This is a genomic window from Amycolatopsis sp. NPDC058340 (assembly GCF_042723975.1).
Taxonomy (GTDB): Bacteria; Actinomycetota; Actinomycetes; order Mycobacteriales; family Pseudonocardiaceae; genus Amycolatopsis.
This window is the reverse complement of record NZ_JBHXIB010000020.1, coordinates 56850-138812: the sequence shown is the minus strand read 5'-3', so window position 1 is coordinate 138812 and position 81963 is coordinate 56850. Positions and strand designations below refer to the sequence as shown.

Sequence of the window (81963 nt, the reverse complement as noted above, 5' to 3'; positions counted from 1 at the left end):
GTCGCGAAAGCCACTTTCGAGACGTGTGATGTCCCGAAAGTGGCTTTCGCGACACAAAGGCCGACGGAGCCACAAGCTCCCCATAGGAGATTCACCTTACCGCGCAATAGAACCCGAAACACGACCACCTGTGCGGTGACCGGTACAGGGTCGTGAGTGGCGTTTCGGGTTGGAACCCGAAACACGACCACCTGCACCGAAAGAGTCCAGCCGCCCGCCCTCAGGCGAAGTCCGGGGCCAGCACGCGATCGAAGCCGACCTCCCGGCGCGGACCGGTCAACGTGCAGGCGAGCGTCGCCACGATCCGAGCGCTGGAGGCACCGACCCGCAGTTCGACGTCACCGGGCTCGACGAGCCGCGTACCCGCTCGTCCGGTGTACGAGGTCAGATCGGCGTGCAGCCCGATCTCGACCACCTCGGTCGCGCCGGGGGCGACTTCGACCCGTTTCGCCGCGATCAGCTGCTGGACCGGCCTCGCCACCTCGGCCACCGGATCGTGCAGATAGATCTGAACGACCTCAGTCGTGGTCCGGTCGCCTGTGTTGCTCAGTGTCACCTGAACCCGGCAGCGGCCGTCCGTCGGCCATGAAGGGTCCGCCACGGTGACGTCGTCCCAGCTGACGGCACCATAGGAAAGCCCGTGCCCGAAGGGGAACAGCGGTGTCGGGTCGACCGTGCTGACCTCGCTGCGCTGCCCGAGCGGAGCGGTGAGATAGGTCGACGGCTGCGACGCCTTCTCGCCGGGGAACCCGACCGGGAGCCTGCCGGAAGGGTTGATCCGTCCATTGAGGACACCGGCGAGCGCCACCGCGCCCTCTTCACCGGGGTAGAAACCGCATACGATCGCCGCGAGCCGGTCGGCCTGGCGCGAAAGCTCGTACGGCCGTCCACAAAGGAGTACCAGTACCACCGGCGTCCCGGTTCCGAGCAAGGCTTCGAGAAGTTCTTCCTGCCGCCCAGGCAGCTTCAGATCCGGCACGTCGCAGCCCTCGCCCGACGTGCCGCCGCCGAACAGGCCCGCGCGGTCACCGAGCACGGCGACGCAGACGTCCGCGTCCCTGGCGGCGGCGACGGCTTCGGCGATGTCCGCGTCCTCGCCGCCGAGCACCGGGCAGCCGAGCGCATAGGTGACTTCGTGGTGTTCACCGAGCGCGTCGAGCACTGTCGGAACCGAAACCCCGAACGGCACCTCCGGATGGTGCACGCCGACGTGCATCGGGAACGAGTAGCAGCCGAGCATCGCGCCGGGTTCGTCCGCCCGCGGCCCGACGACGGCGACCTTGTGGCCGGGTGAGAGCGGAAGCACACCGTCGTTCCGCAGCAGCACGATCGAGCGTTCGGCGATTTCCCTTGCCAGCGCGCGGGATTCCGGGTCGTCGAGGTCTATCTCGTCGGGCACCTCCGGCGACCAGTCTTCGTCGAGCAGGCCGAGTTCGCATTTCTGCCGCAGCACCCGTTCGAGGGCGCGGTCGACGGCGGCGGTGCCGACCGCGCCCTCCTCCACCGCCGCGAGCAACGGTTCGCCGTAACAGTCCACAGTGGGCAGTTCCACGTCGATACCGGCGGCGAGCGCCTGTCCGGCGGCATCCCCGCGATCGGCCGCGACACCGTGGAGCTTGTGCAGGAACGCCACGGAAAAGTAGTCCGCCACCACGGTCCCGGTGAAGCCGTAGGTGTCGCGCAGCAGATCCGTCAGCAGCGCTTCGTCCGCGGCGGCGGGGACGCCGTCGTTGTCGATGTAGGCGTTCATCACCGACCGGGCGCCCGCGCGCAACGCCATCTCGAACGGCGGCAGCAGGACGTCGGCCAGTTCCCTCGGCCCGACCGACACCGGGGCGAGGTTGCGGCCGGCGCGTGAGGCCGAGTAGCCGGCGAAATGCTTGAGCGTCGCGATCACCCCGGCCGACTCCATACCCGCGACGTAGGCGCTGCCGATCGTGCCGACCAGATGCGGATCCTCGCCGATGGTCTCCTCGACCCGGCCCCAGCGCGGATCGCGGGCGACGTCCAGCACGGGCGCGAGCCCTTGGTGGACACCAAGACGTCGCATCGTGCCACCGATCCGCGCCCCCATGCGGTACACGAGGTCCGGGTCGAAACTCGCCCCCCAGCACAGCGGCGACGGGTACACCGTGGCCTTCCAGGCGGCGAGGCCGGTGAGGGTCTCCTCGTGCACCAGCGCCGGAATGCCGAACCGGCCGTTGGCGATGATCTCCCGCTGGGAGCGGGCCAGGCTGCGCGCGCCGATCACCGGATCGACGGGGCGGGTGCCGTACACCCTGGTCAGCTGGCCGATCCCGTGGCGTACCAGTTCGTCCCAGTCCAGCGCCGCGTCGGCGAAGTCGTGCTGGTGCGGGGCCATCTCGCCGCCGGAGTCGATACCGACCCAGACGCCGTACAGCTGGGCGATCTTCTCCCGCAAGGTCATCCGGTCCATCAGCGCGCGGACGCGCTCGGCGGGATCCGCGGCGGTGTCGTGCCATGGCCGGGACGACTCGCTGGGCTGGGTGGTCAAGGTCGTCCGCCCTTCGTCGTGGTTCCGAGGGCACGCGTCGAGCGGCGCACCACGAGACCAGTGGACAGCGTGATGTGGGTTTCCTTCTCGGGTTCCCCGCTGATCAGCGAGATCAGGAGGGTGATGGCGCGGTGGCCCATTTCGCGGATGGGCTGGTCCACCGTGGTCAGCGGCGGGGTGCAGAGCGCGGATTCGGGAACGTTGTCGAAGCCGACCACCGACAGGTCGTCCGGCACGGACAGGCCGAGCTCCGCGGCCGCCCCCACGGTCGCGATCGCCGAGATGTCGTTGGCGGCGAACACCGCCGTCGGGCGGTCCGCGCCGGTCAGCAGTTCGCGGGCGGACCGGGCGGAGATCTCCGGATCGTAGGCACCGAGCCGGATCAGGTCCTCGTCGATCGGGACCCCGGCCGCGGTGAGCGCCCGCAGGTACCCGGTCTTGCGCAGTTCGGCCGATTCGAGATCCGGCCGACCGGCGAGGAAACCGATCCGGCGGTGGCCGAGCTCCAGCAGATGCTCGGTCGCCAGCTGGGCGCCACGCAGGTTGTCGGAATCGATGGTGGGCACCGTCGAAGGACCGGTGTGCGGGTCGACCGCGACCACCGGCGTTCCGGGGACTGCTTCCAGCGAAGCCACCGGCGTGACCAGCACCGCGCCGTCGACCAGCGTGCCGGAAAGCCTTGACAGATAACGCTTTTCCCAGCCCGACGGATCCCCGACCCGGCCGCCTGCCGAGTAGACGACGAGTTCGTAGCCGGTGCCGCGGATGGCGTCGGCGGCGCCCTTGAGCAGTTCGGTGGAGAACGGTTCGAGGTCGGCGACCAGGATCCCGATCACGTTCGTCTTGTGGTTGCGCAGGCTCTGTGCGACCAGGCTCGCCTCGTAGCCGAGTTCGTCGATCACCGCGCGGACCTTGGCCAGGGTCGCGGCGGCGACGCCGTAGCGGTCGTTGATCACTTTGGAAACCGTGGCCACGGAGACGCCGGCGCGGGCGGCGACGTCACGGATAGTGACCCTCGAACTGGGCTGCATACGGTCAGACTAGCCATGTAAAACGTTATCGACAACGATTGACATAGGAATTTCGGGCGCGCAAACTCATCGCCAGTCCGGGCGCAGTCACGCCCTGTCCTACTCGGCCGAAGTCGTCAGGAGTGGACTCACCATGCTTTCGAACCGCCGAATCCCCGCCGCCGCCGCGCTGGCGGCGGCCATCCCGCTCGCGCTCGCCGGCTGCTCCGGGGGTACCGAGACCGCGGCCGAGCCCAGCGGACCGGTCACCCTCACCTGGTGGCACAACGGCACGACCGACCCGATCAAGTCGATCTGGGCCCAGGTCGTCGCGGACTACCAGAAGGCGCATCCCGAGGTGACGATCAAGGGGCAGCCGCTGCAGAACGAGGAGTTCACCACCAAGGTCCCGCTCGCCCTGCAGTCGAACGAGCCGCCGGACGTCTATCAGTCCTGGGGCGGTGGTGAACTGGCGTCGCAGGCCACCTCGGGCAAGGTCGCGGATCTGACCGAGGCGGCCAAGGACTGGCTCTCCACGGTGGGCAAACTCGCCGAGAGCTGGCAGGTCGACGGCAAACAGTACGGGATCCCGTGGGAGCAGCATTTCGTCGGTTTCTGGTACCGCAAGGACCTTTTCGCGCAGGCGGGTGTCACCGCGCCTCCGTCCACTTTGGACGAGCTCAACACCGCCGTCGCCAAGCTCAAGCAGGCCGGTATCACGCCGATCGCGGTCGGTGGCAAGGATCGCTGGCCGGACGCGTTCTACTGGAACTACTTCGCGCTCCGGGCGTGTTCGGCGGACACGCTGAAACAGTCGGTCAAAGCGGTGAAACTCGAAGATCCTTGCTGGACCAAGGCCGGGCGTGACCTGCAGGCGTTCCTGGCCACCCAGCCGTTCCAGCCCGGCTTCACCGGCACCCCCGCCCAGCAGGGCGCGGGAAGTTCGGCCGGGCTGGTGGCCAACGGCAAGGCGGCGATGGAACTGCAGGGCGACTGGGAACCCGGCACGATGTCCTCGCTCACCGAAGACAAGGACCTCGACTCGAAGGTCGGCTGGTTCCCGTTCCCGGCGGTCCCCGGTGGCCAAGGCGATCCCGCCGCGGTGCTCGGCGGCGGCGACGGCTTCTCCTGCACCACCCGCGCGGTGAAGGCGTGCGCGGATTTCCTGCGGTACCTCGGCAGCGAACCGGTGCAGAACCAGCTCGCGGCGAAGGGCGCCGGGCTGCCGATGACCGCGTCGGCGGCCGCCTCCCTCAAGACCGAGTCGCTGAAGTCCGTCTTCGACTACGGGCAGAAGGCGCCGTACGTGCAGATGTACTTCGACAAGGCGTTCCCGACCGCGGTGGGAGCCGCGCTCAACGACGCCGTCGCGAACTTCTTCGCCGGGCAAGGCACTCCGGAGGGCATCGTCGACGCGGTGAACAAGGCCGCGGCGGGCGACAAGTGACGGCGACGGCCACGCGGGTGCGGGCGGCGGCGCGGCCGTCCGCACCCACCATCCGGACGCGGACGCCGGGAGTGCGCAAGAAGCTGGAGCTGACCTTCCTGCTCGGGCCGGCGCTGGTGCTGTTCGCCGGATTCGTGCTGGTCCCGATCGGGATCGCGGCGTTCTACAGCCTTTACGAGTGGAACGGTTTCGGCCCGCTCGACGATTTCGTCGGCCTCGGCAACTACGCCGACGCCCTGTCCGGCTCGGTGTTCCAGGGCGCCATCGGGCACAACCTGATCATCGCGGGGCTGTCCCTCGTGGTCCAGCTTCCGCTGTCCATCGGGCTGGCGCTGCTGCTCAACCGAAAGCTGCGCGGGCGCGCCGTCCTCCGCGCGCTCGTGTTCGCGCCCTACGTGCTGTCGGAGGCGATCACCGCGGTGATCTGGCTGCTCATGTTGCAGCCGAACGGTTTCGTGGACCAGATGTTGCGCGGTATCGGCCTCGGCGGGCTGGTCCAGCACTGGCTCGCCGACCCTGGGATCGTGCTCTACACCCTGTTCGCGGTGATCACCTGGAAGTACATCGGCTTCGGCATCATCCTGCTGCTCGCCGGGCTCCAAGGCGTACCGGCCGAACTGCGGGAAGCGGCCGCGCTCGACGGCGCGTCGGCCTGGCAGACCACCCGGCACGTCGTGCTGCCTCTGCTCGGGCCGACCATCCGGATCTGGGTGTTCCTGTCGGTGATCGGCTCGCTGCAGCTGTTCGACCTGGTGTGGATCATGACCCTCGGCGGGCCGGCCAACTCGTCGGCGACCATGGCGACCTATCTGGTCGACCACGGGTTCAAACGCTACGAGTTCGGTTTCGGGAGCGCGGTCGCGGTGATCCTGTTCGTGATCTGTTTCGTGTTCGCGTTGCTGTATCAGAGGTTCGCGTTGCGCCGGGACACCGACGGCGCGCTGACCAGGATGGTGGACTGATGCGCCGCGCCGGGACGCCGATCGGCTACGTCGCCGCGATCGCCGTCCTCGGGATCACCGTGGTGCCGCTGCTGTTCGTGGTGCTGGGCGGGTTCCGCACCACCGCGCAGATCAACGCCTCGCCCGCCGGCCTGCCCGGCCCGTGGGTCTGGGACAACTACGCGGCGATCCTCGGTTCGCCGTCGTTCTGGACGTTCCTGGGCAACAGCGCGCTGATCGCGGTGATCGCCACGGCGCTGACCGTGGCGCTGGGATCGATGGCCGCGTACGCCTTGTCCCGCTACACCTTCAAGGGCCGCGAGGGTTTCTACACGCTGTTCACCCTCGGCCTGTTGTTCCCGCTCGGTGTGGCGACCTTGCCGCTGTACCTGTGGTTGCGTCAGCTGGGGATGCTGGAGAGCTTCTGGGGCGTGGCGATCCCCGAAGCGGCGTTCTCGCTCCCGGTGACCATCGTGATCCTGCGGCCGTTCATGCGGGCGATCCCCGGCGAGATCGAGGACGCCGCCGTACTCGACGGCGCGAGCAGGCTCGGGTTCTTCTGGCGGATCCTGCTGCCGCTCTCCGCGCCCGCGCTGACCACCGTCGCCGTGCTCGCGTTCGTGACCAGCTGGAACTTCTACCTGCTGCCGCTGCTGGTGTTCAACGACTCCGCGAACTTCACCCTGCCGCTCGGCGTGGCGACGTTCCAATCCCAGTACTCCCAGGACACCGCACGCGTGCTCGCGTTCACCGCGCTGTCGATGATCCCCGCGCTCGCTTTCTTCGTACTCGCCGAACGCCGCATCGTCGGCGGGCTGACCGGATCCGTGAAGGGCTGATTTCACCGTTCAATTTCCGAAAGGAGATCCACGATGAACACCATTTCCCTGAAACGAACAGTCGCTCTCTTGACCGCCATGGCAGGTGTCGCGCTTTTCGCCACACCACCAGCTTCGGCGGCGGGCCCGCTGAAGGACATCACGAATCGCTACGTCGGTAGCGCCGTCGCCGCGAACCACTTGGCCAACGAAGCCGACTACCGTTCGGTGCTCACCCGGGAATTCGACAACGTCACCCCGGAGAACGAGATGAAATGGGGCGTCGTCGAGGCCAACCGCGGCCAGTACAACTGGTCCGGCGCGGACGCGATCGTCGACTACGCCCAGCGGAACGGCAAATCCGTCCGCGGGCACACGCTCGTCTGGCACAGCCAGCTGCCCGGCTGGGTCAACAACCTGTCCGCCGGCGATCTGCGGTCGGTGACGCAACGGCATATCGCCACCACGATGGGGCGCTACAAGGGAAAGATCCGCGCGTGGGACGTCGTGAACGAGATGTTCAACGACGACGGGACCCGCCGCGCGTCGGTATTCCAGCAGAAACTGGGTGACGGCTATGTCGCCGACGCGTTCCGGTGGGCCAGGTCGGCGGATCCGTCGGCCAAGCTGTACATCAACGACTACAACACCGAAGGGCTCAACGCGAAGAGCGACGCCCTGTACAACCTCGTGCGGACGCTGACGCAGCAAGGCGTGCCGATCGACGGCGTCGGCTTCCAGGCACACCTCGCGACACGGTACGGCTTCCCCGGCGGCTACCAGGCGAACCTCGCCCGCTTCGCCGCACTCGGCGTCGACGTCGCCATCACCGAGGCCGACGTTCGCATCCCGATGCCCGCCGACTCGACCAAACTGAACACGCAGGCGACCTACTTCAAACAGCTCTGGGACGGCTGCCACGCCGTCGCCCGGTGTGTGGAGTTCACGACGTGGGGCTTCACCGATCGCCACTCGTGGGTACCGGACACGTTCCCCGGCGAGGGCGCGGCCTGCCTGTTCGACCCGAACCTGCGGCCGAAGCCGGCGTACACCCGGATCAACCCCTGAGGACAGGTGGGCCGAAGGCTCCTTTCGTCGCATCGGACGCGGCGAACGGAGCCTTCAGCCCGCCGCGACCCCGCCCACGAACCCGAAAGGCCACTCACGACCACCCGACGCCAGAAAGCGTGGGCGTACTCGACCAGAAGGTGCCGTCGGCTTCGAACGTATAGCTGATCCGCGACAGCGCCTCGTCCAGGATGCCGACCATGGCGGCGTGGTCCGGAGCGCTCCCGGTGAGCAGATCGAGACTGGTGGTCTTCACACCGCCCGGCAAGGCGGCGCCAGGACGGACGTAAGGGCGGTATCCGGCGATCCCCGGTACGTCACGGACGCGATCGACGCCATCGACGGCGTGCAGCGTGCACGCGACGGTCGGTGCCTGCGCGTTGAACTGGAAATGGACCGTGTCCGGCCGCAGATACCCGTGGGGCGGCGGTTGGCCCGTCGCGAGGAGACCCGCGGTGCGGACGAGGTCGACACCGCAGGAGCGGCGCGCCAGTTCGTTCAGGTGCCCGCCGAGCCTGCCGTTGACCTCGATGATGCGGGGGCCGTCCACGGTCAGTTTGATCTCCGTATGGCAGATGCCGGTGCGCACACCGAGCGCGCGGACGGCCGCGACCGCCAGCGCGATCACCTCGGCGCCTTCGTTCTCCTCCAGGGCGACGGGCCAGAACTGGCCTACTTCACGGAACGGAGGCCACAACGGGTGCTTCCCGGTCACCGCGATGGGCAGCACGTCGCCGTCGCGGGACGCGGTCTCGACCGAGACGTAGTCGCCATGAGGAAGGCTGGGGCGGCCGGTCAGGAACTCTTCCACGACGAGACCACCGCTCACGTCACGGAGTTCTTCGATCAGTTTCGTGCCGACCTCCTCGTCGGTCACCAGGAAGGTGGACCCGCTCCCTTGTCCCTGCGCCGGCTTCACGACGGCGGGAAGCCCGACCTCGCGCAGCACACCGTGCCCGTCCCCGGGTCCCGGCACGAAGCCGCTCCGCACCGGATCCACCCCCGCCGCACGGAGGCGTTCACGCTGGCGGTACTTGTCCGTGAGGAGGACCGCGGTCTCCTCGGTGTGGCCGGGGAGACCGAGCCCCTCGGCCAGCGCCGCGGTCTCGCGCATCAGGTTCTCGGAAAAGGTGAGCACCGCTTTCGGGCGTAGCGCGCGGAGCCGAGCGACATCGTCTTTCCCGCCGAGCAGAACGACTTCCCCGAGCCTGGCCAGCACCGGCTTGAGCCGGTCGACGTGATCGGATCGCGGGAGGAGGAACACGACCGGGCCGAGCGGCGCCAGCCCGACCGCGATCTCGGCGGGAGAGACGGCCCCTTGGTCGTAGGCGACCGCGATCGGACGCCGATCAGCCACCGGCCACCTCTCGGGTCACATCGGCCGCCGCCGCCCGCAGCCCTCCGCGAACGATCGCGATGAACTCCTCGACACGGTCCCCGGAAACCAGGGATTCGTCGAAGGTGACGACGAGTCCGGTGCCGAAACCGGGAAAGTCGACCGTGTAGTCGCACGAGACCGGGTGGCTCGCCTTGTCCACCGCCCACCAGCCATCGACCTTGATACCCAGCTGTTCGACCCGGCGGTAGACGTGGAAATCGGTGAAGTTGAACGCGACGTCGAAACTGCGCCTGCCCAGATCCTCTTCGATCCGCGCCAGCGGATACCGCCGGTGAGCCAGGCCTTCGAGTTCGGTCGCGTGCATGGCGGCGGCGAGATCGGTCCAACTGCCCTCGGCCGACGCCAACCTGATCGGCACGGTGTTCAGGAACAGCCCGACGAGCAGATCCGAGCCTTCGATCTCGGGACGGCCGTTGACGACGACACCGGTCACGATGTCGCCGGAGCGTCCGGACCACCGGGCGAGCGCCCAGCAATGGACCGCGAGCAGCAGGCTTTTCACCGGGACCTTCGCCACCGCGGCGGCCTTTCTCAGGTCGGCGAAGAGCTCCGCGGAGAACAGCAACTCCCGACGGCTCGACGCGTCGGCGGGCGCGGCGAAGCGGGCGCGGTCCGCCAGCAACGGCGCCGCGTCGGCCTGCGACCGCCAGAACGCGGCCGCCTCGGCCGAGCCGACGGCCTCGAGTTCCGCCGCCTCGAATATCGCCATACCGTGTGACGGCACCGGCGGCAGTCCGGCCTCGATCCCTCTCAGCCCCGCATCGTAGAAGGTGAGAAGGTCGACGAGGATCGTCGCGAAACTCCAGCCGTCCATCACCGCGTGGTGGATCGCGACGGTCAGCTGGAAGGAATCCGCCACCGCGGCCACATGGCAACGGAACAGCGGAGCCCGCGACCAGTCGAAGGCCTCGGCGAGTTGCCGTGTCCGCCACGCGGCCACCGCGTCGGCGCCGTCGCCCGAGGTGATCCGGTCGACTTCCAGCGGAAGTTCCACCTCGGCCGAGATCAGCTGCACCGCCTCTTCGTATCCCGCGAGGTCGAACGAGCTTCGCAGGGCGGAATGCCGTTCGACCAATTCCGCCAGCGCCGCCCGGAAGACCGTCTCGTCGAACGGCACCTGCACCCGCATGCCGATCAGATCGTTGTAGAGACCGGGGTCGTCGGACATCTCGCACTGGTAGATGAGACCGATCTGCAACGCCGACGCGGCGCGGACGGCACCCCGACGTCCTGGCTCGCCGATCCCTTCGCCACCGGACGTCGGAACCTCGTCCGGCTCCATGGGCAGGTTCGGCACCAGCTCCGTCACCGACGGATAACTCAGCAGGTCGATCAGCCGCACCGGGATGCCGAGCCCGTTGGCACGGGAGATGACGCGGACGGCGATGAGCGAATCGCCACCCATCTCGTAGAAGTCGTCATCCGGCCCGATCCGGCCGGAACCGAGCTCCTCGCGGATGATCGTGAGCAGCACGCTCGCCAACGTCTCGTCCGTCCACCCGTCCGCGATACCCGCGACCGTGATCGATTCGTCCATTCGGCTTCACCTCTCCGAGGAAACGGCCTGCGGTAGCCCGCTCAGCGCCCCGGCCACGAGCGCCAGCACTTCCTTGATCTGTTCCCTCAGATAGAAATGGCCACCCGGCAATGTGTGGGCTCGCCAGCCAAGGTCGGTGTGTTCACGCCACAGCGACAACTCCCGCGTCGTCACCGTGTCGTCCGCCGCACCGCCGAGCACCAGCAGCGGAACCGGCAGTTTCGCGAAGGTCGGCCGGTAGTTCTCCATCATGCGCAAGTCGCTGCGCACGACTTCGAGTACCAGTTCACGCAGTTCGCCGTCGCCGAGAATCTCCTCGCTGGTACCGCCCATCGCCATTATTTCGGCGATGATCTCTTCATCGGCGAGGGTCCCGACGCTGCCCCGGCGGCGTTCCCGCTCGGTTATCGCGGGCACGGGCGCCGCCGCCGACACCACCAGCAGTTCCGGCAGGACCGCCCCGGTGCGATGCAGCCAGGCGGTCAGTTCCGCGGCGATCGCCGCGCCCATGCTGTGCCCGAACAACACGAACGGCCGCCGCGCCGCCTCACCGATCTCCACACCCAGCCGTTCCACCAGCTGGTTCATGTCGTCCACCAGCGGCAGGTGGAACAGGTCCTCCCGGCCGGGCAGTTGCACCGGCTGTACCGCCGGTGAACCCCGCTCCTTCGTCCACTCGTAGAACGCGGACGCCCCGCCGCCCAAATGCGGCAGGCAGAACATGGTGGACTCGGCACCCGCCCACCGATCTCCCCAGTACGGCAGAAAACGTTTCGTCACCGGCCCACCCAGCGCCGCATGATGTCGGCGACCCGCCGTCGCTCCGGCAGATCGCTGCCCGCGAACGCGTCCGCAACCATGGCCCGCACCCCGGGCTTCTTTTCCTGGCTCAGCTTGAACATCCCTTCGGCCGCGGTCACGACGAATCGGAACGCGCCGACCGCGGGGACGATCTTCTCGAAGTACGACAGTGATCCGGTCATGTCCCAGCTGGTGCCGTGGTCGCGTTCGAATGCCCGTACGGTCGCTTTGACGACTTCGAGCGTCTCGTCGCGGGATTCGATCGGGCCGATTTCACCGTGCGCGTGGACGGAGACGAAGTTCCAGGTCGGCGCGGCCGGAACGGTTTTGTAGACGGCCGGGGAGATGTAGCCGTTCGGTCCTTGGAACACCAGCAACGCCTCGCCACCCTCGCGGATCGCGCGCCAGTGCGGATTGGCGCGGTTGAGATGGCCGAGGAAGGTGACTCCGACCAAGCCGGTGTCACCCATGCCGCCCGCCAGCGTCTCCGGCACCGCGATCGCCGGAAGGTGGGTGGCCAGCAGGCCGTCCGGCCCGTTGCCGATCAGGGTGGCCAGCGGATGATTCCGGACCACCTCGACAGACCATTCCCGGTGGCGGGCCTGATAGATCTTCGGCACGAACACGGATCGGACTCCTAGTCTGCTGTGGACATTTGGTCGCGCGCGGAGATCGACTCGACGATGTCCCATGCCCGCACGGAGACGTTCGACAGCAGCGAGGCGGTGATCCCGTGGGTGTGCTCGGTGCCGCCCTGCAGGTAGATCCCCGCGGACACGCCGTCCGCCGTCTCCACCCGGTAATCGCGGCCGACCCGCAACAGGCCGCTGCTCGACCGCTTGCAGAGCTCCGCCACCGGGCCGATCGCCGCGACGGGATCCATCGGCGTGTATCCGGTGGCGAAAACGACGACATCGACCCGGAGGTCGGAGTGCCGGCCGTCCGGCAGGAACTCCACGCGCAGCCCGACCCCGTCGTCGTCCTCGGCGAGGTCGGTGAACTGGCTCATGTTCAGGATCCGCAACCGCCGTTCGCCGCGGACGGACTCTTGATAGACCCGCCGGTACAGCTCGTCGATCAGCTCGAGGTCGACCACGGAATAGTTGGTATTGGCGTGGTCCCGGTAGAACTTCTCCTTGACCGCGGGCGGAGCGCCGAAGAAGTGATCGACGGCGGCCGGGTCGAACACGCGATTCGCGAACGGCGAATCGTCCGCGGGGCTGTACCCGTACCGGGACAGGACGGCGTAGACGTCGGCGTCCGGAAAACGATCGTGCAGATGCGCGGTGACCTCGGCCGCGCTCTGTCCCGCACCGATGACCGCGAAGCTCTTGACGTCGCCGCCGCTTCGTTCACCCAGCCGATCCAGCAGTTGTGAGCTGTGCCAGATCCGCGCCGAACGCTCGACACCGGCGGGCAGCTTCGGCACCAGACCGGAGGCCACGACGAGATTCTTCGTCCGCAGCACCGACGTGCGACCGGTGGCGATGTCGCACGCGACCACGTCGAAGGCGACGACGTCCTGCCCCTCCAGTACCGGGGTCGCGGACCTGACCTCCATCCCGTAGCGCACCACGTCCTCGAACCGGGCGGCCGCCCATTCGAGATAGTCGTGGAACTCGACCCTGGACGGGAAGAAGCCCTTGCGGTTGACGAAATCCACCAGTCTGCCCTTTTCATGGAGATAGGACAGGAAGCCATATGCGCTGCGTGGCTTGCGCAGCGTCGCCAGATCCTTGAGGAAGCTCACCTGCATGGTGGCTTCCTTGAGAAGCATGCCCGGGTGCCAGGCGAAGCGCTCTTTGCGCTCGATGAAAGCCGTCCGCAGACGGTGGCCCCCGTGGTCCTCGGCGTGTTCGTCGACGGCGACCGCGAGCGCGAGATTCGCCGGGCCGAACCCGACTCCGATCAGATCGTAGCCGCCCTCGATTGGTCCTACCTCAGGCACATCCACCCCCATTGCCGTTCAACCGCTGTCTCGCCGGCGGGACATCCGCCGCTTCGCTATGTGCCCGTCCCCCACCGTTCGACCAGCGTGTGCAACTGGTCCGCCGAGAAGAAATCCACTTGCGACAGACGCCGTTCCGGCTCTGCCGCGAAGGCGGCGAGGAACCTTTCGTAGTGTTCGACGAAGGTTTCCGCGGTCTCGCCGTCGAACAGGTCGAGGGCGTACAGCAGCCTCCCCTGTACGGTCCCGTCCGGCGCTTCACTCAAATGCAGCTCCATGTCGAACCGGGTCCTCAAGGCCCCCTCGCCGAAGAACTCGGTGGAGACGCCGGGGAAGCCGAGTCCCCCGGCGGGCGCGCCTTGGCCCGACGCGAGGTCGAACCAGACCTGGACCAGCGGGTTACGGCCGAGGTCCCGCGGCGGGTCGATTTCCGCCACGATGCGATCGAAGGGAAAGTCCTGGTGTGCGTGCGCCGCGAGCATCGCCTCCCTCGCCTGATCGACGAGCGCGTGGCCGGACGGGTCCCCACCGACATGCGCGACGATCGGAAGCGTGTTGGTGAAGAAGCCGATCACCCCCTCGTAGGCCACCCGGCCCCGGCCGTTGAACGGACAGCCGACGGTGACCGAGGTGGCCGCCGTGTAGCGGGCGAGCAGTCCCTGGAACGCGGCGAGGCAGGTCATGAACAGCGTCGCCTTGCGCTCGACGGCGAGCGCACGGAGCGCTTTGGCCGTCCCCTGTGGAATCCGCACCTCGGCCTCCCCTGCCCGATGGGTCGGGGTGGCCGGCCGAGGATGGTCGGCGGGCACTTCCAGCACCGGCGGGACGCCGCGCAGCGTCTCCCGCCAGTAATCCGAGTGCCGCTCGAAACCGGCCTCACCCATCTGCGCGCACTGCCATTCGGCGAAATCCGCGTACTGTGCGGCCAACGCCGGCAACTTCGGCTCGGTCCCCTCACGGAAACTCCGGTAGGCGGACGAAATCTCGGCGCAGAGCACTTCGAGTGACTCGCGATCGAGCAGGATGTGGTGCGCCACGATCCCCAGCACGTGGTCCTCGGCGCCAAGGCGGGCGAGCCAAACGTCGAGCAGTGGTCCGTCCGCCAGCCGGAAACGGGTTCCCGCGGCCGCCGTGGCCAGCCCGGCCGCTTCGGCGACCGGATCGTCGGCCCCGGACAGATCGTGCACGACGACATCGACGTCCGGCTCACCGATCACCTGGTAAGGCTCGCCGTTCTCGGCCCGGAAGGTGGTCCGCAGGATCTCGTGCCGCCGAACGACCAGCGCCACGGCGCTTTCGAGGGCGGGGACATCCAGCGCGCCGCGCAACCGGTACGCGGCGGGCACGTTGTACGCGGGCCCGCCCTGGGTCAGCTCGTGGATGAACCACAGCCTGCGCTGAGCCGCGGACAGTGGAATCCGCGATGAACGAAGCCGGGTCGGGGTTTCACTTCGGGATTCGCTGTTCTTCCCGCCGGCCAGCCGCTTCAGCAGTAGCTCGCGGCCCTGCGCCGTCAAATCGGCCGTCAAAATCGGTTCCTCACTGGTTGCCCGGAAACAGGAAAGGAGGCACGAAACCGCTCCGCCTCCTCGACAGTACTCCAACTCCGCGGACCCGCTCAAGCGGTTCGGACAGAACAATCGACTCACCCGGCACCCTGTACTACCATCCGGAAATGGAGGTGTTTCGAACGTGACTTCACCAGCGGACGTCCGCGAATACCGAGTGGTCGTCAACGACGAAGAACAATATTCGATCTGGCCGGCGGATCGCTCCCTTCCGCTTGGCTGGAAGGAAGACGGCGTGTCGGGAACAAAGGAGGAATGCCTGAACCACATCGAAAGGACGTGGACCGACATCACTCCGCTGAGCGTGCGCAGGAAACTGACCGACGCGCCGGGTTGATTCGGCCGGACGATGGCCGCGCCGAGTACACGGCGCGGCCTTCTCCTTATTCTCCCAGTGCGCGCGCTATTTCCTCCGGCGTCATCCGTGAGATCTCGTCGGCTATCCTCTTCTCGATTTCCACACCTTGTTCGGCGACCGTCCGCAGATCGAATACCGCGCGCACTTCGAACTCGATCCGGAACCGTTCACGGATTCGGGCCACGAGCCTGCTCGCGGCCATCGACGTCCCGCCCACCGCGAAGAAATCCGACTCGACACCGATTTCGCCGCCGGGCAGCACCTCGGTCCAGAGCCGGTGCACGATCTCTTCGACCGGCGTGCGTGGCGCGACGACCTCCGGCACCGCCGCGGAGACCGGCGGAAGTCTCTTCTGGTCGATCTTCCCGTTGACGGTCAACGGCAAACGCGGCAGGAACACGAAGGCCGACGGCATCATGTAGGCGGGCAGCTCCCGGCGGAGCCGGGCACGCAGCGCGGCGGGCGACGGAGGCCGCCCTTCCCGGTCCGGTACGACATAGGCGGCGAGGATCGGAGATCCGTCCGTGGTCACCGTGACCGCGGCTTCGCTCACCCCGTCGCAGCGCAGCAACGCCGACTCGACCTCACCCGGCTCGATACGGTAGCCGCTCAGCTTCACCTGCGAGTCGGCCCGGCCACGGAACTCCAGTGCGTCGTCTTCCCGCCAGCGCACGAGGTCTCCCGTGCGGTACATCCGCGCGCCCGGCGTCCCGATGAACGGATCGGGCACGAAACGCTCGGCGGTGAGCCCGCCGCGATGCAGATATCCCCTGGTCACACTCTCGCCACCGAGATACAGCTCGCCGGGGGCGCCACGCGGGACCAGGTTCAGGGACGCGTCGACGACGTACGCGCGCACGCCGTCGATGGGACGGCCGATCGAATTGTCCAGCCAAGGCGCGCGCAGCTCTCCGCTCGCCGTTGCCACCACGGTGTTCTCGGTCGGGCCGTAGTGGTTGACGATCGGGACGCGGGGGTCGTCTTGGGCGCGGGGGCGGAACAGGTCACCTCCGGTGAGCAGTCGCCGCAGCCCGCTCGCCGTGTCCAGCGGCTGCCTGATCAGCCGCTCCGCCAGCGCCGTCGGCACGAAGGCCGTCGTCGTGCCCGCCGCTTCGAAGTGCTCGGCCAGCTCCTCCGGCGAACGGACCAAGGTGTCGGAGCAAATATCCAGCCGTGCCCCGGAAAGCAGCGCGGGCCAGATCTCCCAGCCCGCGGCGTCGAACGAGCTGCCCGCGGTCTGCGCCACCACCGTCCCCGGCCCTCCCGGGTAGCGGGTGAGATGCCAGCCGAGCAGGTTGTCGAACGACCGATGGGTGACCGCGACCCCCTTGGGCCGTCCGGTGGAGCCCGAGGTGTAGACGACGTAGAGCAGATCGTCCGGTTCGGCCGGGCGTGCCCCGGTGACCGGCGACGCGGGTGGCGGGCCGTCCACCCGGAGTATCGGGCTGTCCATCGCCGGAAGCCGGGACCGGGACGTCTCGTCGGCGACGACCAGCACCGCGCGCGAGTCCTGGACGAGATAGGCGATCCGCTCGGCTGGCAACCCCGGGTCGATGGGGAGATATCCGCCGCCCGCCTTGACGGTCGCGAGCATCGCGACGATCAGATCGATGCCGCGCGGCAGGCAGATCCCGACCACCTTTTCCGGACCGACGCCTTCGGCACGGAGACGAGCCGCCAGCGAGTCCGACCGGTCGTCCAGTTCGCGATAGGTGAGACTGTCCACATCGGACGAAACGGCGACCGCCTCCGGCGAAGCGGTCACCACCTCGTCGAACCTCCGCCCCACCGTGACCGGATCACGAAGCCCGGCATCCGGACCGGCGCCGAGTGCCAGTAGCTCACGGCGCTCCGCCTCGGCAGGCAGGGCCGACTCCGAAACCCGAGCGTCGGGGCGGAGTGTCACCTCGCCGAGCAAACGCACGAAATGATCGGCGAACCGCCGCATCGCCCGCGGTTCGAACAGGCCACGGGCGTAGACCAGCCGGACGGTCAGCGCGGCTTCGTCCGCCACCAGGTGCATTTCGGTGTCGAAACGGGTCGTCGTTTCCGGGTACTCGACAGCGGTGACCCCGATGCCGGGCAGGTCCAACGCCTTGTCGAGCAGCAGTCCGTCACCGAGATCGAACCAATGCTGTACCAGTGGCGCGCGATCCACCCGCCGCTCGGCTCCGAGGCTCTCGATCAGCCTCTCGAACGGGACGTCCTGATGGTCGAGCGCGTCCAGTACATCGTCGTGCACCCGTGAGACGTGGCCGGCGAACGACGGGTCGGAACGCAGATCGCCATGCAGCGCCACGGTGTTGGTGAAGAAGCCGATCGTGTCCTCGAAATCGGTCTCGCCCCGTCCCGCGACCGCCGAGCCGACGACCACCTGTTCCGTCCCGCAGTACCGGGCCAGCAAGATCTGGTACGCGGCCAGGGTGACGCTGAACAGACTGGTTCGGTGAGCGGCCGCGAATCGCCGCAACCGCGCGGTGACGTCGGCGGGGACGACCCGGTCGATCTGGTCGCCGCGGATGTCGAATTCGGCGGGACGCGGCCGGTCGAGCGGGAAGTCCAGTACCTGGGGCGCGTCGCCGAGCTGCTCGCACCAGTAGCCGAGCAGACGGTCGAGTTCCTTCCCCCGCAATGATTCCCGCTGCCACCGGGCGTGCTCCGCGTAGCCGCGCACCGGAGGATCGGGTGCGTCGAGCCCATCGGCGAAAGCCTGATACGCCACCGAAAGTTCGCGCTCGAAGAGCGGACGGGACAGCCCGTCGAACGCGATGTGGTGGACGTGGAAGTGGAACAACGAACGCCGCCCGCCCAGGTCGATGAGCGCGGCCCGCAGCACCGGCCCCGTCCGCAGGTCGCACGGCTCCGCGAGGAGCTCACGCACCACTCGCCCGGCCTCTTCGTCCGGCTCCGGACGCGAGCTGAGATCAAAGCGATCCAACCGGATGGTCTCCGGCGGCCTTGGCACCGCACACGGCTCACCGTGCTCGATGTCCACTGTGGACCTGAGCACCTCGTGGCGCCGGGCCACGTGCCGCAAGGCCCGCTCGAGCACGGTCGCGTCGACCGCCCCCTCCAGCAGGTAGCTGCACGGCGTCAGGTAGCCCGTCTTCCCCGGTGCCAGCTGATCGAGGAACCACAACCTCTGCTGGCCGAAGGACAGCGGCCGCCGCACCACGGCTTTTCCGGGCGCCCCGGTCATCGGCCCGCCACATCCGCGTCGCGGCGCAGTTCGCCCGCCAGGCCCGCCACGGTCGGCCGTTCGAAGACCGCGCGCAGGGACAGGTTCGCTCCGCACGCCGCGCGCAGCCGGTGCACGAGCTGGGTGACCAGCAACGAATGACCGCCCAGCCGGAAGAAGCTGTCGTCGATCCCGACCTTGTCGACGCCGAGCACGGTGGCGAAGATCCCGGCCACCGTTCGTTCGAGCTCGTCCCGCGGTGCCACGAACATCGGCTCCGCCGCGTCCGGGGCGGGCAGGGCGGCGCGGTTGATCTTCCCGGTGTCCGTCAACGGGAACTCGGCCAGCTGCACCACGGCCTGAGGAACCATGTACGACGGCAGCACCTCGGCGAGGTGCTGCCTTAGCGTCGCCGAGGACGGCGCCGTCCCCGTCGGCACGACGTAGGCGACCAGCATGGCCTCCTGCCCGCCGCCGGACACCACGACGACGGCGTTGTCGATGTCGTCACGCTCGCGGAGCACCGATTCGATCTCGCCCGGTTCGATCCGGTATCCGTGCAGCTTGATCTGGAAGTCGCGGCGGCCCATGTACTCGAGCACCCCACCGGCGCGCCACCGTCCGACATCCCCGATGCGGTACATGCGCGCGCCCGGGACCGGGCTGAACGGATCGGGTACGAAAGCCGCCGCGGTGAGCCCGGGGCGAGCAAGGTAGCCGCGGGAAAGCGGGCCGCCACCGATGTAGATGTCGCCGGGCACGTTCCGGGGTACCGGCCTGAGTCCCGCGTCCAGCACGTAGATCCGGGAGTCCGCCATCGGCTTCCCGATATGGGGCTGTTCCGGCCAGTCCTCGACGGGCGCGGCGAGGCGGGGCGCGGTCACCACGTTCACCTCGGTGGAGCCATAGTGGTTGTCGAGGACCACCTCGGGCAATCTCGCGCACATCGCGCGGATCTCGGGGGTGACGACGAGCCGGTCGCCGGTGGTGATCACCTCGCGCAACCGCGCGACCTTCTCCGGCCGGTCCGCGACCTGCTTGGCCAGTTCGTCGAGCGCGACCACGGGCAGCAGCAGCTTGTCCACCTCGTGCCGCTCGATGAGGTCGGCGAGTGCCGCGACGTCGTAGCGTTCGAGTTCGGTCGCGATCACGGCGCGGCCACCGAGCCACCAGGTGGACATCAGTTCGAGGAAGGCCACGTCCGCGGTGATCGGGAAGTACTGCAAGGCGTTCGGCTGCGAGGCGTACTGGTCACGGCACCAGTCGAGCAGGGTGATCTGCGGGCCGGCCTGCATGGCGATGCCCTTGGGCCTGCCGGTGGAACCCGAGGTGTAGATCACGTACAGCAACGCGTCGGGCTGACCGGCGGGGTCCAGCGGCGTCGCCGGGAAATCACTTCGGTCGGCGTCGAGGTGCACCACGGGCAGCCCCCAGCCGTCGGCGCCCATGGCGCCGGACACGGCTCGCTCACTGACCACCAGCGACGCTGCGGCGTCGGTCAGCATCAACCGGACCCGGTCGGCCGGATGGTCGGGATCGAGCGGGAGGTAGGCGCCGCCCGCCTTGACCACGCCCAGCACCGCGACCGCGAGTTCGATGCCGCGGCGGACCGACAGGCCGACCACCGTCTCCGGGCCTGCCCCTCGTTCCCTCAGGTCGTGCGCGAGCCTGGTCGACTCGAGGTCGAGCTCCCGGTAGGTGAGTGACCGGCCGTCGGAGACCACCGCTGGCTGATCGGGCGTCTTTTCGACCCATTCGGCGAAACCGTCCAGCACGGTGCGCCCGGCGCCGGTGGAATTCATTGCCTTCGGCATGGGAGGTCTCCAGATCTAGGTCGTGGTACCGGAAAAGACGACCGGCAGCGTCCGTGGCCCGCGCAACATGGGGCCGTAGGTCCACACGACCTCGTCGAACGGGATCGACAGGGTGAGGCCGTCGAGCCGGCGGAAGAGGATGTCGAGCGCGATCTCGCCTTCCAGCCGCGCCAGCTGCGCGCCGAGGCAGAGGTGCGCGCCGTACCCGAATCCCAGATTGCTCTGGACGGGGCGATCGACCCGGAACTCGTCGGGATCGTCGAACCGGCTCGGATCGCGGTTCGCCGCCGCGAGTGAGATCAGCATCGAGTCGCCGCGGGCGAGGCTGACGCCGCCGAGTTCCATGTCCTCGGTGACGTGGCGGTACGCCGTCGCCTGCACCGGCGAGTCGTAGCGCAGGATCTCGTTGATCGCGCCCGCCCAGGAGAACTCGCCTTCGAGAATCGCCGCGAGCTGGGCGGGATGCTGCAGCAGCCGGAAGATCGCGGCCCCGAGGAACTGCACCGAGGTCAGATGACCGGCGCCGAGAACGGAGAGGATCATCGCGGCCAGCTCGTCGTGGTCGCGCAACTCGCCTGTTTCGAGACCGCGGATCAGATGCCCGGAGACGTCGTCGCCGGGATGGGCGCGCTTGTATTCGGCGAGGTGCTTGACGTAGCCGAGCAGATCGGCGAGCGCGGCCGTGTCGATCGGGTCCGTCAGCCCGGCCTTGTAGAACAGGTCGAGACATCGGGCCGGCGACTCGCGAATATGCCCGGGAATGCCGAGTATCTCGTGGATGATCGCCACGGGGACCGGCAGGGAGAACGCCGGGACCAGGTCACAGGCCCCCTGTCCGGCGAAGGCGTCGATGGCCTCTTCGACCACACGCGTCATCATCGGGCGCATTCGCTCGACGGCCCCCGCGCTGAACGCGCCGACGACGAGCCCTCGCAGCCGGCTGTGCTCGGGCCGGTCGAGGTCGAGCAGGCCCCGGGCGGGGTCCCACTGGCCGGTACCGAACGGTGCGGCTTCGCCGGTGGCGTTGCGATCGTCGTTGCTGAGCCGCCGATCGGTGAGGCATGCGCGGGCGAGGTCGTACGAGGTAACGAGCCAGGTCGTGCCGTCTCGGTGCGGCAGGTAGAGCTCACTCACCGGCGCGTTTTCCCTCAGCCAGGCGTAGTTCGGGTACGGATCCGGGTCTCCTCGATCGGCGAGCGCCCCTGGCGCGCCAGGATCTGCGGCGGTCATCGGCCCGTCCTCTCGGATGCGATCGGCCTGGCGCCGGGAGCGAGCGCCTGGTCCATGGCGGTCGCGAGTTCGGTCATCAGTGGCTCCGGCGCGTGGAGGAAGGTGTGGTGCCCGCCGGGGAACACGACATGCCGGTACCTCCCGGGCCGCGCGTACTCGGCCCAGCCGCCCATCTGGCCGGGACGGATCTCCCGGTCCTCACCCCAGCCGATGGCGTGGACGAACGACGGCAGCACGACCGGCTTCTCCAGCCGGTAGGCGCGATTCGCCGCGAGGTCGGACCGCATCACCGTCAGCCCCAGCTCGATCAGGTCCGCGTTCGGCTCCCCGCCGAGCGCGCGCACGAACCCTTCGAGTTCGACGGCCAGCTCGGCGGTGGACAGCGAGAGATACCTCCCGTACGGACCGTGGTGCGGAGCCACCTGCGACGAAAGGAAAAGCCGGTCCGGGGCGGGCAGTCCGCCCCGGCTCAGCGCCAGCGCGGTGGCGAACGCGGGCAGCGCTCCACCGCAGTGGCCGAAGAAGCCGAACGGGCGGTCCAAATGGGGTTCGAGTGCCTCGACGAGCCGCTCCGCCAGGGCCTCGTAGGTTCCGTAGTGCTCCTCGCGGACGCGATTCTCTCTGCCGGGCAACTGGATCCGGCACACTTCCGCCTGCCCGACGCGGTCGGGCCAGCGGTTGTACATGGAGGCGCCGAGACCGGAATACGGGAAACAGAACAGCCGGGACGGCGCGTCATCGCCGGGTTTTCGCAGCAGCCATTTCCGTGGGCGGACCGGGGAAGTCATGAGTCACCTCGCGGTTGTGACGGAAAGCCTCGGAAGAGCCGCCGCGTCCGGCCGGAGCGTGGCGGTGACGGGCATGTGCTTGATACCCGCGACGAAGTTGGATTTCAGGTGCTCCACCGGTCCGGCGAGCCGGAACTCGGCCACGTGCTGGAGTATCTCGTCGAACAACAACCGCAGGGCGATACGCGCCAGCGGCGCACCGATGCAGTAGTGCGGGCCGAAACCGAAGGCGACATGCCGGTTCGGGCTGCGACCGACGTCGAACCGGTACGGATCGGTGAACACCCGCTCGTCGCGGTTGGCCGAGCCGAGCCAGGCGACGACCGCGTCACCGCGCCCGATACGCACACCGCCGAGTTCGACGTCCGCGACGGCGTACCGCATGAAATGGTTGGCCGGCGACGCCCACCGCAACCCTTCTTCGACCGCCGTCGGCAGCAGTGAGCGATCGGCGAGCAGCCGCCGATATTCGCCGGGGTGTTCGATCAGCGCGAGCACGGTGGAAGCGACCGCGTGCGGCGTGGTGACATTCGCCCCAAGCAACAGGCTGTAGCAGTTGTAGACGATCTCGTCCTGCCGGAGCCGGCGTCCCGCCGCCTCCATTGTGGACAGATAGCCGACCAGGTCGTCGTCGGGTGTGTCCCCCTGGCTCCGGATGTGATCGGCGAAGTACTCGAAAAGCTCGTGATGCGCCGCCGTCAGTGTTCCGCTGCCCTCTTGGAATTCCGGATCCTCCGGTGCGATCGCCATCGTGGTCAGCCGGGTGAGCCGCGGCCAGTCCTGTTCGGGCAGCCCCATCAGCGCGCCGGTGAAGGCCATCGGGAATCCGGCCCCCGCCTCGCCGATGTCCCACGGCCCGCCGTCGGCGAGCGGGGCCATCAGGTTCCGGATCACCTCGCGGATCCTCGGTTCCCAGCGGCTCAGCGCCCGCGCGGAAAGTGCCTTCGCCAACGGTTCGTGCAGTGCGGTGTGGGTGGGCGGATCGCTCGCCGCCATCATCAGCCCGCCCGCGGGGTCGTCGGTGCCAAGGATGGACAGCAATGTCCCGCGCCGCGACGTGTACCGCGTATGGTCGCGAAGCACCTTGTTGACGTCTCCGTGCCTGGTCACCGACCAGAACGACCTTCCGTCCGGCAGCACCTGGCGATGCACGGGGGCCCGTTCCCGCATCACCTGCCAGATGGGGTGCGGGTCACCCGAACCGTAAAGCTCCGGATCGAACAGGTCCACCGAGTCGAGGTCGATCTCCGCGACCGCGCCCGGCACGCTGATCCTCATCGTCTTGACTCCTCAACGTCGTTGTCAGCGGGATCGGCGGTCGCCGCGCGGCTCGTCGATCAGTGCGGCGAGCTCGGCGACGGTCGAGTGCTCGTAGAACGCCCGCGCGGTGACGAGCACGTCGTGCGTGGCACTGATCTCACCGGTGATCCGGGTGGCCAGCAGCGAATGGCCGCCGAGCTCGAAGAAGTCGTCGTCGATTCCCACCCGGTCGAGCTCCATGAGATCGGCCCAAACCTGGGCCAGCCACTGCTCCGTCCCGGTTCGCGGCGCCCGGTAGTCCGCGTCGCAGTCCGGACGCTCCTTGCTCCGAGCGTTCGCCAGCGCCGGACGGTCGACCTTCCCGCTCGCGGTGAGCGGCAGTGAATCGAGCTGCACGAGTGTGGCGGGCACCAGATACGAAGGCAGCGAAGCAGCGAGTTCCCGGCGCAGTTCGGGAATCGTGATCGGCCGGTCGCCGACGACGAACCCGGCGAGCACGCGCCCCAGCCCGGGACGGTCCTGTGCCACCACCGCGCAGTCCGTGACGTGCCGGTGCCGTCGCAGCGCGGCCTCGGCCTCACCGGGCTCCACCCGGAAGCCACGGATCTTCACCTGCGTGTCGGCGCGGCCGAGGAACTCCAGCTCCCCGCTTTCGCTTCTGCGGGCGAAATCACCGGTGCGATACATCCGCGCGCCTGGCCTGCCGCTGAAGGGATCCGGCAAGAATCGCTCCGCGGTACGGGCGGGATGGCCGACGTAGCCGTGCGCGACGCCTTCTCCGCCCGCGTACAGCTCCCCGCCGGTACCGTCCGGGACCGGGCGGAGTTCGTCGTCGAGCAGGTGGACCTCGGTACCCGAGATCGGGACGCCGATCGGTACCGACCGGCTCGTCACCGGCTCGGTGAGCACCTGGCAGCAGGTGAACGTGGTGTTCTCGGTCGGGCCGTAGCCGTTGACCACGGTCAGCCCAGGCGACCGCTCCAGCACTCGGTTGACCCGCTCGACCGACAGCACGTCGCCACCCGCGAGCAGATACCGCAGGCTCGCGGGCAGTCGTCCGTCACCGGTTTCGGCGACGAGATGGAACAGTCCCGCCGTCAGCCACAGTGCCGTCACGCGCTCGTCCTCGACCACTTGCCTGATCCGCGCCGGGTCGGCGTCGCCGGGCGGGAAGATCGCCAGCCGCGCCCCGGAGAGCAAGGGCGCCCAAAGCTCCAAAGTGGACGCGTCGAACGCGACCGGCGCCAGTTGCAGCATCGTGTCGCCGGGGCCGAGTTCGAGGAAATGGTTCGGCCGCGCCAGCCGGGGCACCGCGCGGTGCGGGACGGCGACGCCCTTCGGCGTGCCGGTGGAGCCGGAGGTGTAGGCGATGTAAGCCGTGTTGTCTCCGCCGACGTCGACCCGTGGCGCGGTGTCGGGGAACCCGGTGAACTGTTCGGCGTCGAGCAGCAACGTCGTCGCGGTCTGTTCGACTGCCGCGGCCAGGTTCCGCTGGGTGAGCACGATCTTCGCGCCCGCGTCACGCAGCAGCAGGCCGGCGCGCTCGGCGGGCTCGCCCGGCTCCAGCGCCAGATAATGCCCGCCCGCCTTGAGGACGGCGAGCAACGCGATGACCAGTTCCGGGGAACGGTCCAGCAGTACCCCGACCGGCGTCTGCGGTCCGACCCCGCCTTCGGCCAGCCGGTTCGCCAGGCGGTTGGCCCGGGCGTCCAGCTCCGCGTAGGTGAGTTCGACGCCCGCGAAAACGACCGCCGGGGCATCCGGGGTCTTCGCCGCCCAAGCGGCGAAGAGTTCGTGCACCGAAACCTTTTCCTGGCGATTCATTCCTGTTCCTCCCCGATGGCTTCGTCCAGCACCGCGGCGAATTCGGCGACGGTCGGCGCCGCGAACACCGTCCGCACGGGCAATCGGACGCCGAACCGGTCGCGTACGCGCGCGATCATCCGCATGGCGAGCAGTGACTGGCCGCCCAGCCGGAGGAAGTCGGCGGTCCGGCCGAGCCCGTCGGCCTTGAGCAATTCGCCCCAGATCTCCGCGATCCGGCGCTCGGTGCCGGTGCGCGGCGGTTCCGGTGCGGCGATCGAGTCCACGGGGATCTCCGGCAGGCGCCGCTCCAGCTCACGACGGTCGATCTTGCCGCTGGTCAACCTCGGCAACGCGGTATGCGTGACGAAGGCGCCCGGCACCGCCGCCGAGATCAGCCGGTCCGCCACGAACGCACGCAGTTCGGTGTCCGGCACCTCCGAAACAGGCACGATGTGCGCCACCAGGCCGAGCTGCCCGTCCGCGGCGGGGACGGCGACGACGGCGGCGTCCGCGACCGCGGGATGGGCTGCCAGCACATGGTCCACATCGGACGGTTCGACGCGGACACCGCGGATCTTGACCTGCTGGTCGACGCGCCCGACGAAATCCATGACACCGTCCGCGCGGCGGCGGACGAGATCGCCGGTCCGGTACAACCGCGCGCCGGGGATACCGGAAAGGGCGTCCGGGATGAACGCCGACGCCGTCGCCGCGGGGGCTCCGCCGTAGCCCCAGGCCAGGCAGGCACCGCCGACGAGCAGCTCGCCTTCCTCGCCGTCGGCCGCCGGCGACCCGTCCGGCCCGACCACATGGGCGCGGATTCCGCTGATGCCTTCGCCGATGGGCACCGGGCCCCCGGACAGATCGCCGGGCCGCAGTTCCCTGGTGAAGATGTCGATACAGGATTCGGTCGGTCCGTACTGGTTGAAAACGCGGGCGGGGGTCGCGGCCACCGCCGCGCGCGCGAGCTCCGGCGAAAGCCGCTCACCGCCGACGAAGAGGTACTTCAACCCCGCCAATCCCGCACCGCCGGTCTCCGCGAGGAACTCCTTCAGCATCGACGGTACGAAATGGACGGCGGTGGCACCGTGCTCGTCCATCAGCTTGGCCAGCGCCCCTGGATCACCGTCGGCTTCGGCGGGCACCACCAGCACGGTGGCGCCGAAGGACAAGGGTGCGAGGGCCGACCAGACGGAGATGTCGAAGGCCGGTGATCCCGAATGGACGATCGTGTCGCCGGGCCCCACCGGGTACACGGTCTGCCCCCAGGCGCACCGGTTCGCCAGCGCGGTGTGGGGGACCATGACGGCTTTCGGCCGACCGGTCGAGCCGGAGGTGTGCAGGACGTAGGCCAAACCGCTCGCGCGGGAACCGGTCTCGGCCGGGACGGCCTGGACGGCGGTGGGATCGTTCAACGCGGCCGCGCCGGGAAACACCGATTTTCCCTCGCGATCGGCGAGGACGAGAGCGGGACGCAACCGCCGGACCGACTCCCTCGCGGCCATCGGTGCCTGCCGTGCGTCGAAGGGGGCGACGACGGCGCCGAGGTCCAGCACGGCGAGCATGGCCGTCACCTGCTCGATCGAACGGGCGGCGCACAACGCCACGATGTCACCCTGACCGGCTCCCGCCCGCCGCATCGCCGCGGCGAGCCGATCGGTTTCCGCCAGAAGCCCGGCGTAGGTCAAAACGCCGGCGCCGTCGGTGATCGCCACCGCGTCCGGCTGTACCCGAGCCGTCGCACGCACCGTATTCGGAATCAACCCGGGTTCGCCGGGGACCTGAGCAAGCAACAATTGCCTCTCCAAGGCCTAGAACGAAATTCGCAGGGCTCACCCATGGCGACGGCGCCCCCAAGCGCGATAGTGAAAAGCCCCGGTTCCACGGTCTTATGCAAATAAGTCCGGATATCCGAAGAATTACTCCGTCACAACGAGCCAATCACTGGAACCGTGACCCTGTCAAGAAATCCGGACGCGATACGGCGTCGGCCGGGCAGGACTCAAGCGCCGCCGTCGGCGATTTCGGTCCCGCTGGCGGGACTCGCGTCTTCGGTCGCGGTGAGCCCTCGAATCGCGGGTAACGCCAACACGATCGAAGTGGCGATCAGCTGCCAGCCGACCCCGACGGCGAGCACCGCGGGAATACTCGTCGCCTCGGCCAGCGGTCCGGCGAGCGCGAGCCCGATCGGCCCGACCGCGTAAGCGCCGAAGGACACGTACGACATGACCCTCGACAAAGCTTCCGAGGGAACGTGGCGCTGCACCGTCGTGAGCCACAGCCCATTGAAAACGGCGTTGGCGACGCCTGCGGCGAGAGCGCCGGCGCACACCACGACGAGAGGCATTTCGAACGCGAGCGCGGCCGACGGCGCCGCCCAGAGGAAGGTGATCGTCGTCGTGACGACCAACGGCCGTTTCGGCCGCCTGCCCAGCAGGAGCAGGCCACCGAGGATGGAGCCTGCCCCGTACACCGCGAGCACGGTCCCCCAGGCGCCCGCGCCACCGTAAAGGGCGTGCGCGGACGCCGGCCCGAGCACCAGGTACGGGGCCCACACCACGAGGTTGAACATGGTGAACTGCAAGGTCACGGTCCAGAGCCATGGCCTGCTGCCGAAGACCTTCCAACCATCCCTCAGCTCGCCGAACAACGACGACCTCGGCCCTGGTGGCGCGTCGTTGATCCGCAAGCACAGCAAGGAAACGATACTGAGCAGGTAACTGGACGCGTCCACCATCAGCGCGACCGCCGGCGAGGTCATCGCGACGAGCACACCCGCGATGGACGGCCCGCCGACCATCGCGACGGACTGGGTGAGCCCGAGCAGGGCATTGGCCTCCGGCAGCCGTCGTGCGGACACCATTTCGGGAATGAGACCGTCGAAGGACGGTTTGAAGAACGCCTCACCGGCACCCCCGATGGCGGCCAGCGTCACGATCGTCCACAGTGGCGGGTGCCCGAGCAGGAACAGGGTGGCGACAAGGCCCTGGCTCACCGCGCGGACGCAATCGGAGATGATCATCACCCACCGGCGAGACAGCCGGTCGCCCAGTAATCCCCCGCCCAGCAGGAAAAGCACGAGCGGGACGATCCGAGCGGCAAGCACCAGGCTCAGATCGGTGAGCGAGCCGGTGCTGTCGAGCACCGCGAACGACAACGCGACCGTCGCCATCGCCGTGCCGATGTTCGAGGCCGCATAGCCACCGAAGAACAGGCGGAAGTTGCGCTCCCGGAACGGGTCGAACCGCCCCACGGTCGTCCGCTCTTCTCCTGAGGCCGTCCGCTGAACCATTCAAACCCTTCTCAGGATGGATTGGGCAAAAGAACAGACCCGGCCGCCGCGTCGAGATTCGCCACGATCCACGCGGACAGGTCGGTGTCGACCGCGCGTGCCGCCGTCTGCCACCGTTCGATGCGCTCGCGGGTGACCTCGATCCGCGGGATCACATCCCGTTCCGGCGTCGACGCGAACTTGCCCTGGCTACCGCGAATACGTCTGCGCAGCTCGTTACGGGACCACCCGGACTCTTCGGCCTGATCGAGCCAGAATTCCTGGTCCTCGCGGGGAAGCGCGGCCACCTCGGCGTGATGCTGGAAGCTGAGCTTCTCCCGCCGCCTCGAAAGGTCCACCTTTCTGGCGACCCACGCGTAGTTGCGGATCGTCTTGTAGTCCAGGCCCGCCGCTTCCGTGGCTTGCTTGTACCGGTCCCGGTAGCGGGATTCGCCGAAGACGATCCAGTCACCGAGGCACCAAGCACTCGAATCGGCGACCCGGGAAAGCTGAAGCCCGGCCTGCTCCCACTTCTCATAGGTGATCGACGAGGGCAGATGCAACCCGACCCGGGTGATGAGCACCCGGGTGTCCGGCCGTCTGGCGGCGCCCGGCACGATCCGACGCGACTCCTCCAAGATGTTCCCGACCCTCGACCGGCTCGGCGTCGTCACAATTTCCCCTGCCCCCCGACGAAAACTCGACAAAGCGGAGCTGCTCCGCCAAGGCCGTTTCCAGCGCACTTCCGGCCGATATCGTAGGCCGACGGGAAAGCGGGCCTTTTCCGCACTCCGACCTGCGGGGAAAATCGCATAAATGGACGCGACACGCAACCACCCCCCAAGGATGTTTGTCTGCCCTGTAAACGCTCTTCGCGTAACTCCCACCCCGGCAGTTCCACCCCGCCGGCGCTCAATTCCCGACGCTAGCCACGATTGTGTAACTTGTCAACCACACCAATGAGTCACCCATTCGGACGTTGACGCCCGCGCGACGGCTTGCTACTTCGAGGCGAGGAAACGTGGCGTCGTGAGTGTTTTGGGTCGTTCTAACGACACTTGCCACTCACGCCCCCCGCACCGAGCGTCGCCCGGCAAGACATAGGCAATACCTCACCGGAATGCCCGGCTTCTGCCTCGACCGCGTGGGAATAGGACGACGAGTGCCCCCTGTTTCCGCGCACCCCTCGCTCCGCGCGACATCAATCGGCACGGTTCGCGCGTCTTTAAGCGAGAAGTTCAATAGGCGCGCCTACGGATTTCGTAGCCGGTCAGCGTCAGCCGCCACGACATCTATTTGTCGCCATCCGATGCCGGGTCGCGCTTCGTCCGTGGACGGCGACGAGTTCGAGCGGCACCGCGGATCCGGCCGCACGACCTCGGGCACGTCCCGCCCCGACGGAAAACGACCGGGCACCCCTCGGGCACCCGGTCGTGCCTGAGCCGCCAAGGGGGCTCGAACCCCTGACCTTCTGTTTACAAGACAGATGCTCTACCAGCTGAGCTATAGCGGCCTCGCCCAGGGCAGCCTGGGCGAGGCCAGTATATCGGCGCCCGTTCAGCGCCCCGCAGGGCGCACCCGGGGCTCCCCGGCCACGGCCCGGAAGGCGTGCGCGAACGTCACGGCGGTCGCCGGGTCGCGGCGGTCGGCGACGTAGTACCAGTTCATCCGGACGGCGTCCGGGGTCACTTCCAGGACGCCGGGGCCGTGCGAGTCGAGTTCCACGAAACGCACGTGCGGGTTCAGCGCCCGGATCGCGGCCTCGACCTGCAGTGAGCCGGTCCGCGGCGGGACGCCGAGCTGCTCGTCGATGTTGTCCGAGGTGACCGACGGGCAGACGAATTCCACCGCGACGCTCGCTCCGTCCCGCGGCACGTCGTTCGCCCACGACGAGTGCACGTCGCCGGTCAGGAACACCGTGTTGCCCCGGCCTTGCGCGGCGATGGTGTCGAGGACCAGGCGACGGTCGGCGGTGTAGCCGTCCCATTGGTCGGTGTTGACCGTGGTCGGCTGGCCGTCGAGCAGGTCGCCGAGCGCGAGCCGTTCGCGGGTGGGCAGCGCGGGGATCTTGATGGGCGTGACCATCACCGAGTTCCCGATCAGGTTCCAGGACGCGGTCCCGCGCGCGAGGCCGTCCAGGAACCACTGCCGCTGATCGGCGCCGAGGATGGTGTCTTCCGGCGTGACCGGCCCTGGCTGCCGCGTCCGGTACGTCCGCAGGTCCAGCATGGTCAGGTCGGCCAGCTTCCCGAATTTCAGCCGCCGGTACAGCCGGTCGCCGCGGTGCCGCACCGGCATCCATTCGAAGTACGCCTGGTGCGCCGCCCGCATCCGGTCCGTCCAGTCGCCCTCGGTCGCCGGGTCGTGTGACGGCGATCCGCCGGACCAGGCGTTGTCGGCGGCCTCGTGGTCGTCCCAGGTCGCGATCATCGGATGCCGGGCGTGGAGCCGCCGGAGGTGCTCGTCGGTCTTGTACATCGCGTGACGTCGCCGGTAGTCCGCCAGGGTGATCAACTCGTTGGGCGGTACCGATGGCCGGAGATCACTTGCAGGGTTGGGATTTCCTTCGTAGAGGTAGTCACCCAGGTGAATGAAGGCGTCCAGATCGTCACGGGCGGCCAGATAGCCGTAGGGGGCGAAGTGACCGACAGCCCAGTTCGCACACGAGACCACGCCGAAGCGCAGGCTCTCGACGTCCTCGTCGCGCGAAGGCGCCGTGCGGGTCCGGCCGGTCGGCGAGACCTTCCCCTTGGCCGTGAACCGGTACCAATACCCGGTCGACGCGCACAGCCCGCCCGCCGTCACCTTCACCGTGTGGTCGCGTTCCGGGCCGGTCCGGAGGTGACCGCGAGCGACGACGCGGGCGAATCCGGCGTCCTCGGCCACCTCCCACCGGACGTCTGCCGCCGCCCCTTTTCCGGATCCCGGAACCGCGTCCGGAGACGGCGTGACACGGGTCCAGAGAAGGACCGAATCGGGCATCGGATCGCCCGACGCCACACCGTGCGCGAAAACCGGGGCCTCCGCCCCGCTAGATGCACCCGAAAGGGTGAATGTCGCCGCGCTTCCGGCAGCGGTGACACCGGCCGCGCGAAGAACGGAACGCCTGCTCACAGAGGACGCCATGGCATGCAGTGTGCCGTAAACCGGCAACCCCGCGATGATCTTCCTCCGACGTGGTGGACGCCACTTCGGGTTTCCTGCAACGGTCGAGGCACCGGCCCCGATGCTCCTCGGGAATGTCCCTCGAACAAGAGTGAGGAGGTGGATCGATCATGAAGATCAACGAGCACACCAAGGGAGCCAAGCGCGGCGAACGCGGTGTCGGAAAGAACCAGGACGAAACACCCGAACGTGGCGAATGGCTGCTGGAAGCGCCGCGCCAGCGTGACGGAGAGCGATCGATCCCCCAGACTCGCTCGCACCGGCCGAATCTGCTTCGCCGCCGCGCCTGGCAGATCCTCGAAGCGCCGACGGCCGAGCAGCCCGCCGTCGACGTCGACGAGGCGATGGGCCCGCAGCCGCCGGACGACACGACGGTCAACTTCGTCCTGGACCTGGTCCTGCGCATCGGCGAGGTCCAGATGTCGAGCGGCGCCGGCGCCTCCGACGTCACCGCGACGATCATCGCGCTGACCTCCGCGCTCGGCCTGCCGCACTGCGAGGTCGACGTGATCTTCACGTCGATCACGGTGACCTGCCACCGCGGCACCGACATGGCGCCGGTGACGGCGCTGCGCGTCGTCCGGTCGCGCAGCCTCGACTACACGCGGCTCACCCAGACCGAGACGCTGGTCCGCCGGATCGTCCGCGGCAACATCGGTGCCGAAGAGGCACAGCAGGAACTGCAGCGGATCACGACGGCGCCGCACCCGTACCCCCGTTGGGTGGCCACGGCCGCTTGGGGCGGGCTGGCCGCGTTCATCACCCTGATCCTCGGCGGCAGTATCGACGTCGCACTGGTCGCGCTGGTGATCAGCGCGGTCATCGACCGGCTCGGCCGTTTCTTGAACCGCTTCGCGCTGCCGTTCTTCTTCCAGCAGGTGATCGGCGGCCTGGTCGCGACGCTGTCGGCGATGGCGATAGTCAGCAGCAACCTGCTCACCACGGACAAACCCACGCTGGTCGTCGCGGCGGCCGTCACCGTGCTGCTGTCCGGGCTCTCCACGGTCTCCGCCGTGCAGGACGCCATCACCGGCTACTACGTCACGGCGGCCGGGCGCACGATGGAAACGGCGCTGATGAGTGCCGGGCTGATCGCGGGCGTGGTGCTGGCGCTGAAGATCGCGCTGCTGCTCGATCTCCCACTGACGCCGCTGCCCGAGGTCGTCTCGTCGACGCCGCAGGACCTGCCGATCATCATCCTCGGCAGCGTCGGCGCGTCGGCCTGCTTCGCGCTCGCCTCGTATTCGACGTTGCGCGCGATGATCGTCGCGGGGGCGGCGGGCGCCGTCGGCGGCGCGGTCTACGGGGCCTTGATGCTGACCGATTTCCAGGCAGTCAGTTCGTCCGCGGTCGCCGCCACGCTGGTCGGTTTCTGCGGCGGCGTGCTCGCCCGGCGCCTCAAAGTGACGCCGCTCGTGGTGGCTGTGTCCGGCATCACGCCCCTCCTCCCCGGCCTCTCCACCTATCGTGGTCTATACCAATTGGGCGTCGAGTCCGGCGGGAACATCTCGACGCTGATGACCGCGGTCGCGATCGGGCTTGCCCTGGCAGCGGGTGTGGTTCTCGGCGAATACCTCGCGCAGCCGGTGCGCACGGGGCTCGGCAGGCTGGAACGCAAATTCGCCGGGCCGCGGATGGCGGGTCCGCTGGCACCCGCCGAACGACGCTTGGAGTGATCTCTCGGCGACGGGCCGTGGCCTCCTCGCGCGATAGGGTTTCCGCTTAGGGCAGCGACCCGCGATTCGAGGGAGCGGCTGGTGGACGAAGTGATTGCCGAGACGAGCAGAACGGCCTCCGCGGATTTCGTGGTGGTGGCGAACAGGCTCCCGGTGGACCTCGAACGGACCGCCGACGGGAGCAGGCGCTGGACGGCGAGCCCCGGCGGGCTGGTGTCGGCGCTCGAACCCTTCCTGCGCTCGCGCAAGGGAGCCTGGGTCGGGTGGCCGGGTGTGCCCGACGTCGACGTCGAGGAGTTCGACGACGACGGCCTGGTACTGCACCCGGTCTCCCTGACCTCGGACGACGTCCGCGACTACTACGAGGGTTTCTCCAACGCGACGCTCTGGCCGCTGTACCACGACGTGGTGGCGCGGCCGGTGTTCGACCGGAGCTGGTGGGAGTCCTACGTCCGGGTGAACCGGCGCTTCGCCGAGGCGAGCGCGAAGGTCGCCGCCGAGGGCGCGACCGTGTGGATCCAGGACTACCAGCTGCAACTGGTCCCGGCGATGCTCCGCGAACTGCGTCCCGATCTCCGGATCGGGTTCTTCCTGCACATCCCGTTCCCCCCGGTCGAGTTGTTCATGCAGATGCCGTGGCGGACCGAGATCGTCCGCGGCCTGGTCGGGGCCGACCTCGTCGGCTTCCACCGGCCGGGTGGCGCGCAGAACTTCCTCTGGCTGGCGCGGCAGCTGGCCGGTCTCGAATCCAGCCGCGGCGCGGTCGGCATCCGCACCCGCCCCGGCCTGATGCAGGTCGGCGACCGCACGGTGCGGGTCGGCGCGTTCCCGATCTCCATCGACGCCATCGGCCTCGACAAACTCGCCAAGACCAAGGGCGTCGCCGAACGCGCCGCCCAGCTGCGCCGCGACCTGGGCAATCCGAAGAAGGTCCTGCTCGGCGTCGACCGGCTCGACTACACGAAGGGCATCGACCTGCGGTTGCAGGCGCTGCACGAGCTGCTGCACGAAGGCCGCGTCCGTCCGGAAGACGTCACCTTCGTCCAGCTGGCCACGCCGAGCCGCGAGCGCGTCGAGCACTACCAGCGGATGCGCGGCGACATCGAGCAGATGGTCGGGCGGATCAACGGCGAGTTCGCGCGCGTGGGTCACCCGGTCGTGCATTATCTGCATCAGTCCGTGAACCGGACGGAGCTGGCCGCCTTCTTCTCCGCGGCCGACGTCATGGTGGTCACTCCCCTGCGTGACGGGATGAACCTCGTCTGCAAGGAGTACGTCGCCTGCCGCCACGACCTGGGCGGTTCGCTCGTGCTTTCGGAGTTCGCCGGCGCCGCGGCCGAGCTGACCAGTGCGCTCCTGGTCAACCCGCATGATCTGGACGGGGTGAAGAACGCCTTGGAGACTGCCATTACGCTCGACCCCGCAGAGGGACGCCGCCGTATGCGCGCCATGCGTCGACAGGTCCTCACGCATGACGTCGACCGCTGGGCGCGCTCGTTCCTCCAAGCGCTCGGTGCCGAACCGGCCGACTGATCCCCCTACCCCGCATAGTTTCCCGAGGAGAAATCGTTGACCGCCGAGGCACTGCCCGCCGAGCTGCGGCGCGCGATTGTCCAGGTCGCGCGCACCCCGCGGCTGCTGGTCGCCTGCGACTACGACGGCACGCTGGCTCCGATCACGGCCAACCCGGACGAAGCCCGTCCCCTGCCCGAATCGGTAGGCGCCCTCAGGTCGCTGGCCGGCCTGCACGAGACGACCACCGCGGTCATCTCCGGCCGCGCGCTGCGCGATCTCGCCACCCTGTCCCGTCTCCCGGCCGAGGTGAACCTGGTCGGCAGCCACGGGTCCGAGTTCGACATCGGCTTCATCCACGCGCTCGACGACAAGGCCCGCGAACTCCACAGACGGCTCGAAGCCGAGCTGGAGAACCTGGTGCTCGACGTACCGGGCGTCTCGCTCGAGGTCAAGCCCGCGAGTATCGCGGTGCACGTCCGCCGAGCCGAACACGAGGCGGGCCGCCGGGTTCTCCGTGATGTCCACAATGGACCTTCGAAATGGGAGGGCGTGTCCACGACCGACGGCAAGGAGGTCGTCGAGCTCGCGGTCGTCCAGACGGACAAGGGCCGCGCGCTGGACACCCTGCGCCACCAGGTCGGCGCGACGGCGGCGGTCTTCCTCGGCGACGACGTCACCGACGAGAAGGCGTTCGCCCGGATCTCCGGCCCGGACCTCGGCGTGAAGGTCGGCGACGGCGAAAGCCTCGCCCAGTACCGGGTTCCGGACACCGTCGACGTCGCGATGGCGCTCGCCTTCCTGCTCGAAGAGCGGCGCAACTGGCTCTACGGCGAGCAGGCACCGCCGATCGAGCGGCTTTCCCTGCTGGCCAACGAACGTTCGGTCGCGCTGGTCACGCCGGACGCCCGGCTGACCTGGCTGTGCCACCCCGGCCCCGACGCGCCCGCGATCTTCGCGGATCTGCTCGGCGGTGCCGGCGCGGGCCACTTCTCGATCAAGCCGCACCGCAACGGCCTGCCGCTCGGGCAGCGTTACCTGCCGAACACGATGACGGTCGAGACCCGCTGGTCGCGGCTGCTCGTCACCGACTACCTCGAACCGGAGAGCCCCGCGCACCGCACGGATCTCGTCCGGGTGATCTCGGGTGAGACGGCGGCGGAGATCGTGTTCGCGCCCCGCCCCGAATTCGGCGGTGTGCCGGTGACCCTGCTCGCCCAGGGCGACGGGATCCTGGTGCAGGGCACCTCGGAACCGTTCGCGCTGCGCTCACCGGGGGTCGAATGGGAGATCACCTCCGACGGCATGAACGACACCGCGACGGCGCTCGTCACCCCCACCCCGGAGAACCCGGTGGTGCTCGAACTCCGTTGCGGCACGTCGGATCTCGGCGAGCACGAACTGTCCGAAGTGGAGCGACGGGCGCGCGCGGGCGACTACTGGAGCAATTGGGCGCGCACGCTCAAGCTGCCCAGTGTCCAGACCGATCTCGTCGGCCGCTCGGCGCTCACCCTGCGCGGGCTGGTGAACACCGACACCGGCGGAGTGCTCGCGGCGGCGACCTCCTCGCTGCCGGAGGAGATCGGCGGCGTCCGCAACTGGGACTACCGCTACTGCTGGATCCGCGACGCGGCCATGACCGTGCGCGAACTGGTCCACCTCGGCTCGACCGAAGAGGCCGAAGGCTACCTCCGGTGGCTGCACGGCGTTCTGTCCACTTTGGCCGGTCCGGAACGGCTGCACCCGCTGTACACCTTGGCTGGCAGCGTGATCGGCGCCGAAGCGGTCATCGAATCGCTGCCCGGGTACGCCGGTTCGCGGCCGGTCCGCGTCGGCAACCTGGCGAACCACCAGGTGCAGCTGGACGTGTTCGGCCCGGTCGTCGAGCTCGTGCAGACACTGGCCGAGGCGCGCGGCGAACTGCGCGACGAGGACTGGCAGATGGTGCGCGCGATGGCCGAGGCCGTCACGCGGCGCTGGAACGAGCCGGACCACGGCATCTGGGAGGAGCGGCACGTGCCGCGCCACCGGGTGTACTCGCGGGTGATGTGCTGGGTGACCATCGACCGGGCGGTCAAACTGGGCGAGGTCTACGGCCGTGCGGTGCCGGGCGCGTGGCCCGCGCTGCGCGACGAGATCGCCGCGGACGTGCTGGAGAAGGGCTGGAACGAAGAGGTCCAGGCCTTCACCACCGCCTACGACGGAACGGACCTCGACGCCGCTTCGCTGTTCGTCGGGCTGACGGGGCTGATCGACCCGGCCGACCCGCGCTTCCAGTCCACGGTGACCGCGATCGAGGCGGAACTGCGCAGTGGGTCCACTGTGTACCGGTACCGCCGCGACGACGGCCTTCCCGGCGGCGAGGGCGGTTTCCACATCTGCGCGGCCTGGCTCATCGAGGCGTACCTGCTCACCGGGCGGCGCACCGAGGCCGAGGAACTGTTCACGCAGATCGTCGACGCCGCGGGACCGACGGGGCTGCTGCCCGAGCAGTTCGACCCGATCGCGGAGCGCTCGCTGGGCAACCACCCGCAGGCGTACTCGCATATCGGGCTGATCCGCTGCGCGAACCTGCTTTCCCAATAGGAGCCGCTCCCACGTCGGATGGCGCGGGCTTCGAGACGCCGTGAAGGCCTCCTTCCCTACTCTCAAGGTAGGGAAGGAGGCCTTCACGATCTTCGGAGGCCAGACGCACCCGAGCGGAGGCGACGCGGGGAAAGTCCCCTTCAGCCCCCGGCGACCGACGGGATGATCTGAACTTCCTTCGCTTCCGCGAGCGAAGTCTTGGCACCATCGAGGCGGCGGCATTCCTCGCCGTCCACATAGAAGTTCACATAACGCCGCAGCGCACCGGTCTCGTCACGCAGACGGCGTTCCAGCGCGGGATAACCGGCGCCGAGCGAGTCCAGGACGGCGTCGAGCGTCGGGGCGTCGACTTCGAGCGTCCCCACGCCGCCCGCGAGCGGCCGCAGCATCGCGGGCAGCAGGACCCGGACCATCTAGACCACCTGGGCCCGGACGCACAGCACGTCCGGCAGATGCGCGGCCACCTGATGCCAGGTGTCGCCTCCGTCGGGGCTGGCCCACACTTCACCGGATCGTGTGCCGAAGTAGATACCGTCCCGCGCGTCGACGCACATGCCGTCCCGGAGCACACCCGCGTAGAAACCCTTGTCCGGCAAGCCGTTTCCGAGCCCCGTCCAGGTCTCGCCGGCGTCCTGGCTGCGATAGACCCGGCAGCGGCCCTCCGGCGGGAACCGGAGCACGTCGGCCACCAAGGGGAAGTTGTAGACGGTGTCCGGTTCGGTCGGATGGACGACCATGGCGAATCCGAAGTCGTTCGGCAAGCCACCGGCGATGGACTTCCACGTCTTCGCGTCGTCGTCGCTGCGATAGACACCGCCGTGGTTCTGCAGGAAGAACCGTTCCGGCCGCGCCGGATGCATCGCGACCTTGTGCACGCACTGCCCGAATTCGGGTTCCTCGTCGGGCAGGAATCCCGCGCTGATCCCGCGGTTCGACGCCGTCCAGCTCTTGCCGCCGTCCTCGGTGCGGTAGACGCCGCCCGTCGACATGGCGACGGTGATCCGCCGAGGGTCCGTGGGATGCGGCAGGATCGTGTGGATCATCTGGCCGCCGCCACCGGGAGTCCAGTGTGGACGGTGTTCGTGATCCCACAGCCCGCGCACGAGTTCGAAGGTCTCGCCGCCGTCTTCGGACCGGAACAGCGCGGACGGCTCGACACCGGCGTAGACGACGTCACCGGCGAGCACGATCTGCCAGATTCCTTCGAGCGCGGTCTCCGTGTCGGCGGGGAAGGCCACCGGGGCGTGATCGGGTTCGGCCCAGGTCTCGCCGAAGTCCCCGGACGTCGCGATCGTCGGACCGAAGTGCTCGTTGACCGCGGCCGCGTAGACCTTGGCGGGGGTCAGCGCGACCGCGCGCACCGCCTCCATCGGGAACTTCGGCTCGGAGAGTTCCCAGTTCTCGCGATCCTCGCTGCGGGCGAGGAACAAGCCCTTCCTGGTACCGATCCCCAGCTGGAACTCCACGACGCCGTCCTCCTTGATAGTGACTGTGACCCAGGTCACCGTACTACCGGGAGCGCGGAAATGGAGGCGTCGCGCCGGCTGCTGTCCAAGGGGTCGTGGCCTTCGCCTTCTCGGGAGAACGAGGGTCACAGACGAGCAGCCGGCGCGACGGGCTTCAGGGGTGCGGTCAGGTGCCGCTGATCAGGCGCAGGGCGAGATCGGGGCTGAACTGACCGGCTTCGACGTTCGGCGCGATCCCGCATTTGCCGTCGGAATCACCGGGCACCTTGACCCAGAGCAGCATCTCGGCGCCGCCGCCGGTCTGCGAGGTCGCCCCGAGCTTGCGCCCGGCCGGGTTGCACCATTCGGAGCCGAGCGGGCCGTTGCCGTTGCGGCTCGTGTCGATCACGAACGGCTTCGTGTAGCCGTACTTGCTCGACAGCGCGGCACTGACGGCCTTGCCGTAGTTCGCCGAGTCGGTGGTGGTCTTGTAGTTCGACACGTTGATCGCGAGACCGCGGATCGACTTCACCCCGACGGCGTTGAGCCGGTCGGCCATGGTCGCGGCCGGGATCCAGGTCGAGTTGCCGCCGTCCATGTACGCCCAGGTGTTCGGGGCCTTCGCGGCGAACTGCTCCGCGGCGTACTTGAGGAGGTCGAGGCGGGTCTGGCGCTCACCGGTCGGCAGGCAGTCGACCTGCGCGAGCGCGTCCGGCTCGATGACGACGACCGCGGGTTTGCCGCCGATGCCGTCGGCGAAGTTCGAGATCCAGGTCCGGTACGCCTCCGGGCTGCCCGCGCCGCCGCCGGAGTGACCGCCGCAGTCACGGCCGGGGATGTTGTACGCGACCAGGATCGGCAGCTTGTCCGCGACGTCGGCGGCGTAGGTGTATCCGTCGACGGCCTTCTTGACGTCGCCACTCCAGTTGCCGAACCAGCGCGCGCCCGCCTTGGTGGAGATGGCGGCCTTGATCTTGTCGGCGGTACTGCCCGGGTGGTCCCTGACCCAGACCGCGGGGTTGGAGTTCGGGTCGACGTAGAAGCCGTTGGTCTTCTCGAGCGGGTTGCCGTCGGCGGCCATGGCCGGGGTGGCGGCCAGGGCCAGCAGCGAGGCGGCCAGCAGACCGAGCGTCTTGATGCGCATGCCCGTCAGCTTCGTGACCTCCCGTACAAGATTCGTACAACCCGCGCGTTTCGTCCTCTGAATGCGATCCTTGCGCGTGCAAGTAACGCGTTCAGAGGACGAAACGCGGGAGGGGATCAGGCCGAGTAGCCCTTCGGCGGGATCAAAGTGGCGAGCTGGTTGAAGGTGAGCCAGTAGATCTGGTTGCCGCCGAAGTTGGCCGGGTCGGCGATCTTCACCGTCATGTTGTCGCTGTTGTAGCCGATGATCGTGAAGTAGTGGTAGATCGTGTAGTTCGGGTAGCCCGGCGGGTGGTTGTTCGCCGGGGCGACGATATTCGCGACGATCGCGTAGCCCTTGTCGATGTCCAGCACGATGTCGCGCCACAGCAGGTCGCGCTGCGCCTGGGTCGGCGGGTCGTTCGGCATCTCCTTGGTCTCGTACCAGCCACCGGCGACGTGGTTGTTGAGGACGCGAGTGACCTGCCCGATCCAGTCGGTGCCGTTGGTGGTGGTCGGCAGTTCGTTCGCGAGCTGCTGCTGGCTCGGCGGGTTGCCGTTCTTGGCCGAGATGGCGATCCGGGTCGCGGCCGGGCCGCACCAGTACCCGGTCTCCTGGATCTGGTACTGGATGTTGAGCTCAGCGGCCGCCCGGACCCCTTCGACCTTGGCGGGCGGCGCCATCGCGTTCACGTCAACGGCATTGCCCGCCTGGGCCACCGCCGGAGCGGTGATCAACGCGGACGCCGCGAGCGCGGCGACGACCACGGTCCTGAATCGACGCATGGTAATCCTTCCCCAGTTTCACTTCTGAATGGTGAATAGTGAACATGATCGCCGGTCCCGCGGCTTTTGTCTGCGGCTTCACCTGCGCTTTCCCCGGTCGGCCCACGACGAAAGTAGGATCGGATGAACGCTTCGAGGCTCATCGGGCAATAGCGATCGTGCAGGTGATGAAAGACGATCACGAGCAGGCCGGCTCGCGTGGACCGGACAGGCCGGATCTCGGTGGCCCCGATCCCGCACCCGTGTTCGGCATGCTCTTCGACGCCCACGCGGCACCGCTGCAGCGCTATCTCGCGCGCCGCGTCGGCACGGAGACCGCGCACGACCTCGTCGCCGAAACGTTCCTCGTGGCGCTCCGGCGACGCGAGACGTACCGCCCGGAGGCCGGGACGGCGCGGGCGTGGCTCTACGGCATCGCGACGAACCTGCTGCGGCATCATGTCCGCACCGAGATGCGGGCCCTCAACGCGACGGCCCGGCTCGCGGCCGCCGACCAGGCGGTCTCGGCCGGGCACGACGGCCGGGTCGCCGAGCGGGTCGACGCCCAGTCCCGCGCGGCCCAGCTGGCGGGCGCGCTGGCCGAATTGAGCGTCGCGGACCGCGACACCTTGCTTCTGGTCTCGTGGGCGGGCTTGGATCCGGGCGAGGTCGCCGAGGCGCTCGGCATCCCCGCGGGGACGGTGAGATCGCGGCTGCACCGGATCCGGAGATGGCTGCGCGCCAACGCACCGGAGTACACAAAGGACGGATCGAGCAAAAGGGAGGAGGGCGAAAGTGCACGGCGATAGGGTCAGGAAGGTGTGGTCCGAGGCCGAACTCGACGAGGCACTGGCAGGCCTCCACGCCGGTCCGGAAACCCGGCAGGACGAGCTGTCCCGGGCCAGGGCGGCACTCCTGCGCGCCGCCGGCGAGGTCGGGGACGAACTGCTTCCCACGCTCACGCCCCCGGTGCGGAAACGGACCGGCGCGTGGCGATGGATCGCCGCCGCGGCCGCCGCGGCATTGGTGTCCGGCGGCGGGATCGTGGCGACGAACGCCTTCACCGGTGACGACGGCCCCGCCCCCGCGGACCAGTCGGTCGTCGCCCCTGGTGAAGACGCGCTCGAATCCCTTCACGGCGACAATTTCCCGCTTCACGAAGGCCAGTACCGGCTCGTCACGGAATCCACCTGGACCACGCGCGTCACCAAGTCGGGGCTGGTCTATCAGACCCACGAGATCCTCGAACGCTGGCTGCCTGCCCGAGCTGGGAAGCCCGTCAAGAGCCGGTTCACCGGGACCGGCGAGATCCGCTGGATCAAAGGCGACTACCAGACGGCGAAGAGGAACGGGGAATCGCTGCCGGGGCCGTCGTCCACGGTCACCGAAGGCAGCGGCCCGCCGCCGGCCACCACGACGTCGGTGCCGCCCCCGAGGGCGACCAACGCGCCCCCGGTCCTGCCGCCGAAGGATCGCCTCCCGACCGAAAGCGGATGGACGTGGCCCGATCCCGGCTTTCTCGGGGAACTGCCCATCGACCCCGGGAAGATGGCCGAGCGGCTCCGCCACGACGGCATCTGGCCCGACGGCCGCCCCTCGGGACAGCAGAACTCGACGCCCGAGATGTTCGAGATGGCCTTCAACGTGCTCCGCTCGGCCCAGGGTTTCGGCGCGCAGCGGGTGGCTTTGTGCAAAGCGCTCGCGAAGATGCCCGGCATCGTCTTGGAGACCGTGACCACTCCTGACGGGCGGCCCGCGCTGTCGTTCTCGGTCACGCTGCCGAACCAGACGCGCACGTTCATCGTCGACCGGGCGACCGCGGCCGTCGTCGGGAACCGCGCCGTCCGGCCATCCGACAACAACGAGGACTGGCCGGGACTGACCTTGTTCGACACGAAGATCTCGGTGGTGATCACCGACGACGACGGCCCCTAACGAGCGTGTTTCGCGGCGTTGAGCGCGCTCCCGACGTCAGCGACCTCCAGCACCCGGATCCCCGGCGGGATCTTGCCGGAATCCGGCGGCACCAGCGCGTACGTGAAGCCGAGCCGGGCGGCCTCCGCGAGCCGCCGCCCGACGCTCGGCACCCGCCGGACCTCGCCCGAGAGCCCGACCTCGCCCATCGCGACGAGTTTGGGCGAGAGCGGGGTGTCCCGCGCCGACGACATCAGCGCAAGCACCACCGCGAGATCGATGCCGGGCTCGGTGATCTTCATGCCGCCGACCGTCGCGACGTAGACGTCCTTGTCGCCGACCTTGATCCCCGCCCGCTTCTCCACCACGGCCAGCACCATGGCGACGCGTGCCGAATCGAGGCCGCTCACCGCGCGCCGGGGCTGCGGTGACTGGGTCGCCGACACCAGCGCCTGCACCTCGCCCAGCAGCGGCCGCTTGCCCTCCATGGTCACCGTGACCGCGGTGCCCGCGACCGGTTCCGCGGTGTGGCTGAGGAACAGCCCCGACGGATCGGGCACGCCGACGATGCCCTCCTCGACCAGCTCGAAGCAGCCGATCTCGTCGGCGGCGCCGAAGCGGTTCTTGATTCCGCGCAGCATCCGCAGCGTCGAATGCTTGTCGCCCTCGAACTGCAGGACGACGTCGACCAGATGCTCCAGCACCCGCGGCCCGGCGACCGAACCGTCCTTCGTGACGTGGCCGACCAGCACGATCGGCAGCCCGCGTTCCTTGGCCAGCGCGACCAGCCCGGAGGTGACCGCGCGGACCTGGGTGACCCCACCCGGCGCGCCCTCCACCTGCGGGGAGGCCATGGTCTGGACCGAGTCGACGATCAGCACCCCCGGCTTGACCGCGTCGACGTGGCCGAGGATCGCGGAGAGATCGCTCTCGGCGGCGAGGAACATCTCGTCGTGGACGTTGCCCGTGCGCTCGGCGCGCAGGCGCACCTGACCCGCCGACTCCTCGCCCGTGACGTAGAGCGCTCGGCCCGCGGTGGCCGCCCACTGGTAGGCGACCTCCAGCAGGAGGGTCGATTTGCCGACACCGGGCTCCCCGGCGAGCAGGATGACCGCGCCCGGCACGAAACCGCCGCCGAGCACCCGGTCCAGCTCGGAGACGCCGGTGGGCTTCGCGCGCGCCGTCTCGACGTCGACCTCGCCGATCGGACGCGCCGGGGCGCTGGGCGCGCCCGCCGCGACCCTGGCTATCGCGGGGCGGGCGTCGCCGCGTTCTTCGAGCGTTCCCCACGCCTGACATTCGGGGCAGCGCCCGACCCACTTCGGCGCCTCGTACCCGCATTCACCGCAGCGGTAGGTGCTGCCTTTCTTGACCACCCCGCGAGGCTAGCGGCCACCACCGACAAACCCCGGCACCGACGGGCTGAAGGGCCCTTTCGCCGCATCCGACGCAGCGAAAGGGCCCTTCACCGCATGTCATGCGGTGAAGGGCCCTTTCAGCCCGGCTTCGGAAGATCTAGTGCCCGCCGCCTTCGGCCTTGGGCTTCTCCGGCGCGGGCGCCCGGCTGCCCGGGTGCGACGGCGCCGCGACCGGCAGGTCGACGGTGATCGAGCCGGAGTTCTTGAAGACGAAGGTGACCTTGATGGTCTGGCCCGCCCACACCGGCTGCTTCAGCCCCTGCAGGACGATCGTGGCCTTGCCCACCTGGTCCGGCGCGTTGGTCGTCTCGGGGCCCGCGGACGGCGTGACCGTCCCGGCGGAGCTCGAAGACGGGGCACCCGACGAGGAGGACGGCGCACCCGAGGACGAAGCCGGCGCGGAGGACGCCGGGGCGCTCGTCGGTGCGACCTCCTTGGTCGACTCGACCGCGTCGGACGGGCCGATCACCAGCGCGTGGCTCGCGGCGACGACCTTGGAGCCGGTGATCTTGGCGTCACCGGTGGCGGCTTCGGAGGAGACGGAGACGAGCTCGTCGTCCAGCTTGCCCTGGTTCACGATGGTCAGCGTCAGCGGCGCGGCGGCACCGGCCGGGTACGCCTGCCCCTCGGTCGGGAACTGGAGCGCGGCGTTCCGCAGCACCAGGTCCTTCGCCTGCGCGTACGTCCCGTTGACCGCGGGCTGCTGCGAGTCGGTCTGGGTGATCTGACCAGCACCGCAGCCGGCGAGCACGAGCGCGGCGCCGAGCGCCAGCACACCTGCGCCGAACACGCGACGATTCTGCAGCCTCACGTCGGAGTCCTTCCATCTCACGGCCTCTTCACCGCGAAGACTAGCCGGGCGCCTTCGCGGGCCAAGAACCCGGTGCGTGTTGGCACCCCACCAATGCGGTGACGCGCCCAAGATCAACCGTCCACAAAGGATTTGGAAATCGTTCGCTTCTCACCAGCGTGAGCATGGGCGAATTGGGTTTGTCAACCCCCGGGCGGACCACCGTCAGGCCGCTGACCTGCGACGACGATCGCGGGCCACTAGGTGGGCCTCGTCGGCACGTGCTAAGATGAATTCAGCGAAAGGGGCAGAGGACACATGGTTTTCAAGGTCGGAGAGACCGTCGTCTACCCGCACCACGGTGCCGCACTCATCGAAGCCATCGAGACCCGCGTGATCAAGGGCGAGGAGAAGAAGTACCTCGTCCTCAAAGTCGCGCAAGGGGATCTTACGGTTCGCGTGCCCGCAGACAACGCCGAGATCGTCGGCGTTCGTGATGTCGTCGGGCAAGAAGGACTGGACAAGGTTTTCGACGTTCTGCGTGCTCCGCACACCGAAGAGCCCACCAACTGGTCTCGTCGGTACAAGGCCAACCTCGAGAAGCTCGCCTCCGGCGATGTGAACAAGGTGGCCGAAGTGGTGCGCGACCTCTGGCGGCGAGAGAAGGACCGCGGACTTTCAGCCGGCGAGAAGCGCATGCTGGCGAAGGCGCGGCAAATTCTGGTCAGCGAGCTGGCGCTCGCGGAGGGCACCGACGAGGACAAGGCTGAAGTCCTCCTCGACGAAGTTCTGGAAACCGCGGCAGTCTGAACCGGCGGGTGTCCCACGCCAGGTGAGGCTGCGGGGGATACCTCTACGATCGCGCACATATGAGCACCGTCCTTATGAGCACGATCGCGTTCGTCACTGTCGTTCGACACCATGCCTCCGACGCGGAGCTCGCTCTCGCGCCGGTCAATGGTGAAGCTCTACTGACGCACACTGTGCGGGGGCTGCTCGCTCTGCCGGATCTCGATCTGGTGGTCGTGGCGGCCCCCGAGCGGTGTGCTGATTTGTTTTCGGCCGCTTTGAGCGGCTTCGAGGAGCGTTGCCGGATAGTACCCGGCTCGTCGCTCAAGCACGCTTTCGACACCGTCGAAAAAGAGATCACCGGGAATCCGGTCTTCCTCGTGCACGACGCCCTGCGCGCCTTCACCCCCGCGGACACGGTCCGTGCCGTCGCGGACGCGGTCCGTGCGGGGTCCCCCGTCGTGGTCCCCGTGCTGCCGATGGCGGACACCGTCAAGGTGACTGATGCGGCGAAAGTGATTACAGGGACCGAGGACCGCACGTATCTGCGTACGGCGCAAACCCCGCTCGGCTTCACTCGTGAGACTTTTCTCTCGTACGCCGACGAGCCGTCCCTCGACGGCGCGCACACCGTCGCCGGTCATCCCGACGCGATGCGCGTCACCAATTCGTTCGAACTGAAACTGGCCGAGGCGATCGCGGTGGCCGGGAAAGAGGAAGTGCTGTGAGGATCGGCAACGGCGTCGACGTCCACCCCGTCGAGGCGGGCCGCGAATGCTGGATCGCCGGGCTCTTCTGGCCCGGCGTCGACGGTTGCGCGGGCCATTCCGACGGTGACGTCGCCGCGCACGCGCTGTGCGACGCGCTGCTGTCCGCGGCCGGTCTCGGTGATCTCGGCGCGGTGTTCGGCACCGGCGATCCGCGCTGGGCGGGCAAGCACGGCGTCGAATTCCTCGAGGAGGCGCGGCGTCTGGTCGAGGCGGACGGCTGGACCGTCGGGAACGCGACCGTCCAGATCGTGGGCAACGCGCCGCGCGTCGGAAAGCGCCGCGAAGAGGCCCAGACGGTGTTGAGCGAGGCCGTCGGCGGGCCGGTGAGCGTTTCCGGGACGACGACCGACGGGCTCGGCCTGACCGGACGCGGCGAGGGCATCGCGGCGTTCGCGACGGCGCTGCTGCTGCCCTCGCAGGAATAGCCGCGGCCGGGAGCCGGTTCGGGCTGTCATGGCAGTCACACTTCCCGAACCGGTTCGCGAACTGGTGGACGGCAAGAACTTCGCGACCGTGGCCACACTGGACGCCGACGGCGGCCCGCAGACCTCGGTCATCTGGGTGGGCCTCGACGGAGGCGATCTGGTCTTCAGCGCCACCGAAGACCGGTTGAAGGTGCGGAACCTGCGCCGCGATCCGCGCGCGAGCGTGTCGATCACCGACGCGGAGAACCCGTACCGGCACACGCAGCTGCGCGGCACGGTCACGATCACCCCTGATCCCGGGAAGACGCTGCCGAAGACGCTCAGCCACAAGTACCTCGGCCAGGACCCGCCGCCGGAAGGCGACGACGTCGAGCGGGTGATCGTCCGCCTGCGCGTCGAACGGATCGCCGGGAACGTGCGGTGATTAGGCTGCCTAGGATTCAGCCATGGGTGTGACCTTCAACGACGCGACCAAGAAACTCCTCGACGGCAACAACTTCCCGGTGCTGGCGACCATCAACGCCGACGGCTCCGCGCAGACGTCCGTGCTGTGGGCGAAGCGGGACGGCGACACGGTGATCTTCGCGACCGTCCGCGGCCGTCTCAAGGAACGGAACATGGCAAGGGACCCGCGGGTGTCCGTCTCGGTCTTCGACCAGGAGAACCCGTACGACTACGTCGAGATCCGCGGGACCGTGGAGATGACCGACGAGGGCGGGCGCGAGCTGATCAACGAGCTGTCGCACAAGTACCTCGGCAAGGACTACCCGGAGGAGCCGGCGGACGTCGTCCGCGTGCTGGTCCGGATCACGCCCACCAAGATCACCGGCAACGCCGCCTGACCGCTCCTCGTGAGTGGCGAGGACGGTTCTAACCGTCCTCGCCACTCACGAGTTCCGGCTAATGTGGACCTCGTGACCTTTCGCGCTGTGTTGTTCGACTTCTCCGGCACGGTCTTCCGGCTCGAACAGGACGAGACCTGGCTCGCCGACCTCACCGACCACGAGGGCGAGAGCCTGGACATCGAGGCCCAGACCGAACTGATGCGCCGGATGACCGCGCCGGTCGGCCAGGTCGTCGATCTCGACGAGGAGCACCTGTACGCCTGGAACCACCGCGACCGCGACCCGGTGCTGCACCGGAAGGTGTACCTCGAGGTCCTCAAGCAGTCCGGGGTGCCGCACGCCGACCAGGCCGTCGCGCTCTACACGCGACTGATCGATCCCACCCAGTGGACGCCGTACCCGGACACCGAGGCCGCCCTCAAGGGCGCGTCCGGCAAGGGCGTCAAGGTCGGGGTGCTGAGCAACATCGCCTTCGACATCCGGCCCGCGTTCGCCCGCCGCGGCTGGGACGCCTACGTCGACGAGTTCATCCTGTCGTTCGAGGTCGGAGCGGTGAAGCCGGAGCCGGAGATCTTCCGCGCGGCCGTCGAGCGGCTCGGCGTCGACCCGGCGGAAACGCTCATGGTCGGCGACAGCGAGGAAGCGGACGGCGCCGCACGCGACATCGGCTGCGCGTTCACGCTGGTAGAGCCCCTGCCGACGACCGAGCGGCCGGACGCCCTGCTCAGCGCCCTGCGCGCCCATAACGTGCTGTAATACGGTCACTGCGACACCGCTCACGCGGACCCCGTACCCTTTTAGGGTGGCACTACACCTCTATGACACGGCGACCCGGAGCGTGCGGGAATTCCATCCCGCCCGTAGCGGAACGGCGTCCATGTACGTGTGTGGTGCCACCGTGCAGGGCATCCCGCATATCGGCCACGTCCGCGGCGCGCTGAACTACGACGTCCTTCGTCGCTGGCTCGTCCACAGTGGACTCGACGTGCTGATGGTCCGCAACGTCACCGACATCGACGACAAGATCCTCATCAAGGCCGCCGCGGCGGATCGTCCCTGGTGGGAGTGGGCGGCCACGCACGAGCGCGCCTTCGAGTCGGCGTACGAGGCGCTGGGCTGCTTGCCCCCTTCGATCGCCCCTCGGGCGACCGGGCACGTCACGCAGATGGTCGAGCTGATGCAGCGGCTGATCGACGGCGGGCACGCCTACGCCTCGGGCGGCGACGTGTACTTCTCGGTCAAGGCGTTCGACGGCTACGGCGATCTGTCCGGCCAGAAACTCGACGAGGTCCAGCAGGGCGAGAGCCTCGGCGAGGGCAAACGCGACCCGCGCGACTTCACGCTGTGGAAGAGCGCGAAGCCGGGCGAGCCGTCGTGGCCGACGCCGTGGGGCTCCGGCCGCCCCGGCTGGCACCTCGAATGCTCGGCGATGGCGACCGCGTACCTCGGCGCCGAATTCGACATCCACGGCGGCGGCGTCGACCTGGTGTTCCCGCACCACGAGAACGAGCGCGCCCAGTCGAACGCGGCGGGTGACCCGTTCGCGCGGTTCTGGCTGCACAACGCCTGGGTGACCATGTCCGGCGAGAAGATGTCGAAATCGCTGGGCAACACGGTCTCGATCCCGGAGATGCTCAAGAACTACCGGGCGCCCGAACTGCGGTATTACCTGGTCCAGCCGCACTACCGGTCGACGATCGAATACTCGGACGGAGCGCTCACGGAAGCCGCGCAGGGCTACCGGCGGATCGAGCAGTTCCTCCGCCGGACCGCGAGCAGTGCCGGCGCCGTGCATCTCGGCGAGATCCAGGCCGGGTTCGCCGCCGCCCTCGACGACGACCTGGCCACTCCGCAGGCGTTCGCCGTGCTGCACAACACGGTCCGCGACGGTAACGCGGCCCTCGACGCGGCCGACAATTCCAAGGCACTCGAAATCGCCGCCTCCGTGCGCGCGATGACCGACGTGCTCGGCCTCGACCCGCTCTCCGCGCGCTGGTCCGAGGCGGGCGGCGACGAGTCGCCCACCCGGCAGGCGCTGTCCGAACTCGTGGAAGGGCTGCTCACCGAACGGCAGCAGGCCCGCGCCGAAAAGGACTTCGCCCGTGCGGACGCCGCGCGTGACCGCCTCCAGCAGGCGGGCATCGTGGTGGAGGACACTCCGAACGGTCCACAGTGGACCGTCAAGGACGTCTGACCCATACTCGGTTTCTAGCTCAAGGATTCTCACTGATGGCAGGCAACTCCCGGCGCCAGGGCGCTATTCGCAAGCCCGGCACGAAGAAGGGTCAGGTCGTCGGCTCCGGCGGCCAGCGCCGGAAGGGCCTCGAAGGCAAGGGCCCGACGCCCAAGGCCGAGGACCGGCCCGGCCACAAGGCGTACCGGATGGCCAACGCGCGCGACCGCAAGGAACAGGCCCGCCAGAAGAAGGCCGACAAGCCGGAACTGATCGCCGGGCGCAACCCGGTGGTCGAGGCGCTGCGCGCCGACGTGCCCGCGACCGCGCTGTACGTGGCGATCAACATCGAGATCGACGACCGCGTCAACGAGGCCGTCCGGCTCGCCGGCGACAAGGGCATCTCGATCCTGGAGATCCCGCGCGAGGAACTGGACCGCAAGACCAACCGGGCCATGCACCAGGGCCTCGGGCTGCAGGTCCCGCCGTTCGTCTACGCCGACCCGCGCGACCTGATGGCCGTCGCGAAGGACTCCGGGCAGACCCCGCTGTTCGTCGCGCTCGACGGCGTCACCGACCCGCGCAACCTCGGCGCGGTGATCCGCTCGGCCGCCGCGTTCGGCGCGCAGGGTGTCCTGCTGCCGGAGCGGCGCAGCGCGGGTATGACCGCGGTCGCGTGGCGGACCTCCGCCGGCACCGCGGCCAAGCTGCCGATCGCCGTCGCGACCAACCTGACCCGTCAGCTGAAGGCGTGGAAGGACGAAGGCCTGATGGTCGTCGGCCTCGACGCGGACGGCTCGGTCGACATCGACGAACTCGACCTCGCGGCGGATCCGCTGGTCATCGTGCTCGGCTCCGAGGGCCGCGGCCTGTCCCGGCTGGTGCGCGAGACCTGCGACGCCACCGTGTCGATCCCGATGGCGGCCGGCGTCGAGTCGCTCAACGCGTCGGTCGCGGCCGGGGTGCTGCTGGCCGAGGTGGCACGCCGCCGCCGTCTCGCGGGACGTGTCTGACCCCGCATTTCGTCACACGGTGCGGGGTGGTCGGTGTCCCTTGGCGAACCCGCGTCCGCGATCGACATCGGCAGGGCGCGGGCTGGTTGTCCACCTCACCTGAGGCCCCCGGCCGTGCGGGTTCATGCGTGTGGTCACTTTCCGAGGCCATCTCAGCTCCGCCAACCGGCGCTCAGGCTAAGGTCACCAGCGGATAACGCGTAACCGCCCTGGGGGACCCCGCACCGATGTCGTTCATTTCGCCGCTGTTCCTGTGGTACTTCATGCCGGCGGTCCTGCTCGCCGTGCTGGTGTGCCCGCGCGGCTGGCGGAACGGCATCGTCGCGGTCGGCAGCCTGATCTTCTACGCCACCGGCGCCGGGCCGTACACGCTCGTGCTGCTCGGCTGTATGGTGGTCAACTTCCTCGCCGGGCCGGCGCTGGAGCCGAACGCCTGGGACCTGCAGAACAAACGGCGCAAACGCCTGCTGCTCGGCGTCATCGGCCTCAACGTCGGCATGCTGCTGATCTGGAAGTACGCGGGGTTCGCGACCCAGCAGATCGCGGCCGTGACGCATTGGTTCGGCGGCGGCTTCCCGGTGGCCGACCTGGTCATCCCGATCGGCATCTCGTTCTACACGTTCCACCACATCTCCTACGTGGTGGACATCTACCGCGGTGAGCGCCGCGCCCTGCGCGACCCGGTGTCGTTCGCCGCGTACATCGCGATGTTCCCGCAGCTGGTGGCCGGGCCGATCGTGCGGTACCGCGAGATCGCCGACCAGCTGCCGCAGCGGCGGTCGCACCGCCTCGACGACATCGCCGCCGGTTTCCCGCGGTTCGCGCTCGGGCTGTGCAAGAAGACGATCATCGCGGACTCGCTCAGCCCGATGGTGGACGCCTGCTTCAACACACCGCCGGACCAGATGACCTTCGCGATCGCCTGGCTCGGCGCGATCGGGTACACGCTGCAGCTGTTCTTCGACTTCTCCGGGTACTCCGACATGGCGATCGGGCTCGGCCGCATGCTCGGCTTCCGGCTCCCGGAGAACTTCGCGAGACCGTATTCGTCGGTGACCATCACCGAGTTCTGGCGACGCTGGCACATGTCGCTGTCCCGCTGGTTCCGCGACTACGTCTACATCCCGCTCGGCGGCAACCGCACCGGCGCCGGGCATACGTACCGGAACCTGTGCATCGTGTTCGTGCTGACCGGCTTCTGGCACGGCGCGCAGTGGACGTTCCTGATCTGGGGCATCTACCACGGCGCGCTGCTGATCGTGGAACGCGCTTTCGGCTACGACGTCACCCCGAAGTCGCGGGCCGCCCGCGTCGGCCGCCGCGCGCTGACGCTCGTGCTCGTCGTCTTCGGCTGGGTGTTCTTCCGCGCGAAGGATCTGCCGCACGCGCTAGGCATGATCGGGCACATGGTGCTGCCGGACTTCACGGGCCTGACCGACGTCGTCGAGAGCGCGGTGACCAACCAGCGGCTCGTCATCCTGCTGTGCGCGCTGGCGATCGTGTTCCTGCCCGCGCATCCGGTGACCGGGCCGCTGCTGGAATCCTCGCGGAGCCGCCCGGCCACGGCGCTGCGGATCGGCGTGATGACCGTCGGACTGGTGTACGCGGCCATCCTGATCGCGACCGGGACGTTCAGCCCGTTCCTCTACTACCAGTTCTGACGGAGCCGAAATGACCAACCTGGCAGCCCAGCCCGGAGTGATCCCGTACGTGGACAACCACGACGGCCCTCGCCGTCTGCTCACGGTCGACATGCGTCCCTTTCCCAACATGAGGCTGACTTACGTGCCGTTCGCGAGCATCGACGGCAGGCAGTACGTGGTCTCGTGGGGGTCGGTCGTATTCGAGATCCCCGCCGACCGGAACGTGCACGTCAGCGTCCACCTGCAGACCAACTACGGGGCCGGGTCCAGTGCGACCCCGTTCGCCTCGATCGTCCTGGCGCCGCATCACGAGCCGGTCCGGCTGGCCACCCAGCTCACCAGCCAGGGCGGTTCGATCCTCCCGGTCGGCTAGCTTGGCCGCATGACCGGCGGCTGGAAGCGGGATCGCATCGGTTCGGCGCTGCGCGGGGAGAACCCGACGGTGCTGCGGCGTATGGACGCGGGTTTCGCGGTGATCGGCGATACGCAGTTCCTGCCGGGCTACTGCGTCCTGCTGACCGATTCACCCGCCGCCGGCAGGCTGACCGACCTACCGCGACCGCGGCGGCTGGCGTTCCTCGCGGACATGGACCTGCTCGGTGAGGCGGTCGAAAACGTCTGCGCGCGAAGGGATCCGGGCTTCCGCCGGGTGAATCTGGAGATCCTCGGCAATACGGATCCGTTCCTGCACGCGCATGTCTGGCCGCGGTACGACTGGGAACCGGCCGACGTGGCCGGACGCCCGGTCTGGCTTCATCCGGTGGAGAACTGGGCCGCTTCGCTCGGGCGTCAGCACGACTCGCTTCGATCCGAACTGACCGCCGAGATCGACAGGCTGCGGGCCGCGTCGAGCACCAGCTGAGCGAACTCCTCGCCGCGCACCATCGGCAGGTAGTGCCCCGCCTTCGGGACGGTGACCAGCCTGCCATCGGCGCACGCGTCGAGAAAGCGGCGTTCATGGCGCCGGAAGTGGTCGCGTGAGCCGTTGATGAGCCAGGCCGGGCCCGGATAGGCCGCCAGGTCCGCGAGCACGTCGAAGTCCGCGAAGGCCTTGGCGACGTCCGGGATGACCTCGGTCGCGATGCCGCCGCCGATCACCGCTTCGGCGAGTTTCGGCGGAAGGACGCTTTCGAATTGCCACCGGCTCAGCCGCTCGCCCTGGTCCGGCAGCCGCATGAGCAAGCGATGCGCCAGGCGGAACGGCGTCTCCAGTGCTCTGCCGGGCAGGAACGTCGAGTCCGCCACGACGAGTCCCGCCACGCGATCCGGATACCGCGCGGCCGCGGCGATGGCGACGTAACCACCGAGCGAATGCCCGACGACCAGCGCGGGTTCGTCGATGGCATCGGCGACCGCGCCCGCCGCCGCGGCCAGGGTGAACCGCTCTCCCCGGCGGGTGCCGTGGCCTGGGAGATCGACTGCTTTCGCGTGCGGTCCGAGCAGCTGGAGTTGCTCGGACCAGGCGGCACCGCTGAGCCGGATGCCGTGGACGAAGACGACGGGAACCATGGACTGCCTCCTGATTGCAACGCACCGTTGCGTTGCAAAGTACGCGCGATCGCGGTCCAACGCAACGGTGCGTTGTATTCTCTGGCGGTGAGCACTCGGAACGGCCCTCGCAAGGCGGAGGCGATCTTCGCCGCCACCCTCGAGCTCCTGGCGGAGCACGGCTACGACAGACTCGCCATCGAGGCCGTCGCCGCGCGGTCCGGCGTCAACAAGACGACGTTGTACCGCTGGTGGCCGTCGAAGGACGCGCTCCTGGCCGCCGCATTGCGCGATTCGGGCCTGTTCGCCGTCGACGTCCCGGACACCGGCAGTCTCCGCGGCGATCTTCTCGCCGTGGCAACGCAAATCCATCGATTGCTGACCTCGGAACACACCGCGCCGGTCGTCACGGCGGCCCTGACCGCGGGCCCCCGGCGTCCGGAACTCGGTGACGTGGCACGGAGTTTCTTCGCCGACCGCATGGCACGCGAAGAACCGATCTTCGAACGCGCCACCGCGAGAGGCGAACTGCGCGGCGGCGTCGATCCGGTACTGGTGATGGACCTGCTGGCGGGGGCGATCTGGTTCCGATTGCTGCTGCGCGGCGGCGAAGCCGATGCGAAATTCCTCGAACAGGTCGTCGACACAGTACTGGACGGTGCCGCGTGAAAATCACGCTGAAGATCGAATCCGAGCGGCTCGAAGATTATCTCGCCGCAGACGCGATCGTCGATCACGATCATCCGCTGATCCGCGAAACGGCTGACGGTCTGTCACCGACCGGCGGCACCGAGATCGACGTGATTCGTTCGATGTTTCACTTCGTGCGCGACGACATCGCCCATACGGTGGATGCGGCCGATTCACGCGTCACCCTTATGGCGTCCGAGGTTCTGCGCGAGCGGGTCGGGCTCTGCTACGCGAAGGCCCACCTGCTGGCCGCTTTGCTTCGCAGCCAAGGCATTCCGGCCGGGTTCTGTTATCAGCGGATCGGTGTCCTGCACGGGCTCAACGCCGTGTACCTCAGTGGTCCGGACCGGTGGATCCGGCTGGACCCGAGGGGCAACAAGAATGGCGCGGACGCGCACTTTCCTTTCATACGAGCGAGTCAGCCGGAAGACGAGCGGCTCGCCTGGACGCTGGATCCGTCGATGGGCGAGATCGACTTTCCCACGGTGTACACCGCACCGTCTTCGGCCGTCGTCGAAACCTTGTCGTCGGCGAAGCCCGGTCCCGCGTGGTACGAAGGAATCCTTCCGCACTCTCCGTGAGTGGTTTTTCCGCGATCCGGCGAAACCTCCGATGCGAAACCGGCATCGCCGAGCGTCACATTCGTTGTCGGTCCCTTTCCCCCGATTTTCTTATTTCGACATTGTCACGATGCGCGTAGAGTAACTCCCCGCACTCGAACAGATACGCACTGCGTTCGTCCGTTCGGGTGCTGATCAAGGAGGTGACCCTCGTGCCCGCGGAAGCCGACCGGCTCCGCCGTACCCCGTTGCAAGAGATCTTCTGGACCAGGACGAGTCTGCTGCTCACCGTACTGGTCGTCGTCGCGGGCCTCAGCCTGTGGATCTCCAGCATGATGGATCCCGGCGCCGGCAAGACATTGCTCACTTCACTGGGCACCGGCACCCTGATCTCCGCGGTGGTCGGCTTCGGCCAGACCCTGATCACCGCCACCGCGTCACAGCGCGCGATGGTGACCCCGGTGATCGAGGAGAGCCGACGCGCGCTGGAAGCGCTCAGCGCCGAATACCGTTCGCTCAACAAGGAATTCTTCCCCACCCACGTCTTCGAAGCGACCACCGATCCGGATCCGTTGTTCAACCGGGTCATGACCGAAGACCTCGACGTGACCAGGCACTACTTCTTCCGCGGGTTCTCCGGCAGGCACGCCGCCGCCCGGTTGCTGTTGTCCCGTACCGAAAGGGAACTCCGCGTGGTCATCGCCGACCCACGCGACGAGGGCGCGATCGGTGGCAGGGCGCGTTATCTCCTGCGCAGCGAAGAAGCGGGCATGGACTACGAGACGATCCGGTCGCGGCTCAACGACGAGATCAGCATCGGCCTGGTCGGGCTGTTCCTGGCGCGCAGCCGGTGCTCGCTGGTGGACATCACCGTCGTCGCCGACCCGCCCTTGGACCGGCTCGAACTGTTCGACGAGAGCGTTTGGGTGACCTTGTACAGCGACATCCGCGGCGCGACCACGTTGTATCCGCGAACGCTGCGGTTCAGCGAAGGTTCCTTCCTGTACAACAAGGAACGCTCCGAGTTCCTGCGGGTGTCCCAGTCCCGGTCCGGACGGCACTTCCGCATCTCCACGACGACGACACGGGCGGATTTCCTCGCCCTGTACGAAAAGATCACCGGCTCTCCCCTGTCCGAAGAGAACTTCCTCGAACTGGAAGGGAAATTCCATTCCTTCCGGAAGGAGTTCACCACACTCGCCGAGTTGAACCCCTGACCTCTCGGCGTCGCAGAGCACTAGATTTGAGGAGCTGAAGTTGCTCACTCGCTTGTCCCCCCTCACCCAGCTCGCCGCGCTGCTCCGGACCACGGACCTGCCGCTGGCGCAGCATTGGCAGATCGTCGACGGGATCTTCCGGGACTGGACTTCGAGACCGGAACTGCGCGACGACCTCCGACGGCATCTGGCTTCGCTGAGCCCGGACGAGGCGAGCGCGGTGCTCGAGCGGTCCCGGGAGACCACCACCCATTTCGCCTGGTGCCTGCTCGACAGCCCGACAGACCCCTTTTCGATCTGGCTGCACGAGTACAAGGCGCCGGAGGACTGGCGCGAGGGGTACGCCGATTCCGTGCATAATCACAGATACCACTTCTGCACCACGATCCTCCGTGGCAACTACGTCCACGAACGTTATTCGACCCTGCGCGACCAGCTTTCCGGATTGATCACATCGGTTCGGTTACGACGTAGCACGCTGTGTCAGACCGGGTCGGTAGGCGTCATGTACGCGGACGAGTTCCATCGGATTCCCGAGGCCACCGAAGGGACTATGACATTTTTGGTGAAATCACGCCCAGTGAGCGAGTTCAGTCTTTCCTTTGACCCGAAGACCGGGACAGGGCATCGTCACGTTCCGGTTGAGGTCCGATTGGGGGATCTCGCCGGCCGCATCTAACTACACACCGCCGTCGAAGACGCATACCATTACTCCACCCGTCTCCTGAACGGGATCGGAGAGGTGTATGCGCGCGCGAAAGAGCACGATTCCTTCCCATACCATCGAAGCCGTCGAGCAACACGTCCGGCGACTGTGCTGGCGTTATGCGGACAAACTGCAGTTCCACGGCTGGCATCACGTGAGTTTCGTCCGGGCCAAGGCCGCGGGGTTCGCCGACCACAACGGCGCGGATCGCACCGTCGTCGAGGTGGCGGCACTGGTGCACGATGTGAACTACATCGTGCTCCGGAACTCCCCCGCGGCCGCCGGGCGAGACCTTCGGATGGACATCCTGCGGGAATGCGGTGTCGAGGAGAACGTGGGCCGGTGGGTCGACGAGATCGTCGACGAGGCCGAAATGGCCACCCGAGGCCGCCACATCTCGCTCGAGGCCCAGGCGTTGAGCGACGCCGACACGCTGTTCAAGGCGCTGCCGGTGACACCCGTCGTCCTCGCCCATCGCTACCTGCGGGAGAACGGGTTGAGCCTGCGCGAACTGGCGCACAAGATCGTCGGCGAACAACGCGACGTCCACGACAGCGGCTACTACTTCTACAACCCCAAAGCGGCGGAGAACTACTCCCGCTGGGCGCTGGCGAATCTTCAGTTGTGGCAGTGCATCAAGGAAGCCGTCGACGATCCGACGGTGGTCGAGCTTCTCGACGCGGTGCACGCCGTGGACGCCACCGGGTTCGAAGCCGAGCCCGCTGCTTCCTAGCGATCTCGTTCGCCGTTGGCTCGTCACGTGACGAACGGCGGGATTCGCGTGATCAGAGACGGAACACGCGTGCCGTCAGCGCTGTCCGTAGCCGCGCAGTTTGTCCACGACGTGCTCGATCTCCTCGGGCGGGAGCAGGTTCGGCGTTCCGGCGGCACGCGCCGTCAGCCAGACCTGGCAGACCCACTCGAGCTGTTGCGCGCGGCTGTACGCGGAGGCGAGGCTGTCGCCGAAGGTGGTGGTGCCGTGGTTCGCCAGCAGGCAGCCTCGGCGGCCGTCCAACGCCTCCAGCATGGCTTTGGCGAGCTCCTCGGTGCCGTACGTCGCGTAGGACGCGACGCGGGCTGTCGGGCCGATCGCGGCGAGCATGTAGTGGATCGGCGGCACCTCGGTGACGAGGGTGGAGACCGCCGTGGCGTGCACGGAATGCGTGTGCACCACCGCGGAGACCGGCCTGCCGTCCGGATCCGCCGCCTCCCGGTACACCGTGAGGTGCATCGGGAGCTCGCTGGTCGGTTTGAGCGCGCCGTCGACGATTTCGCCGTCCAGGCCGACCACCGGGATGTCTTCCGGCCGCAGCCCGGCGTAGTCGACCCCCGTCGGGGTCACCGCGACCAGCTCGCCCTGCCTCGCGGAGACGTTGCCGGAGGTGCCGACCACGAGCCCGTCCGCGGTCATCCGGCGGGCGAACTCGCAGACCGCCAAGCGTTCCTTGGCCAGGATCACCGTCACAACCTCCAAAGTCCGCGGGCCGCGGCCAGTGAGGCCTGATAGTCGGCATAGCCCTGCTCGTAGCACCCTACGTTCTCGGGCCGGACCTCGACGACGCGTCCGCTTTCCGCCCAGAGTTCCCGGTCGACCGGTTCGCCGAGGGCGTCCGCCGCGACGATCACCGCGCCTCGCGCGCCGACCCCGGGATCACCGGGGATCACGATGGGCCGGCCGAGCACGTCGGCGAAGATCCGGGTCCATTCGAGCGAGCGGACCCCACCGCCGCAGGCGTACAACGTGCCGGTGAGACCCGCCGCCTCGAAGCAATGCCTTGCCGCGTAAGCGATCGACTCGCACAGCGCCCGGACGATGTCACCACGCTCGCTCTCCAGGCTCAGCCCGGAGAACTGGGCCCTCGCCGAAGCGTCGACGAACGGCGCCCGCTCGCCGGACGCGGAGAGGAACGGCAACGCGCGGACTCCACCCGCGCCGGGCCTGCTCGCGTCGAGCAGCGAGCCGATCTCCTCGACCTCGATTCCGAACAGGCGGCACATCCAGTCGATCCCCGCCGTGCCGACCATCGCCGGCATCGCCCGCAGGAACTCACCTTCTTCCGGCGTGCAGAGGAACATCCCCGCGGGTTCGCCTTCCGGATCGAACTCCGCCGAGTCCGTCAGAACCTGGCAGGCCAAGGTGGTGCCGGCGGTGAGGATGCCGTCGCCCGGCCGTCGGACACCGGCGCCGATGGCACTCGCGGGCAGGTCGAACGGACCCGCGGTGACGGGCAGCCCGGCCGGGAGACCGAGCAGTCCGGCTCCGCGTTCGTCCAGGCGGAACACGGTCTTCGGCGCCGCCGGCTCCACGAGCAGGCTCCGGCGATGGGAGAGACCGACGGCCGCGATGGCCTCTTCGTCGTAACGCCGGGTGGCCGGGTCGAGGAAGGGCAGCGACGCGTCCGACGCGTCGACCGTGATCTCGCCGGTCAGCCGCTGGAGTACCGCGTCGACGCAGTAGCCCGCCACCGCCGCCCTGTCCAGCGACTCCGGTTCATGAGTGTCCAAAAAGGACATGATGGCCGCGGCGCAACCGGGGAACATCCCCGACGCGGTCCGGCGGAACACTTCCCTGGTCACTCCGTCGGCCTGCCATCGGGCGAGCAGTGAGTTCGCCCGTCCGTCGAGCCAGGAGATCGCGGGCCGCACGGCCTCGCCTGCCTCGTCGCGCAGCCACAGCCCGTCGCCCTGACCGGTGAGGGCAAGCGCGGTGACCGGCCTGTCGAGCCCGGCGGCGACCTCGCGCACCACCGTCGCCACGGTGCCCAGCACCTGGTCTAGGTCCTGTTCGACCAGCCCGCCCGGCAGATGGTGCACCTCGGACGTGGTGCACGCGCTCGCCACGGCCATCCCGGCCTTGTCGAAGACGACCGCCTTGGTCAGCGACGTGCCGATGTCGACGCCGATGATCATGGCCGCAGGACCTCGGGGTTCGCCAGATTCGCGAGCGCCTCCCCGCGCGTGTACCGGCCGACTTCGGCGGCGACGATGGCCGCCGCCCGCTCCGCCGTCTGCCTGCTGGCCCCGGCGAGGTGCGGTGTCGCGATCACGTTCGGCGCGTCCCGCAAAGCCCAGTCCGCGGGCGGCGGCTCGACGTCGTACACGTCGAGCGCGAGCGCGCCGAGCCGTCCCGAGCGCAGGGCTTCCGGCAGCGGCGAGTAGTCCAGCAAGCCACCGCGCGCGGTGTTGACCAGTACGGCGCCCTCCGGAAGCAACGCGAGCTTGGCGGCGTCGATCAGATGCCGGGTCTCCTCGGTGAGCCGGGCGTGCAGGCTCACCACGAAGCTGCGGCGCAGCAGATCGTCCAGCTCGACGAGCTCCGCCCCGTCGGCGCCGATCCGGGCCGGGTCGGCGAACGGATCCGCGACCAGCACCTTCGCGCCGAACGCGACGAGCACTTTTGCCACGCGCGCACCGATCGCGCCGTACCCGACCAGGCCGACGGTGGTCCCGTCGAGTTCGAGACCGGTCTGGTCGTAGGCGTAGTAGTCGCCGCGCCAGGTGCCGCCCAGCAATTCGGCGGAGGACGTCGAGATCCGGCGCATCGCGGCCAGGATCATCCCCACCGCGAATTCGGCGGCGGCACCGGCGTTGCGGCCGGGCGCGTATGTCACCGCGACGCCGGCCTCGGTGGCCGCCGCGAGGTCGACGTTGACCGGGCCGCCCCGGCACACCGACACGAGCTTGAGCCCTGGTGCGGCGGCGAACACCTGTTTGGTGAAGGGCGCCATCTGGGTCACCGCGACCTCGGCTCCCGCCAAGGCCTCGATCACCTGCTCCTCGGTGCCGCTGGCCTCGTTCACGTTCGCGACCGGACCGAACGGCTCCACCGGCCACGGCAGCGTGAGTTCCGAGAACTCGTGCCCGGCGCCGATCTCGGCACGGACGGCATCGGCCAGCAGGCCGGTGCCGACGAAATGGTCTCCCGCAGCGAGTATCCGCAACTCTGCGTCCTCTCTCCGTGCCCGTGTCGGGCGGTTCTCATTGACTGTTGGCGGAGCCGAGATGTACCCGGAAAAGCGACCGTACGCTTGAACCCGCCCTGGCCGAAGGCCCCGCTATCGCGGTGGCAGGGCGCCCTGTCCGCCGGACGGTGAGGCGCCTCACCAGGCAGCGCCCTGCCGACGTCGATCGCGGTCGCGGGTTCACTGTCAGGTACTCAGCGCTTGCTCGTATTCGGTGATGTGCGCGACCTTGCTCGCGCTTGCCGAGGACGGGTCGAAGCGATGGCCGACCCATTCGGCGACGATCTTCTTCGCCAGCTCCGGACCGATCGCCCGGGCGCCGAACGTGATCACCTGGCAGTCGTTCGACTTGACCGACCGCTCGGCGGAGTACGAGTCGTGCGCGACCGTGGCCCGCACGCCGGGGACCTTGTTCGCCGAGATCGCCATGCCGATCCCGGTGCCGCAGACCAGGACTCCACGATCCGCCTCGCCACGCGCGATCGTCTCCGCCGCCGCCAGGCCGAGCAGCGGATACGCCTTGTCGTCGGCCCCGTCGGCCACGCCGAGGTCGGTGACCTCGTCCACCCGGTCATCGGCGAGGAGCAGGTCACGCAGCTGGTTCTTGAGTGCCACCCCGGCGTTGTCCGCCGCCACCACGATCCGCATTTCAGTCTTCCTTTCCGAGAGCCTGGCCGACCGCGGTGACGAGCAGCGCGAACGAAGTGGCCCCGGGATCGGGATGCCCTTCGCTCCGCCGTGCCAACCGCGCCGCCCGGCCTTTGGCGGGCAGCAGGTCCGCCGTGGCCTCGGCCGCGCTCACCGCGACCTGGGCCGCCTTCTGCCAGGCCTGCGGGACGTCGGCGCCCGCGGCGGCCTGTTCGCGCAACGCCAGCCGGAACGGCTCGATGGCGTCGAGCATGGTCTTTTCACCGGGCTCGGCCTTGCCCAGTTCGACGAACGCCTTCACCGCGCCGTCCACCGCGTCCGCGAGGGCTTCCGTGGTGACCTCCTCGGCCGCCGAACCACGCAGGCCCGCGCCGGTCTCGGCGAGCAAGACGCCGTACAGCGCGCCGGACGCACCACCCGCCGCGTCGGCGAACGCCGTGCCGGCGGCCAGGAGCGCGGTGGACAGCGAGTCTCCGTCGCGCCGGGCGGCGGACACCGCGGCCCGCATCCCCCTGGTCATGCCCAGCCCGTGGTCGCCGTCGGCGGCGACCGCGTCCAACCTGCCGAGCTCGGCTTCGTTGGCCTCGATATCGCGCAGGGCCGCCGTCAGCGCGCGATCGACGATGCCCTGCCCCGGTTCGGCCTCGGCCAGCAGCGAGTCCACTGTGGACTCCAGCGGGACCTGCGCCAGCGCGGCACCGGTGCTCCGGTAGCCAGGGGTGTCGCAGGGGGCCGCGTAGAGTTCGGCGAGTTCGTCGTCGAGCACCAGGATCGACAGCGAGACACCCGCCATGTCGAGCGACGTGACGAACTCGCCGACCTCGGTATGCGAGGGGCTGAGCCCCGCCGCGGCGAGCCGTTCGTGCACCCGGGTGTACGTCGCGAACATCTCCTCGTATTTGGTGCGGCCCAGGCCGTTCAGCAGGACCACCACGCGGCCGTCGCCATCGGGCAGCTCCGGGAGGAGGCCGTCGACCAGCTCGTCGGCCAGCTCCCGCGCGCTCAGCCTGCCGACCGTGCGGACGCCGGGCTCGCCGTGGATGCCGAGCCCGAGCTCCATCTCGCTCTCGCCGACGGTGAACAGCGGAGCGGACGCGCCGGGCAGCGTGCACCCGCCGAACGCCACCCCGAACGTCCGGGTGTTCGCGTTCGCCTTCTCCGCCACCGCGTGCACGGCGGCCAGATCGTCGCCGCGTTCGGCGGCGGCGCCCGCGATCTTGAAGACCAGGAAGTCTCCCGCGACGCCGCGACGCCTTTCCGGCGCGTCGGCCGGACCGCTGGCGATGTCGTCGGTGACCAGGACGGTCCTGCTCTCGATGCCCTCGGCCGCCAGCCTGCGCGCGGCGAGCCCGAAATGCAGCACGTCGCCCTGGTAGTTGCCGTAGCCGAAGAGCACGCCCGCCCCGCTCTCCGCGGCCCGCGCGGTGCGATAGACCTGCTCGGCGCTCGGGCTGGTGAACACGTCGCCCACCACGGCTCCGTCGGCAAGACCGGGACCGACCAGCCCGGCGAACGCGGGATAGTGCCCGCAACCGCCGCCGATCACGACCGCGACCTTGGGTTCGGATTCGTCCCGGCGCAGCACGCCATAGGCGCCGGGGACCTTGCGCACCGAACGCCCGTAGGCCGTGACGAACCCGTCCAGCCAATCGCGTTTGAACGTCTCCGCGGCACCCAGGACCGTCATCGCCCGCTCGCTTCCGCGAATTCACCGGACAGGTACGCGAGCAGCTTGCGCCGCACGTCGTCGTTGTCCTCCGCGATCTCGGCGGCCAGCTCCAGCGCGTCCGGCTTCGGCGGATAAACCGGATTCGGCAACGCGATCACGGTGAGCCCGGCCGCGGCGGCGGCGCGGATGCCGTTGCTGGAGTCTTCGACGCCAAGGCATTCCTCGCCGGACCGGCCGAGCCTGGCCGCGGCTTCGAGATAGACGTCCGGACTCGGTTTGCCCCTGGCGACCTCGGCGCTGGAGACGGTCGCGGCGAACTCGCCGGTGAGCCCGTGCTTGCCGAGTACCGCGTCGATCACCCGGCGGGCGGCCGACGACGCCAGCGCGACCGGCACCTTCGCGCTCACCTCGCGGACCATCTCCCCGGCGCCGGGCAGCAAGGGCGCCTCGCCCGCCTCGATAGCGGCGATCATGCCGTCCACCACGGCGCGTTCGACCTCCGCCGCGCTTTCCGGGGTGCCGGACCGCTTAGCGAGGTACGCGGCCCATTCGGGCGCGCTCATCCCCTGCACGGACGCGGTGTCCTCGGCGGTCCATTCGGTGCGGTGCCGGGCGGCGTACGCCACCCAGTTCTCCTCCCAAAGGTGTTCACTGTCGACGAGGACACCGTCCAGGTCGAACACCACCGCGGCGAGTGCCATCCGGCGTCTCCTTTCACATCGATGCTGTTAAGTTAACATCGATGTTGTGATCTGGACAAGCCCCGAGGAGGGATCGCGTGGTCGCACGGTTGTTATTGGCACGGCACGGCCAGACCGAATGGCATGCCGAGAACCGGTACGCGGGCAGCAGTGACGTCGCGCTGACCGAGGAAGGGCTCCGGCAGGCGGACGAACTCGCCGGATTCGCCGCGGCGGCCGGGCCGTCGGCCGTGTTCTGCTCGCCGCAGAGCCGGGCACTCCGCACCGCGGAGCCGTCCGCCAAGGCGTTGGACCTGCCCTTACGGGTGGTCGACGAGCTGCACGAAGTCCACTTCGGACTGATGGAAGGACGCACCAGGGCCGAGCTGGCGAAGGAGGATCCCGATACGGTCGCGAGGTTTCTCGCCGATCCCGTTGGCGGCGCCTTCCCCGGTTCGGAGCCTCCCGCGGACGCGGCCGCCAGGGGAGCCGCCGCGCTGCGCGGGATCGCCGCCGGGGTACCGGGCGGGACGGCACTGGTCGTCGCGCACAACACGCTGATCAGGCTGACGTTGTGCGCGCTGCTCGGCATCCCGCTCGAGACCTACCGCACGGTGTTCCCGAGGCTGGACAACGCGGCCGTCACGGAGATCGAGATCGACGGCACGCGCACCGGCCTGCTGCGGCTCAATCAGCCGGCCCGCACGCGATACTGGACGGTATGAGCGATGAGAAGACGGCCGGTGCGAGCGCACACTCTCGTAACACGCGTCAGCAGCTGATCACCGAACACGTCTTCACGACCGGCTCAGCGAGCATCTCCGAACTGGTGGAACTCACCGGCGTCAGCACCATGACGGTGCACCGCGACGTCGACGAACTGGCACGCCGCGGCCTGCTCCGGAAGTACCGCGGCGGCGTGTCGGCCATGCCGTCGACGGTCTTCGAAAGCAACGCCGACTACCGGATGAACGTGCATTCGGAGGAGAAGATGGCCATCGCCGCGCACGCGCTCGCCCGCGTCGAACCGGGGATGTCGATCCTGCTCGACGACTCCACGAGCGCGCTCGCGCTGGCGAAGATGCTGCACCGGGTCACCCCGCTGACCGTCGCCACGAACTACCTCGGCGCCATCGAACTGCTCAAAGGCGTCCCCGACCTGCGGCTCATCTGTATCGGCGGCGACTACTCCGCGACCCACGACTCGTTCCTCGGCATGCAGAGCCTCGAAGCGATCGAGCGGATCAACGTCGACGCGACCTTCGTTTCGACCTCGGCGATGAACACGCGCATGACGTTCCATCAGGAGCCGGAGATCGTGATGCTGAAACGCGCGATGCTGGCCAGCGCCCGGACGAAGGTGCTGCTGATGGACCACAGCAAGACCGAACGCGCGGCACTGCACCGGCTGGCGCCGTTGAGCGATTTCGACGTGCTGATCGTCGACGACGGCGTGGAAGAGCATCTGGCCGAGGACATGCGTAGCCAGGTGGAAGTGGACATCGCGGAGCTCTGAGGCTCGCCCGGGTCCCGGCAAAGTCGAGATCGCGCAGGCCCGGGTTCCGGACGTCGACAGGGCGGGCTTCCAGGTAATGGCATGTCCCATTTGTGCACTTTTGTACGGTTATTCATGGGGTCGTGAGTGGCAAAGAGCGTTAGAACGACCGAAAACACTCACGCCCCCCCGGCGCCGAGTCGCACAAAACGCCCGAACCGGGCACCCCGGTCTCGATCCGAGCCCCTTATGGACAGTCGAGATCCGGCTCCCTCGACTGAGCCTGCTCCGCGAACATCCCCGTGCCTCATGACAGTGGCACAGGCCGGCAGCCATACGACAGGCGCGCGAGGCTAACACGAAAATCCACCGATGTAACATCTTGAAAGTTAACTTAACACGATCCATGATACGCTGAACACGACGTCATGGAGGCGTGCATGAACCAGGTAACATCGCCGTTATCGCGATCCGGGAGCGGGTTCGCCCGCGTACTGAACCGTTGGGGCCTGCCGGCCCCGTTGTTCCTCGGCTACGCCGGGCTGCTGCTGTTCATGATCGGCGACGGGGTCGAGTCGGGCTTCATCGCGCCGTTCATGGCGGACAACGGCGCGGGCACCGAGATCAAGGCTTCGTACGTCATCACCGTGTACGGCGTCGCCGTGATGCTGGCGTCGTGGTTGTCGGGCGCGTTGTCGGACTTGTGGGGCCCACGTCGCGTGATGATGATCGGCCTGGCCATCTGGCTGGTGTTCGACGTGCTGTTCCTCGCGGTCGCGGTGTCGGGTGAGAACTACCCGTTGATGCTGGTGTTCTACGGTCTGCGCGGATTCGGCTATCCGATGTTCGCGTTCGGTTTCCTGGTCTGGATCACCGCGGTGGCGCCGGTCGCCAGGCTCGGCGCGGCGGTGGGCTGGTTCTACTTCGCGTTCACCGGCGGGCTGCCGACGCTGGGCGCGCTGGTCGCGAGCTTCACGAACCCGGTGCTCGGCCAGTACGGCACGCTCTGGGTGTCGGTGGCGCTGCTCGGTCTCGGCGGTCTGCTCGCGATCTTCGGTGTCCGGCAGCGGACGGGGTACACCCGGCTCGCGCCGCCGGACGTGAAACCGGTGCAGAGCCTGGTGTCCAGCGTGTCGATCGCGTGGAAGAAGCCCCGCGTCGGCGTCGGGATGCTCGTCCGCGTCATCAACACCGCGCCCGAATTCGGGATGCTGGTGTTCTTCCCGACGATCTTCATCGAGGACATCGGGTTCGGGGAGAGCCGCTGGCTCCTCCTGGTCTCGGTCATCTACGGCACGAACATCTTCTTCAACCTGATCTTCGGCGTGCTGAGCGACCGGATCGGCTGGCGCACCACGATCTTCTGGTTCGGCGCGATCGGCTGCGCGATCTCGATCCTGCTGCTCTACTTCGTCCCGATCGCCATGGGCGCCGAGTACTACTGGCTCGCGCTGCTCGTCGGCGCGCTGTACGGCGCCACGCTCGCCGGGTTCGTGCCGATCTCGGCGCTGCTCCCCTCGCTCGCCCCGGAGAACAAGGGTGGCGCGATGGCCCTGCTGAACCTGGGCGCGGGCGCGGCGGCGTTCGTCGGGCCGGCGATCGTCAGCGTGTTCCTCGGCCCGCTGGGCGCGGCCGGTGTGGTGATCGTCTTCGCCGCGCTGTATCTGGTCGCGGCGGTCATGGTGCGCTACCTGAAGCTGCCCGATGAGACGGCGAAGGCGATCGAAGAGGACAAGAGTCTGCAAGAACTCGGAGAGAAGGTCGTCACCACGTGAACCAACCCGTCACGATCGGAATCGACGTCGCCACCGCGGGGGTCCGAGCCCTCGCGGTATGCGGCGGCACCGTCCTCGCTTCGGCCGCCGAGCCGCTGCCCGCGCCGGTCCGCGACGGTCGCGGGCACAGCGAGCAGGACGCCCGGTCCTGGTGGCCGGCGGTGAAGACGGTGCTGGCGAAGGTCACCGGCGAGCTGCCGGGCAGGGGCGGCGAGGTCGCCGCGGTGGCCATCGCCGCGACGTCGGGGACGATCGTCGGGGTCGACGCGTCCGGTGCGCCGGTCACGCCCGCGCTGATGTACGACGACAGGCGCGGCGCGGAGCTCAACCGCGAGGCCACCGGGCTCGGCGCGGATCGCTGGCGGCGGCTCGGTTTCGGCGTGTCCGCCACCGCCGCGCTCGGCCGGATCGCCTGGCTGGCCGGGCACGTCCCCGGCGTCGCCGGGATCCGGCACACCCCCGATCTCATCGCCGCGGAGCTCACCGGCGGGCCGGTGGCGGCCGACTGGTCGCATGCCTTGAAGAGCGGCTACGACCCGCTCGCCCTCGAATGGCCTGCCGAGGTCTTCGAGGCGTTGGGAGTGCCAATGAGCCTGCTTCCCTCGGTGGTCGCGCCGGCCACCGTGCTGGGCGAGGTGGCCCGCCCGGTCGCCGGACTCCCGGCGGGCTGCCCGGTCGTGGCCGGGATGACCGACGGCTGCGCTGGCCAGCTCGCGGCCGGGGCGGTCGCCCCCGGGAGTTTCGTCGGAATCCTCGGCACGACGTACGTGCTCAAGGGAGTCACCGAAGAACTGGTGCCGGATCCGACCGGGGCGATGTACAGCCACCGTCATCCCGACGGCTGGTGGTTGCCCGGCGGCGCGTCGAACACCGGCGGCGAGGCCGTCGCCGGGCAGGATCGCCTTGCCGAACTCGACGCGGCGGCGGCCGCGCTGGGACCGGCGAAGGTGGTCGCGTATCCGTTGCGGCGCAAGGGCGAACGCTTCCCGTTCGCGACCCCGGACGCGGAGGGTTTCGTGTCCGGCGAAGCGGACGAGGTGGAGCTGCATCGGGCGAGGCTGGAGGGAGTCGCCTTCCTCGAGCGGCTGGCGTTGGACCACCTGCGCCGCCTCGGCGTCACGGTCACCGATCCGCTGCTGACGGCGGGCGGCGGCAGCAAGAGTCCTTTGTGGACACGGATCAGGGCGACCGTCACCGGCCTCGGCCTGCGGGTGTCACCGCGGGCGGAAACGGGTTACGGCGCCGCACTGCTCGCCGCGGCGGGGGTCCTGCCGGGCGGGCTCACCGAGGCGTCCGCGGGGCTCGGCGAGGGAACGCTGATCGAACCCGACGAGCGCGAGAGTGCCGCGCTCGCCGAGTCGTACCAGCGATTCTGCGCCGAGCTGCACACCAGGGGCTGGATCGACGACGAGTTGTTCGCCGTCGCCCGGCGTTGAGAGAAATCAGGAAGGGCGTGGGCCGTTGGATTTGGTGGGAGCAGGCTTCGGCGTGGGAGCCTCGGCGGGTTTGGCCGCCTCGTCGGCGTCAGGGGCGGGAGCCAGCAGCCGGATGGCCTCCTGGACGGCGACGTCCGTGGCGGAGAGCCGATCTGCCACCTTCGACCGGAGTTCCAGCGCGAGCTTCCGCGCCTGCTGAGCTTCGGCCTGCTGGGTCTTCGCGTCGGTGAGGGCCTCCGCGACCTGCTCCTGCTTCGCGGCGATGTCCTCCGCCGATGCCTTCTCCGACTTGGCGATCTTCTCCGCCGAGATCCGCTCGGCTTCGGCACGTTTGGCCGCCGAGACCCGGTCGGCTTCCGCGATCTTGTCCGCGGACGCCTTCTCGGCCTCCGCGCGACGAGCCGCCGAAGCCTCCTCGGCCTTCTTGTCCGCGGCGGCGCGGGCCCGGACGCTCTCCATGTCCAGTTCCTTGCGCTTCTGGGCCGCCTCGGAGTTCAGCCGCTCGATCTCCGCCTTGGCGTCGGCGAGCAGCTTTTCGCGCTCGGCCTGCGCGTCCTTGGCCGCCTTGTCGCTCGCGCGCTGCGTCTCGTGGGCGTACCTGTCCGCTTCGGCCCGGGTCGACTTGGCGTCGGCCTCCGCGGCGGCCTTGAGGTCGGCGATCTCCTCCTCGGCGAGCTGCATCATCATGCGGACGCGTTCGGCCATCGCGCCGGCGCCGGACGGGCTCGAACTCATCCGCACGAGGGCGGCCTTGGTCTCGTCCAGCTCCTTCTGGGCGTGGCCGAGCGCCTTGGTGAGTTCACCGGCGGTCGCCACGGCCTCGTCGCGGCTGCGCGAGGTCTGCTTGAGTTCGGTCGCCAGTTCGGCGAGACGCTCGTCGACCTGACGCTTGTCGTAACCGCGGACAGCGCCCGCGAACGGGGACGATTTCGCTGAGGGCGCCTGAGGCGCCGTCTTCTCAGGAGCGACCATGGCGGCCACCTTAATGAGCGGGCACCCGTCGGGCAGTACCGCCAAACGGCTGCACTCGGCGTGCGGTGGACCGATCACATGGCATCCTGCATTGTTGACAGGTCGTAAGCAGCGGAGGCCCGGTTGGACATCTCGGCGATCCTCGAAGACATCCGCGAGCACTGGCACGTCTACGCCACGATGCCCTTCATCGCCGCGCTCATCGGGTACATCACGAAACGCGTCGCCATCGAGATGATGTTCCGGCCGCTGGAGTTCGTCGGGATCAAACCGTTCCTCGGCTGGCAGGGGGTCATCCCGGCCAACTCGCGCCGGATGGCGACCACCGCCGTCGACCTGCTGACCAAGAACCTCGTCGATCCGCAGGAGATCTTCTCCCGGCTCGACCCCGAGGAAATGGTCAAGGAACTCGAAGAGCCACTCCTCAAGGCCGTCGAGGACGTCACCCGCGAAGTGATGGAGCAGTACCAGCCCAGACTGTGGGAACTGCTGCCGGCCCGGGCACAGCGCATGCTGGTCGACCAGGTCCGCGCGCAGGCGCCGAAGGTCGTCGCGAGGCTCATGCGCGAGGTGTCGACGAACATCGACGAGGTCCTCGACGTCAACGAGATGCTGATCAACGCGATGGTCCGCGACAAATCGCTGACCTGCCGCCTGATCAAGGAGGTCGCGACCCCGGAGCTCCGCTTCATCGCCCGCTCCGGCATCTGGTTCGGCTTCGTCATCGGCCTGATCCAGTTCGTCGCGTGGGCGTTGACGAAGCAGCCGTTGATCATGCCGATCTTCGGTTTCGTCACCGGGTTCGTCACCGACTGGCTGGCACTGAAGATGATCTTCTACCCGCGCGAACCACGCCGGTTCCTGTTCTTCAGCTGGCAGGGCATGTTCCAGAAACGCCGCCAGGCGGTCGCGAAGGACTACGGCGCGCTGATCGCCGACGAGGTCCTCACCGTGCGGAACGTGATGGAGGCCGTGCTCACCGGACCCAAATCGGACAAGCTGTTCGCGATGATCACCCGCGAGGTGCAGCGGACCATCGACGCGCAGGCGAGCATCGCGAAACCGTTGGTGGCGCTGACCGTCGGCGGGGTCCAGTACCAGGAGATGAAGAAGGCGGCGGCGGAAAAGGCGATCGCGTATCTCCCCGAAACGGTGAAACACGTGGAGAGCTACGCCACTGACGCGCTCGACGTCCGCAACACCATCGTCACGAAGATGCAGCAGCTGACCCCGCTCGAGTTCGAGGGGATCCTCCGTCCCGCCTTCCAGCAGGACGAATGGAAGCTGATCGCGGTCGGCGCGGTGATCGGCGGGCTCGTGGGTGAACTTCAGGTCCTGTTACTCCTCCATTGAGGACAGGCGGCTAGGTTGCCCCTCAAGCAAGACGCGGGAGGGGCTCGGAAGTGGACGCCGTCATCGCCGATCTCGGCGAGCACTGGCCGGTGTACGTCACCATGCCGTTCGTCGCCGCGCTGATCGGCTACGTCACCAAACGCGTCGCCATCGAGATGATGTTCAAACCGGTGGAATTCGTCGGCGTCAAACCGTTCCTCGGCTGGCAGGGTGTGCTGCCCGCGAACGCGGAGCGGATGGCGGCCACCGCCACCGAGATGCTGACGAACAACCTCGTCGACCCGAAGGAGATCTTCGCCAGGCTCGACCCGGCCCAGGTGGCGAAGGAGATCGAGCAACCGCTTCTGCGGATCGTCGAGGACGTCACCCGCGAGGTGATGGAGCAGTACCAGCCCAGGCTCTGGGAAGTGCTGCCGAACACCGCCCAGCGTCTGCTGCTCAAACGCGTGCAGGCCGAGGCGCCGCGCGCGATCACGAAGATCATGGGCGAGATCTCGGAGAACATCGAGGACGTCCTCGACCTCAAGCACATGGTCGTGACGAACCTGGTGCGCGACAAGGCCTTGCTGAACCGGCTGATCCGCGACATCTCGCGGCCGGAGATGCGGTTCATCGCACGGTCGGGGATCGTGTTCGGGTTCTCCCTCGGCTGCGTGCAGCTGCTGGTGTGGGCGCTGACGAAGTCGCCGATCGTGCTGCCGCTGTTCGGTATCGGCATCGGCTGGTTCACCGACTGGATCGCCCTGAAGATGATCTTCCTGCCGCGCGAGCCGAAACGATTCTTCGGCTTCTACACCTGGCAAGGCGTGTTCCAGAAACGCAAGGACCAGGTCTCCGCCGACTACGGCGACATGATCGCGCGCGAGATCATCACCATCCCGAACCTGCTCGAAGCCGTGCTGAGCGGGCCGAAATCGGACAAGCTGTTCGCGATGATCACCCGCGAGGTGCAGCGGACGATCGACGCGCAGGCGAGTGTCGTGAAACCGTTCGTCGCGATGGCCGTCGGGAGCAGGCGGTTCCAGGAGATGAAGCAGACGGCGGCCGCGAAGGCGGCGGCGCGGATCCCGGAGACGATCCGCCACGCCGAGAGCTACGCGGTCAACGCGCTCGACGTCCGGAACACCATTGTGGACAGAATGCGGCGGCTGAACCCGCTCGAATTCGAGCAGCTGCTGCGCCCGGCGTTCCGGCAGGACGAGTGGAAGCTGATCGCCGTCGGCGCGGTGATCGGCGGCCTTGTCGGTGAACTTCAGGTGCTTCTGCTGCTTCACTGACGGCCACCCGATACCGTTTCCCCCTTCCCTGAGCGAAGCTAGGAGGTCGTGTGGACGCCGTCCTGGACGACCTCGCCCGGCACTGGTGGCTGTACGCCGCGATCCCGTTCGTCGCCGCGCTCATCGGCTACGTCACCAAACGCGTCGCCATCGAGATGATGTTCAAACCGCTCGAGTTCGTCGGGATAAAACCCGTCTTCGGCTGGCAGGGCGTGGTGCCGAAACACGGCGGGCGGATGGCGGCCGTCGCGACCGAACTGCTGACGTCGAACCTGCTGGACGTCAAGGAGGTCTTCCGCCGGATCGATCCGGCGATCATCACGCGCGAGATCGAGCAGCCGCTGCTGCGGGCCGTGGACGAGGTCGCCCGCGAAGTGCTCGAAAAGCACCATCCCAGGCTCTGGGAGGTCATGCCGACGATGGCGCAGGAGCTGCTGATCAAGCAGGTGCAGGCGTCGACTCCGCGGCTGGTGCGCGAGTTCATGGAAGAGATGACCGAGAACCTCGACGAGGTGCTCGACTTCCATCACATGACCGTGCAGCGGCTCACCAGGGACAAGAAGCTGCTCGTCCGGCTGATCCGCGAGACGTCGCGGCCGGAGATGGCGTTCATCGCGCGCACGGGGATCTATTTCGGTTTCGGGCTCGGCATCGTGCAGGCGTTCGTGTGGGCGCTGACGAAGGAACCGTGGGTGCTGCCGATCTTCGGCGGCTGCATCGGGCTGTTCACCGACTGGCTGGCGATCAAGCTGATCTTCGTGCCGCGCGAGCCGGTGCGGTTCGGCCGGGTGATCCTGCAGGGCAAGTTCCAGCGGCGGCGGGCCGAGGTCGCGCGTCAATACGGCGAGATGATCGCGAACGAGATCCTCACCGTGCCGAACCTGCTCGACGCCGTCCTGCGGGGGCCCCGGTCGGATCGGCTGTACGCGCTGGTCGAGCGGCTCGTGGCGCACGCCGTCGACGAGCAGGCGAGTGTCGCGAAACCGATGGTCGCGATGGCCGTCGGCGGGCAGCGGCTGCAGGAGATCAAGCAGGCGGCGGCGCGGAAGGCGCTGGAGCGGCTGCCGCCGACGATCCGCCACGCCGAGGGCTACCTGACCGAGGCGATGGACGTCGCGAAGATCGTCGAACGGCGGATGCTCGGGCTGACGCCGCTGGAGTTCGAGGGGCTGCTGAGGCCGGCGTTCCGGCAGGACGAGTGGAAGCTCATCGCGGTGGGCGGGCTCATCGGGTTCGTGGTCGGTGAGCTCCAGGTGCTCCTGATGCTGCACTGACCTGCGTTTAGCGGGCTAAACGCGATCCGGGTTGTCCGGCCGGCCTGAAGGGTTGATCGCGTTTAGCCCGCTAAACGCGCTTTGGGGGCGGTTCTCACGTGCGGGAGACACGGGATGATTACGGTGGTGGGGTGGCGTCCGAACCCCAGCAGCTGCCAGCCGTCCACGAGGCGTGGCTTCCGCGCGAGCACGCGTTGCACCGTCCCCGCCACGGTGGCAGGCAGCTGACCGCGCTGATCAGCGCGCTTCTGTTCTTCACCACCCCCGCGCTGCTGTGGGTGTTCGGCGTCCGGCCGGGCGAGATCGAGAACCACAAGCTCGCGAGCTTCCCCGGGCTGGACCGGGGCTGGGGTTTCTTCACCGACATGCCCGCCTGGGCGATCGATCAGCTCTCGTTCCGGCCCGGCGCGATCGCCGCCGCCGACGCGATCAGCCGCGGCGTCTTCGGCGAGGGCGCCCCGCTCGACCAGCCGCCACCGCAGCAGCAGGCGGGCCCGATCCCCGCGCCGCCGGCGCCGTCGCCGTCCAAGACCGCGCCCACCCAGGGGCCGACGCCGAACGCCGCGTCCGGCTACCGCCGGGTCGTGCAGGGCCGCGACGGCTGGCTGTACTACGGCTACGACGCCGACGCGAAATGCGATCCGTCCCGTCCGCTGCCCGAGACCATCGCCAAGATCAACGAGCTGCGGCGCGCGGTCGAACAGTCCGGGAGGCGGTTCGAGTTCGTCGTCGCGCCGGACAAGTCGACGATGGTGCCGCAGTTCCTGCCCGACACCTACCCTGGCAAGGACTGCTCGCGGTCGGCCGAGGCGACCACCTGGCACCGGATGCTCAAGGACGCGCGCGCGATCGACCTGCGGCCCGAGCTCCGGGCGTCCGAGGGCCGGGTGCAGCATCCGATCTACCCGCCGAACGACACCCACTGGGCCGACGAGGGCGCACTGGTGATGACGCGCGCCATCGCGAACGCGATCAAACCGGGGGTCACGCAGACCTGGGTCAGCGTTCCCGTCGGCCAGTACGACACCGTGGCCGATCTGCCGCCGCTGATCAGCAAGCAGGGCACGAAGACGAATACGCTGTACAGCCTCCGCCCGGACGGCGTCGTCGAGCGCGCGGGCGAGCCGAACGGCGACATCGACCGGCCCGTCTACCGCACGGCGAGCCCCTTGATCGGGACCGTGGACGACAAGATCCTGATCTACGGCGACTCGTTCACCAAGGCGTCTTCGCGGTATCTCTCCGGCGCGTTCACGAACCTGACGATGCTGGCGCACTTCACGCAGAAGACGTCACAGGCCGAGGCCGTCGACGCCTTCGTGAACGCGAACGTCGTGGTCGTCGAGGCGGTGGAGCGCAGTGTGGCCGGCGGTCAGCTCGCCTTCATCGACCCGAGTTTCCTCGAACCGCTGAAGAAGGCGCTCGCCGAGAATCCGATCCGCTAGCGCAGGGCGGGCTGTGCCGTCGCCGTCGGCTCGACGCGAATCCGCGACGAACGCCCGCGCAGCCACGCGATGAGGCGGCAGACCAGGTAGATCACGAACGAGATCGTCGTGACGAACGCGCTCACCGGCTTCCCCGGCGCGAGCGAGAGGATGATCCCGCCGAGCGCGGCGATCTCCGCGAACACGATCGACAGCACGGTCGCCTTCCACGGGCTCGCCGTGACCCGCGCGGCCGCCGCGGCCGGGGTCACCATCAGCGAGACCACCAGGAGCGCGCCGACGATCTGCACCCCGAGCGCGCTCGAAATCCCGACCAGCACCGCGAAGATCAGCGACAGCAGCCGCACCGGTACACCGCGCGCCGTCGCGACCGCCGGGTCGACCGTGGCGAACAGCAGCGGCCGGTAGATCACCGCGAGCACCACCAGCACCACGACCGACGCGCCGACGAGCAGGTTCAGGTTGGTCGAGTCGATGGTGATGATCTGCCCGACGAGGATGCCGAACTTGTTGGCGCTGCGGCCTTCGTAGAACGACAGCAGCAGGACGCCCATGCCGAGGCCGAAGGCGAGGATCACGCCGATCACGGAGTCGCGTTCGGACTCTCGGCCGCCGAGGAGCCCGATCAGCAGGGCGGCGATGACCGCGCCCGCGAGGCCGCCGAGTTCGACGCCGACGCCCAGCAGCAGCGCGCCCGCGGCGCCGGTGAAGGCCAGTTCGGCGGTGCCGTGCACGGCGAACGACATCCGCCGCATGACCACCAGCGGGCCGAGCACCCCGGCCACCAGGCCGAGGACGGCGGCGGCGAGCAGCGCCGTCTGCACGAAGTCGAGGCCGAGGAGTTCGCCGGTCAAGGCGAAATCGAACATCTTGTCCACGGTGCTATCCCAGAACCCGCGATCGCGCCCCGATCACGGGGCCTCCGGCCGGGGCGGGTTCCGCGTGTGGTCCAGACCGCACGAATAACCTCACTTCGTCTGCCACTGGAGCTAGCTGGCCTGTTCGTCGATGTGGTGGGGTTCGTCCTCGCACAACGCGCTCTGTGCCCCGGCGACGTGGATCTGCCCGCCGACCTTAAGCACCTCGATCCGCGTGCCGTACAGCTCGGACAGCGTCTCCGAGTTCATCACCTCGTCCGGTTTGCCGACCCGGAACTGGCCGTTCACCAGATAGAGCACCCTGTCCACATAGGACAGGATCGGGTTGATCTCGTGGGTGACGAACAGGACGGCCGTGCCCGCCGAGGCCCGCCGCTCGTCGATCAGTTCGCTGACCGCGCGCTGGTGCGCGAGGTCGAGGGAGAGCAGCGGCTCGTCGCACAGCAGGACCTCGGGATCGCCGACCAGCGACTGCGCGACGCGGAGCCGCTGCTGTTCGCCGCCGGAAAGCCGCCCCACCGGCTGCTTCGCGTACGCCTGGGCACCGACGGACTCGATCGCCTTCGCCACCAGCTGACGCCGTTTCGAAATCCCGAAGAGCCCGGTCCCCCACCGGTGCCCGTCCAGGCCGAGGCCGACCAGGTCCACCCCGCGCATCGTGAGGCCCTCGTCGAGGGCGCGCTGCTGCGGGATGTAGCCGATCCGCCGGTTGGTCCCGCCGGGGCGCCGCCCCGCGATCTCGACCGTGCCCTCGGGCAGCCCCTGCTGGCCGAGCAGCACCTTGAGCAGGCTGCTCTTCCCGGAGCCGTTGGGCCCGAGGATCGCGAGGAACTCGCCGGGTTCGACGTCGAGGTCGAGCCCGGACCAGAGGGTCCTGGTGCCGAACGCGAGGCTCGCCCCGCGGACACGGACCGCGGGGCGAGCTCCGGCAGGTACGGAGGTCACTACTTCAGTGCTCCGGCCAGCGCGTCCACTTCCTTGGTCATCCATGCAATGTAGTCGGTCACACCCTGGGGCAGCGTTTCGGTGACGTCGACGACCGCGATCCCGGCGTTCTTGGCGTCGCCGACGACCTGCTGGGTGACCGGGGTGGTGGTCTGCGCGTTGTTGATCAGGGCCTTGACCTGCTTGCCGGAGATCAGCTGCTTGACCTCGTTGAGCGCGGCGGCGGGCACGTCCTGCTCGGCTTCCACGGCCTCGGCGAAGGCGGGCGGAGTCGCGTCGGTGACCTTCGCGCTGTCGAGCAGGTAGTGCGCGACGGGCTCGGTCGCGACGACCTTGGCGTTCGAGGCGCCCAGGCCCGAGACCTTCTTCAGCAGTTCCTGGGTCTTGCCCTTGAACGCGGTCGCGTTGGCGGTGAAGGCGTCCTTCGAAGCGGGCTGGATCTCGCCGAGCTTCGCGGCGACCTGGTCGGCGATCTTCTCGACGCCGGGGAGGCTGTACCAGACGTGCTCGTTCTCGTTGCCGGTCGCGGCGATGTCGACGGCGACCAGTTTCTGCGCGCCGGTGGCCTGGTCGGCGAGCTTCGAGAAGAAGTCGTCGTAGCCGCCGCCGTTGGACAGCGTCAGCTTCGCGTTCTTCGCGGCGACGGCGTCGCTCGCGGTGGTCTCGTAGGAGTGCGGGTCGGCCGAGGGGTCGTGGATGATCGAGGTGACCTCGACCTTGTCGCCGCCGACGGCGGTCACGACGCTGCCCCAGACATCGGTCGAGGCGACGACCTTGATCTTTTCGCCACCGCCCGGGTTCGCGGCCGACGCGTTCTGCGAACCGGTGCCTGTCGACGCCTTGTCGCTCGACGCACAGGCCGTCGCGCCGAGCGCGAGGACGGCCAGGGCCGATACGGCCGCGAAAACACTCTTAGTACGGCGGGAATTCATTTACTGCACTCCTGCGGATGCCCAGGCCAGGTGTCCCCAATGCCGGGTAATGGAAACCGTTGTCAGATTCAACTGTACCCCATCCGGATGACCATGCTCCCCGTCCGGGCGCGAGCTGTACCCAGGGTCACTCTGAATCGAGACCTGCCACACGTCGGGTGATGCTTCTGCAAAACGTTCTGAACCGTTACGGTTTGCGGATGGGCCGTCCTATCCGCACCAGGAGGCAGGCGACACTGGCGTCGTTGGCCGCAGAGCTCGGTGTGTCGAGGACCACCGTCTCCAACGCCTACAACCGACCGGACCAGCTGTCCCCTGAGCTGCGCCGCCGCGTCCTCGAGACCGCGCGCCGCCTCGGCTACCCGGGCCCGGACCCGGTGGCCCGTTCACTGCGGACGCGCAAAGCCGGGGCTGTCGGTCTTTTGCTCACCGAGAACCTCTCCTACGCCTTCCGCGACCCCGCCGCCGTCGGCGTGCTCGAAGGGCTCGCGCTGGCCTGCGAGGACGCGGGCGTCGGCCTGCACCTGGTGCCGGCGAGCCCGGGACGGGAGGACGTCGCGGCCGTGCACCGCGCCGGTGTCGACGGCTTCGTCGTCTACTCGGTCCCCGACGACGACCCGCATCTCGGCGCCGTGCTGGAGCGCCCGGTGCCGACGGTGATCGTCGACCAGCCGCGCGTGGACGGCGTCGACCGGGTCGGCCCGGACGACGCGGCCGCGGTCACCGCCATGGCCGAGCACCTCATCTCGCTCGGCCACCGCCAGATCGGCGTGCTGTGCATGCGGCTGGCCCGCGAGCGCAACGACGACTTCGTCTCCATCCAGCGGCAGAGCGCCGCGCATTTCCACGTCCAGCGGATCCGGCTGGAGGCGCTGGCCGCCGCGTTCTCGGCGGCCGGGGTCGACTGGGCGACCGTTCCGGTGGTCGAGCGTTTCGACCACACCGTGGACGACGGCGCGTCGGCCGCGCGCCAGCTGCTCGACGCGTATCCGCAGGTCACGGCCGTGATCTGCACCTCGGACATCCTCGCCCTCGGCGCGCTGGCCGAGGCGGAGCGCCGTGGGCTGCGGGTGCCGCAGGATCTGACGGTCACCGGATTCGACGGCATCACCGAGGCCGAGCGTTCCGGGCTCACCACGGTCCACCAGCCGGTGCTCGAAAAGGGCAAGGCGGCGGGCAAGCTGCTGCTCAGCTCCGCCGACCGGGTCGGGCCGAAGGTGATCACGCTGCAGACGGAACTGCGGGTCGGACGGACGTCCGCGCCGCCGCGAACGGCTGAAGAACGCTGGTTCGGTCCGTGATCTGCGCCCGTACGCGTTGCCCTCGCCCGGCGCGTCGGTTCCAATGAACACGTGACCTCAATCGACGTACTGCTGAAGCGAAACCAGGAGCTGGGTGATGTCACTCCTGGTGACCGCTCGTCGCCGAGGCCATCGCTTCACGTGACGATCCTGACCTGCATGGACGCCCGTATCCGGGTGTTCGAGATCTTCGGCCTGATCCAAGGTGAAGCGCATATCCTGCGCAACGCGGGCGGCGTCGTCACCGACGACATGATCCGCTCGCTCGCGCTGAGCCAGCGGAAGCTCGGCACGCGTGAGGTGCTGATCGTGCAGCACACCGACTGCGGCCTGTCCATGGTCACCGAAGACGATTTCAAGGACGAACTCGAAGCCGCCAGCGGGCTGCGACCGACGTGGTCGGTCGAGGCGTTCCGGGTGGTGGAGGACAGCGTGCGCCGGTCGGTGCAGCGTGTCCGGCGCAGCGATTTCCTGCCGCACACCGACAACGTGCGCGGTTTCGTCTACGACGTGAAGCTGGGCCGGCTGACCGAGGTCGAGTAGGGCTGAAGCTCCGCCACTAAGCTGGCCCGGTGGGCGTCGACGCGGATGTGCTGACCGAGTGGTTCGACGAAGTGGGGCGCGACCTGCCCTGGCGTGAGCCGGAATGCTCCGCCTGGGGCGTGCTCGTCAGCGAGATCATGTTGCAGCAGACCCCGGTCGCGCGTGTCCAGCCGATCTGGCTCGACTGGATGGCGCGCTGGCCGGTGCCGTCGGCGCTGGCGGCGTCGTCGCAGGGCGAGGTCGTACGCGCCTGGGGCAAACTCGGCTACCCGCGGCGCGCGCTGCGGCTGCACGCCGCGGCCGCGGTCATCGCCGCCGAACACGGCGACGTCGTTCCGTCCGATGTGGACACTCTGCTCGCGCTGCCGGGGATCGGCGCGTACACCGCCCGCGCGGTCGCGGCCTTCGCGTACGGCAAGCGGGCTCCGGTGGTGGACACGAACGTCCGCCGCGTGGTCGCCAGGGCGGTGCACGGCGCGGGTGACGCCGGGCCGCCGTCGAACACCCGCGACATGGCCGACGTCGAGGCGCTGCTTCCGCCGGAGGACGCGCCCGCGGCGAAACTCTCCGCGGCGCTGATGGAACTCGGCGCGCTCGTCTGCACCGCGCGCTCCCCGCGGTGCGCGGACTGCCCGATCTACGAAGACTGCGCTTGGCAGCACGCGGGCAAACCCGCCTACGCCGGACCCGCGAAGCAGGTCCAGAAGTTCGCCGGGACCGATCGCCAGGTGCGCGGGCTGCTGCTCGACGTCCTGCGCGGCAGCGAAGGCCCGGTGGAGAAAGCGCGGCTCGATCTCGTGTGGCATGAATCCGGGCAGCGCGACCGTTGCCTCGACTCCCTGCTCGTCGACGGCCTCCTCGAACAGACCCGGGACGGTCTGTTCGCACTCCCTGGCGAACACTAACGCATTACGACAAAAGTTGGTCAATGGTTGTCATCGGCGCGATCGCGGGTTAGTTTTCCGGCCAACGCGCATGATGGGAGTTACGCCCGTGGCCGACTTCGACCGACGTACCGCGCTCAAGGGCGGCCTGACGGTAAGCGCCGTCGGGCTACTGGGGACAGCAACGATTTCCGCCGCCGACGCGGCGTCCGGGGTGGCGGAACCCAAGATCCACGACACCACGGCCTGGAACGCCCGCCCGCCGGGCGGGGCCATCGAGGTGCAGAACCACAAACCGACGTACATCGTCGTGCACCACACGGTGGAGCCGGGGAACGTCACCGACTACACGCTCGAACACGCCTTCTGGGCGTCGCGTTCGATCCAGAATTTCCATATGGACACCCGCGGCTGGATCGACACCGGCCAGCAGTTCACGAACAGCCGCGGCGGGCACATCACCGAAGGGCGGCACCGCAGCCTGGAGATCCTGCGCGGCGGGACCCAGCACGTGCTGGGTGCGAACGTGGGCAACAACAACAGCACCTGCATCGGGATCGAGAACGAGGGCCTCTACAGCAAAGAGGACGTCACGCCCGCGCTATGGGACTCGCTGGTGAAGCTGGTCGCGTACATCGCGTCGCAGTACGGGATCTCGCCGGAGTTCATCAAGGGGCACCGGGACTTCAACTCGACCGAATGCCCGGGAACCGTGCTGTACAACCGGCTTCCCGAGCTACGCACCGAGGTCGGCAAGCTGCTGGGCGCCTCGTCGCCCAAGGTGGACCTGCCGGAGTGGCCGCTGCTCAAACCCGGCGACACCGGGCCCCGGGTGCGGACGGCGCAGGAACTCCTGCGGGCACGCGGTTTCGCGGTACCGGTCGACGGCCTGTTCGGACAGTCCACAAAGGACGCCGTCACCGCGGTCGTGGCCCGGCACGGGCTGGAGCGCGACACTTGCGGTGCGACGGCGGCGACCGACGAGACCGGATTCCTCGGCTCCGACGTCTGGCCGCTCATCGTCG

74 protein-coding genes and 1 tRNA gene (2 of these 75 running past the window's edge) are annotated in these 81963 nt (G+C 68.6%); 38 read left to right on the top strand and 37 right to left on the bottom strand.

Annotation, left to right across the window (positions count from 1 at the left end; translation table 11 throughout):
• Positions 1 to 220: 220 nt before the first annotated feature.
• Positions 221 to 2515 carry a beta-glucosidase gene (locus ACFWIW_RS22915; RefSeq protein ID WP_378370290.1) on the bottom strand — a complete coding sequence of 765 codons (2295 nt, stop codon included), beginning with the start codon at positions 2513 to 2515 and terminating at the stop codon, positions 221 to 223.
• The gene (locus ACFWIW_RS22910) at positions 2512 to 3546 is read right to left on the bottom strand and encodes a LacI family DNA-binding transcriptional regulator (RefSeq protein WP_378370289.1); all 1035 of its coding nucleotides are present in this window, start codon (positions 3544 to 3546) and stop codon (positions 2512 to 2514) included. The genes ACFWIW_RS22915 and ACFWIW_RS22910 overlap by 4 nt, the downstream gene beginning before the upstream one ends.
• A gap of 133 nt (positions 3547 to 3679) precedes the next feature.
• On the opposite strand from ACFWIW_RS22910, the gene ACFWIW_RS22905 reads away from it, so the two are divergent.
• From ACFWIW_RS22905 to ACFWIW_RS22890, 4 genes are read left to right on the top strand one after another with little or no spacing between them, the layout of a single operon-like run.
• On the top strand, positions 3680 to 4972 hold the full coding sequence (locus ACFWIW_RS22905; RefSeq protein WP_378370288.1) for an ABC transporter substrate-binding protein: 1293 nt from the start codon (positions 3680 to 3682) through the stop codon (positions 4970 to 4972).
• A complete protein-coding gene (locus ACFWIW_RS22900; RefSeq protein WP_378370287.1) occupies positions 4969 to 5934 on the top strand; it encodes a carbohydrate ABC transporter permease in 966 nt (321 codons plus the stop codon). The genes ACFWIW_RS22905 and ACFWIW_RS22900 overlap by 4 nt, the downstream gene beginning before the upstream one ends.
• On the top strand, positions 5934 to 6752 hold the full coding sequence (locus tag ACFWIW_RS22895; RefSeq protein WP_192741284.1) for a carbohydrate ABC transporter permease: 819 nt from the start codon (positions 5934 to 5936) through the stop codon (positions 6750 to 6752). The genes ACFWIW_RS22900 and ACFWIW_RS22895 overlap by 1 nt, the downstream gene beginning before the upstream one ends.
• Positions 6753 to 6785: 33 nt before the next feature.
• Positions 6786 to 7799, top strand: coding sequence for an endo-1,4-beta-xylanase (locus ACFWIW_RS22890; protein WP_378370286.1), 1014 nt, complete (start codon positions 6786 to 6788; stop codon positions 7797 to 7799).
• Between the two features lie 94 nt (positions 7800 to 7893).
• Here the strand turns inward: ACFWIW_RS22890 and ACFWIW_RS22885 are convergent, their stop codons facing one another.
• Genes ACFWIW_RS22885 through ACFWIW_RS22860 form a run of 6 tightly spaced genes read right to left on the bottom strand, consistent with a single transcriptional unit; the run spans position 7894 to position 15013 of the window.
• Positions 7894 to 9156: an ATP-grasp domain-containing protein gene (locus ACFWIW_RS22885; RefSeq protein ID WP_378370285.1), complete on the bottom strand. Its 1263-nt coding sequence runs from the start codon at positions 9154 to 9156 to the stop codon at positions 7894 to 7896.
• Positions 9149 to 10735: a condensation domain-containing protein gene (locus ACFWIW_RS22880; RefSeq protein WP_378370284.1), complete on the bottom strand. Its 1587-nt coding sequence runs from the start codon at positions 10733 to 10735 to the stop codon at positions 9149 to 9151. The genes ACFWIW_RS22885 and ACFWIW_RS22880 overlap by 8 nt, the downstream gene beginning before the upstream one ends.
• A 6-nt stretch (positions 10736 to 10741) precedes the next feature.
• Positions 10742 to 11515: a thioesterase II family protein gene (locus tag ACFWIW_RS22875; RefSeq protein ID WP_378370283.1), complete on the bottom strand. Its 774-nt coding sequence runs from the start codon at positions 11513 to 11515 to the stop codon at positions 10742 to 10744.
• Positions 11512 to 12162, bottom strand: a complete 651-nt coding sequence (locus ACFWIW_RS22870; protein WP_378370282.1) for an FMN-binding negative transcriptional regulator — start codon at positions 12160 to 12162, stop codon at positions 11512 to 11514. Before ACFWIW_RS22870 ends, ACFWIW_RS22875 begins: the two co-directional genes overlap by 4 nt.
• 11 nt (positions 12163 to 12173) lie before the next feature.
• Positions 12174 to 13484: a lysine N(6)-hydroxylase/L-ornithine N(5)-oxygenase family protein gene (locus tag ACFWIW_RS22865; protein WP_378370281.1), complete on the bottom strand. Its 1311-nt coding sequence runs from the start codon at positions 13482 to 13484 to the stop codon at positions 12174 to 12176.
• A gap of 56 nt (positions 13485 to 13540) precedes the next feature.
• On the bottom strand, positions 13541 to 15013 hold the full coding sequence (locus tag ACFWIW_RS22860; RefSeq protein ID WP_378370280.1) for a condensation domain-containing protein: 1473 nt from the start codon (positions 15011 to 15013) through the stop codon (positions 13541 to 13543).
• Positions 15014 to 15209: 196 nt separating this feature from the next.
• Between ACFWIW_RS22860 and ACFWIW_RS22855 the strand changes: the two genes are divergently transcribed.
• Positions 15210 to 15389: an MbtH family protein gene (locus tag ACFWIW_RS22855; RefSeq protein ID WP_378370279.1), complete on the top strand. Its 180-nt coding sequence runs from the start codon at positions 15210 to 15212 to the stop codon at positions 15387 to 15389.
• A gap of 46 nt (positions 15390 to 15435) precedes the next feature.
• Here the strand turns inward: ACFWIW_RS22855 and ACFWIW_RS22850 are convergent, their stop codons facing one another.
• The 11 genes from ACFWIW_RS22850 to ACFWIW_RS22800 all read right to left on the bottom strand — a co-directional run bounded on the left by ACFWIW_RS22850 (position 15436) and on the right by ACFWIW_RS22800 (position 31883).
• Positions 15436 to 18609, bottom strand: a complete 3174-nt coding sequence (locus tag ACFWIW_RS22850; protein ID WP_378370278.1) for an amino acid adenylation domain-containing protein — start codon at positions 18607 to 18609, stop codon at positions 15436 to 15438.
• Positions 18606 to 20402, bottom strand: a complete 1797-nt coding sequence (locus ACFWIW_RS22845) for an amino acid adenylation domain-containing protein (protein WP_378370277.1) — start codon at positions 20400 to 20402, stop codon at positions 18606 to 18608. Before ACFWIW_RS22845 ends, ACFWIW_RS22850 begins: the two co-directional genes overlap by 4 nt.
• 15 nt (positions 20403 to 20417) lie before the next feature.
• On the bottom strand, positions 20418 to 21632 hold the full coding sequence (locus tag ACFWIW_RS22840; RefSeq protein ID WP_378370276.1) for a cytochrome P450: 1215 nt from the start codon (positions 21630 to 21632) through the stop codon (positions 20418 to 20420).
• Positions 21629 to 22420: a thioesterase II family protein gene (locus ACFWIW_RS22835; RefSeq protein ID WP_378370275.1), complete on the bottom strand. Its 792-nt coding sequence runs from the start codon at positions 22418 to 22420 to the stop codon at positions 21629 to 21631. The genes ACFWIW_RS22840 and ACFWIW_RS22835 overlap by 4 nt, the downstream gene beginning before the upstream one ends.
• A 3-nt stretch (positions 22421 to 22423) precedes the next feature.
• The gene (locus ACFWIW_RS22830; protein WP_378370274.1) at positions 22424 to 23698 is read right to left on the bottom strand and encodes a cytochrome P450; all 1275 of its coding nucleotides are present in this window, start codon (positions 23696 to 23698) and stop codon (positions 22424 to 22426) included.
• Between the two features lie 24 nt (positions 23699 to 23722).
• Positions 23723 to 25504 carry an amino acid adenylation domain-containing protein gene (locus tag ACFWIW_RS22825; protein ID WP_378370273.1) on the bottom strand — a complete coding sequence of 594 codons (1782 nt, stop codon included), beginning with the start codon at positions 25502 to 25504 and terminating at the stop codon, positions 23723 to 23725.
• Positions 25501 to 27234, bottom strand: a complete 1734-nt coding sequence (locus ACFWIW_RS22820) for an amino acid adenylation domain-containing protein (protein WP_378370272.1) — start codon at positions 27232 to 27234, stop codon at positions 25501 to 25503. Before ACFWIW_RS22820 ends, ACFWIW_RS22825 begins: the two co-directional genes overlap by 4 nt.
• A gap of 254 nt (positions 27235 to 27488) precedes the next feature.
• Positions 27489 to 28778: an MFS transporter gene (locus ACFWIW_RS22815; RefSeq protein WP_378370271.1), complete on the bottom strand. Its 1290-nt coding sequence runs from the start codon at positions 28776 to 28778 to the stop codon at positions 27489 to 27491.
• An 11-nt stretch (positions 28779 to 28789) separates the two neighbouring features.
• Positions 28790 to 29395 (bottom strand): LmbU family transcriptional regulator, encoded by a 606-nt coding sequence (locus tag ACFWIW_RS22810; protein ID WP_378370270.1) that lies wholly within the window; start codon positions 29393 to 29395, stop codon positions 28790 to 28792.
• Positions 29396 to 30197: 802 nt separating this feature from the next.
• A tRNA-Thr gene (locus ACFWIW_RS22805) sits at positions 30198 to 30270 on the bottom strand.
• Between the two features lie 44 nt (positions 30271 to 30314).
• Positions 30315 to 31883: an alkaline phosphatase D family protein gene (locus ACFWIW_RS22800; RefSeq protein WP_378370269.1), complete on the bottom strand. Its 1569-nt coding sequence runs from the start codon at positions 31881 to 31883 to the stop codon at positions 30315 to 30317.
• A gap of 149 nt (positions 31884 to 32032) precedes the next feature.
• Here ACFWIW_RS22800 and ACFWIW_RS22795 point away from each other — a divergent pair, with 149 nt between their 5' ends.
• The 3 genes from ACFWIW_RS22795 to otsB all read left to right on the top strand — a co-directional run bounded on the left by ACFWIW_RS22795 (position 32033) and on the right by otsB (position 37696).
• A complete protein-coding gene (locus ACFWIW_RS22795; protein WP_378370268.1) occupies positions 32033 to 33598 on the top strand; it encodes a threonine/serine exporter ThrE family protein in 1566 nt (521 codons plus the stop codon).
• A gap of 81 nt (positions 33599 to 33679) precedes the next feature.
• A complete protein-coding gene (locus ACFWIW_RS22790) occupies positions 33680 to 35131 on the top strand; it encodes a trehalose-6-phosphate synthase (protein WP_016337688.1) in 1452 nt (483 codons plus the stop codon).
• A 36-nt stretch (positions 35132 to 35167) separates the two neighbouring features.
• Positions 35168 to 37696 (top strand): trehalose-phosphatase, encoded by a 2529-nt coding sequence (gene otsB / locus ACFWIW_RS22785; RefSeq protein WP_378370267.1) that lies wholly within the window; start codon positions 35168 to 35170, stop codon positions 37694 to 37696.
• 140 nt (positions 37697 to 37836) lie between these two features.
• On the opposite strand, the gene ACFWIW_RS22780 is transcribed toward otsB, so the two are convergent.
• From ACFWIW_RS22780 to ACFWIW_RS22765, 4 genes are all read right to left on the bottom strand, one after another.
• Positions 37837 to 38109, bottom strand: a complete 273-nt coding sequence (locus ACFWIW_RS22780; RefSeq protein ID WP_378370266.1) for a MoaD/ThiS family protein — start codon at positions 38107 to 38109, stop codon at positions 37837 to 37839.
• Positions 38110 to 39162 carry a WD40/YVTN/BNR-like repeat-containing protein gene (locus ACFWIW_RS22775; RefSeq protein WP_378370265.1) on the bottom strand — a complete coding sequence of 351 codons (1053 nt, stop codon included), beginning with the start codon at positions 39160 to 39162 and terminating at the stop codon, positions 38110 to 38112.
• A gap of 166 nt (positions 39163 to 39328) precedes the next feature.
• Positions 39329 to 40285 carry a glycoside hydrolase family 6 protein gene (locus ACFWIW_RS22770; RefSeq protein ID WP_016337692.1) on the bottom strand — a complete coding sequence of 319 codons (957 nt, stop codon included), beginning with the start codon at positions 40283 to 40285 and terminating at the stop codon, positions 39329 to 39331.
• Between the two features lie 116 nt (positions 40286 to 40401).
• A complete protein-coding gene (locus ACFWIW_RS22765) occupies positions 40402 to 41049 on the bottom strand; it encodes a C39 family peptidase (RefSeq protein WP_378370264.1) in 648 nt (215 codons plus the stop codon).
• Positions 41050 to 41207: 158 nt separating this feature from the next.
• On the opposite strand from ACFWIW_RS22765, the gene ACFWIW_RS22760 reads away from it, so the two are divergent.
• Together ACFWIW_RS22760 and ACFWIW_RS22755 are read left to right on the top strand one after the other, a co-directional pair.
• Positions 41208 to 41837, top strand: a complete 630-nt coding sequence (locus ACFWIW_RS22760; RefSeq protein WP_378370263.1) for an RNA polymerase sigma factor — start codon at positions 41208 to 41210, stop codon at positions 41835 to 41837.
• 10 nt (positions 41838 to 41847) lie between these two features.
• Positions 41848 to 42963, top strand: a complete 1116-nt coding sequence (locus ACFWIW_RS22755; protein WP_378370262.1) for a CU044_5270 family protein — start codon at positions 41848 to 41850, stop codon at positions 42961 to 42963.
• On the opposite strand, the gene radA is transcribed toward ACFWIW_RS22755, so the two are convergent.
• Both radA and ACFWIW_RS22745 read right to left on the bottom strand, forming a co-directional pair.
• Positions 42960 to 44318 (bottom strand): DNA repair protein RadA, encoded by a 1359-nt coding sequence (gene radA, locus ACFWIW_RS22750; RefSeq protein ID WP_037335382.1) that lies wholly within the window; start codon positions 44316 to 44318, stop codon positions 42960 to 42962. The two genes, ACFWIW_RS22755 and radA, sit on opposite strands and share 4 nt — an antisense overlap.
• A 139-nt stretch (positions 44319 to 44457) precedes the next feature.
• Positions 44458 to 45171, bottom strand: a complete 714-nt coding sequence (locus ACFWIW_RS22745) for a hypothetical protein (RefSeq protein ID WP_378370261.1) — start codon at positions 45169 to 45171, stop codon at positions 44458 to 44460.
• Positions 45172 to 45468: 297 nt separating this feature from the next.
• Between ACFWIW_RS22745 and ACFWIW_RS22740 the strand changes: the two genes are divergently transcribed.
• The 11 genes from ACFWIW_RS22740 (at position 45469) to ACFWIW_RS22690 (ending at position 53670) form a co-directional block, all read left to right on the top strand.
• Positions 45469 to 45960: a CarD family transcriptional regulator gene (locus tag ACFWIW_RS22740; RefSeq protein ID WP_005165253.1), complete on the top strand. Its 492-nt coding sequence runs from the start codon at positions 45469 to 45471 to the stop codon at positions 45958 to 45960.
• 74 nt (positions 45961 to 46034) lie between these two features.
• Positions 46035 to 46667, top strand: a complete 633-nt coding sequence (locus ACFWIW_RS22735) for a 2-C-methyl-D-erythritol 4-phosphate cytidylyltransferase (protein WP_378370260.1) — start codon at positions 46035 to 46037, stop codon at positions 46665 to 46667.
• Entirely contained in the window at positions 46664 to 47134 is a 471-nt protein-coding gene (gene ispF / locus ACFWIW_RS22730; protein ID WP_378370259.1) for a 2-C-methyl-D-erythritol 2,4-cyclodiphosphate synthase, read from the top strand. The genes ACFWIW_RS22735 and ispF overlap by 4 nt, the downstream gene beginning before the upstream one ends.
• A 28-nt stretch (positions 47135 to 47162) precedes the next feature.
• Positions 47163 to 47558, top strand: coding sequence for a PPOX class F420-dependent oxidoreductase (locus ACFWIW_RS22725; RefSeq protein ID WP_378370258.1), 396 nt, complete (start codon positions 47163 to 47165; stop codon positions 47556 to 47558).
• 22 nt (positions 47559 to 47580) lie between these two features.
• Positions 47581 to 47976: a PPOX class F420-dependent oxidoreductase gene (locus tag ACFWIW_RS22720; RefSeq protein WP_125683619.1), complete on the top strand. Its 396-nt coding sequence runs from the start codon at positions 47581 to 47583 to the stop codon at positions 47974 to 47976.
• Between the two features lie 72 nt (positions 47977 to 48048).
• Positions 48049 to 48735 (top strand): HAD family hydrolase, encoded by a 687-nt coding sequence (locus ACFWIW_RS22715; RefSeq protein ID WP_378370257.1) that lies wholly within the window; start codon positions 48049 to 48051, stop codon positions 48733 to 48735.
• Between the two features lie 46 nt (positions 48736 to 48781).
• Positions 48782 to 50173, top strand: coding sequence for a cysteine--tRNA ligase (cysS, locus tag ACFWIW_RS22710; protein WP_378370256.1), 1392 nt, complete (start codon positions 48782 to 48784; stop codon positions 50171 to 50173).
• A 35-nt stretch (positions 50174 to 50208) separates the two neighbouring features.
• Positions 50209 to 51165, top strand: a complete 957-nt coding sequence (gene rlmB / locus ACFWIW_RS22705; RefSeq protein ID WP_378370255.1) for a 23S rRNA (guanosine(2251)-2'-O)-methyltransferase RlmB — start codon at positions 50209 to 50211, stop codon at positions 51163 to 51165.
• Positions 51166 to 51392: 227 nt separating this feature from the next.
• The gene (locus ACFWIW_RS22700) at positions 51393 to 52826 is read left to right on the top strand and encodes an MBOAT family O-acyltransferase (protein WP_378370254.1); all 1434 of its coding nucleotides are present in this window, start codon (positions 51393 to 51395) and stop codon (positions 52824 to 52826) included.
• A gap of 10 nt (positions 52827 to 52836) precedes the next feature.
• Positions 52837 to 53181 (top strand): hypothetical protein, encoded by a 345-nt coding sequence (locus ACFWIW_RS22695; protein ID WP_378370253.1) that lies wholly within the window; start codon positions 52837 to 52839, stop codon positions 53179 to 53181.
• 9 nt (positions 53182 to 53190) lie between these two features.
• The gene (locus ACFWIW_RS22690; RefSeq protein WP_378370252.1) at positions 53191 to 53670 is read left to right on the top strand and encodes an HIT family protein; all 480 of its coding nucleotides are present in this window, start codon (positions 53191 to 53193) and stop codon (positions 53668 to 53670) included.
• On the opposite strand, the gene ACFWIW_RS22685 is transcribed toward ACFWIW_RS22690, so the two are convergent.
• Positions 53598 to 54317, bottom strand: a complete 720-nt coding sequence (locus tag ACFWIW_RS22685) for an alpha/beta fold hydrolase (RefSeq protein WP_378370251.1) — start codon at positions 54315 to 54317, stop codon at positions 53598 to 53600. The two genes, ACFWIW_RS22690 and ACFWIW_RS22685, sit on opposite strands and share 73 nt — an antisense overlap.
• A gap of 87 nt (positions 54318 to 54404) precedes the next feature.
• Between ACFWIW_RS22685 and ACFWIW_RS22680 the strand changes: the two genes are divergently transcribed.
• The 5 genes from ACFWIW_RS22680 to ACFWIW_RS22660 all read left to right on the top strand — a co-directional run bounded on the left by ACFWIW_RS22680 (position 54405) and on the right by ACFWIW_RS22660 (position 58202).
• The gene (locus ACFWIW_RS22680) at positions 54405 to 54965 is read left to right on the top strand and encodes a TetR/AcrR family transcriptional regulator (RefSeq protein ID WP_378370250.1); all 561 of its coding nucleotides are present in this window, start codon (positions 54405 to 54407) and stop codon (positions 54963 to 54965) included.
• Positions 54962 to 55567 carry a transglutaminase family protein gene (locus ACFWIW_RS22675; protein ID WP_378370249.1) on the top strand — a complete coding sequence of 202 codons (606 nt, stop codon included), beginning with the start codon at positions 54962 to 54964 and terminating at the stop codon, positions 55565 to 55567. The genes ACFWIW_RS22680 and ACFWIW_RS22675 overlap by 4 nt, the downstream gene beginning before the upstream one ends.
• Before the next feature lie 149 nt (positions 55568 to 55716).
• Positions 55717 to 56763, top strand: coding sequence for a hypothetical protein (locus tag ACFWIW_RS22670; protein ID WP_378370293.1), 1047 nt, complete (start codon positions 55717 to 55719; stop codon positions 56761 to 56763).
• A 40-nt stretch (positions 56764 to 56803) separates the two neighbouring features.
• Positions 56804 to 57442: a hypothetical protein gene (locus tag ACFWIW_RS22665; protein WP_378370248.1), complete on the top strand. Its 639-nt coding sequence runs from the start codon at positions 56804 to 56806 to the stop codon at positions 57440 to 57442.
• Between the two features lie 67 nt (positions 57443 to 57509).
• Positions 57510 to 58202 carry an HD family phosphohydrolase gene (locus ACFWIW_RS22660; protein WP_378370247.1) on the top strand — a complete coding sequence of 231 codons (693 nt, stop codon included), beginning with the start codon at positions 57510 to 57512 and terminating at the stop codon, positions 58200 to 58202.
• Positions 58203 to 58277: 75 nt separating this feature from the next.
• Here ACFWIW_RS22660 and ACFWIW_RS22655 read toward each other — a convergent pair whose 3' ends face one another.
• The 6 genes from ACFWIW_RS22655 to ACFWIW_RS22630 all read right to left on the bottom strand — a co-directional run bounded on the left by ACFWIW_RS22655 (position 58278) and on the right by ACFWIW_RS22630 (position 64449).
• The gene (locus ACFWIW_RS22655; RefSeq protein WP_378370292.1) at positions 58278 to 58928 is read right to left on the bottom strand and encodes a class II aldolase/adducin family protein; all 651 of its coding nucleotides are present in this window, start codon (positions 58926 to 58928) and stop codon (positions 58278 to 58280) included.
• 2 nt (positions 58929 to 58930) lie between these two features.
• Positions 58931 to 60379: an FGGY family carbohydrate kinase gene (locus tag ACFWIW_RS22650; protein WP_378370246.1), complete on the bottom strand. Its 1449-nt coding sequence runs from the start codon at positions 60377 to 60379 to the stop codon at positions 58931 to 58933.
• Positions 60376 to 61410 (bottom strand): 2-hydroxyacid dehydrogenase, encoded by a 1035-nt coding sequence (locus tag ACFWIW_RS22645; RefSeq protein WP_378370245.1) that lies wholly within the window; start codon positions 61408 to 61410, stop codon positions 60376 to 60378. Before ACFWIW_RS22645 ends, ACFWIW_RS22650 begins: the two co-directional genes overlap by 4 nt.
• 207 nt (positions 61411 to 61617) lie before the next feature.
• Positions 61618 to 62079, bottom strand: a complete 462-nt coding sequence (locus ACFWIW_RS22640) for a ribose-5-phosphate isomerase (protein WP_378370244.1) — start codon at positions 62077 to 62079, stop codon at positions 61618 to 61620.
• Between the two features lies 1 nt (position 62080).
• Positions 62081 to 63766 (bottom strand): dihydroxyacetone kinase family protein, encoded by a 1686-nt coding sequence (locus ACFWIW_RS22635; RefSeq protein ID WP_378370243.1) that lies wholly within the window; start codon positions 63764 to 63766, stop codon positions 62081 to 62083.
• The gene (locus tag ACFWIW_RS22630) at positions 63763 to 64449 is read right to left on the bottom strand and encodes an HAD family hydrolase (RefSeq protein ID WP_378370242.1); all 687 of its coding nucleotides are present in this window, start codon (positions 64447 to 64449) and stop codon (positions 63763 to 63765) included. Before ACFWIW_RS22630 ends, ACFWIW_RS22635 begins: the two co-directional genes overlap by 4 nt.
• Positions 64450 to 64526: 77 nt before the next feature.
• Here ACFWIW_RS22630 and ACFWIW_RS22625 point away from each other — a divergent pair, with 77 nt between their 5' ends.
• From ACFWIW_RS22625 to ACFWIW_RS22610, 4 genes are all read left to right on the top strand, one after another.
• Positions 64527 to 65153, top strand: a complete 627-nt coding sequence (locus ACFWIW_RS22625; protein WP_378370241.1) for a histidine phosphatase family protein — start codon at positions 64527 to 64529, stop codon at positions 65151 to 65153.
• A complete protein-coding gene (locus ACFWIW_RS22620) occupies positions 65150 to 65944 on the top strand; it encodes a DeoR/GlpR family DNA-binding transcription regulator (RefSeq protein ID WP_378370240.1) in 795 nt (264 codons plus the stop codon). The genes ACFWIW_RS22625 and ACFWIW_RS22620 overlap by 4 nt, the downstream gene beginning before the upstream one ends.
• A 419-nt stretch (positions 65945 to 66363) precedes the next feature.
• Positions 66364 to 67698: an MFS transporter gene (locus ACFWIW_RS22615; RefSeq protein WP_378370239.1), complete on the top strand. Its 1335-nt coding sequence runs from the start codon at positions 66364 to 66366 to the stop codon at positions 67696 to 67698.
• Positions 67695 to 69134, top strand: coding sequence for an FGGY-family carbohydrate kinase (locus ACFWIW_RS22610; RefSeq protein ID WP_378370238.1), 1440 nt, complete (start codon positions 67695 to 67697; stop codon positions 69132 to 69134). The genes ACFWIW_RS22615 and ACFWIW_RS22610 overlap by 4 nt, the downstream gene beginning before the upstream one ends.
• Before the next feature lie 6 nt (positions 69135 to 69140).
• Here ACFWIW_RS22610 and ACFWIW_RS22605 read toward each other — a convergent pair whose 3' ends face one another.
• Positions 69141 to 70106 (bottom strand): hypothetical protein, encoded by a 966-nt coding sequence (locus ACFWIW_RS22605; RefSeq protein WP_378370237.1) that lies wholly within the window; start codon positions 70104 to 70106, stop codon positions 69141 to 69143.
• A gap of 123 nt (positions 70107 to 70229) precedes the next feature.
• Between ACFWIW_RS22605 and ACFWIW_RS22600 the strand changes: the two genes are divergently transcribed.
• The 4 genes from ACFWIW_RS22600 (at position 70230) to ACFWIW_RS22585 (ending at position 75455) form a co-directional block, all read left to right on the top strand.
• Positions 70230 to 71459 carry a DUF445 domain-containing protein gene (locus ACFWIW_RS22600; RefSeq protein WP_378370236.1) on the top strand — a complete coding sequence of 410 codons (1230 nt, stop codon included), beginning with the start codon at positions 70230 to 70232 and terminating at the stop codon, positions 71457 to 71459.
• Between the two features lie 50 nt (positions 71460 to 71509).
• Positions 71510 to 72736: a DUF445 domain-containing protein gene (locus ACFWIW_RS22595; RefSeq protein WP_378370235.1), complete on the top strand. Its 1227-nt coding sequence runs from the start codon at positions 71510 to 71512 to the stop codon at positions 72734 to 72736.
• 50 nt (positions 72737 to 72786) lie between these two features.
• On the top strand, positions 72787 to 74010 hold the full coding sequence (locus tag ACFWIW_RS22590; RefSeq protein WP_378370234.1) for a DUF445 domain-containing protein: 1224 nt from the start codon (positions 72787 to 72789) through the stop codon (positions 74008 to 74010).
• A gap of 131 nt (positions 74011 to 74141) precedes the next feature.
• The gene (locus tag ACFWIW_RS22585; RefSeq protein ID WP_378370233.1) at positions 74142 to 75455 is read left to right on the top strand and encodes a hypothetical protein; all 1314 of its coding nucleotides are present in this window, start codon (positions 74142 to 74144) and stop codon (positions 75453 to 75455) included.
• On the opposite strand, the gene ACFWIW_RS22580 is transcribed toward ACFWIW_RS22585, so the two are convergent.
• The 3 genes from ACFWIW_RS22580 to ACFWIW_RS22570 all read right to left on the bottom strand — a co-directional run bounded on the left by ACFWIW_RS22580 (position 75452) and on the right by ACFWIW_RS22570 (position 78210).
• The gene (locus tag ACFWIW_RS22580; RefSeq protein WP_063274691.1) at positions 75452 to 76333 is read right to left on the bottom strand and encodes a metal ABC transporter permease; all 882 of its coding nucleotides are present in this window, start codon (positions 76331 to 76333) and stop codon (positions 75452 to 75454) included. The two genes, ACFWIW_RS22585 and ACFWIW_RS22580, sit on opposite strands and share 4 nt — an antisense overlap.
• Positions 76334 to 76444: 111 nt before the next feature.
• Positions 76445 to 77278 (bottom strand): metal ABC transporter ATP-binding protein, encoded by an 834-nt coding sequence (locus ACFWIW_RS22575; protein ID WP_378370232.1) that lies wholly within the window; start codon positions 77276 to 77278, stop codon positions 76445 to 76447.
• On the bottom strand, positions 77278 to 78210 hold the full coding sequence (locus tag ACFWIW_RS22570) for a metal ABC transporter solute-binding protein, Zn/Mn family (protein WP_378370231.1): 933 nt from the start codon (positions 78208 to 78210) through the stop codon (positions 77278 to 77280). Before ACFWIW_RS22570 ends, ACFWIW_RS22575 begins: the two co-directional genes overlap by 1 nt.
• A 200-nt stretch (positions 78211 to 78410) precedes the next feature.
• Here ACFWIW_RS22570 and ACFWIW_RS22565 point away from each other — a divergent pair, with 200 nt between their 5' ends.
• The 4 genes from ACFWIW_RS22565 to ACFWIW_RS22550 form a co-directional block, all read left to right on the top strand.
• On the top strand, positions 78411 to 79511 hold the full coding sequence (locus tag ACFWIW_RS22565) for a LacI family DNA-binding transcriptional regulator (RefSeq protein WP_005165317.1): 1101 nt from the start codon (positions 78411 to 78413) through the stop codon (positions 79509 to 79511).
• Positions 79512 to 79562: 51 nt separating this feature from the next.
• The gene (locus ACFWIW_RS22560; RefSeq protein WP_378370230.1) at positions 79563 to 80054 is read left to right on the top strand and encodes a beta-class carbonic anhydrase; all 492 of its coding nucleotides are present in this window, start codon (positions 79563 to 79565) and stop codon (positions 80052 to 80054) included.
• 29 nt (positions 80055 to 80083) lie between these two features.
• A complete protein-coding gene (locus ACFWIW_RS22555) occupies positions 80084 to 80959 on the top strand; it encodes an A/G-specific adenine glycosylase (RefSeq protein WP_378370229.1) in 876 nt (291 codons plus the stop codon).
• Between the two features lie 88 nt (positions 80960 to 81047).
• Positions 81048 to 81963, top strand: partial view of an N-acetylmuramoyl-L-alanine amidase gene (locus ACFWIW_RS22550; RefSeq protein ID WP_378370228.1) — the 5' portion only. It continues 47 nt past the right edge of the window; 916 of the gene's 963 nt are visible here — the first part of the coding sequence; it begins with the start codon at positions 81048 to 81050; its stop codon lies beyond the right edge, outside the window.
• Positions 81955 to 81963, bottom strand: the final stretch of a protein-coding gene (locus ACFWIW_RS22545; RefSeq protein ID WP_378370227.1) for an MFS transporter. Its footprint extends 1146 nt past the window's final position; only the last 9 of its 1155 coding nucleotides appear in the window; its start codon lies off the right edge, out of view; its stop codon occupies positions 81955 to 81957. The two genes, ACFWIW_RS22550 and ACFWIW_RS22545, sit on opposite strands and share 56 nt — an antisense overlap.

What these genes read in the sequence shown, in the direction of transcription:
- ACFWIW_RS22910 (WP_378370289.1), bottom strand. Translation starts at nt 3,546, where the DNA reads ATGCAGCCCAGTTCGAGGGTCACTATCCGTGACGTCGCCGCCCGCGCC.
- ACFWIW_RS22905 (WP_378370288.1), top strand. Translation starts at nt 3,680, where the DNA reads ATGCTTTCGAACCGCCGAATCCCCGCCGCCGCCGCGCTGGCGGCGGCC.
- ACFWIW_RS22895 (WP_192741284.1), top strand. Translation starts at nt 5,934, where the DNA reads ATGCGCCGCGCCGGGACGCCGATCGGCTACGTCGCCGCGATCGCCGTC.
- ACFWIW_RS22890 (WP_378370286.1), top strand. Translation starts at nt 6,786, where the DNA reads ATGAACACCATTTCCCTGAAACGAACAGTCGCTCTCTTGACCGCCATG.
- ACFWIW_RS22880 (WP_378370284.1), bottom strand. Translation starts at nt 10,735, where the DNA reads ATGGACGAATCGATCACGGTCGCGGGTATCGCGGACGGGTGGACGGAC.
- ACFWIW_RS22850 (WP_378370278.1), bottom strand. Translation starts at nt 18,609, where the DNA reads ATGACCGGGGCGCCCGGAAAAGCCGTGGTGCGGCGGCCGCTGTCCTTC.
- ACFWIW_RS22845 (WP_378370277.1), bottom strand. Translation starts at nt 20,402, where the DNA reads ATGCCGAAGGCAATGAATTCCACCGGCGCCGGGCGCACCGTGCTGGAC.
- ACFWIW_RS22840 (WP_378370276.1), bottom strand. Translation starts at nt 21,632, where the DNA reads ATGACCGCCGCAGATCCTGGCGCGCCAGGGGCGCTCGCCGATCGAGGA.
- ACFWIW_RS22835 (WP_378370275.1), bottom strand. Translation starts at nt 22,420, where the DNA reads ATGACTTCCCCGGTCCGCCCACGGAAATGGCTGCTGCGAAAACCCGGC.
- ACFWIW_RS22830 (WP_378370274.1), bottom strand. Translation starts at nt 23,698, where the DNA reads ATGAGGATCAGCGTGCCGGGCGCGGTCGCGGAGATCGACCTCGACTCG.
- ACFWIW_RS22825 (WP_378370273.1), bottom strand. Translation starts at nt 25,504, where the DNA reads ATGAATCGCCAGGAAAAGGTTTCGGTGCACGAACTCTTCGCCGCTTGG.
- ACFWIW_RS22815 (WP_378370271.1), bottom strand. Translation starts at nt 28,778, where the DNA reads ATGGTTCAGCGGACGGCCTCAGGAGAAGAGCGGACGACCGTGGGGCGG.
- ACFWIW_RS22800 (WP_378370269.1), bottom strand. Translation starts at nt 31,883, where the DNA reads ATGGCGTCCTCTGTGAGCAGGCGTTCCGTTCTTCGCGCGGCCGGTGTC.
- ACFWIW_RS22795 (WP_378370268.1), top strand. Translation starts at nt 32,033, where the DNA reads ATGAAGATCAACGAGCACACCAAGGGAGCCAAGCGCGGCGAACGCGGT.
- ACFWIW_RS22780 (WP_378370266.1), bottom strand. Translation starts at nt 38,109, where the DNA reads ATGGTCCGGGTCCTGCTGCCCGCGATGCTGCGGCCGCTCGCGGGCGGC.
- ACFWIW_RS22770 (WP_016337692.1), bottom strand. Translation starts at nt 40,285, where the DNA reads ATGCGCATCAAGACGCTCGGTCTGCTGGCCGCCTCGCTGCTGGCCCTG.
- ACFWIW_RS22765 (WP_378370264.1), bottom strand. Translation starts at nt 41,049, where the DNA reads ATGCGTCGATTCAGGACCGTGGTCGTCGCCGCGCTCGCGGCGTCCGCG.
- ACFWIW_RS22740 (WP_005165253.1), top strand. Translation starts at nt 45,469, where the DNA reads ATGGTTTTCAAGGTCGGAGAGACCGTCGTCTACCCGCACCACGGTGCC.
- ACFWIW_RS22735 (WP_378370260.1), top strand. Translation starts at nt 46,035, where the DNA reads ATGAGCACGATCGCGTTCGTCACTGTCGTTCGACACCATGCCTCCGAC.
- ACFWIW_RS22725 (WP_378370258.1), top strand. Translation starts at nt 47,163, where the DNA reads ATGGCAGTCACACTTCCCGAACCGGTTCGCGAACTGGTGGACGGCAAG.
- ACFWIW_RS22720 (WP_125683619.1), top strand. Translation starts at nt 47,581, where the DNA reads ATGGGTGTGACCTTCAACGACGCGACCAAGAAACTCCTCGACGGCAAC.
- rlmB (WP_378370255.1), top strand. Translation starts at nt 50,209, where the DNA reads ATGGCAGGCAACTCCCGGCGCCAGGGCGCTATTCGCAAGCCCGGCACG.
- ACFWIW_RS22700 (WP_378370254.1), top strand. Translation starts at nt 51,393, where the DNA reads ATGTCGTTCATTTCGCCGCTGTTCCTGTGGTACTTCATGCCGGCGGTC.
- ACFWIW_RS22695 (WP_378370253.1), top strand. Translation starts at nt 52,837, where the DNA reads ATGACCAACCTGGCAGCCCAGCCCGGAGTGATCCCGTACGTGGACAAC.
- ACFWIW_RS22690 (WP_378370252.1), top strand. Translation starts at nt 53,191, where the DNA reads ATGACCGGCGGCTGGAAGCGGGATCGCATCGGTTCGGCGCTGCGCGGG.
- ACFWIW_RS22685 (WP_378370251.1), bottom strand. Translation starts at nt 54,317, where the DNA reads ATGGTTCCCGTCGTCTTCGTCCACGGCATCCGGCTCAGCGGTGCCGCC.
- ACFWIW_RS22660 (WP_378370247.1), top strand. Translation starts at nt 57,510, where the DNA reads ATGCGCGCGCGAAAGAGCACGATTCCTTCCCATACCATCGAAGCCGTC.
- ACFWIW_RS22650 (WP_378370246.1), bottom strand. Translation starts at nt 60,379, where the DNA reads ATGATCATCGGCGTCGACATCGGCACGTCGCTGACCAAGGCGGTCGTC.
- ACFWIW_RS22640 (WP_378370244.1), bottom strand. Translation starts at nt 62,079, where the DNA reads ATGCGGATCGTGGTGGCGGCGGACAACGCCGGGGTGGCACTCAAGAAC.
- ACFWIW_RS22635 (WP_378370243.1), bottom strand. Translation starts at nt 63,766, where the DNA reads ATGACGGTCCTGGGTGCCGCGGAGACGTTCAAACGCGATTGGCTGGAC.
- ACFWIW_RS22630 (WP_378370242.1), bottom strand. Translation starts at nt 64,449, where the DNA reads ATGGCACTCGCCGCGGTGGTGTTCGACCTGGACGGTGTCCTCGTCGAC.
- ACFWIW_RS22620 (WP_378370240.1), top strand. Translation starts at nt 65,150, where the DNA reads ATGAGCGATGAGAAGACGGCCGGTGCGAGCGCACACTCTCGTAACACG.
- ACFWIW_RS22615 (WP_378370239.1), top strand. Translation starts at nt 66,364, where the DNA reads ATGAACCAGGTAACATCGCCGTTATCGCGATCCGGGAGCGGGTTCGCC.
- ACFWIW_RS22605 (WP_378370237.1), bottom strand. Translation starts at nt 70,106, where the DNA reads ATGGTCGCTCCTGAGAAGACGGCGCCTCAGGCGCCCTCAGCGAAATCG.
- ACFWIW_RS22570 (WP_378370231.1), bottom strand. Translation starts at nt 78,210, where the DNA reads ATGAATTCCCGCCGTACTAAGAGTGTTTTCGCGGCCGTATCGGCCCTG.
- ACFWIW_RS22565 (WP_005165317.1), top strand. Translation starts at nt 78,411, where the DNA reads ATGGGCCGTCCTATCCGCACCAGGAGGCAGGCGACACTGGCGTCGTTG.